Raw genomic sequence first — 115,343 nt, forward strand, 5'->3', positions numbered from 1 at the left:
CTGGTGGTCTACGTGCCTCGTGAAGTGCAAATCGCTCGATTAATGGAACGTAACGGACTTTCTTTAGAACAAGCAGAAGCACGCTTAAATGCACAGATGGATATTGAAGCAAAGCGTAACAAAGCGGACTATATCATTGACAACAGTGGCGAACTTGCGCACACTGAGCAACAGGTTGCTGTTCTTTGGGACAGGCTGGGCTTATCATGAAATGGTTACGTAAAAAAAGAGTCCTTCTTCTGTTATTCATTGGTTTTACTGCGATATTGTTTCTGAGTACGAACTGGATGTCCTGGTTTTATCCGATCCATTATAAAGATGAGATCCGTAAGCACAGCGTTACGTACGATATTGACCCATTCCTAGTGGCTTCAATTATCCGAGTGGAAACGAACTTCAAAACTGGACGAGAATCCAAAAAAGGTGCTATAGGTTTAATGCAGCTTATGCCGGATACCGCCAAATGGGCCCTTGAAAAGGCCAAGCTCCCTGATGTATCTATGGAGGAGCTAAAGCATGAACCATCAGCAAATATTGAACTAGGTACCTGGTATCTTTCAACATTATCCCGTCAGTTCGAAGGTAAACGTACAGCGGTTATCGCTGCATATAATGCTGGACCGGGTAAAGTTCAAAAATGGCTGGATGAGGGGATTTGGGATGGAACGGATGCTACCATTAAGGACATTCCGTTTGGTGAAACCCGCCATTATGTACAGCGCGTCAACTATTACTATGATCAGTACACGGATATTTACAACGAATTCTAAAACCGTGTTATGTATAAAAAGAAGTACTAAACGATCTTGCGATCGTTTAATACTTCTTCAGTAAGCTTATGTGGACAGGTTATTTGTATTGACCTGCCAATTGTTGTTCTGCCAGGGTTACAAGACGTTTAGTGATGTAACCACCGATCGAACCATTTTCATAAGAAGTTTTATTGCCTTGGTAACCATCTGGGGAAAGCGTGATTCCGAGTTCTTGGGCAACTTCATATTTAAGTTGTTCCAAAGCACCGCGGGAATTTGGAGCTACAAGGTTATTGGAGCTGTTGTTTTGGCTCATTGCTGTTCACCTCCTCTGTTGGTAACTGTATTATGTGCCGGACTTGCCATAATCATTACAACAAATAAACGGTGATTTCTGGAAAAAATGAAATAGCCCTTCAAAAGCCGGATGCTTAACATACCGGGACAAAAAAACATTATGTAATAGGAAGTGATGAAGCTTATGAAATGCCCTTACTGCGATCACACAAATACTAAAGTACTCGACTCGCGACCAGCAAATGAGAATAAGTCCATCCGCCGCAGGCGTGAATGCGAGCGTTGCAGCAAACGGTTTACAACCTTTGAAATGATCGAGGAAACACCGTTAATCGTGATCAAAAAAGACGGGAGCCGTGAGGAATTCAGCCGTGATAAAATACTTCGGGGCTTAATACGTGCCTGTGAGAAACGGCCTGTCTCTGTAGAACGTTTAGAGAAGATCGTCTCTGAGGTAGAGAAATCCCTGCGAGGCATCGCCGTAGCTGAAGTGGAGAGCCAACAGATCGGTGAATTGGTTATGGAACAGCTCTATCCAGTAGATGAAGTCGCATACGTTCGTTTTGCGTCTGTATACCGTCAGTTCAAGGATATTAACATGTTTATGAAGGAACTGAAGGGTCTGTTATCTAAGAGTACTGGGGATCTGGACAGATTGTAGGGTTGTGGCTAGTCTAATGACTAAAAAAAGTGTTGACAGCGAAGGCGATTTTTTATATTATATAGGAGTCGCCTACGGCGCTTGATTTTGTCAGAATGACTTAAATACACCGAACTTGATTCTAAAATGTGTGATTACATACATCTGAAAATTACGTTTGGGGCCATAGCTCAGCTGGGAGAGCGCATCGCTGGCAGCGATGAGGTCAGGGGTTCGATCCCCCTTGGCTCCACCAAACTTCATATGGACTCTTAGCTCAGTTGGTAGAGCAGTAGACTCTTAATCTATTTGTCCAGGGTTCGAGCCCCTGAGAGTCCATCACAGAAAGAACGGCAGAGATGCCGTTCTTTTTTTTGCTATAATTAAGGCATTTGTCTTGGCTTGCTGGGCTGTTTGCAAAAATGGCGGAAGTGGCTAGCGTTTCTCATATCCGTCAATCTTCCTTCCTGTTATGAGCTTTGCGCCCTGATAATTCAATCCTTAATGATTCTCCGTTTAGATGCTTAAGCATCTAAACGGAGAATTGGACATCGCTTTTAAACCAACATTTCATAAACTAGAATGGGGGCGAACCATTCGTTCCATCAACGTGACTACCTGCTTGCGCGGAAGAAGTCGGCTTCCCTGGGATGCCCAATAATTTAGTTTTCCCGCGATAATGTAACTCCGTTTCTTTTCGATTCCCCGAAAGCCGGTCTTCACAACATCGATTGGAGAGGCGAGTTTTCTTCCTGAGGCAGCATCTGATCCAGTAACCTTAAAAAACTCCGTTTCAGTCGCACCAGGGCAAAGCGCCAAAATCCTAACGCCTCGATCGCGATTTTCTGCCCAGAGCGCCTCGGAGAAAGAGAGTACGAATGCTTTCGTTGCTGAATAAACGGCCATATAGGGTGCGGGCTGAAAGGCTGCAACAGAAGCGACATTAATAATAATACCGTCTTTGCGGCGTTGCATCTCCGGAAGAAACTGATGATTCATTGCGACTAAAGAAGCTATATTTAGGCGGATCTCTTCTTGCTCACGTTCTGGCGATATTTCCTCAAAGCGTCCAAAGGTTCCAAAGCCAGCATTATTGATCAAAATGTTTACTTGGAGTCCCAAAGTGCGAATCTGATCAGCCAGTTCTTCTACGGAGCCGGGCTTAGATAAATCCTGCGCTATGGAATAAGTGTGAATAGGGTATTTGGAAGCAAGCTCCAAAGCGAGGGAATCGAGTTTTTCTTTGGATCGGGCGACTAAAATGACATGGCATCCTTTTGCAGCTAATTCAGTTGCGAATACTTTACCGATCCCAGCAGATGCTCCAGTGATAAGCGCGACTTTATCGGTATAATGAATCATTAGAAGATCCCCCATTCCAAATTTTTAAGTATGTTAATTAGAATAAATATTCTAATTTATTATAGTGCTCAAAGGGGAATTAGGTCAATTTTTTTTAATTCCCACGAAACATCTTGTTTTAAACAAGGTTTGTATTATGATGATGCGGATTTTGCGGAATAAATATTCCTAAGTTATAGTGTAGAGGATACATAATTACTCGTTAGTGGAATGAATTTTCTATAAGAAGGTGACAGGGTGGGTAAGCGGGAAGATATTTTAAAAGCGACATTATTTCTAATTAATAAAGACGGGCTTCAATCCGTTACATTTGCCAAAATATTTCAACAAGCCAATGTCGGCTCTAGCACGGTATATCATTATTTCAAGGATAAAGAGCAGCTTGTAAATGAATTGTTTAATATCGTTCGCATTCATCGGAGCGAAGAGGTATTGAAACAATACGACGCCGGTCAGACGATTTATGTAAGACTCAAAATGCTTTTATGGAATCAGGCGCATTATGCATTGAATTTCCCGGATGAATTAACGTTCTTGGAGAACTATAGCTATTCACCTTATATCGCCGAAGAAATTCGCAACGCACAGGATCCTTCGGTTATTGAGGCCTTTTCTGTAATCAGGGAAGGTCAACAGCAAGGGATGATTAAAGAAATGGACCCGATCATCCTGATCCAGCTCTTATATGGTATGATAACCTCTGTTATCAAAGGGTATCTAGCGGGGGAGTATAAACTGGAGCAACCTCAAATTCAACAAATTATTGAGCTTTGCTGGAAGACCATCAAGGTTTAGTATTAGAAACGGCAGAAATGCCGTTTTTTTTGCTGTTTGCAACGTGGGGAAGCTTTCAGGTATTACGGGCAGAAATAGACCGCATCTTTTGCGAGAGGGCGGTCTATTTTTTTTGTGTTGAGGCAAGATCCAGTTCTTTCTCCCAGACGGAGGTTATGATAATCTGCATCTCAAGAACAGGCAATGCTTCATCAACTCAACAATAGACTCTAGTCGGGACGTGCGACTTAGGTTATTATGGAAGCGCAAACATCTCTTCTGGGATGTAATGAAAGCTACAATTTAGCTACTGAGCATAAAGGCACTCTGAACGGAGGATTCGATGGAAAACTGGTTGGGTAAATCGTTAAAGCAGAAGCTGAGTTTGTTGTTTATTATTTCGGTATTGGTACCGGTGTTGTCTCTGGGACTGTTCTCCTATTATATTGCTGAAAGCTTAACGGAGGAGAAAGCGAAGAGCTCCGGCATGAATACGCTTCGGCAAATTGGGGCCTATTTAGAAAATATGGTAAGCGATGTTGAGAATCTATCCCTATTCCTTATCGGCCACCCTGATGTCCAAAGCTATTTGAAAACACCGGAACATGATTTGCTAAAGCAAACCTCGATCGTTAATTTACTTACAACATTATCGATTTCCAAACCATATATCGCCAATGTCATGATCGAATCGAATGAAGATAACAAGCCGTCGGTTTCCTTCAGATCCGTCCTCGAATCAGAATGGACCGATATTCAGAGCGAGTATCCCGGTTATTATGAGGAATATCCCAAGTGGTGGTCTCCGGTGCATCATTTCGTTACGTCGGACGGCAAAGAGGATGTCATTACGATGTCGCGGCCGATTCGCAGCACATCAAAATATTACAAAATCGGCATGCTTAAAATTAGCCTGACACAATCGGTTATCTCTAGCCATTTAAAGCAAGCTGGACTAGAGGGTGAAGGCGTCGCCCTGCTGTTGGACGGACAAAACCGGATATTGGCTGGACCGGAAGGGTACGCGACTAACAAGAGCTTGAACGATTATTTTCCCGGAATAGTTGATTTCAAGAGCAAGTCGGGGTCGTTCGATTACGGAGAAGCAGAGGAGCGGAGTACAGTACTGTACTACCAGATGCCGAATGTTAACTGGAGGCTTGTAGGCATCATTCCGGCAAAAGCTTACAGAGCGCAGAACCAGTATTTTTTAACGTTAACTGCAATTGCAGTCAGCATTTCTATGCTCTTTGTTATAGCGTTCGTCCTTGTACTTATTCAAAAGGTGACGAAACCGTTGTCTGCATTAACGAAGTTTCTAAGGAATTCCAGCCCAGACGAGCCGCTGCCGACACTGCCCGTCACATCGATCGATGAGGTTGGACAACTGATTATTAGCTATAATCGGATGAGCTCGCGAATTATTAATCTAACCGATGAGGTGAAGCTGAGCGAAGCGTTGAAGAAGGAAGCGGATATGTCGGCGCTTCAAGCGCAGATCAATCCGCATTTTCTATACAATACATTATCTTCAGTCCACTGGATGGCGCTAATGAAGGGAGAAGAAAAAATCGCAGATATGGTAGGTTCATTGAGTGATTTTCTTCGTTTCAGCTTAAATAAAGGACAGGAATATTGTGCAATCAGCCAAGAAATTTTGCATGTAGATCATTATGTGAAGATTCAGTCCATTCGATATCCAGATAAATTTGATTACGAGGCGGATATACCGACGGAGCTGCTGGATCTGAGAATGCTGAAGCTGCTGCTCCAGCCGCTAATTGAAAATGCGATGATTCATGGTATTTTGAAAAGAGAAGGTAAAGGGAGCATTGTCGTGAAAGCGATGTCAGCGGGAGAGCGTATAACGTTTATCGTTCAGGATGACGGTGTTGGCATGAGCAGGGAAAGATTGGAGTTGCTGAGAGAGAAGATAAATGCAAACTTGGGCATTGATCCGCTGAAGAATAATGACTCGGCAGGCAGCAGCTACGGATTGCGCAACGTGCATAATCGGCTACAGCTTCATTACGGGCATGAAGCCGGTTTACGGATCGAAAGCGTAGAAGGAAGCGGCACTAAAGTTAGTTTTACGATTATACCGCTCCAATCAGAAATCTAATAAGCTGCAATCTTTGTGGGAGAGAAGGAGAATCTGCACATGAAGCTTTTGATAGTAGATGACGAAGTCATTATTAGGACCGGTCTTAGCACGGTAATTAAATGGGAAGAGAATGGCATTGAGCTGCTCGCGCCGGCCGCTTCCGGGGAGGAAGCACTGATGCGCATTCCGTTAGAGTATCCTGACATCATTTTAACCGATATTCGGATGACGGGTATGACGGGATTGGAATTGTCTCGCGAGGTTAAGCGGGATTTTCCTTACATTGAAATTATTATATTGTCTGGATTCGATGATTTTGCATATGCACAGCAAGCGATGCGGGAAGGAATAAGTGATTATTTGCTTAAAAATACCCGTCCTGGCGATATTATGACTGCGGTTATGCGCGTGAAGCAGCGTATCGTCAGCAGACGTGAGGCTGATCATCAAGGCGCCATCCATCAAACGGCATTCCGCTGGAAGCAGCTAGATCGCTTTCTTCGCGGGGACAATCTCCTGACGGAGCGTGAAAGTGAGGAACTGTTGATCTATTATCCTGAGCTGAGGCTCGGATCGGATATGGAGAAGCTAGAGCTATGGCTAGTTACATCTGCGTCTCCGCTGACCATGAAGGAGGAGAAGGAAGGGGAAATGAATGAGGTGGCTACGATGATTAGAGATTCACTTGGCTGCGTCATTCTGGATTGGGATTGTGGATGGCTGCTTATTTTCCGCAGGGGGCAGCCGGGTGCGAAGCGATTGGTTAAGGCGTCGATGGAGCGGGCGGAACGCGTTTATAGCCAGCCTTTTTTTGGCGCATGCGGTGTATGGGCCAGCAACGTGGTAGAACTGAGGGAGTCACTTCGCACCGCCGAACAAACCGCCTCGTACCGCTGGTTAGCAGAGGAAGCAAGAATGCTGGCCTATGAGGATATTAAAGACCGGAAAGGAATGAGGACCGTTTGTACGGAAGAAGTGGAGAGTAAGTTGACCGCCGTTCTGAGAAGTGGGAGCCGAGAAGTCGTACAGCAGTGGATAAAAGATGAACTGGCGAGCATTAGGCAGGATACGGAAGCGACGCCTAGTTCCGTTCAAGCGTATTTGCATTCGTTGATCGTTGGTGGGTACCGCTGGTTAGAGCGTGCAGCGGCATCCGTGGGTCAATCAATGCCGAAGCTTCCGCAGCTTGAAATGCTGGATATGAAGCTGCTTACTGCGAATCCAGAAGAAACATTGCAGCAGATGCTGCTTGCCATCCATGCACAGTATGAACGATTAAACGGCAGCAGGAATGAAGCCATTGACCGAACTGTAGCCTATATACGCGAGCATCTTGCTGACAGCTTGTCTTTGGCGCAGGTAGCGGCAAGCGTACATATGAATCCAAACTATTTTAGCAAGCTGTTTAAACAGGAAACAGGTAAAAACTATATTGAGTATGTAACGGAAGCGAGAATGGAATGGGCTAGCCGTTTGTTGAAGGAAACGCCGGCGAAGGTAAGCGAGATCGCTAGGCGGGTAGGTTACGAGGATATGAAGCATTTTAACCAGCTTTTTAAGCGGTACAGTGGCGAAACCCCTTCGCAATATCGATCAAGATGAATTGACGAAGGTGAAAATATCCCCCGTAAGCGCTTAATTATCCCCCCTACGACTTATCGTCTGTCTTATCTATACTAGGGTTATTACTAAAGGGGGAATATTTGAATGAAGAAGAGACTTGCGTTTGTAACGACAATTATCTTGATGATTGCCCTTTTGGCAACCGCTTGCAACAATAGCGGAAACAAAGAGCAGAGCAAAGAAGGGAACAAAGGCTCTGAAGAAAAGACGAAAATTTCAATATGGCATAACTTCGCAGGTGACGACCTTCGTGCCAAAGCGGTTAGAGATCTGATCGACAAGTATAAAGAAGAACATCCAGACGTTGAAGTAGACGCGCAAGCGATCCCGGTTGATGGTTATCGTCAACGCCTAAGCACAGTGGCCGCAGCAAATGAAATGCCAGATGTATTTTTCGTCTATGCGGGTAGCCAATCCCAAGAGTTCTATGATGCCGGCAAGCTTCAACCGATTACAGAGTTGATGGATAAATACCCAGAATGGAAGAACAATTTCTTGGCAGGGGCATTCGACCGCTATGAGTTTGAAAAAGGACAAATCTTCACAGCGCCGCTCGGGATGTCAGCAACTTCGTTTATGTATTATAACAAAGATCTTTTCGAGAAGAATAATGTAAAAGTGCCGACGACTTGGGAAGAGTTGATGGCTGCAATTAAAACATTCAACGACAACGGCATTACGCCGATTGCCCTGGGCAATAAAGCGCCATGGGTTGCACAATCGACGATTATCGGTTCGTTGGCTGACCGCGTGACGGGCACGGAATGGTTCTTGAAAGCTGCAGCTCAAGATGGAGCATCTTTTACAGATCCTGTGTTCATTGATGCTTTGGGCAAGTATAAGGAGCTCGTTGACAATAAAGCGTTTCAAGATGGTGCAAACAGCATCGACAACACGCAAGCAGAGCAATACTTCATTCAAGGAAAGGCAGCTATGATGATTAACGGCGCATGGTCGCTTACAAATCTTGCAGCATCCGCAACACCTGAGCAATTAGCACCTATCGAAGTCACAACAATGCCTGGCATAGAAGGCGGAGCAGGCAAAGCGAATACGATTTCTGGTGGTGCCGGCGCTGGCTTCGCGCTTAACAAAAATACAAAAGGCGCACAGAAGCAGGCAGCGCTTGATCTGATCTACGCAGTAAGCGGGCCGGACGGCCAAAAGGCGATCGCAGAAAGCAACTCGATGGTTATGTACAAAGTAGAACTGGATAAATCGAAAGTAAGCCCGCTTTACTTCAAAGCTTACGAATTGGCAGTGAATTCTGAAATTACACCGGTATATGACGCCTATTTATCTGCTGAAGCAGGCGAGGTGATCAACAACGGTCTTCAAGAGCTTATGATGGGCGGTAAACCAGAGGATGTAGCTAAAAAACTGCAGGATGCGCAAGCACGTTCGACTAAAAAGTAATCAGACAAAAGCTTGTAAAGGAGGCTGTCGCCATGCCTGCATCATTGCGCAGCAGAAGCTTCGTCATCATGGCGCTGCTTCCTGCACTACTCATCTTTATCATCTTTGCGATCATCCCGATTTTTTGGTCAGCTTACTACGGTTTCTTTGAGTGGAAGGGACTCGGTGCTGCCAAGCTTATCGGGTTGGATAATTACCGAATGATATTAGAGGATCCTGTATTCTGGAGAGCACTGAAAAATAACCTGATCCTTATTGTCTCGGCAGTAATAGGTCAAGTATCGATCGCATTGCTGCTGTCATTGCTCCTGCTTAAGAATACGATGTTCAATCGGCTGATGCGTTCCGCCGTATTTCTCCCGATGGTGCTGTCTACAGTCGTCGTCGGTCTCATCTGGGGCTATATTTATCACCCGCAAATCGGTTTGTTGAATCAATTATTGGAGACGCTGGGACTGGAATCTTGGACTCGATCTTGGCTAGACGATCCTAAAATCAATATGTTTGCTGTATCGATTCCGATTAACTGGGCGAATATCGGCCCGTATCTCATCATTTTCATCGCTGCACTCCAAAATATTTCTTCAGAAATTGATGATGCTTCGAAGATCGACGGGGCGATTGGCTGGAGGAAGCTATTTTTTGTGACGCTGCCGATGATTTGGGGAACAGTTGTTGTAACTATCGTACTGTGCATATCTGGTAGTTTGAAGGCTTTCGACCATGTTATCGTTATGACGCGTGGCGGACCTGCACAATCTACAGAATTGCTCGCCACATATATGTACAATAACACCTTTACGGTATACCGATACGGCTACGGCTCTGCGGTATCCACAATGATTATTCTGATTAGCGCCGTGCTCATTGGCCTAAATCATATCATCACGAAGAGACGCGGGTAATGGGCGGTCGGCTAATGTTAGCCCGGCCGATGAAGGAGTGAATCACTATGCAAGCAATGATAAACGCTCGGTCGGAGAAGATGAGAGGCTCGCTTTGGCGTAAGCCGATTTCCGGAATTGCGAAAATCATCCTGTTATTTTATGCCATAATTACATTGTATCCGCTATACTGGTTAGGAATAAGTGCATTCAAGTCGAATCAGGAATTTTTCAATCGTCCCTATTCCTGGCCGCAGCATTGGCAGTTCGACAATATAACCCGGGCATGGGATCTCGGGAATATGGGCCGGGCGGTGCTCAACTCCACAATTGTTACTCTCTCAGCACTGCTGCTGACCATTGTACTCGGCATGCTTGCAGCTTATGTGCTTGCCCGGTTCCCATTCAAATTGAGCGGAGCTGTAAAAGGATTGTTCTTGCTCGGCATGCTCATTCCAATTCATAGCACACTCGTTCCATTGTTTATTTTCATGAACAAGCTCGGGATGCTGAATACTTACTGGTCACTCATCCTGCCTTATACGGCATTTGAATTACCAATTGCAATCTTCCTCGGAATGGCTTACATCGTATCTATTCCGAGAGAAGTAGAGGAAGCAGCGATGATCGACGGTAATGGTTGGTGGGGAATCTTCGGTCGTATCATTTTCCCATTGTCCCTACCGATCGTGGCTACGATTACAATTCTTGCATTTTTGAGGTTTTGGAATGATTTCTCCTTCGCGCTCGTCTTTATTAATTCTCAAGCGTTGAAGACGCTGCCCCTCAGCTTGTCGCTCTTCTCCGACGGATTCGGAACGGACTACAGCTTAACGATGGGCGCGATGTTTATTGCTGCAATACCAACCATCGTCATCTTTTTGATCTTCCAAGAGCAGATTATGAAAGGCATGGTTGCAGGCTCGGTCAAAGGTTAACACCCTTGATCGAGTTTTTAGTGTAATCTTATACATATTTCATTCTTGTGGAGGGATTGACAGTGAAGTTACATTTTATAGGAGAATTGAGCGAGCTTCAATCAGGGCTTCAGTTGCTGCTTGCCGAACTTAAGTCAGAATGGTCGGAGGACGGAATTCCTGTGTTGATAGAACCGTCTTCAGGAAAACTGGAAGTTGGCTATGATGGTAAAAGTGCTTATATTCGTTACAGCGCTAAACATCAATTTTTTCGCGGCTTGGGACTGTTGATTCAGAAGATTAGTGGCGGAGAGCAATTTCAAATTACAGAGCAACAACAATTCGATGCGATAGGTCCGATGTTTGATTTGTCGCGCAATGGAGTGCTAACCGTTGAAAGCTTCAAGTTTATGCTGCGCAAAATGGCGTTGATGGGCTTGAATAGCGTCATGCTCTATTTGGAAGACACTTACGAGATAGAAGGCGAGCCTTATTTCGGCTACATGCGTGGCCGTTACTCGGTGACGGAGTTGAAGGAAATCGACGATTACGCCGATCAATTCGGCATTGAAGCGTTCCCGAGCATTCAGACACTGGCTCATTTGGAGGAGTTTCTGAAATGGGAGCCGGTAAAGGAATATAAAGATACAAAAGGTGCGTTGCTGGTTGGAGCAGAGAAGACCGATCGTCTGGTCGAAAATATGATTGTCAGCATTAGCGCGCCGTTTCGCAGCCGGAAAATCCACATCGGTATGGATGAAGCGGAAGAGCTTGGACGCGGTAAATTTTTGGATCGCAATGGACATATGAGCCGTTTTGATATTATGACAGGCCATCTGGAGCGGGTGCTCGCGGTAACTCGACGCTTAGGGTTAAAACCGATGATGTGGAGCGATATGTTCCTGAAGCTGGCTTCAGCAAATGGTGAAGATTATTACGGCCATGAGACGCAAATCCCAGAGGACATGACGAGTCGTATTCCTAAGGACATAGATATGGTTTACTGGGACTATAACCACGTCGAAGAGAAGGACTACGAAACATTGATCGCCAAACACCGGCCGCTCGGCAATAATCTTATTTTTGCGGGTGCGGTATGGGTGTTCAATACGTTCGGTGTCAATTACGGGCTATCCTTGCCGGCGACGGATGCAGCGCTGACGGTATGCAAGAAGGAAGGCATCCGCGAAGTTTATGCGACGATGTGGGGGGACGACGGAATGGAGAGCAATCCATACATCGCTTTGCTCGGCTTGCAGTTTTATGCGGAACATGCCTATTCAACGTCCACGCCGACTGACGAGACGCTGGCCGAGCGCGTTAGGTTCTGCACCGGCATCGAAGCGGATGCTTACATGGGGCTGAAGTATTTAGACGAGACACCGGGAGCTGCACCGAATAATCAGAAGCAGAGCAATCCATCTAAGTTTCTGTTGTATCAGGATGTACTGCTGGGGCTGTTCGACAAACAGATTGATGGGTTAGATATGGCGGCTCATTATGAATGGGCGGAAGGCGAAATTGCTAGCCGTAGAAAAGCTGAGGCAGAGCTAGATTACTTGTTCGAGGTGCCGCAAAAGCTTTGTGCGGTACTGAAGCAGAAGAGCGAAATCGGACTTGAGCTGAAGAGGGCTTATGACAGTGGCGACAAGGCAATGCTTAGGCGGATTGCTGAGGACATTTTGCCTGAAATCTCACAGGCTGTGCAAAAGCTTAGGGTCGCACACCGGAAGCAATGGCTATCGATGTTCAAACCGTTCGGTTGGGAGGTGCTCGATATTCGTTACGGCGGCGTCATAAGCCGGTTGGATACAGCAAGCATGAGGCTGCTAGAATATGCGGACGGAAAGCTCGAGCGGATTGAGGAGCTGGAGCAGGAACGATTGCTGTATAGCACGACGAACCGCTTCACCGACAAAGGTGCAGGCTGGTGCAGTTATTATTACCGCATGGCGTCGCCTAACGTCTTTTTCCATGTGATCAATCCATTCTAAGAGACTGTAATTGTGAATGATCCTCTGAGGTAATAGGGAGGGATGAATTTAGGAAATCCGATCTCTAGGTAAAATTGTTTCGAAATGGCAGTGCTAGTGCGAGATGTCTTACAGGTGATGGAATCCGCAGATGGAATCGAAGCTTATGAGTTGAATGTGAATATAGACTGAATAGGGTGGAAATTCGATCCGGTCAAGCTTAAAAACGGCATAAATGCCGGTTTTTTGGCTGTTGTAGCTCTTGCGAAAAGCGCAGCCGATACCGCCATTGCAGTTTGTGCAATAGAAAATGCTTATTCTGCTCATAAAAGACCTTCTGCTGCACTTTGTACAATCACTTTTAAGGAGTTGCAGCCGATATAGGCATTTTACGCAGTATTGAATGCACAAAATACAATAGAACTCCCATTTGGCGAGATATTAGCAAATTCTGTTGCACAAATTACAACGTACAAGAAAAACAACAAAGAAAAATCCCCGACAGAGAGCTTCGGGTAACCCGAGATCATTCCAGTTTGTATACCAGCTGCTATGCTGCTTCTTGCCCAGAAGGCTATACTATTTTCATCCGCAAAAGACTTGAGCAGTCGCCCCTCTGCTTGAGACGAAGAAGGCTTCTTTATAGCATTTGGGTTTATTAATATGTATAACCTTAAATTTCTTGTTGAGAAATATAGATAATTTTGCTAAGATATCTTTTGAAATATTTAACCTTTAATACGGTCCAGAGAGGCTGAAAAGGGCGACTTGATATCTTAGTTATTAAATCTATTAATATCTTTGTTTATTCATGCTCTTTTGTCTAATCTGACGAAGGGGCATTTATTTTGCATTTTTACTATGTTGGCACAACGAACGTACCTCTTTTAAGGAAGTCCAGTGAGGCTTACAAGGAGAATGGAAAAGTAATACATAGGGATACCTCCATTCATTCGTCAATAAAAGAGATATATTTCATCTAGAACATACTGGAGGATATCAGAATGGATTATCGTAAAAAAACCGTGGTCGCATCGGTAGCTGGCTTAACATTAGAGGGCATGGACATCATGCTCATCTCATTTGCGATGACAATGATTATTGCAGAATTTAACATTGATTTTGCAACTGGAGGACTTATTTCTTCTATAACGAATATAGGGATGTTATTAGGAGGAATTATTTTTGGCGTTTTAGCAGACAAGTATGGAAGGGTGAAGGTCTTTACATATACTGTCCTCTTGTTTGCCATTGGTACAGCTTTAACAGGATTAGCTACTAGCATTGAACAAATATATCTATTTAGAATTATCGCAGGAATTGGTGCCGGAGGAGAATATGGTATTGGTATGGCGCTTGTTGCAGAAGCTTGGCCGAAAGATAAACAAGGGCGTGCGTCTTCCTATGTGAGTGTAGGTGCTCAGTATGGTATCATTTTAGCAGCATTACTAAGTGCGATTATTCTTCCTACTTTAGGATGGAGAGCATTGTTCTTAGTGGGTGTAGTACCTGTTATTTTTGCCTTTATCGTAAGGAAGAATCTAGATGAATCACCGGAGTGGCTTGCTGCTCAGAAAAATAAAAAGGCCAGCAAAAAAGATGAAAAGGGTAAGCTGATTCAATTGTTTGAAACGCCACGAACGGCGATGACCACCCTCTCTTTAATCATCATGGCAACGGTTCAAATTGCCGGTTATAACGGGTTAATGATTTGGCTACCATCGATGCTGCAAAAGTCACAAGGCTTATCGGTTTCAAGCTCAGCGATTTGGACAATTAGTACAGCTGTTGGTATGATCATTGGTATGTTGACCTTTGGACGCTTCTTAGATCGATTTGGCGCAAAAGTTTCTTATGGCGTCTTCCTTATTGCTTCAGCAGGTGCTGTGTTTTTATACTCTTATGCTACTGGTAGCATGGGTGTACTAATAGGTGGTGCAATTGTCGGTTTCTTCTCCAATGGAATGTTCGCCGGATATGGGGCGTTGATTGGTAGTCTATATCCCGTTCAAATTCGAAGTACGGCAACCAACACCATTTTTAACTTTGGCCGAGCGATAGGCGGTTTTTCACCCATACTTGTCGGCTATATTCTGCAAAGCTATGATATGAAGGTTGCGATGCTCTACTTAGCTGGTTTATATTGTATTTCCTTTTCTGTCATGCTGTTGCTTAAAAAAGATGATTCAGTGAATGTAAGCAAAACTATATAACAAAGTGAGTCGTTTCCTATAGAAGACCTTTTCTCTGTGAATGATGTTGTGATGACATGATTTTACAAGTAAAGGTCTTCTTTTATTTTTTGATCTGTGGATCGAAGGTGAGGAATGGCTGCAAGAGAATATTGCCGCTATTACATAATAAATAAAGGCGAAATCTCACTCACAATAGGGTGGATATCGCCTTTATCTGTTTAAGCTCATTTTACAGATTTTTAGATTATATGTTTTTCAGTGGCTCTTTGTTAGCTTGTAAGTCCCTCACGTTAGTTTACCAATCCTTTAGCGGATTGTTTTTCTTTCCAAACCATTGTAATAACAAGGCCAATAAACATTATGACAGCCGCAAAGAGATACGGATAGTTGATGTTTACATCAAATAATACTCCGCCTAATGCAGGTCCGATGATATTACCGAGGCTAGTATAGGTTGAGTTCATTCCAGCGACAAAACCTTGCTCTTTTTCAGCCGTTTTTGATAAATAGGTCGTTAATGCTGGACGGAGCAGGTCAAATGCGAGAAAGATGAAGCAGGTAACTAGCAGAACAGTTAAATAGTTATTGATCATGGTGGAGGCTACCGCTAAGGCTACGCCAGCAATTAAGCAGAGTTGAATGAGCTTTTTTTCACCGAGCTTATCTACCATTTTACCGAATAAAAAGACCTGCACAACCACCCCGAAGATTGAGCTTATTGTAATGATGGTTGCAATATCCCGTGGAGTGAAGCCAAATTTATGATCAGAAAACAGGCTAAACACAGTTTCATATGCCGATAAGCCAAAGGCGAGGACAAACACTATAATAAACGCAATAATATATGCTGGATGAAACGAGCGTTTCAGATCGCTGATAAAGTTGGTGTCTTTTTTAAGTTTACTGATTTCCAAAAGCTGCTCTTTGGATAGTGGCTCTTTCAGAATAAATATCGACGAAATACAAGTGATTAAGGCGAAGCCAGCAGCAAAATAGAATGGAGCACGTATACCTAGTTCAGTAATAAAGCCTCCGATTCCTGGGCCAATAATAAAACCAATACTAATGGCGGCAGAAACATAACCCATTGCCTTAGGTCTTTCCTCTACTGAGGTGATATCCGCAACATAGGCAGTGACGGCAGGCATAATGAATGCACCAGCAATCCCTCCAAGAATTCTGGCGATATAAAGAACGGATACATGTGTGCCTAAACCAAAGATTAATTCCGATGCACTGAAGAGCACTAAGCCGATAACGATCATTTTTTTTCTGCCGTAAGTATCAATCCATCGCCCTGCTAGAGGAGACATGAGCAGTTGAGCGAACGCAAAAGCTGCTACAAGATACCCCATCGTTTTGCCTGACAAATGCATAATATTCATAAAGGATGGCATAACAGGGACGATTAGCCCAACGCCTAGAAAAACAATGAATATATTACTTAGCAGAATGAGTAAGACTGTTTTTTGTTCTTTCAATGGTTTCTTCATGAAGTAATACCTCTCTTTGTAGAATCACAGCTGTGAAATACCTCTCCAAAATACAGTCCAAGAGGCATTTAGTTTTTCATTTAAACGGATTTCATTATTGCCATACACAAGCTCTAGCATGATCGAATCTACTACACCCAGGAAGGCAAGAGTAGGGATGGAGGCTGCATCTTCCACGATGACTTTGGCATCGATCCAAGCTTGGAATTTACTTTCTAATGCAGTTTGAATCCTTTTTTCCGTATCGATCACTTCTTCATCAATTGCTTTAGCAAGATGGGGAGGTGGGAAAAAAGTCATACGCAGCCAAAATTTTAACTGCTCGTTCTTTTGGAATAAGTCGATTACCAATTGCAGATATCCTAATAAATCTGTTTTAGGATTTTGGGTACCCACTTTACTCAAATACTGTAGTTTCGAGGAGATTTCTGTCTCTTTGGCATCTTGTAAAACTTGCAGGAAAAGATCATCCTTCCCTTTGAAATGAGCATAAAGAGATTGTTTTTTCATCCCGACCAACTCGGCAATTTGTGATAGAGAGGCTCCCTCATACCCATGAGTTGTGAAACATTTCAAAGCGATATCTTTAATTTCTTTTCTTTTCAAAAAATCACCTCGATATTAACGAACGTTCGTCAGTTATACTAACAAAATTAATTGTTTTATGCAAATGAATATTGTTTAAGGGGAGTCTTCCCTTTTAGCGTAATCTAAATTCTTGAGTTGTTGGAAAAGAGGATTAATCGAATTAAAGGAGCTGATCCTAACATATTAGCAGGTATAATCAAAAAAAGAGGAGTGTCACCACAGCCATTTCATGGCTAATGGGACACTTCTCTTTTGGTTTGAAAAAAGCTAGTCTAGCTATGCTCCGCTAATTGCACCTCGAAGCCGTCCGGGTCCAGTATATAAAAGAATCGTAAATGTGGATTGGGTGCGATCGGTCCGCGTGCGACGGGAATGCCGTGGCTTTTCAAATGCGCTATGGCGTTGTCGAGCGATTCCACTTCGAAACCAACGGAAACGCCGCATTCTGGCTTTAGAGCCGGGTCGCTGCCCTGAATAAGCTCGATTTTCGGCTGCTCTGCAGTACCTAACATAACAATCTGTTTTCCTCTACTCTCAAATCTGCGATCCATGGGAAGTCCTAGAATACGGTTATAAAAATCAAGGGAAGCCTCCAGATCGCGCACTCTGAGCGTTATCCAATTCATACTCAACTTCATGATTGTAATGTCCTCCTTTATCTATTTCTACGACAAAGCCGTTTCTTCAAATTATACGCTATCTTATTCGCTAAAAGTTCGTAATATTGAACCTAATTCGCGAAGGAATACATAATTGTTAAACGATTAGTTGAATTTTAAAATGTTGATATTGGAATTATATTACTTCTTTGAATCCAAAATCATTCTGGGAGGTGGTCATAATGAAGCGTAGACTTATTTACGTTCTTACGATCCTAGTAATCGTTCTAAGTTCCTGGTTGTTACTGAATAACCGAGAGAGTAAGGGCGCATTAGAAAAGGAGGGGAAAGAGGTGGCTAAAGTGAATGCTAATGACAGTAGCACAACAGCGGTTAAAGTTACTGTGAATAACGGACAAATTCCGGTTCAGTACCTGACTCCCGCTTATAAGGTTACAGTGCAAGGAGATATTTTGTATGCGAGTAAGAAGAATGAGACGGATGCTGTTGAACCGCTGAAACTCGATCTGTACGAGCCATCAGGTGATGATAACAAGAAGAGACCTGTATTTATTTTCATTCACGGTGGGGGTTATACAGGAGGCGATAAGTACGATGCAGCGGACTTTTCTACGGGATTGGCAGAGCGAGGATATGCTGTATTGTCCATTAATTATAGGCTGAAAAAAGACCCATTTACTAACTTCACCCACACGCTTAATGACGCTTATGAGGATATAAGCGATGTGATCAAATGGATCAACGATAACGCAGAGCTTTACGGAATGGATGCAAGCCGTATTGTGATCGGCGGTGATTCGGCGGGAGGGCATCTAGCCATAAACTTTGTCAATCAATATGTATCAAAGGATCCATCGATCATTAAATCTGTATTTTCGATTGTAGATATTTATGGGGGGGATCTGACGACAAGTGCGAACAGCAAGCTGCCGCCAGTCCTCATCATTCATGGAACAATAGACAAACTGGTGCCGTACCAGCAAAGTGTTGAATTGGCTGAACAATTGAAGGAGATAGGAGTGTATCATAATCTACTAACAATGGAAGGTGTCGGACATGATTACAAGAATGAAAAATACATCGATGAGATTATGGAGACGACAACACATTTTCTTTGGAATGTCATGAACAGTTCAGCACTTGCAAAGCTGCCAGAGATTTCTGGGATATCGATTGCAGCCGGAGATGCCTTTGATATTAAGCTGCCTGAGGCCTATCTCAGTCCCTCGAAGGAGCCGATGAACATCGATTTACCGGAGGGTTGGATACTTCGTGATGAGAAGGAAGAAGACAGACTTCGGATACAGGTGCCGGTAGGCTTGGTGAGAGGAAACGATTCGCTGTTCGTCTCGCGCGGCGAAGATCCTAAAACGGCAATGAGCTTCGCTGTAAATGTCAACGTAATCGATCCGCTTACGGTAAAATATGAGACATTTTATGATGAATCTGCCAAAGAGATAAGGACTCATATGGATGTTACGAATCAGTCCACGAATAATTTCAGTGGTTCAGTGGAAGCAGATTATGAGACAGGACGTTCTACTCAGGGGACCTATAGCGCTTCTGTCGAGAATCTAGAACCGGGAAAAAGCGTGCGGCTAGAGATTCCTGAGCTTGCATGGGGACAACGGACACTTAAATCTTTTAATGATATAGGTATTCTATTGCAGACGACGTTAGATTCCTTCAACGCGCTGTTGTTGCCAAAACTCAGTAAGCCCGTTGAATTCAATGGTAACCTATCTGATTGGAGTGATCAGGCTCGTTTTAATGTTAAGGATATCAAGATCAATGGTTGGCGAGGGGAGCAGGATATCAGCGCGACCGGTTCCTTAGCGTGGGATACGGATAACCTTTATCTAGGGGTAGAAGTTATAGATGACAAGCATGAACAGTCAGCATCGGGTGATGCTATTTGGAGTGGGGACAGCATCCAGATTGGCATTGGCATTGCAAACACAGATGGAACAGTGCCCTCAGAGTACCATGAACTGGGTGTGGCTAGGGGAAATGCAGGGAATTTACTCAAGTGGCGCTGGCTAACTCCAAGGGGTTTCAATTTAAATGATGCCATAGAGCTAAAGTATGCGATAGAACGTTCTGGTTCAATAACCAGCTACGAATTAGCCATCCCTTGGCATGAACTGAGCTACGACATTACACAGGTGAAGAAAGGAATGAAGCTTAAATTTTCGCTGCTGGTTAATGATAATGACGGCGAGGGGCGTAGAGGCTGGTTAGAATACAACAGTGGTATAGGGACTTCGAAGGATGTTAATGCCTTCGGGGATCTGTTTTTGACGGATTGATAGAATCTTTAATAAACGGCAGAGATGCCGTTTTTTTATTTTATTGTCGCTCAATGAACGAAAAGTTAAGGAATAAGATTTGCGTTGACACATCCAACTTTTGACATTATGATATGAATGAAAAAATAATTATTCATTCATGGAGATGCGGAAAGTGGAAGATAAAAAAACAAAGATTTATGATTGTGGGAAAGAGATATTTAGCAATAAAGGTTTTAAGGATACGAATGTCTCGGACATTACAAAAAAAGCTGGAATAGCTATAGGAACCTTTTACAACTATTATCCTTCTAAAGAAAAACTATTTATGGACATCTTTCTTGAAGAAAATGCGAAGCTCAAAAAAAACTGTATGCAAACCCTCGATACGACCCAAAGCCCGCTGATTGTAATTCGGCAGATGATGGCACTCAATGCGGAAGGTATAATCGCCAACCCTATTCTAAAGGAATGGTATAACAAAAGTGTTTTTGGGAAAATTGAACAGCTTTATCGAGAAGAAACCGGCATTCAGGTGAACGATTTCTTATATGACAGCTTCCATGAAATGGTGCAGCAATGGCAAACCGAAGGCAAGATGCGAAGCGATATGGACAGCAAAATGATTATGATGGTTTTCGCCGCGATGATCAATGTGGAGACCCACAAGGAAGAGATAGGACTGGAGTTCTTTCCACAACTGCTGGACCATATGATGGAACTAATCATGAAGGGTCTTACAGACTGCCCCAAATAGAACTGATGAGGCAGTCTTTTTATCTCTTAAAATGAATGAATATAAAAATATTCATTCAATAACTAACGAGAGGGGAATGCGAATGATCATTGGTGTAAGAAGTAAAAGGAAGATTCCAAAGTGGATGATTATACTGAGCTTCTTAGGTGTGATTGCAGTTCTAGTATGGGGAGGGATTCTATTCAGTGCTCCAGGGAGACGTGAAGTTCAGAAGCTTACTATAAATGTCATTGATTTCGATAAGCTACGAGATGGAATCTATGTGGGAGAATATATCGGCACCAAGGATCATTCCAGAGATACCAAGGTTCAGGCATCCATATCTATGGGTTCAATTTCAGGGATTAAAATACTCAAAGGCGCTATAGATAAAAACGGAAAGCCACTGAAACTGAAGGGCGGAATAAGCATTGGTGATTTGTTTAGACATGTGATTGAATCACAATCCCTTCAGGTAGACGTTATTAGTGGTGCAACGCTTACCTCTAAAGCACATCTTAAGGCACTAGAAAATGCACTGGAGCAGGCAAGGACGAAATAATTCGTTTCAGGAGGGCTAAGATGAACATTGCAGTCATATCGTATTCATTCTCAGGAAACAATGATGCATTAGCTGGCAGTGTTGCTAGAGAACTGTCGTCTGATTATTTTCAGATTTCTGAAGCCAAGCCGCGGACGTTGAGTTCCATTACAATGGATATGATTTTTAGCAGGATACCGTTGGTACAGCCATCACCTAACTTATTAATGAAGTATGATTTGATTCTCTTTTTTGGACCGATCTGGATGGGGCAAGTGGCGACACCACTCCGACCCTATTTAAGGCATTTAAAAACTAATCCGAACAAGTATGGTTTCATCTCAATCAGTGGCGGAGCGGACGGACCCAACACGAAGGTACTAGGCGAGCTCAGGAAAAGAGCTGGGGCTGATCCGGTTGTATTTATAGATCTGTATATCGCTGACTTAATATCGACAAATCCTAAACCGACACGGAAGGTTACCTCAGCTTACAAGTTAGATCCTGAGGATATCAAACAATTAACCTGTACAATTGTAAAGAGGTTAAAGGATGTTACTTAACTGAAAGTTCATCCATAAATAAACGGCAGAGATGCCGTTTATTTATTTTCTCCTCAACTGGTAGGAATTTGTCTATTTTTAAAGTGTCAGATCAATTCGCTAGATGGTATGATAGGATCGGGAGGGAATTTAAAATGACTAATGAGATAACCAATGAGAACGAGGAACCAACAAACGAGAACGAGGAAATAACCAGTGATCCAGAAATGTCTGAGGAGGATATGAATAAGCTAGTGATGGCTGTTCATCATAACGGCCTCGTAGCTTTGAGAGTACACTTTCAAGACGTTGAAGGACAAGTGTTAAATATGGAGGCCTACGGCCCGGTTTTTGTTTTTCACGTAAAGTCTGAGTTAGATCATGTCTATTCTTGCGGATTTTTTCTGCGTGAATTGATTGCAAGATTCCAATCGGGTAAGGATCCTGCAGCATGGATGGCTTCTTTCTTTGTTGATCTGATGAAGATTGAGGGAGGCAAAACGCTTCCAAAACCGCCTTCAAGTGAAGAAGAAGCTAAAGCGATCATAGACAATGTATTAGTTCCGCAATGTATTAAAGAAATAACCGAAGAATTTGCGCCGGAGGATGTACATGTCGGCCTAGCTTGGAATGAGAAACTCGGTCCGGTGTTCGAGGCTGGATTTCCAGCAATAACCGATGGGAATAACGTATGCGCGTTCCCACTGCATTTATTGTTAACCCACTTGCAATTGAATCGGGATCCTTCCGAACTGCTTGTTCAAGGTATGTATAACATTCGTAAAGAACATGGATTGGAGTAAAATAGGCTCTGAGCCCTGGCCATCCATAACCCAAAGAAACGGTAGAAATGCCGTTTCTTTGTTGTGTTTTATGAGATGAAGATGATTTTGAACAATAACTGAAATATTGGTTGCAGTGGATAGATGATCATTGAAGTAGGTTGCTACCGCCTCTATAATCAAATTATCCGAACTGAAAGCAGACACAGTTCCTTGAGCAGAAGAGTAGTATCAAGCTCTAAATCTAGATCTGCTTTTCACGATATGCTTTTGTAAAATGGCGTTACAGGCATCTATAGGAACTAAGGAGGTTCTCTAGTGAACATCATAGCATTGTGTGAAGGGATTAAGCTGGATCCAGCGGCTAGACAGCAGGTTTGTGAGTTTCAGATGAAAGAGGAAGAATATCTTGTTTATAAACAGCATTTTTATTTTGACAGATTTTCTTTTTTTGAATCTGTAAAATTTTCGGAGGGCTATCGAAAGCTGCTATTATATTTATTTGTGAGATTCGCAGTAGATGCTTATGAAGAGTATCGTATTCGTAACATTGAGGATGAGATCTATTATGATACATTCTCAGATATTCAGATTTGGTGCATGCAATGTCTGCGTGATTACGGTGAATATGGTATCGAAGAATATAACTGGCTGCAAGAGCATGTTCAGCTTCGGTTATTTCGATTGGGAAGAATGCAATTTCAACCTTTTGCGATGGACCGGGATTTAGTCGTTGATGGTTGTAGAATCTTTACCCATCAAATCGTGCTTAATGTCCACATTCCAGCGGGAGAACCTTTATCCGTTCAAAGTGTGGAGGAGTCCTTTCAGTTAGCCAGAGCTTTTTTTAGAGGGATATCTCCAGTGTTTATTTGTCATTCATGGCTGCTTGATCCGGAATTAAGTGAGATCTTGAACCCGGAATCGAATATTCTTCAGTTTCAAAATCAGTTTAACATTTATGAGGTCGATAAGAGTTCCAAGGAAGCAGAAGAAAGAATATTTAATAAGCTAAACAAGAGCCCTCATGATTATGAAGAAAATACCCGATTGCAACGGAATGCAAAAAACTTTCTAATTGCTGGAGGGAAGCTAGGAAGTGGTTATGGGATTAAAGTACATTAGTAAGTGGAATGATCTGGATCGAAAATATTATGCATGTGTTCAAATCAAGTTTCAGTAGGTTTTTCGTCAGCCCCCCCTAGAATTTCATTCTGAGGGGGGATTTTTGTTCATACGGGCTGTTTTTTAACGTTTAATTCGTCGTTGATATTGAATTCTTGTATTGATCACGGTCCCTTTTCTTCTTCTAATGGTTCGAATTAATTTCAATTGAAACAGCGAAAGGGGGGAGATTCTTGTGCGAATAATTTTTATTTTACGTTTATAAATGATTCGTCTATTACTTTTTCGTGTGAAGCGCCGCTTAACATAGCTGACTTTCCGTTTTCTTCGTTTTAATTTGGCTTTAAAAGCTTTCCAAGGGGTTAGATTTAGGAATTTGCGATACAGCGCCAACCCTGAGGAATCTTTATTCCAGCATTTTTCATCTCCGGCAAAATGGACAATTTTATTATTGTAGTCATGATCTACGATGGCCATGTTAAATGAATTAAAACGGATATCGAGTGGAAGATAATTCGCTCCAAAAACCGCATTCAGAACATCCTGATCCGGCATAGTAACGTCAGGGAAAGTACGCAAAAAGTTCAGCATCTCTTGGTACCAGTTCGTATTCTGGCGGATATTATTCAAACCAAATAAGATTACTCCAGAATTAAAATAAGTCTCAGGATTTAGCCCTTTGGCGCTCACTATAGGCGCTACCTCCATGATGCCCTGATCCCAGATCGCTCCTAAATATTTGTCGTTTAGCTCAACTTGCCATAGCTCATTAATGTCCATGGTTACCAATACATCACAATCCAGATAAATAATTTTTTCAGCGGGTGTGATCGAAGGAAGAAGCAAGCGGTACATGCATGCCTGTGTCCACACATCGATGGAGTTAATATTGGCAAGCACCTGAAGCATATCCTCAGGTAAAGTGATCGAATAATAACTTATCGTATGATTATGTTTGGCGATTAACTTGTTGAACTTTCGCTTGTTATTTTCGGTTAAAGAGGCATCATGTAAAATATGAACATGAATTTGGGAACTTGTATGATGAAAAATTGAAGCTAACACAACACCGGCATGCTCGGCATATTGTCCATCCTTATCTTGAAAGGCCAAGGCGATTTCAATCATTTGATTTATCCTCTCTCTTCATAGTGTACGAATGTACCATAGTATACGTTAGCCTTGACGAGAGGATAGAGGCATTACACCTACGATATTCACCCAATTTGATTTTCATATAAAAAAACCAAACTCTGTACATCAGAACTTGGTTTGTGAGAATACTGTCATTTTTTTATTTTCGCAGCTTAATGCGATCTATGTGATGGTCGTTATTTTTAAATAGAATAAGATCTGCGCGATTTCTGGTAGGCAAAATATTGTGTATCAAATTTTCTAAATTGATTTCTTTCCATATTCTTTTCGAGATCTCGATAGATTCTTCTAGTGATAACTGCGCATACTTTTTAAAATAAGATTGCTCATCTTGGAAGGCGGTATCTCTAAGCTTAATAAAACGATCAATATACCATTTCTCTATATTATTCACATCAGCATCCACATAAATTGAAAAATCAAAGAAATCAGATACAAAATAGTTTGGCACACTTTGATTCAGTCTCAAACTAGTCTGAAGAACATTTAATCCTTCAACAATTAGGATGTCCGGGTTCTCGATCGTGATATATTCATCTGGCACAATATCATAAGTTAGATGCGAGTAGACAGGGCTTTGAACACTCGAAACACCTGACTTCACTTTAGTTAAAAATGAAATTAAACTACGTGTGTCGTAGCTTTCAGGAAATCCTTTTTTCTTCATGATTCCACGCTTTTCTAGCTCCGCATTGGGAAGTAAGAACCCGTCAGTCGTAACTAAATCTACTTTTGGATGAGAAGGTAATTGAGAGAGGAGTTTCTGAAGAAGTCTAGCGGTTGTACTCTTGCCAACAGCTACACTTCCGGCGATGCCTATGATGAAGGGACCTTTTTTAAGATCGTTATTAAGAAAGTGATTTATAGATTCTTTATATTTATGAGAGGCTTGAAGCTGCAGATTTATCAATTGGGATAGAGGAAGATAGACCTCATTTACATCCTCAATCGAAATCTTATCGTTAATACTTTGGATATCGCTAAGCTCTTCTTCTGATAATTGGATAGCGGTGAAATCGCTTAGTTTTTTCCAATCCTCACGTAAATAAAGTGTATATGCTGAATTATTCACCATTAAAGTTTCCACATCCCTGAGTTTTTAGATTCACCTTTAGGTATTATAACCGTTCATTCACCTTGATTCCATTCATAGCAATCGACATTAGTATGGACATTCTGGAGATTTCATTTCAATAAATAGGAAAATAAATTAAAATATAGTGACGAGGAAGAATGGAGTGGAAGCATGGGAGTTTTTCGAAAAGTTGAAGTATTAACGGATTATGCGCGCAAGGGTACGTTCCAAGAAGAGTCTGAGCCCAGGAAAATCATGATAAGTATTTATTATCCTGATACGGATGGTTTGCTCGATAACAACGAATCTGAAATGAAATATATGGATCTTTTCCGGCCTTGTGAACAACAAGCAAGAGAAATTCTACAAGATATTGGAATGAATATGGATATCATAGATGGATTATCTACCGCAATCAGCGAGGGAACATTGCAACAAAAATCCACACGATCCTATCCTGTCATTATCTACTCTCCTGCACTAGGTTTAGATAGAGATATGTATATTTACAATATACAAGCGCTGGTAAAGCTAGAATTCATAGTGGTAACCGTCAGTGCTGCTTATGAAGCCATGTTTACAGTTAGTCCAAGTGGAGAATTTATGAATCAATCGGAGGTCATGAGGACAATACAGGCTACAGATTATAGCGAATTACATCACTTAATTTCTATTCGAAAAAAGGATATAAAGTATGTATTAGATCACCTATCCAATCTGAATTCAAGAATGGAAAATTTTGATATGGACAAGGTTGGCATTGTTGGACATTCAATCGGCGGTGCTACTGCATTAGATTTAGCTATGGAAGATGCAAGAATTAAAGCCGCAGTTTTATTAGATGCAAGTATGCATTTATGTATTGAGAATGAAGTGAAGAATAATACGGTACCCCTACTTGTATTAAGGCAAAAAGCTTCTGCTTTAGAATCCTTAAGCATTATTTTACAGGAAAAAATAGCAAATGATTTTATCAAAGGACAAGAGAAGCTTTTTCGGAATTGGAACGGATATAAATCTTTTTTGAAAATACGGAATGCTACACATATGTCCTTTAGTGATATGCCTCTTTTTGAGGAGGACGAGACTTTATATAAAAAAACATGCGGAATTCATAATCAGATAAATGAGCTTGTAGCTGATTTCTTTCAAGAGCATCTATTGAATCAGGGGAATGCTTATTCTACTTTAATTAGCCAAAATTATAGTGATTTCTGTGTGATCAATGGTAGTGGAGAAGAAATTATGTGATTTAACAATAAACTCTCTCGTTTTTTCTTATCCTTTAATCCCAAAAGCAATCCAGCGCCCATCAACATCCTCAATAACAAATTCCTTGTTGTTATAGTCGGTGTTGGCTAATGCTCGGACAATTTTAACACCAGCCGCTTCAAATTCTTTCTCCAATTGCTCTTGCTGTTTCGTAATAAAATAGGCATCGTAACCATAGCCATACAATTCTCGATTAGGAATAACCCTTTGTCCTTGGGATTGAGTAAGAATAATTTCTGTATCATCACGATAGAGGCAAACATGCGGTTCTTCCGTATCTAAATAGGGCACAACTTGAAAGCCTAAGTACTGATTGTAATAAGCAGCGGTGCGCTCAATATTCAGGGTAGGAAAGATACTATGTGATTGTAAAAGCTTTTTGTCCACTTGTGAGTTCATCCTTTCTAAGAAAATAGATACCCAAATATTACCGTGCGACAAAGATTTCAACAATACGTGGAGTTATTAAACCGCAGGAGACATTCATGGTTGACACCATAGATATTCTATAATAATATACATGCATGAGCATGCATTAATTAATTTTTGCTAAAACATGTTTTTAATGTTCATAATACATTTAGTTTTTTATAAAGAGGAGAGATATCATGAAGAACTTGTTTACCCCTTATGAAATGAAGGATTTGAAATTGAAGAACCGCGTGGTTATGCCTCCAATGTGTCAGTATTCAGTGACTAACAAGGACGGAATTGCTACCGATTGGCATTATAATCATTACGTAAGCCGCGCCATTGGAGGAACAGGATTAATTATTATTGAAATGACCGATGTAGAGCCTGATGGCCGAATTACTGATTTTGACCTTGGAATTTGGTCTGATGAGCAGATTCCTGCATTGGCTAGAATTGTTGATGCTTGTCATGCTTATGGGGCAAAAGTAGGTATTCAAATTGCTCATGCTGGGCGTAAGGCAGAAGATGCAGCAGTTCCTGTATCCTCTTCTGCCGTTCCATTTGATGCTGACTCCAAAACACCACGTGCCCTAACGACTGAAGAAGTGAAGGGTATGGTTGAAAAATTCCGGCTCAGTGTGAAGCGTGCGATTCAAGCGGGGTTTGATGTTATCGAGCTTCATGGTGCGCACGGTTACCTTATTCATCAGTTCCATTCACCACTAACGAATCAAAGAACAGATGAATATGGCCAAGATTTGACCTTGTTTGGTACTGAAATCATTCGTGCAGCAAAAAGTGAAATGCCTGAAGGAATGCCATTGATCATGCGTATCTCAGCTCAAGAATATGTTGAGGGCGGATACGGCATTAAAGAAAGCTTGGCATTTAGTAAAGCTTATAAAGAAGCTGGCGCAGATATTTTCCATATCAGTGCAGGTGGTGAAGGTCCTATCGCGGCTGCTGGCAAGCCAGGAACACATGCGGCGTATCAAGTTCCTTTGGCAAGAGAGATCAAATATGGTTTGAATGTACCGGTGATTGCTGTAGGCAGATTGGATGAACCTGCTCTTGCTAATGCAGTCATTGGGAATGAGGAAGCAGATCTTGTTGCAGTTGGTCGGGGGATGCTGAGAAATCCATATTGGACGCTGGAGGCTGGGGTTGAGCTTCAGCAAGACCCTAGTATTCCTCGGCAGTATGCCTTTGGATTTCCTAGAATTAAAGGCTAAGGAATAACGAAATTAAATGGAATTATTTGAAAAAGACCGACTTCTTGGAGAAACGGTCTTTTCTCTTTTTTGGATTAAGCTTGGCACAATGGATGTGGAGTGTAGTACTATTATATAGAAGAAATAATTCATGAATAGTCATACGCTCAGGAGATGAAGAGATAGATGGACAAAATTCTTAACAATGACCTTATCGCGAATTGGTTGACGTTAACGCATATACAAATGAATGTGACGAATGAATTAGAAGTTAATTTGCAAGCGAATCATGAGTTGTCTTTAAAAGAGTTCTACTTGTTATTATTCTTGTCGGAAGCCCCAGAGAAAAAACTGAAATTGCAGAAACTTGAATCCATGGTTGGTTTAAGCCAAAGTGCCGTTTCACGTCTAGTTAGCCGGTTTGAAGCCAAGGGCTGCGGAGCCTTAGAGAGAAAAGCATGCGACAGTGATCGCAGAAGTATTTATACCTCCCTAACCTCCATTGGTGAGGCCAAGCTCATCCGTGCACAAGAAACCTTTAAAGACACGCTAATGAAGGCATTCCCGGAAAAAGATGTGGAACAGCTTCTAGCGCAAATGCTTCGTATGAAGCAGCAATCATGAATCAGCTCAAAAAAACCTCTGTTTAGTAAATGGATCGTATCTCCATTTCCCTGCAGAGGTTTTTTGCTTGTGTTGTAATCTATCAAAAGTGTGCTTGCATTCATTATGCCTTCTATTACCATTACCGCTTAGAAAGCTGGTAATAATTATAAATTTCATTTTCAATTGTAATTTCATTCATTAAGTCGAAGTCACATTTTTGTATGACTCTATTAGAGGGTGTATTGTGTACCAGAGCAATAGCGTTTAATACATCGGTAGATGTGTGCTCAAACAAATACTTAATTAACCCCTTGGCAGCTTGTGTGGTATATCCTTTGCCGCGATGATCCTTGGATATGGCATACATGATTTCTCTGTTCGGAGCGGGTAATTCATCCTTCATTCCTGTACAGCACCAACCGATAAACTCATTCGTCTCTTTTAAAATAATGCCTAAACGAAGACGAAGCTCCCCGATGTATCCATCCGCTGAGACTGCTTGTAGAAACTGTTGGTTTTCTTTTATTTCATAGTTTATTAACCAATCTCGCCGTTGTTCTTTAGGAACATTCCAATCGGGCAGAAATTCTATGATTTCAGGCTGCATGGTAAGTGCGTGAAACTCGTCTAAATCCTCCACTCTAAACTCTCGTAACAGGATATCTTTGCATTCAATTGTAAAGATATCGCCTTTTGTTGGCTCTAAACCTGCATAGTTATTCATATTCATCTCTCCTTCGTACAACCAAATTCATTTTATCATGAATCATAAGGCCGATTTGGTAATCTTTGAGTATAAAAAATAGTTTTCTTTTATTTCACATAAATATTAATTGGTTAATATATTAATTGATTATAAAGTGTGTTATTATGTTTCGTATAAAGGGTAAATGACCCGCGAACGGGTCGGTTTTGTTGTAGTAATTAGTAGAATAGTTAGACTTTTATGATTTCTAATACAAAAGATGACAGGTGATCTTCTATGAACAATGGAAACAGTAACAAATTTATTAATGGTAATTTGATAGCGCATTATAAGTTTGATAACCCCGATCATGTGGGTCAGGATTGCTCAGGGAATGGGAATGATGGAACCGCTTTAGGGACTAAACTGCCAATCATTCAGACTGTAGCAGGTAGAAGAGCTGTTTCGTTAGCGGGTGGAGAACATGGCACATCCTATATTTCGTTGCCGGATGATCTTCTTAAAGAAGTCAGCGACCAAACGGGTATTACTGTCTCGACTTGGATGCATGTAAGTACTGGTGGGAGCTTATGGGAAAGACTGTTCGATTTCGGCAAAGGCGAGACAGGACCCTATATTTTTTTAACGAGAAATTTCCGGGGGACTTGCTTTGCAGGAGAAGATTTAGTCGCAGATCCTGGGAGATCCTTTGCTGCTGGTGAATGGGTGCATGTCGGCTTTACAGTGACAGGAACAAAAGGTGGAACACTTAGCAGTGCGGGACCTGTAATTTATGTAAATGGTGAGGTCGTTGCAGATGGAATGATCAGTCAGACTTCTAGCGGTACATATGCTAAGTTACGTGCTTGGTTTGCTACATTTGAGGACCAAATAAATTATAGTAACAATACGATCGGCAAGTCCCAGTACGCTGCAGATGTAGATTTTGGCGGCTCTCTCTCGGACTTCCGTGTATATAAAGCGGGATTAACGCAGGACGAAATCATTGAGATTATGTGTGAATCTTTGACAGATGAAGAGATCGTTAAGCTTGCAAAAGATAAATACTTAACCTTTACAAGCTCGATCATCACCAAAGATATCGAATTGCCAGCTTCGCTCATGGGTGGAAAAGTTGACGTATCCTGGGTATCTAGTGATTCTGCTATCATTTCTGATAAGGGTGCCCTGAATAAAGCCGTCCAATCTGCTCAAGGCGTAACGCTTACTGCGGTTTTGAAAAAAGGTAACAGTACAGTAGAAAAGAGCTTCACTGTGTCTGTACTTCCAGAAGGTGTACCACCTTACACCTTAACAATCGATGGAAACCATGAGATTTTGGATGTTAGCGAAGTTCTATATGGCCTTTTCTATGAGGATATTAATAATGCGGCAGATGGTGGGATTTATGCAGAGCTAGTGCAGAATCGTTCCTTCGAGTCTTTTGCTTTTGACAGTTATTCGCATGTATGTGGTGTGCATGGGACTTCAACGGGTAGAAATTATACGCCTCTGCATGCTTGGTCTGGTGACACAGACAAAATGAAGGTTCACAATACAGGTGGATTAAACGATTTCTTCGGAATCGAAGATAAAGATATGAACGCCCATTATGTGACAGTGGCGGATGGCGCCACTATTAATAATAGAGGGTTTGCGGATTCCAATCAGCACTGCTCGATGTTTATTAAGAAGGATGCTAAGTATAACTTCACGATTTGGGCGAAGGCTGAAGCAGCAGGTACTATCACCCTACAATTGCTCGACAAAGACGGAAAAGCTATTAGTGATACTGCGGTAGTTGAGGTGAACGGTGACGGTAACTGGAAGAAATATGGTGTCGATTCTAAGCTTATATTAATAGGATCTGAAACTGTACTCGGTCAGCTGGCTTTAACTTTTAACGGTGAAATTTCTATTGATATGGTCTCCCTAATGCCGGAAGATGTTTGGGGCGCTGGGGAAGAGGAGCGTTCTGCTACAGCTCATGCTAACTATAAAGGGAATTCGAACTATAGATTGAGAAAAGATTTAGTGAATGCACTCGTTGATCTTCATCCTACATTCTTGCGTTTCCCGGGGGGATGTATTTCTGAAGGTTCTCACATTTGGGAGAATGTGTACGATTGGAAAGAGTCTGTCAACGATATTGAGCTTCGCAAAGAGAACTATAATGTATGGGGCTACATGATGACCATGGGTCTTGGGTATATGGAGTACTTCCAATTAGCAGAGGATTTGAATGCAACTCCACTGCCAGTTATGGCCTGTGGTGTACTGTGTCAAGCTCGTTCGGATTATGCGAATCCAGCTGGCGGTGCGTTAAGAGATTATTATGTGAAGAACTTTACGGATCTGATTGATTTCGCGATTAGCATGGATTTTGACAATAACGAGTGGGCCGCTTTGCGTAAAAAGATGGGCCATGAAGCAGCTTTTGACCTGCGTTATTTGGGCGTGGGGAATGAAAACTGGGGTACAGAGTTTTTTGCCAACTTTGAGTATTTCAAAACAACGATTGATGAATATATGGTAAAGAACTACCCTGATCATGAACTGACCATTCTTTCTACGGTTGGAGCACAAGCAGATGATGATGCTTACCAGCAAGGCTGGAAATTCCTAAGCGGAAATCTGCAAGGCTCGGAACAGATCAGCTTCACGGACGGAACATCGAGCATCGAAGAGACGGTTACCTGGTATGAGAAGCAAAAGAACTACATGGATACGATTGCGGATGAGCATTACTACCGTTCCAACGAGTATTTGTTAGAGAATGCGGATCGATACAATTACTATTACAGAGCATATAAAGAAGACGGCAGCTTGGACGAAGCTGAAACTTCTAAGGTTTTTGTAGGTGAATATGCTTCCACAGATAAAAACACATTGGCAGGAGCAATTGCTGAGGCGGCGATCATGTCCAGCTTCGAGAATAACTCTGATGTGATTAGACTGGCTGCAACGGCACCTTTGTTCAATAAGGTACTGACAGATGGCACTTATAGATGGACACCGGACTGTATTTGGTTTGATGATGAAACTGTATGGTACACGCCGAACTACTATGTTCAACAGCTGTACGCTAAATATCTCGGCACCAAAGTGGTTGGCACATCGTTCTCGACATATCGCAACGGGGAAAAGGTAGACCTCATTCCTCACGGAGGAATTGAAGTGGCTGCCGGAAAATCATCTGTAGTTGTGAAGCGGGTGAAGGTTACTTCGAATACGGATGACAGCGTTATGTTAGAGCAAGATTTTACACAGCCGCTGCATGAAGCTTGGAAAGTCATTCCTGGTTCTGCTGGATATACGATTGATCCTTCCAAAGGTCTAGTCTTGAAGGCACAGAACAGCGGGCTGAATGGATTGTATATTCTCAATGACGCGTGGACTAATTATAAAGTAGAGGTCGTTCTTGAAAAAGCTTCCGGCGAAGATGGCTTCTATGTAGGTGCAGGTCTGACAGACATTTCACCGGAAAATAAAGATGTTATCGAATATGCGATTGGCTATAATGGCGATGCCACAGGAGTCAAGGTGTACAAGCAAGGGATTGAGGCTTATACACTCGGCGATTATTCCTCTAGTACAGCAGCGGGTAACCTTAGAGCTAGTTGTTATGAAGAACTAGCGGATCATACGGAATATACCATCACTGTTAATTATGGTGGAGCAGATGGCAAGCATTTGATTTGCTCTTACACAGATGGCAAGACAACAAGCAAAGTGCTTGATTATAAGCTCGAAGCGTATAACAGAGAAGTATACAATTCCGTTACTAAAGATGATAAGCATCTCTATGTGAAGCTTGTGAATGCGGATCGTGTAGAGAAAGCAACGAAGCTTGATCTGAAAGGCTTAAACGTAGCTACTACCGGTAAATGGATTACTTTAACGGGCGATGCTTCGCTAGTTCACACACCTAATGTGAACAGAAAAAATGATGAGAAGGTTACTCCAGTTGAAACGGAAATCAGGTTTGATAAAGACACCGCAATTGTAAATCTAGCTGCTCATTCTGTGAACGTGATTGTTCTGGATCTTATTTAATAGAAAAGATAGCATTCAGCGCGCGCCGATATTACCTCGGCGCGTGTTGTTGTTTAGTAAGGCTTGTAATCGGTTGATGTTTATATAGGGAGAACTGTCCACTTCTTGATGAATCTCTGAATCTAACTTACACTGGTGAAGGTATTATCACTCGAATGACACTCCATTCTACGATCCTCCCAGAATTTTTTCTCTACTCAGCTGCTTTCATTTCACGAGAATATAGTTCTTATCTTGCCCTTAACAGGAGGACGATACAATGATGAAATCATTCAAAACGGACTGGAAAGTAAATCTAAAAAATCCACAAACGATTATGGCTTTGTTTACTTATCGTTTTGGAAATTGGGTGTATTATCGGGTGAAAAGTGGCCTGATCCGCAAACCTTTGTGGCTCCTATATCGAATAATGGATGTGCTGTTTGTTCGTATTATTGCCAATGGAGAGCTTCATGCGGAGGCTCAAATTGGTGATGCGCTTCATTTACCGCATGGATTAAATGGGATTATTATTAGTCCTAAAGCGGTGATTGGCAATAGCGCTACTATTTTTCATCAAGTGACCATTGGAGGGAGAAATAACTTAGGCGAGCCAGTAATTGGAGACAGAGCGTTTATTGGAGTAGGCTCTAAAATTCTAGGTCCGGTTACGCTGGGGAACGATGTTAATATCGGAGCTATGTCTGTCGTGGTTAAGGATGTGCCGGATAATGCTTCGGCAGTAGGAATTCCTGCTAGAAATATTTTGCGAGATGAACCCAAACCTGAGAATACAAGATAACAGCAGGGTGTCCTAGTACATAGGGAATCGCTTTATTTTAATAAGTTACAGGGTATAATTAAAGCATCCAAGAAATCTTGTAATAACCTTCTAGAGATCGGAGTAATGAAATGAAATATAGCAATTTAGAAGAGTGTGTTAATGATTTAGAGAAGCATGGACATTTGATTCGTATTCGTGAAGAAGTTGACCCCTATCTGGAGATGGCCGCGATTCACCTGAAGGTCTATGAAGCCGGTGGCCCTGCATTATTATTTGAAAATGTAAAAGGCTCGAAATTTCGTGCCGTATCTAATCTTTTTGGAACGCTAGAGCGCAGTAAGTTTATTTTTCGGCGTACTTGGAACTCCACACATAACGTAATTGCACTTCGTAACGATCCTATGAAAGCACTTAAGAATCCTTTTAAATATGTAGGGACAGGATTATCCGCGAGAAAAGCATTGCCTATCAAAAAGCCAGGGGGTCTGCCAAGTGGTTTTGAGGAAATTAACATTTCTGATCTTCCGCTGATCACACATTGGCCGGAGGATGGCGGCGCTTTTGTTACCTTGCCGCAAGTTTATTCCGAAGATCCGGACAAGCCGGGCATTATGAACTCCAATCTGGGGATGTACCGTGTTCAATTGAATGGTAATGATTATGAACTCAATAAAGAGGTTGGCATTCATTATCAAATTCACCGCGGTATCGGTGTGCATCAAGAAAGAGCCAATCGAAAAGGTGAACCGCTTAAAGTGAGCTGCTTTATCGGCGGACCTCCAGCGCATACGTTATCTGCTGTAATGCCTTTGCCCGAGGGAATGAGTGAGATGATCGTGGCAGGCTTACTTTCGGGACGTCATTTTAGCTATAGCTATGTGGATGGATATTGCATTAGTAATGATGCGGATTTTGTAATTACAGGGGAAATCCATCCTGGCGAGACGAAGCCGGAGGGACCTTTTGGCGATCATTTAGGCTATTACAGCTTGGTTCACCCTTTCCCAGTCATGAGAGTACATAAAGTGTACGCTAAAAAGAATGCCATTTTCCCCTTTACGGTTGTCGGTAGACCGCCACAAGAGGATACTGCATTTGGTGAGTTAATCCATGAACTAACGGGTGGAGCTATCCGCCAAGAAATCCCGGGCGTTAAAGAAGTTCACGCAGTCGATGCTGCGGGCGTTCATCCCCTTTTATTTGCGATTGGCAGTGAACGTTATACACCTTATCAACAAGTGAAGCAGCCAGCGGAGATTCTTACGATCGCGAATCGGATTTTGGGTACGGGCCAGCTTAGTTTAGCTAAATTCTTGTTTATTACAGCCGAAGAGAAACAACCTATCAGCACACATGATGTTGAGGATTTCTTGACGTATATCCTAGAGCGCATTAATCTTCGTAGAGATATTCATTTCTATACGAATACAACGATTGATACCCTTGATTATTCCGGTACAGGACTAAACAGCGGAAGTAAGGTGATTTTCGCTGCGGTTGGGGAGAAGAAAAGAGAGCTATGTACAGAGGTTCCTGACATACTTGAACAACTACAGGGATTTGGACATGCAAAGATGGTGATGCCGGGTCTCGTGGCGCTTCAAGGCTCTAAATTCACTACTTACGCAGAAGCAGCGCAGGAAATGAACAAGCTTAGCGAAGCGATTCAAGAACAGGGAGCACTCCCATCTTGTCCGATGATTATTGTATGTGATGATAGCGAGTTCTTAAGTGATAGAATTGAGAATTTTCTATGGGCGACGTTCACACGTAGCAATCCTTCTCATGATATATATGGTGTGAACAGTTCAACGGAGTATAAGCATTGGTCATGTGATAACGTGATTATTGATGCGCGTGTAAAACCTCATCAAGCGCCACCATTAATTCCGGATCCAGCGGTTCAAAAGCATATCGAACGATTATTTGCTCCAGGTGGCAGTTTAAGCGGCAGGGTCTAATCAAAAACGCATCATCCTTCTTGGGAAACCAAGGAGGTTTTTTGCTGTTTAGGAAATGATTTTGCTCATAAAAAAATAAAGAATACATAGGTATTATGGGGTGTGTGGCATATATTTACTATTATTATTGAGGAAGTGTTGTTGTAGTGGAAATTATGGAAACTGAACGTTTATGGATTAGAAGGTTTTCGGCGGAGGATTGGAAAGACCTTTATGATTATTTATCCCAAGAAAATGTGGTGAAATATGAACCTTATTCTGTATTTAATGCAGATGAAGCTCGCACGGAGGCCCTTAGGCGTTCTTCGGACGCTGCCTTTTGGGCAGTTTGTCTCAAATCCAATACAAAATTGATAGGAAATATATATTTCCGGGAGAGTGAGCCAAAAGCTTTTGGGACATGGGAACTTGGTTATGTTTTCAACCCTGAATTTCAGGGAAGCGGATATGCTACAGAGGCTTGCAAGCAATTATTGAGCTACGGCTTTGAGCATCTCAATATGAGGCGAGTGATTGCGAAATGTGATCCGGAAAATATGCGATCATGGAAACTTCTCGAACGATTAAAGCTGCGGCGGGAAGGTCATTTTATACAGACGGGTTATTTTAAATATGATAGTAATGGAGATCCAATCTGGCATGACACGTTCTCGTATGGCTTGCTTAGAAGTGAATGGTTAAATAGTGTGGAATAATATTTCGTAGATCAGTTGAAATCTTAGGAAAGATCAATGTTAAGTGTATATATGTCATGGACTTCTGCCAAGATGCTTCTTTATACTTTAAAGGGACAAACTGTGCATGGCCGATGTTTTTAAGGACTACAAGCTCCTCTGTAGAGGGAGAATGTCCAGTCACCCAGCAGATGAATTGAAAGCGGTTAAACTCATTCTAGTCGATTCAGAAGGATCATCATAGAAGGCAAGGTAGTCATGCATGATCTTTCGTTCTCCATGCAAGTGTTATGCTTGCTCAGACAGATAAAACCAATAAATGATAAGGGTGGGAGTAGGATGCTAAAAAAACAGGGCTTTAATCCATACCTTCCGTCTTGGGAATATGTCCCTGACGGTGAGCCATATGTTTTCGAAGGAAGAGTTTATGTGTATGGATCGCATGACCGTTTTAACGGGCATGCTTTTTGCCTAAATGATTATGTCTGCTGGTCTACGTCAGAGGATAATCTGGGGGATTGGCAGTATGAGGGTTTAATCTATCAGTCAACGGATGACCCACTTAACCCAGATGGAAGTATGTGTCTATACGCTCCCGATGTCAGCATTGGACCCGACGGGAGATACTATCTTTATTATGTACTTGACAAGGTTCCCGTAGTATCGGTGGCAGTTTGCGATAAGCCAAGCGGCAAGTATGAATTCTACGGTTACGTTAAATATGCCGATGGAACACGCCTTGGGGAAAGAGAAGGAGATGAACCGCAGTTTGACCCAGCCGTGCTGACCGAAGGAGAGAACACTTACCTGTATACCGGATTCTGTGCTTTCGGGGATGAATCCAGACACGGCGCAATGGCAACGGTGCTTGGCCCGGATATGCTCACGATTATCGAAGAGCCTGTATTTGTTGCACCGAGTCAGCCTTACAGCAAAGGAAGCGGATTCGAAGGCTATGAGTTCTTTGAGGCCCCTTCAATTCGCAAAAGAGGAGATACCTACTATCTTATCTATTCCTCTATTTCTATGCATGAGCTATGCTATGCGACCAGTAAGCATCCAACCCAAGGCTTTAAGTACCAGGGGGTCATCGTAAGTAATTGCGATCTTCATATTGATACATACAAGCCGGCGGACCAGCCCATGTATTATGGTGGCAATAACCATGGCAGCATCGTGGAGATCAATGGAGAATGGTACATTTTTTATCACCGGCACACCAATGGAACGGCATTCTGCCGGCAGGGCTGTACCGAGAGAATTGATTTCCTCGAGGATGGTACGATTCCCCAGGTGGAGATTACATCCTGCGGTTCGAACGGAGGACCACTCGTGGGACGGGGGGAATATCCGGCATACCTGGCCTGTCATTTGTTCTGCAAAGATCAGGAAATGTATACGGGAGGCTTCGGTCGTATTGGAGCATGGATGGACAGCCGGTTTCCAAAGATTACCCAGGACGGCAGAGATGGTGACGAAGAAATCGGTTATATTGCCAATTTGACGGATTCGGCTACCGCCGGGTTTAAATATTTTTCGTGCGAGGGAGTCACCAAAGTCAAAATCAAAGTGCGCGGATATTGCCAGGGCGCGTTTGAAGTCAAAACGTCGTGGGACGGACCGGCACTCGGACGTATACCGGTAGGCTTTACGAATGTATGGAAGGAATACTCAACTGATGTGGCTATACCTAATGGTGTACAAGCACTGTATTTTACGTATATCGGTAATGGTGCTGCCAATATGGCCTCATTTACTTTGGAATAACATACGGCCTATTTGGAATGTTGGTTTCATAGTAGAAGATTAAAGGAGTATACCAATTATGATTGATACTAGATACAGTCAGCGATTGTGGTACAGCCAACCTGCAGGAGAGTGGAACGAGGCTTTACCGATAGGTAACGGGCGGCTCGGTGCCATGTTTTTTGGAGGTACGGCCAAAGAAAAATTGCAGCTAAATGAGGATTCCGTATGGTATGGCGGCCCGCGTAACCGCAATAACGAGGACGCTCTGCCTCATTTGCCCGAGATTCGCAAACTGATTATGGCGGGAAGGTTGGGGGAGGCTGAGGAATTGGCAGCGATGTCGATGGCAGGGCTGCCAGAAGCCCAGCGGCACTATTTGCCGCTGGGTGAATTGCTTCTATCCTTTGGCAACCACGGGCAGACTGCGGAAGACTACACGAGAGAGCTGGATTTGGAACAAGGTGTTGCCCGAATCAAGTACCGAATCGGAGAAGTGAACTATACTCGGGAAATGTTCGCTAGCTTTCCGGATCAGGCCATTGTCATACGTATTGCCACTGACAATAAGGATGGAATGTCCTTAAAGGCGAGATTCACTCGCCATAACTGGAGATATCTGGAGAAAACTAAAAAATGGAAAAATAGCGGTCTTATTATGAGTGGTGATTGCGGCGGAAAAGGGGGCAGCTCTTTTGCCGCTGTCCTGAAGGCAGTCACAGAAGACGGTCTCTGCCGTACCGTTGGGGAGTATTTGCTTGTGGATGGGGCGAGCTCGGTTACAATGCTACTTGCTGCAGGAACTACGTTTCGCCATTCCGATCCGGACCTTTACGCTAAAAGACGGCTGCAAGAACTGAGCCAGGTTCCTTATGAAGAGCTGCTAGCCCGCCATACCGCAGATTACCGCAGCTTGTATGGACGAGTTAAGTTGAAGCTGCCAGAGAATCTGCCTCAGGCTGGATTACCGACCGACAAGCGGCTGAAGCGATTTCAGAAGGGGGAGGAGGACAATGGTCTAATAGTGACCTATTTCCAGTACGGCCGCTATCTCCTAATTTCCTCCAGTCGTCAAGGCTCATTACCCGCAAATCTGCAGGGGATCTGGAATGACAGCTTTACTCCGGCATGGGACAGCAAGTTCACGATCAATATCAATACGCAAATGAATTATTGGCCTGCAGAAATCTGCAACCTGGCTGAATGTCATGAGCCTTTGTTCGATCTGGTAGAGCGGATGAGGGAACCGGGGAGGGTTACGGCCAGGGTCATGTATGGTTGCCGGGGATTCACGGCGCATCACAATACGGATATCTGGGCAGACACGGCGCCGCAGGATACCTATTTGCCGGCGTCTTTTTGGCCGCTGGGTGCCGCCTGGCTGTGCCTGCATTTATGGGAGCATTATCGCTTCAATCAGGACCGCTATTTCCTGGCGCAGGCGTACGAGACAATGAAGGAGGCTGCACAGTTTCTGCTTGATTATTTAATAGAAGATGCCGAAGGCCGACTGATTACGTGCCCTTCCGTCTCTCCTGAGAATACCTACAAGTTGCCTAACGGTGAGTCTGGAGTGCTCTGCGTTGGGGCTTCAATGGATTTTCAAATTATAGAAGCACTGTTTGGCGCATGCATCCGCAGTGCGGAAATTATCGGCGTGGACGAGGCGTTCCGCGAAGAATTAACTGAAGCTCTTAAGAGGCTTCCCGAACCACAAATCGGAAAGTATGGCCAGATTCAGGAGTGGATGGAGGATTATGAAGAGGTGGAGCTGGGACATCGCCACATCTCTCATCTTTTTGCGCTTTATCCCGGCGACGCCTTCAACTCGGAGAATACGCCGGAATTGGCTGAAGCTGCTCGAACAACACTGGAACGCAGGTTAGCGAACGGTGGTGGCCACACTGGCTGGAGCCGAGCTTGGATTATTAACTTTTGGGCCAGATTAAAGGATCGGGACAAGGCCTATGCCAACGTCCGGGCTCTTTTGCAACATTCTACGCTTCCTAACCTGCTTGACAATCATCCTCCGTTTCAGATTGACGGCAATTTTGGGGGAACGGCAGGCATTGCCGAGATGCTGCTGCAAAGTCATACCGAAGAAATCAAGCTGTTACCTGCATTACCACAAAGCTGGAGTGAGGGAAGCATTAAGGGTCTGCGGGCAAGGGGAGGATATATCCTCGATTTTGCCTGGAAGGAGGGGCTAGTTACTGAAGCGGTTGTGACTTGTACAGTTTCTGGACCTTGCCGTATAGATGCTCCCGGGCTTGCTCCCGTTTCGTTCACAGGACAAGCCGGGTGTTCCTATACATTCATGTCAAAGGGATAAATAGGATGTAAACACTAAGACTGTTCAAATGTCATTACAATTGAATCAAGCAATCGGAAAAGTGCCACCAAATGGTAATTCTCTGGTTGCAAGTAGATATGGGGCCGATCCGTATGCCTTGGTATTTGGAGACCAGGTGTATCTGAACATGACTAATGACGCGCTGGAGTAGGTGCGGTGGCATTCAGTGCTTCTGTCATAAGCTTAGAGGGCGGCGGGACCATTGAACTGTATCTGGATGACCCGGCAGGTCTATTCATTGGTTCGCTGCCAGTTCCGGCTGCTAATGGTCCGGAGCAACAGCTGGAATTAAGGACAGAGATTAGCGGAGCAGTTGGGATTCATGATCTGTATCTGGTGTTTAAGGGTAACACGGGGTCTGAATTATTTAAGCTGGACTCATGGAGATTTATAGAGAAATAGAGGGATTCATCCTAAGGGGGAACTACTGTGAATACCGCTACAATAACTAATCCTATAATGTGGGCAGATGTTCCGGATGTTGACGTCATCCGAGTTGGTCCTATATTCTACATGGTCAGCACGAGTATGCATTCCATGCCGGGCTGCCCGATTATGAAATCGGTTAATTTGAAAGATTGGGAACTTGTGAATTATGTATATGATACCTTTGAGGATAACGATGCCCACCGGTTGCTGGACGGTAAAGGTATTTACGGAAAGGGTTCTTGGGCGGCATCGCTCCGTTACAAGGATGGGGTATTTTACGTTTGTTTTTCCTCGAATGACATGGACCGGTTATATATTTACCGCACAGAGGATATTGAACATGGAGTATGGGAGCGTTCGGTGATACCGGGGCTTCATCATGACCCTGGCTTGCTATTGGATGACGATAACCGCAATTATGTGATTTACGGTAATGGTGATATCCGTATTAAGGAGCTGACTGAAGATCTTACGGCACTTAAGCAGGGGGGAACGGATCAGCTGCTGCTCGAAGGTGAACGTAAAGACATAGGTTTGCGCATCGAGGGCTGCCATGCCTACAAGCTGAACGGTTATTATTATTTGTTCTTTATTGAATGGCCGAGGACGGGAAATAAGCGCAGACGTCAAGTCTGCTATCGTTCACGCGAGCTTCTAGGCCCCTATGAACGGAAAATTATTCTGGACGATGATCTGGGCTATCATAATAACGGTGTAGCGCAAGGTGGGCTTGTTGATACCCCATCTCAGGACTGGTATGCTGTACTGTTTCAGGATCATGATGCTGTCGGGCGGATTCCTTGCGTGCTTCCTGTGAGATGGGAGAACGATTGGCCTGTATTCGGAGACGACGATGCCTCACTTCGTGCTTTTGAGACCAGGCTTCCAGTTGCGGAGCCGAAGCCGCTTGTAATCAGTGATGAGTTCAACTATGAGACGAATCATTTGGCTCTGAACTGGCAGTGGAATCATAATCCGGATAACAGTCTATGGTCTGTCAAAGAGCGGCCTGGATATCTGCGAATCCGCACGGGTCAATTAGCAGATAGTATCTTATGGGCGCGTAATACACTGACGCAACGTACGGAAGGGCCGTCTTGCAGCGCGGAGACGTTGCTGGAGCTCTCGGGAATGCAGCCCGGCGATCGTGCAGGAATGGTGGCGCTGCAGAATGAGTATGGTACTGTAGGAATCGCAGCCGGGGAGTTAGGACATTTTAGCATTAATATGTGTGTGAACGGCGGTGACGGATATGAGGAAACAGTAGAGAGTGTTGTGTTCACTGGTCAGCACATATATCTTAAAATAGACTTCAATTTTGAGGATAGTCTGGACCAAGCAAAGTTCTTCTATTCGGAAGACGGAATAGCCTGGAAGAAGATTGGACGTGCGCTCCAAATGAGGTACACGCTGGATCATTTTATGGGGTACAGAATTGGATTGTTCAATTATGCGACCCACAATGCGGGCGGTTATGCCGATTTCGATTACTTTCATTATATTCGACAGCATTAAGCACGGCTTACGGATATGTGCAGGACTAAGGCATTTGAATTGTTACAAACGTTAAAGGGCGGCCATTCTGTGGCCGTCCTTTGCGTACTAATAGTAGAGGCTAGTCCCTATTAATGTCAGTATTGAAAGTGAAGGGTACTCTTCCGTTTCTTTGGATAGATCAATTAAAGGTCAGTAAATATCATTGTTTGAGGTTTAGGATTTCTCTATAATTTATATTGTATGTAAGGGAATTTAGACAGTATTCCAAAGGTAATTAATGAAATAAGAGTCTATGCTTATTAGAAATAATCAATTCAGAAGTGAGAGTGTTTATTCCTAGTACCACATTTACGCTAGAATGAATTCCATTAATTTTTAAGTGGATAAAAAAGTAAGCGCTTTTACTGTGAAGGAGGAATAAAGGATGTTAAGAGTAGTGCGTGTTGAAAATGGTATCGTGCAAGGACTGCCGGCGGCTGATCCCCGTATTACCAGCTTCAAGGGAATTCCATTTGCAGCCCCGCCCGTGGGGGAGAACCGCTGGCGTGCACCCCAACCTGCTCAAGACTGGGATGGAATTTTGAAAGCACATGATTTCGCCCCTACTTCCATGCAGGCCCCGACCGTCATAGATGTGAATAATATTTATACCCGTGAATGGGCAGTTGATCCCGATCTTCCAATGGACGAGGACTGTCTATACCTGAATGTCTGGACACCTGCCGTTAGTGCCGATGAGAAGCTTCCTGTTTTTGTATGGTATTTTGGCGGAGGACTTCAGGTCGGCCATACGGCCGAAATGGAGTTTGACGGCGAACGCATTGCCCGCCGGGGGATTGTCGTAGTAACCGTGAATTACCGCCTAAATACGTTTGGCTTCCTGTGCCATCCCGAGATTACTGCGGAATCGCCTGAAACTCCCGCGAATTTCGGACATTTGGATCAGCAGGCAGGCACGCAGTGGGTGAAGCGCAATATCGCTGCTTTTGGCGGAGATCCAGAGCAAATCACAATAGGCGGACAGTCTGCGGGTGGTGGAAGCGTGCTGAGCCAGCTGACCTCCCCTCAGAATGCCGGATTATTTCAGCGGGCCGTTATTATGAGCGGAATCATAACACCTCTGTATCCAAATAATCCGGTACCCCCACGTAGCCTTACTTTTAAAGATGCTGAAGAGGATGGCGCAGCTTTTTTTGAATACTTAGGAGTGTCGAGCTTGAAAGAGGCACGTGAGCTGGATGCAGTCTATCTCCGTGATAAAATACTTGAATACGGAAAGTTCTGGGGAACGGTTGTGGATGAGAAGTATTGTATCGGTAATCCATTTGAGCTCTTTGTGCAGGGACAGCAGCATAAGGTGCCGATTATGCTCGGAAATACAGTCTCCGAGTTCTTCAGTGTTCCTGATGTACGCGGTGTAGAGGAATTCAGAGCCATGGCTGTGGAATTGTTTGGAGGCGAAGCAGAGGAGTACCTTAAGCTATGCGGCGTTGAGTCAGGGAATTTGGAAGAAATAATTAAGAAAGCTTCCGTGAGCCATATTGAATATGCAGCCCGTGTTGCCATCAGGTCAAGCAGCGTCCCAATGTATTATTACAGCTTTGATGCAGAGATTCCGGGCTGGGATGATCCTGGTACCTTTCATTCGGTGGATCTGTGGTTTCATTTCGAGACACTGGCCAAATGCTGGCGGCCCTTTGTCGGCAAACATTATGATCTTGCCCGCCAGATGTGTAATTATCTTGCCTATTTCATTACTTCAGGTAATCCGAATGGCAAGGATTCTACCGGTGATGACATGCCTCTCTGGAATCCCTGTACGCAGGAAGCGCCATATGGCATGGTTTATGCAGACAAGGCAGAATTTGTAGAATCTCCTCCGGGTGAAGTAATGCAATTTCTGGTCGAGCATTATTTCAAGCAGTAGTCTATTTATGTATAAGAGAGGAATGAGCAGAATTGAGCGAGAGTCAGCAGAAGTATAAGATGCAAAATACGCCTGAGGGATACGACAAGGAAAGGGAAGGCATTGCCCGGGGTGTGATGCAGACGATAGAGTATCCCTCAACAACGCTAGGTAATACACGGAAGGCAATGGTCTATACACCGCCCGGTTATTTCACTGAGAAGGAATACAGCGTTTTGTATTTACTGCACGGGATTGGTGGAGATGAGAATGAGTGGTACACTCACGGCAAGCCTCAGGTTATTCTAGATAATCTGTATGCTGATCAAATGTTGAAACCCATGATCGTCGTTCTTCCCAACGGGCGAGCGATGCTGAACGACCGGGCAGAAGGAGATCTATTTACTTCGGATAAGGTGCAGGCGTTCGAAACATTTGAATCGGATTTGCTGCACGATCTTATCCCTTACATTGAAGAAAATTATTCAGTCCTGACTGACCGGATGCACCGTGCTATTGCCGGATTATCCATGGGTGGAGGACAATCCTTGAATATCGGTCTGAACAATCTGGACCGCTTCGCCTGGGTCGGGGCTTTCTCCCCGGCACCCAATACGAAGATGCCCGAGCTGTTGGTCCCGGAACCGCATAAGACCGCAGAACTGCTCAGTCTGCTCTGGCTATCGTGCGGTGATCTGGATAGCCTGAAGAACGTCAGCGACCGGACACATACTTATTTGTCACAGCATTCCATGCCGCATATCTGGGTAGAGGAAAATGGCGACCATGATTGGCCGGTCTGGAAGAACGGCTTATATCAGTTCTCCAAGCTCATATTTTAACTCAATGTCTACAGGATACCCGCTGCTTGCAGCCGTATAAGACAAATAGGGACGTTCAAGCAGACCTGATCTGGCTGTTTGGAACGTCCCTTATCTTTGTTGTAGCAACGATTTATTGGCTAGCAACTGCTTCCGTACGCAGTTTAACGATTTTTTGTGCTCTTTCTGTATCCATAGCAATGACATCATTCCAACCGAGACCGACCACATCACTCTTCAGCTTATTCCAGAGCTGATCGAATTCTGCTTGATCTTTGGCAAATATCATTTTCCAAGAGGTGTTTTTAACATAGTCAGAGATCTGGCTTCGTTTATTCTTAATATCCGACGAATCTGACCCGAGACTTGTATTGATATTTGGCACAATATCGATCATATTGTTTTTCTGATAGTACTCCGTCGGGGTGCTCGCATTATAAGTATTCTGCCATTCCTTAGTTAGAGTAGTCTTATTGGCCTCGATGGTTGAGCTCCAATAATTGTTGTTGTAAAATTCACCTGTTTCCGGATCTACTACAAAATCGCTCATAATCATAGTATTGATCTTGCTCTGCCCGTCTTGATATCCTCCGCCTCCGTACTGTTCAGGAACGGGGGTATTTTCTTGGAATGCGATTTGTCCTACTTCAGTCAGCTTAAACTTGCCATCAGACATTTTTTCATAATTGAAGCCTTCAAATCCATTGGTATAGTAGCGAAGACCTTCAGGTGATACTAGCCAATCCATGAATTCAATGATTCTTTCAGGATTTTTTGCTTTTGAACCAATAGCAAATACTCTTCCGTTTCCGAAGTAGGCATCGCTATTCTGGATAATGTGGGTATCGGCGATCGGAACGGCAACATTACCGTCACCTTTAGTGCCTCTTTCAATGGTGTTGTAGAAGCCTCTTTGCCAGGAATACCATAATAGTAGAACCTGTTTATCGGTCAGCTTTTCAGCGACTTTATTCCAATCCTGGGTTGCCGAGTCAGGGTCAACCAGCCCCATCTGATTGGCGTCATAATAGAATTGGAGAATTTTCTTGTACATACTGTTGTCGTCAACGAGCGGAACGATATCGCCTTTTGCATTCAACTGAATGGTCGAGGTTCCGTCCGGCTGCTCATAGCCATACCAGTTGCTTAACCAACGAACGTTTTCCATACTTCCATTGTCCCAGTCCTTCCACAGGGTTATCGGAACAATCGCTTTTCCTTCCGGTGTCTTTGGGTATTTCTCCTGCATCTGCTTTAGTGCATTCAGCAGATCTGTCAGATTGTTCAGCTTGGGAGATCCGATTCCCTTGTAATAATCCCAAGGCATAATCGGACTGGAGTAAGGGATTTCTTCTGAGTATGTTGTTGGGGAAGTGTCTGATACAAAAGTGGGTAAAGCATATATTTTACCTTCAGGATTTATACTTTCAAACGCAGCATTAAAGGGCTTGAAGTGATTGTCCACATATTTGGACAGGTACTCCGTATTTTTGATCCTATCCGTCATATCCATAATCATACCCGCCGGAATTAACTCCTCCAGCTGACTGTTATCAATGATAAGGAGGTCTCCCAAATCTCCCGATGCTGACCTTGTCTTGTATAGCTGATCACCGGCAACCTGTGGAGACAGAATATTTAAGGTAATATTGAACTTATCCTTAATTAGTTTTCCGTACCATCCGGTCTGCTCTCCCTGATAATTTGCTGCGTTGTTAAACACGGTAATCGTCAGCGGCTTGCTATGATCAATTCCTCCACCCGGATCGGAAGTCTCGGTTGCTGTACCTGCATTGTTGGCATTGCTGCTGCATCCGCTGAGTACCGCCGTTCCAAAAAGAAGAGCGGTGCCAAAGATCAGCATAGACTTTCTTGCCAGCTTACTATGTTTATTCATTTACAGCCCCCCAAAAATGATTAATTAATCATAATCGTGCAAATTAACCCTTGACTGCGCCAATGATAATTCCTTTTACAAAAAATCTTTGGAAGATCGGATAAACAAGCAAAATAGGTGCGACAACGATGATAGTAACTGTCATACGAATGGATGTGGTGGTTTGCTTGGTGGATAGACTGGCCATGGCGGTTGATCCGGCATTTTGCAAATTGACCATGGTAGATAGGGAGCTGGCTTGATTGATGTAGTTATACAGAATAAACTGCAAACTATACAATTTGCTGTCCGTAACCAGCAGTAGTGTGTCCTGAAAGGCATTCCACTGGTCCACTGCCGAAAATATAGCGACTGTAGCCAATATCGGTTTGCTGATAGGTAAGATAACCTTGTAAAAGATCGTTATAATCCCGGCACCGTCAATGCTGGCTGCCTGCTGCAATTCCTTCGGCGTTGATTCCACAAACGTTTTTACAAGAATGATAAAAAAAGGAGCTACAATAGCCGGCAGAATGTAGGCAAGGAAATTGTTAGTCAGATGCAGGGATCTCATGGTCAAATACCAGGGGATAATGCCGGCATTAAAAAACATCGTAAGAATGGTAAACCGATACCAGAATTTTTTCCCCCACATATCCTCCTGGGCAAACATGAATCCCAAAAAGGCAGAGGCCCCGACTGTCAAAAGTGAGCCTATTACCGTTCTCCCCAAAGAAATGACAAATGCATTCCATAGTCCAGGGATCTTAAATACGTCAATATAATTCTGGAAGTGGATCCCCTTGGGCCAAAACACAATTTCACCCTTGGCGCTGAGATCGTTGGCGCTGATGGTATTAATGATGATCGAGTAAAACGGATATACACAAACAAATGCAAAGAGAGTAAACAGGATATAAATGGTAGCCGAAATCATTTTATCGGTTGTTCTGACCTGCATTTTAGTTCTTCTAGAGAAGTTCCGCTTATTTTCTTTGGCCTTCGGGGCAAGTCCAGTCTGGTTGTCACTCATACAATGCCCTCTCCTCTAAACAATTTGGACAGACCGTTTACGGAAAAAAGAAGCACAATGCTAATCAGACTTTTCAACATACTGATAGCGACGGAAACGGAATAGCTGCCGCCTCCCATGGCTAGATTGTATACATATAAATCCAATACCTGTATGGACTCTTTGTTGAATGCATTCTGGAAAACAAAGTATTGCTCCAGTCCATTGTTCAGGAAGCTGGCAATCTGGAGCATCAAGAGTACAAAATAAGTCGGCAGCATACTTGGCAAAGTCACATGCCTGATAACCTGCATTTTTGTTGCACCGTCAACATAAGCCGCTTCATACAGAGACTCATCAATGCTCATAATTGCTGCTATATACAAGATGGCCGACCAACCTAGTGATTTCCATGTAATCCATACCCACATAGTAATCCAGACATGGTCCGAGTTCTGAAGTAAGAGTACAGGAGAATCAATAAGTCCCATCTGGCTCAAAAAGCCGTTGACGACGCCTTCACTTGAGAACATAGAAAATGCCAGGGAATATACGAGGACCCAGCTGATAAAGTTTGGAAGAGTGGTTACTGTCTGAATAAATTTGCGAAAACGCACGGCTTTGATCTCTGTCAGGAAAATTGCAAAAAACATGGGAAGCCATGAGAAAAGGATACTCAGCCCGCTTATGCCGAACGTGTTTTTGATGACCTGTAACAGTTGATCAACCTTCACCTGATTTTCTACCAAGGAGCGAAACCACTTGAGACCGACAAAAGGCGCTTGTGATAGCGGGATCGGCGGCATATAGTCAAAGAATGCATAAACCCATCCATAGAGTGGGTAGTATGCAAAAACAGCAAGTAAAACCATAAAGGGCGAGATATAAAGAAATTTTCTAAAAGAATTGCTCCTCATGCTGTGACTGCGCATCTTGTCACTCCTTTTTGTGAAATCAATGCGTTTAAACGACCAACTTTGAGGTCCTCCCCCTTTCATAAACTAGACATACTTCAACTTGAAGATGGCTCCTGATGAATGGTGAATTCTTCAATCCCTTTTATTGATAACGCTTACATAACATAAAACCATAATAAATTAACAGTTCTCTTCAAACAATGACCTATCCTCACCAGTTATTGATCTATTGTTAGATGGAACTTAAAAAAATTAAAATTTATATATTTTGAGACCTAATTTAAATTTTTTCGAACTTCTGAGCAAAAATTCCAAAGGACGCTCTGTCCCGTGAAGAAGAAAAAAAGCTGCCCATTCGCTGACAACAAGTTGTGTATAGCTCTAGCAACATCAATCATTGATATGTTCGAATAACAACTCGGATTGAAGCCACCCGTGGGATGGAACTCATGGAATAGTTTTGAACATGAATTTTAGGATGCTGATTTACTGGCAGAATGATATGGATATGTTCGTGGTCGGGATGTACGGGGAGCAACAGCAATTTTATCGGGAGCCAAATTGACGGTTGCAACGATGTGGAGTACAAAACACATTTTTCTTTATGGAGCATGATGGGATTATCCCAGAATTGCAGCGACATTTCCCTTTGATCAATGGTCAGCTTAAAGAAGTCTATATCAACGTCTCCGTCAGTATAGACTATCTTGAGGACTAGTTTTCAAAGAAAAGTAGTGTGATATTTCTTCATATTTCTCTTTCCGCTTTAACCCCTTGCATACTTCTGGTAGTTTCTCGGCGTATGTCCGGTCAATTGTTTGAATTGCCTGCAGAAATGCTCCACATTTTGATATCCGCACCGGGAAGCGACTTCAGCAATGCTTTGAGCATTGTGAATTAAGTATTCTTTTGCCATACGGATTCGGCTGTTGATAACGTCATCCATGCAGGAGATTCCAAACGTTTTTTTGTAGATGTTCTGAAGATAACCAGGACTGATTCGAAGAAAATCCGCCATCTTCGAAACTGTCCAGTAATCGCCCGGGTTAGTTTGAATAGCTGTACGCAGTTTCAGTAGTTTGTAGTATTGAGGTGTAATATCATCTTGGAAGTAGGATTCCCATAGTTTGTTGAACAACGTCCGGAGTAAATAATCGACGGAAGATTCTTTACAATCCCGGTTAAAATTATGCTCGACGACAAGCAATTCAAACAACTTGTGGCAGTAGTCCGGATCACTCAGGGCAAAGGGAACCCCAAGCGGAAGGGGAGATTCCGTAATATAAGGTTCATTGGATTCGAAGCGGATCCAATCATTGATAAAATGATCAGCGCAGGCCCGATAATAGACTTTTTGTAATGGACGATAGAGGATTACGCTGTGAGCAGGGTATTCCTTGAACCCGCCATTTACCCAGAATTGCGCTGGGGTCTTGGTGATTACAAGAAGCCAGTGATAGCCCACAGGAACATCTATAACAAAATTGCTCGCGTGTGTAGTATTGTACTCAACATAATGAATAAGGGCCATCTTTTCCCCTCCTAGCAAGGATTCCATTATTATAACATAATGAAAAAATAGGATTGAAGAAGAGAAATGCCCATGACTTATCGTCTTGGCTATAGTCTAGAACTGGGCTGCTGAATGATCAAGGAGTATACTCACTATCGTCATTATTATACTAATGGTAGTAAAGCCGGTATAAGGTCGAAACGTCTATGCTCAAGGATCTCTTCATAATCGTGAATGAGTCCATCGAAAATGCTCTCCCACGAGCGGTCAAGTGCCAGCTGTCGACCCTCATACCCCATAGCAGCCAGCTTGTGAGGATGCTCTATACTTGCACAAATTTCACGAATAAAAGCATCCGGGGAACGAGGTTCGACAATCATTCCGTTGCGACCGGGTGTGATCAGATCCTTTACCCCGCCTTCATTTACGGCGAGGACAGGCAGCCCCGAAGCCATAGCCTCAAGGACAACATTGCCGAAGGTTTCTGTACTGGAAGGGAAGACGAATAGATCAGCTGAGGCATACAATTGAGCCAGCTCTTCACCGTGCTTATAGCCTGTAAATGTGACATTATGCGGCGCCTGTGTTCTCATCTCTGGGAGAAGGGGACCATCTCCAACGACTAGCCAATGCACCTGAGACTGCATAGACTCAGGCAATTGCTGCATGGCGAGAGCTAGGGTGTTGATATCCTTTTCAGGTGCAATCCTTCCCACATATAGAAGCAGTAACGGTGCGGTAATTCCGTAACGATCGCGGACCTGATGGCTGCGTTTTTTCGGAGTATAGAGATTGCAGTCGATGCCCCTAGACCAAAGCTTTAAACGTTGAAAGCCTTGGACTTGGAGGGAATCGAGTGTTTCGTTGGAGGGCGCGAAGGTAGCATCGCAGGACCGATGGAACCATTTCATGTACTTCCAATAGAGTGGGACGATTCTTTTCATCCGGTAATATTCAAGATAGCGGTCAAAATGGGTATGGTAGGAGGCGACATGAGGCAGACCATACTTTCGCGCATAACGCAGGCCGCATAAGCCGATATTGAACGGAGTTGCCAAATGCAGCAGATCAGGACGAAAAGCTTTTAGCTCTGACTGGATGGAGGACATATTCGGCAGTGCGAGTCTACATTCTGGATATAAGAAAAAGGGGATACTGGTAATGGGACGTATGGGATCGGCATAGCTGTCTTCAGGAGCAGATTTCGGCGAAAATAGCAGATGCTCGATACCTCGCCGGTTCAAATGAGTGGTTAAGCGCTGAAGCGTGAGTGAAACACCATTCGTTTGCGGAAGAAATGTGTCTGTAAATAAAGCAAGACGCATAGAACCCCTCCCAGGTACTCTTGATGTCTTGATCATAACAGTCCTTTATTTCATGGAGGTCAAACGGATGTTAAACAGAATATAAAAATCCACGCTTCACGCTACACTTCTTCATATATCCCCTGTAAAAAGGCAATGCTCTCTCCCAAATGTGATTCCGGTGTGCTTTCTAGTATGCCTTGAATATGCGGGCGCTCGTATTTCATATAACGAAGAATCGGCTCGAATTCTAGCCATCCCTGACCCACAGGAACGATCTTGATGGCTCCATCCTGCACGATAAAATCTTTTAAATGAATAATGGCAATTCGATCTCCTAAGAGCTTCAAAGCCTCCGTAATAATAGCTTCTTGATGTAAGTAATTTGTTGGCGACATTAGATTAGCGCAATCCAATATGATCTGAATATTGTTAGAAGGAATCTCATCCAGCAGTCGGCGAGTTAAGGATGCGGTGTACAGCGGATGATGGAGTCCAGCTTCAATTCCTACCGTCACACCAAAATGCTCGGCCTCTGCCACCATAGCTTTTACCGATGTAATTACCTCTTGAAAAGCCTCTTCTGTAAAATTATCTGTGGTAAACCCAACTCCCACACTTCCGGTTTCCGTACCAACCAGATTAGCACCGAAATCTCTGGCCAAGCGCAGATGGGTACTGAACGCGGCTAACGCTTGTGCCCGTTTTTGTGGATCGGTGTCTACAATATTTACATAACAGCCAAGCACCGCAATCTGAATACCTGCTTGCCTAAAGGCATTGCCATAATAACTGGCCGTTCCAGGGCTGATAGCCGTAAGATTAGGGGCACTATCAGGAAAAGACTTCTTAAGTGCAAACTGGATATGAGCGAAATGATAGGACTTAATTTTCTCAATTAACTCATGCAATGGAACTTGTGTGAAATCATGTGCTCGAACACCTAGATGAAGGGGAATGCTCATATGATTAATCGCTCCTATTAGTATTGTTGTTTGTGATGTGCTAATTTGTCCCAATCAAAGGTAACCCCAGTGCCCGTTACTTCAGGAGCAATAGCCATCCCATTGTCTTTATTAATCACTAGAGGACGTGTAGTGTATTGATCGATAGGGAAGCTATGCATTTCGAGATAACCTGCATTTGGCATAGCCGCTAACAAACTAACATGTAATTCCTGCATCCCATGTGTAGAGACGGAGAGGTTATAAGCTTGAGTTAAGTGAGCTACCTTTAACCAGCCTGTAATTCCGCCTATATTGGAAGCATCGGGTTGAGGGAAATCCACATGACCATATTGCAGCATGTGATGGAATTCGGTTAAAGTGCGCAAGTTCTCTCCGCCTGCAACGGCCATTCCTGTTTCTTCGGCAATACGTGCATAGCCGGCATAATCCTCTGGAATTGTTGGTTCTTCTAAGAAGAGAATGTCGTATTTCAAAAATTCGCGTGCGGCTTTTATCGCTTTTTCCACACTCCAGCTCATATTCGCATCGACCATAAACGCCACATCTGGACCGATCAATTGGCGTACCGCAGCTACTCGTTCCACATCTTCGGCTAGTGTTTTTTGGCCTAGTTTAATTTTGACAGCCTTCAAACCCATATCTAAATATTTTTGATTGTTTAGGAGGAGCTTTTCTAATGGGAAATTTAAATCAATCGCGCCGCCATAGCATTTGACCTCATTACTAGCACCACCCAGAAGTTTGTAGAGAGGTTCATCTGCTTTCTTCGCACGTAAATCCCATAATGCAATGTCACAAGCTGCAATGGCGAAACTAGCCAGACCGCCGCGTGCAACATAATGTATTCCCCAGTTCATCTGCTCCCAGATACTTTCTACACAGCTGGCATCTTTGCCAATTAAGATATGTGTTAATTCATACGCAATTAGTGAGCAGATCGCTTTGCCGCCAAATCCGCCAGTATAGGTATAACCTACCCCTTCACGACCGTCATCCGTTCTAATTTTGACAATGGGAACTTCAAAGTGAGTATGCAGGCCATGTTTTGCGTCCTCCATGATTTCTGGCAAAGGGATACGATAGTACTCTGTAATAACTTCTTTAATTAGAGACATCTGTAATCACTCCTTATAAAAGTTGTTGTAAGTTTGATATAGGGGAGGCTGTGTTTTGTTTAAGGGCTTGAACCACAAGTTTAGCAATTTGCTGAGCACCTTCATCTGAAAAATGCGTATCATCCGTAACTCCGTTTGGGTAATTGGGATGTATATTTTCTGGCAAATGCATGAATAATTTCTTGGATTCTTCTTCACCTAATAAACAATAGAGCGCTTGCGAAGCTGCGAAAATATCAAGCAGCGGTGTTTGCGTTTCTTCAGCTACCTGTCTCATGGCTTCGGGATAAGCGCCTACAGCAAGCGGGTCAAGCTGTCCATCTGAAGTAAATCGGCGGCGACTCACAGAGGTTAGCAGAACGGGAATACCTCCTAACTGCCGAGCAGCTTCTATATATTGAGTAAGGTTGCGGCGATATTCAGTGTCGGGATCGGTGTAACGCAAGGGATCTTCTTTTTTCTCATCGTTATGCCCGAATTGAATAAAAAGGTAGTCGCCAGCTTTGAAGTCTTTAAGGATGGCATCCAGGCGGCCGTCTGATATAAAAGATTTAGTACTGCGGCCATTAATGGCGCGATTCTCAACTCGAACAGAAGTCCCAAAATAACTTTGCAGGTATTCACCCCAGCCGGTCATTGGTTTTTCTCCAGCACCCTTAATAGCCGCAGTGGAATCGCCCGCAATAAATAACGTGGGTGTTATAAGTTCTTCTGTTTTAGTGTAGTGATGTTCCCTTAACCAATTCGCAGCAAGGGAAAGCCATTGCCGGCAATGAGGATGTTCTTTAGCAAGCCCTAAACCATGCCGTCCTTCTTCAAAGATATGTAGTTCAAATGGGATCCCTTGCTCCGATAGTGCATTTGAGAACAACAGACTGTTCTCTACAGGAACGCTGGCATCATTTGCTGTAGTCCAGATAAAAGTTGGAGGTGTCCGTGAAGTTACCTGTGATTCTGATGAAAAGGAGCGCAGCTCCGCTGGGGCTGGATTGTCTCCTAGAAAATGAAGTCGGCTTCCCATGTGGGCATAAGGCGCTTGGAAAGTGATCACTGGGTATCCTAGCAGAAGAAGATCTGGTTTCTCTGCTCTTGTGGTAGAGAAGATAGACGCTAGGTGTCCGCCTGCCGAAAATCCGATCATCCCAACTTTGTTTGAGATTACATTCCAATGTTGTGAGGCGCCCCTAATCCACCTCAGAGCTTCCTCAACATCATCTAACAGTGAAGTGACGCTAAAATCTCCGACCTGATAATCTAATACACCGGCATGAATACCTAGACTGTTCAGCCAATGAGCGACTGGTGCTCCTTCATGTTTAGCTAAATGCTGGTAACCCCCTCCAGGCAATACCAATATAAAAGGGCGTGGCTGGTCCGTCTTAAGCGGATAGAGGGTAAGTAACGAGGTTTCCGGAGAAAGCTCAGCTTGCTCTGTAGGGTTAGGGTGTAGACGAAAGCTCAACATTTCGTTCCATTTCCTCCTTAAAAGGGTATATGCACACGTTAACATATTTTCAAAAAAAAAGAGAGACTCTTTTTTTTTGATTCCACCTGAGCAGTATTTATGGTCTTTTTTACATCGATTCGTCAAAGGTGGATTTAAGTTTTGTGCCAGCATTGTGCTCCCGGTATTGTCCAGGTGTCATGCCTTCCTGTTTACGGAAAGAGCGAATGAAGTTCTGAGAATTGTTGTATCTTAATTTGGCTGCAATATCTTTAATGGGCATGTCGGTTTCCTTTAGCCATTTTTTCGCCATTTTAAATCGGTACATTGTTAAATATTCGCTAAAATAGTACTGGGTCTCCTTGCGGAAGACACTGCTGATATAGTTGGCATTATAATGCAGACGTGAAGCACACTCTTCTAAAGTAAGATCGGTATCATAATCATGCTGTATCAAATCGATGATCTTCTCGGAAATGTTGTGGTATTGCGCATTCTGTCTGCTGTTAAAAATCTTGATCATCGGATAAATGACCATGCTCCAGAACCAATCCTCAATCTCCGTCACAGTATGAAGATCATGCAGCTCCTCAAATATGGAACCATTGGCATGATAAATTTGATTCAAGCTAATACCGGATTCCTGCATCATAATGAGTAAATTATTGAGCAGGCGCGTCAACGGGATCTGGTACTCCTGCGGTGACAGCTCTTGGGCAAAGATCGATTTAAAGAGAAAATGAATAAGCTCCTTGGCTTTTTCCGTTTCAGCCAGCTTGATAGCATCCAGTAAATCATTTTCTTTATGGGTAGGGTAGTTCAAGTTCAGATAATGTTTGCCAGAGTTAATATTTTCGTACTGGATAATGACACCCTTGCCAAGCTTAATCCGATGCTTTAGTGCTTCAAGGCCTTCTCTGTAAGCAATGGATAACTTCGGTAAGTCGTGGAAGGGAAGGCTCAGCCCAATACTCACCTGTACTTTGAGGTAATTATTGATTTCTTGTTGAAGCTTCTCCGTAAGTGAATATAGAGTTTTGTGAAAAGACTGAGTATCACAGTTCGGACTCCCCAATAATACGACCACCGCATGGTCCATAATTACAGGAGCCAGTCGTTGTTCAGGGCAGACTAACTCTTCAATCATATTATGGGCAGCGAATAATAAAAGATTAAGATCTTTTTTCTCATAACTGGAATCTTCGGCAAAATCGATCGACAACGTAATCACAGCCATCGTCTTCCATTCTTCGAGTTGCTTGTGATAGCCGAATTGCTCCAGCTCTTCGAGCAGATCACGCTTCTTAACGTTGCCATGGAAAGCATTGATTAAGAAGAAGGTACGAACCTGCTGGATATGCTGACGGACTTCTTTTTCCAGCTGAGATTTAGATTGAAATAAAGAATGAACCTGTTCTCCGATAATCTGAAATTCATTTGTATGTCTGGATTTGATATCCGTTTTGCGTTGGCCCATCTGATTGAGAAGTCTTTCAATAGGTGTATACATCCGTCTTGATCCGATCCATGCCAAGAGAATGGAGAGAAGAAGCATAAAAGTACATACGAATATCGTAAACAGACCGATTTTTTGAGACTCTTTCGTTAAACTTTCCATGGATGTGACCGAAAGATAAACCCAGCCATTCATCTGAGAGCGCATGTAAGTGACAGCGTAATTTTTCTTGTGGATCACGGTTTTGAACTGCCCTGAAAGTTTGGAGGGATTAGCAATGAAAGAATCTTCTGTAAATCCGCCTTCCCTCATAGGCTTCCCGATCAAGTTGCGGTCCGGATGGAGCAAGAACCGACCTTCCTTATCCAGAACGATAATATCGTCGAGTGGCTGTACATCAGAATTAATGAAATCTTGAAGACTGCAGACAGGAATATTAGCTAAGGCGAGCCCATACTTTTGCAGCTTATTGGTCGGGAGTTTCTTGATAAGACTAATGCTGTAGTTACAGCCAGTAACGTTGATGCTTTCCTCGCTATAAAATAGGGAGGATGGGTTCAAAATCCACGAGGTATCTTCGGCGATATTCATCAGATTTGAGAGCTGTGCATAGTTCTTGTATTCATCCAAACGATAGACTCCCGAATTTTTGATCATCCAATTTTGCTGCTGATTTAATAAGATGACATCTTCCAGCTTCGTATCGAAGGATTGCATATTGCGAATTTCGTTTCTTAAATCATTGTACAAAATGAAATCGGTTTCATTTAAAGGGTTATTTAGTGCTTTTTTTAATACACTGGAGTTGATCACTTGGTTTAATGTTTGATTGACAGTTGTTAACTTATGTTCTACATTTGAGGTGATTTGTAAGATAAGTTCCATTTTACTGTTGTTAACGTTTTTCTGAATTTCTTTTGATGATGTGAGATATGAAAAAGAACCGATGAACAATACAGGCAGCGTGCTAATTACAAAGGCAAACATCGTTAGCTTACTTAGAAAGCTTAATGGTCTCACGAGACTCAGCACCTTTACTTATGTAGAAGTAGACACTTGTTCTAAGTGTATGTAACTTGGTAGTAAATAACAATAATCATCTCGCTTCGCGATAATCATTAGCTCTAATTATGCTTATAAAATGTAAAATCTTCAAGCTTTCAGGTGATAATCCTTACAATATCTAGGAGGCCACAAAATGTCTAGAGTATCAATGGATAGAAGGGCAACGATGTATTTCTGTTTATTTGCTTTGCTCGTTTTCTCTTTCTTAAGCGCTTGCAACAATAAGGAATCTGCCGATTCCGGCCCAAAAGTGTCTCCCCCGAGTATCTCAATTTTGGCGCCCCTTCATTTTCCGCAACAGCCCTCGAAAGAGATTATGGCAGAGATCGAAAGGCTGACAGGTGTGAAGCTAGATATAAGGTGGGTTCCAGAGGGTGTCTACACGGATAAGATGAACACGGCGCTTACAACCAATTCCCTCGGAAAGGTCACATTTGTAAAATTCTCAGATTATAATCTGGTGAAAAATGCTATTCGTTCGGATGCCTTTTGGGAGATCGGCCCATACCTTCAGGAGTTCTCCAATCTTAAACAACTGAACCCCGCCATTCTTAAGCAGACTTCTGTAGATAGTAAGATCTATGGCTTATATACGGAACGCCCCTCTTCCAGACAGGGGGTTATTATACGCAAGGATTGGCTCGACAATCTTCATTTAAATAATCCGCAAACACTGGATGAACTATATGAGGTCATGAGACAATTTACATACAACGATCCAGATCAGAATGGCAAACAGGATACCTACGGATTAGTCGATCGAAATGATCTTGTGTATGGGGTATTTAAGACGTTAAGTTCGTATTTTGGCACACCAAATAATTGGAAACTAGAGAATCATCAATTTGTACCTGAATTTGTGACCGCTGAGTATATGAACACTATGAATTTCATGAAGAAATTATATGATGAGAAAATTATTAATCAGGATTTCGCCTTAACGAGCAAAGAAGTACAACGCGATAAGTTCATTAATGGTATTGCTGGTGTATTTATCGGCAGTATGACAGATGTAAAGCGGCTGTCTATTGAAGCTCAGAATTTGAATCCAAAGGCAGAACTTACATTAATCAATCGGATCGAAGGGCCTGAAGGATATAAGGTGTGGTCGATACCCAATTATAATGGACTCTATCTCTTCTCCAAAAAAGCCATTGCTACTGAGGATGAACTCCGCCAGGTACTCGAATTCTTTGATCGAACCATGGATAAAGATGTAGCGAATATAATGATGTATGGGTTTGAAGGGCGCCATTATAAGCTTGAGGAAGGAAAAATCATTCTTCCCGAGGAGACTTCGGAGCTGCGGGTGCAAGAAGTAAATCCGTTATATTCTTTGATGATTGCAGACATTAGTAATAAGAACATTATGGAGGTGGCTCAGAAGGAGCAATTGACCTCACTTGCGGATCAGCTAAGTAAAGATAATGAATCTTTTCTGGTCGACGATCCGACCGTGTCTTTAAGCTCTTCTACCTATGATGAAAAGAATGTGGAATTGTCTACAATCATTGTGGACGCTACGTACAATTACATACTAGGCAATATAACCGTTGAGGGATTCCAGAAGGAAGTTGAGAAATGGAGAGCCAACGGAGGAAATCAGATTATTAAGGAATATGGTGAGGCTGAGCTTGGGATAGAGAAGTAAATAGGTTAGTTTGATCCACTGCGGATGACGCAGTGGATTTTTTTGTGTTATCACCATAATCATTTGCTCAGATCCCTTTAAGAACGGCCCTTTATGGGGAAATGATTGTTTTCGTAACTTTGCCAACGATGTAATGTGGGACTCGTAACCAATACAAATTATGGAGGTCAAAATGGTATGAAGAAGAAATCCTTCACCATGTTGTTGACATCACTGTTAGCACTCAGCACATTGCTGGCTGGATGTGGTGGTAACAACAATCAAGCAAGTTCTGAAACTGCAAGTAGTGAGAGCACTGCTAAGCCGGTAGAGACAGAGGCAGCAAAAGAAGATGTAAAAGAAGAGCCGACACAAATCAAGATTATGCTTCCATTAAATACGACTGATACACCACCTGACACGATTAAGAATGAAGTTGAGAAATTGACCAACACGAAGTTGACGTACCAATTTTTCCCTGCTGATACTTACGAAGAAAAACTGAATTCATCTTTTGCGACTGGCTCACTGCCGCAAGTGACGTATTTAAAGAATCAAACAACCTTCATTCAGATGAAAGAAGCGATTAAAGACGGTCAGTTCTGGGAAATTGGTCCTCTCTTAAGTGAATTCCCGAATCTGAGTAAATTGAAACCTGAAATTCTGAATAACACCAAAGTGGATGGCAAGTTGTACACCTTGTATATCGGCCGCCCTCTGGCACGTCAAGGGATCATCTATCGGAAAGACTGGGCAGATAAATTAGGACTTGCTGCACCAGCTAATGTAGATGAATTGTTCGAAATGGCTAGGGCCTTCACGGAACAAGATCCAGACGGTAATGGAATAAAAGATACTATAGGTATTGTTGACCGTAATGAGTTGACCTATGGTGCGTTTAAAACAGTCTCATCTTGGTTTGGAACTCCGAACTCATGGGGAGAGAAGGATGGCAAATTAGCACCTGAATTTACCTTCGATGAGTATTTCGATACGATGGACTTCTTCAAAAAAGTTCGTGAAGGCGGATACATGAACCAGGATTTTGCTGCTACTAGTAAAACGGATGCTGTAAACATGTTTACATCTGGTAAAGCAGGGCTCTATATCGGAGGCTCTATACAAGATATAGATACCCTCAACAAAGATACCATTAAGCTTTTCCCTGATGCTGTTCTAGATACGCATAGTATGGTTGCGAGTCCAGAAGGTAAATATGCGCAATGGATGATTCCCGGGTATAACAATGTCGTCATGTTCCCGAAATCTGCTGTGAAGGATGAGGCAGAACTCAAGAAGATCCTTGCTTTCTTTGACCAAATGATGACACCAGAAGTAGCTAACTTGATGTATTGGGGAATTGAAGGGACTCACTATACCGTTGTAGACGGTAAAGCGAAACCTGCGGATGACAAAGATTTGATCGAACGTGAAGTTAAGGGCTTCAAGGATAGTGTTATCGGAGAATACGAAACTAATGGCATGTACCAAAGTTATAACGTTCTGCCAGGCCGTATTCATGCAGAAGAATTAGTACTTGAGAACGTTAAAGTGGGTGTAGCAGATCCAACAGTGGCTATGGACTCAGCTACCTACACTGAAAAAGGTGTTGAGATTCAACAAATTATTACAGATGCAACCTACAAGTATATGTATGGACAGCTCGACAGAGCTGGATTTGAAAAAGAGGTTGAGAATTGGAAGAGCCGTGGTGGAGATAAAATTATTGAAGAGTACAACGCTTTATACAAAAAATAGTAACCCGTGCTCGAATAGTTAAACGATATAGCTGAAAAGGTTGTTGATCTTGTTTCAACAACCTTTTCTATTCCTCACAGGGTTCAGTAATATCGTGTTTGAATAAAGAAGGAGAAAGGAAGAGTATCATGCAGGATGTCACCGCACAGCCTAGTTCAGCCCCGAAAATGCAGCCTGAGCCAGAGATTTATAAAAGCAGCAGCGTACTAAAAAAGCGGCTGTGGAGAAATAAATTGCTCTACGTCATGCTAATACCGGGAGTGCTATATTTTATTATTTTTAAATATCTCCCTATGTATGGATTAATTATCTCATTCCAAGACTATAAGCCTTATAAAGGAATAATGGGCAGTGATTGGGTGGGTATGAAGCATTTCAGCAGGTTGTTCACAGAGCCGGATTTCTTAAATATATTGGTGAACACACTTGTGCTTTTCGGGATGAATATTCTTATCTATTTCCCGATTCCGATCATCCTTGCCCTGATGTTAAATGAACTTCAAGGCTCCTTTTTCAAAAGAACTTTTCAGAGTCTTTTCTATATACCCCATTTTTTGTCGTGGGTTATCGTCGTCTCCATTTCATTTGTTATGGTCACGATGGATGGAGGGATCATCAACGAGTTACTTTCCTATTTTGGATTTAAACAAATCAATTTCCTGCTTGACCCAGGATGGTTCAGGCCCATGTATATTATTCAGGTGATTTGGAGAGAAGCAGGCTGGGGAACGATTATTTATCTCGCTTCCATTGCTGCCATCGATCCAGGGCTTTACGAAGCATCACGTATGGATGGAGCTGGACGAATCAGACAAGTCTGGCATATTACTCTTCCAGCGATTAGAGGGGTAATTATCACATTATTTATTCTGAAAATTGGTTCCGTTCTTGATCTTGGATTTGAACATGTATATCTGCTACTTAACTCCATGAATCGAGAAGTCGCGGAAATTATCGATACGTATGTTTATACTGCTGGTCTAAGACAAGGACAGTTTAGTTACAGCACAGCCATTGGATTCTTTAAATCGATTGTTGGCTTGATTATGGTAATGTCGGTCAATAAATTATCTAAGAAAATGGGCGAAGAAGGCGTTTATTGATATGTTCTGGGAGGAATTGAAATGGTACATGATAAAACAATCAGTAGTAGAATTTTTTCGGCTATAAACTTTACGCTGCTAGCGCTCATAGCTTTAATTACCATACTTCCGATTATGCACGTTGTAGCAGGCTCATTTACAACGACTGCAGAGCTAGCGGCTAATAAATTTGTACTGATACCAAAAGTGTGGAGTCTGGAAGCTTACAAGTATATCTTCTCAACGAATACAATATTTAAAGCCATGGGTGTTTCCATTGGTGTCACGGTGATTGGTACATTCTTCAGTTTGTTAATCACTTCTCTGATGGCTTACGCTCTTGCTAGAAGAGATCTGGACGGACGTAAAGTGGTTAACTTTATGGTTGTGTTCACCATGCTCTTTCATGGTGGAATGATCCCAACTTTCCTCGTAGTGAAGGAATTAGGACTAATAGATACGTACGCATCACTTATTCTACCTTCAGCGATTAGTGCATTTAACATGATCATCCTTAAAACATTTTTCCAGAATATACCAGATGGTCTGGAGGAGTCAGCCAAAATTGATGGTTGTAATGACTTCGGAATTTTATTTCGAATTGTATTGCCACTATCCTTACCTGCGTTAGCGACTATCGGATTGTTCTATGCGGTTACGTATTGGAATACCTACATGAATGCGATTCTGTATTTGGATGATAGTACGAAGTGGCCAATACAGGTTCTACTGAGACAAATTGTTGTGCTTGCCAGCGGTATGGATCACAGCGCTACACTGGACGCTGCTGCTCCACCGCCAGATCAAACGATTAAAATGGCTGTTATCGTTGTAGCTACTCTACCAATACTATGTGTATATCCATTCCTGCAAAAGCATTTTGCTAAAGGAGCAATGTTAGGTTCTATGAAGGGCTAATAAGCATTGAAAGAGAGAATATTCTGATGGAGGGAGTTTGGAGATGACTGTCAGTGCACCAACAACACCCATAGAGTGGGCAAAAAAAGCTTGCGATTCATTAATGGATACTTACAAGGCGGGAGAACTTCCTCCAGCTCATCGTTGGCACTACCATCAAGGTGTATTTTTATGCGGTATGGAGCTATTGTGGAATGTATATCAAGAAGACCGCTATATTCAGTATATTCAGGCATACGTGGATGATTTGGTAGATGAATACGGTAACTTTTATTTTGCCCGTGATGAGTTAGATGCCGTTCAAGCCGGACAACTGCTGTTTAACCTTCATAAGCGGACAGGTAAACTCAAGTATCGCATTGCTGCAGAGAAGCTGAGGAATTTATTGCTTACGTTAAACAAAACCTCTGAGGGTGGGTACTGGCATAAGGATAAATATGCTAACCAAATGTGGTTAGACGGGCTTTATATGGCAGGTGTATTCTCGTTAAAATATGCTAATGTCTATGGCGATTCTAGCTTGCGTGATACGGTTCTCCATCAGGAAAAGTTAATGCGCAAGCATATGAAAGATGAGACAACCGGGTTATTATATCATGCTTGGGACGAGAGTCGCCGGATGCCGTGGTCGAACCCGGAGACAGGCTGTTCACCAGAATTCTGGAGCAGATCGTTAGGGTGGTATGGTCTCGCATTGTCGCAATTTCTTGATCTGTTGGCCGTCCATGATCCCGCTCGAACTGGATTATCTTCTACTTTAAGTGAATTCGTTGATGCCCTTATTCGTTATCAAGATCAAGAGAGTGGGCTTTGGTATCAGGTCGTGGACAAGGGGCACGAGCCGGATAATTGGCTTGAGACCTCAGGGTCATGTTTATTTGTCTACACGATTGCCAAAGCCGTGAAGCATGGCATTGTAAGTGATACAGAAATGGCTATAGCTGCAGCTAGAAAAGGCTATGAAGGGTTAACCAGGTTGATTCAGTGGGATGACCAGAATAGATTAATTTTGCCGGACATCTGTATCGGTACTTCGGCTGGGGATTACGAGAGTTATGTCACTCGACCTAAAGTTAAGAATGATTTACATGGCGTGGGCGCGTTGGTGATGGCTTGTGTGGAGATGCAGAGTTTAATTCAAGATTGATTCGTTCGTACATTACTATACAATGACTTGATTCTCTCGGACTGAGAATCAAGTCCTATTATTTTGTGGGAGAAGGTAGTACTTAAATTTAATAACATTCAGGGGGTTGGGATGAAGAGATCACATTGGGCAATTCACACGGCAGACTCTATCATGGCGAGGACACCAAAGCTCTATGAGGATAAAGGCTACAACGGAAGCTGGACCTATGACTATGGTGTGGTGTTGAATGGATTTGAATGGCTGTGGAAGCAAACTGGCGATGCGAAGTATCTGCAATTCATTCAAGATCATATGGATTACTTTATTCAGGAAGATGGCAGCGTTAAGGGCTATCATTTGGACGAGTACAATATCGATCACATTAATAACGGGAAATTATTATTCACACTATATAAAGAAACCAAGCAGGAAAAATATAAACAAGCGGCTACCTTATTTAGAAAACAGCTAAAGGCACATCCGCGAACCTCGGAAGGCGCTTTTTGGCATAAAAATATCTATCCCTATCAAATCTGGTTGGATGGTCTTTATATGGGTGCACCTTTCTATTTGGCCTACTTGCTAGCCTTTGAGGAAGGGCAGGGGCTTGAAGATGTGACGAAACAATTTATTTTATGTGAGAAGCACACTAAAGATACGGAAACGGGTCTGCTATATCACGCATGGGATGAACAACATATTCAGCCTTGGTGTGACCCCGAGACAGGGCTATCTCCTAACTTTTGGGCGCGTTCACTTGGCTGGTATCTTATGGCTTTAGTTGATGTTCTAGAGTTATTGCCGAGTGAGCATGCTGATTATCCAGAACTGGTCCGAATTCTAAACGATACTTTAACTGCTGTGAAGAAATATCAGGATCCTGAATCAGGAGTCTGGTATCAAGTAGTGAATCTGGGGGAACGCAAAGGGAATTATTTAGAAGCTTCTGCTTCCAGTATGATTGTGTACGCTATGGCAAAAGGTATTCGATTAGGCGTGTTAGAGGCTAGTTGGTACGAACCGTTAGACCGCGCGTTCCAAGGACTTATCAGCGAATTTGTACTAGAAACCAAAGAAGGTTGGGTCAATCTAAATAAAAATTGCCAAGTGGCGGGGTTAGGTGGAGTGGACCAAAGAGATGGTACCTTTGCTTATTACATTAGTGAGCCTATTGTCACGAATGACCAAAAAGGTGTGGGTGCTTTCCTACAAGCCTGTGTGGAATACGAACAATTAAGAGGCTGGATCTGATATAGAACAGGAGTGCTATAGTATGTCCGTATATAATATTGACGATTTTGGTGCGCTTAAGAATAGCGGAATGTTAGCGACAGAAGCGATTGCGCGTGCGATTGAAGCGGCAAGTGAGGCTGGTGGAGGAACTGTTTATGTGCCAGCTGGCACTTACTATACGGGTGCGATTGTTATGAAAAGCAATATTGAATTAAATTTAAATCCAGGAGCGATCCTTTCATTCAGTACGAACCCTGTGAATTACCCTGCGGTGGAATGTAGATGGGAAGGGGTGAAGCAGCAGGTTCATACACCTTGTATTCATGGTAAAGGTTTAGTCAATATATCGATTACCGGAAGCGGAACTATTAATGGTAATGGTAAGGCATGGTGGGATGTATTTCGGAACCGTCGGGAAGAGCTAAAGTACCCCCGTCCGACTTTGATTGGCTTTGATAGCTGTCAGCGGGTAACGATTAAGGATGTCTCGCTGGTGAATTCTCCTAGCTGGACCGTTAATCCTGTGGCCTGCTACAATGTGACGATTGATAACCTGTCCATTTTGAACCCGGCTGATTCTCCGAATACAGATGGTATTAATCCAGAGTCCTGTACGAATGTTCGGATAAGTAACTGCAATATTGATGTAGGTGATGACTGCATTGCTATCAAAGCAGGAACTGAAGATACGAAAGAACGTATTCCATGCGAGAATATCACGATCACAAACTGTACCATGGTTCATGGGCATGGTGGAGTTGTTCTTGGAAGTGAAATGAGTGGAGATATTCGGAATGTAACCATTAGCAACTGTGTTTTTAAGCAAACCGATCGCGGCATTCGTATGAAATCAAGACGGGGTCGTGGTGGAACTATTGAAGACATTAGGATCAGTAATATTGTAATGGAAGACGTCATTTGTCCATTTACTCTGAATCTATACTATTTCTGTGGGCCGCGCGGGAAAGAAAAGTATGTGTGGGATAAAAATCCTTATCCGATCACTGATGAAACGCCATGCTTTAGACGCATCCATTTCGCCAATATTACCGCACGTAATGTTCATGCTGCTGCGGGATTCTTATATGGACTGGCGGAGCAGTATGTATCGGAGATTACTTTTTCAAATATTGATATCTCTATGGCAAGTAATGCGGTTCCCGGGCATCCGGATATGATGACAGGAATCGAGAACATGAACAATCGCGGATTTTTCCTAGGCAATGCAAGGGATGTACAATTCCAACAGGTGACTATCGAGAATCATGAAGGACCTGCTTTTTACATTGAAAATGGCGAAGCAATAGAGATCGTGAATTGTCAGTCCAAGAACACGAAAAAGCCGGAGAAACTAGTAGAACAAGTTACCGTTTCGCCCACAGAACAGAATGTGTGTCCGTAAAGGGGGGAAGCCATGGCGCCGGATAAACTGAAGGAACTGTTAGGCGATCTTCCAACGGATAAGCCGATTTCGGTAACTGTGATAAACCAAGAGGAACGGGACGGATATCGCCTCGAATCCCTTTTGCTTGATCTGAATGGATTGGAACGGGTTCCTGCTTATGTTGCTATTCCTTTGGATGGAGAAGGACCGTTTCCGCTGGTTGTCTTTAATCATTCTCATGGGGGGAATTACGCGAATGGACGTAATGAGTTTGTTCGCAGCAGCGCCTATTTGCAACAGCCTTCTTTTGCTAAAGCCCTAACGGAGATGGGGTACGCTGCTTGCTGTATCGATATGTGGGGGTTTAATGAGCGTGGCGGTAAAACTGAGAGTGAGCTAGTGAAGGAAATGCTATGGAAGGGGCAGGTCATGTGGGGCATGATGCTGTATGACAATATTCGAATGCTGGATTACATGTGCCAACGTGAGGATATTGACGCTTCCCGAATCGCAACAATCGGTATGTCCATGGGTGGTTTGATGGCATGGTGGCTGGCTGCATTAGACGAACGGGTCGGAGTGATTGTCGACATCTGTGGTCAAGTAGATGCACATAGCTTAATTGCTGTAAGAGGATTAGATCATCATGGCTACTATTCATATGTGCCCGGGTTATTGAAGCATTACACAACGCTCGACATTCAAAAGCGGATCGCTCCCCGCCCGCGAATGAGTCTAGTAGGCAGAAACGATCGGTTATGTCCGATTGAAGGTGTTGAGCATCTGGCTCAAGGATTGTCTGAAGCTTACCAAACAGCAGGGAGCCCAGAACATTGGCAACCGCTAGTGGGAAGTGGAGGGCATATGGAGACTCTGGAAATGCGGACGTTATGGCAGCAATTTTTGGCGAAGCATCTCTAAAATCCATGGAAGGGAACAGACAACAATGCTAGTAGTGGGCAAAGAATCCTTTTGCGATTATCGCACCATTCAAGATGCGATCGATTCGCTAGAGGGTGAGCCAACCAGCCAAGCGGTTACGCTCTATATTTTATCCGGCATCTATCAAGAGGCAGTTCGGATTTACCGTTCTAATCTTAAGGTTATAGGACTTGGCTACGTGGAAATAACCATGAACCGTTATGCCAAAGAGCGTGATGAAGCGGGGGAAGAAATCAATACGTTTGCTACTCCAACGTTATTTCTGGGCGGCAGTCATTTGGTGTTAGAGAATCTGGTGATAACCAATAGTGCTGGGCAGGGAGAGCGTATTGGGCAGGCATTAGCCGTCTATGCGCATTGCGACCAAACCGTATTCAGAAATTGCATCTTTAAGGGGTATCAGGACACCTTGTTCACCGGACCTTTACCACCTGCTCCACGAGAGCGAAGGGCATTCGGAGGTATTCCGCTGAGAGAACATCACGCCCAGTATCGTCAGTTATATCAGCATTGCTATATAGAAGGAACCATCGATTTTATTTTTGGCGGTGCCACGGCTTATTTCGATCAATGTGAGATTCGCAGTTTACGTCATAATGAGAATCTTTCCGGTTATATAACAGCGGCTTCGACACCCGAGGGACAGTCACATGGCTACATTTTTAAGAATTGCTTCTTAACAGCCGATCCTGATATTGCTCCAGTGTTTCTAGGACGTCCTTGGCGTGAGTACGCGAAGACCGTGTTTGTGGGTTGTCAGATGGGCTTGCATATTCATCCTATGGGCTGGGACAACTGGAATAACGCAGCCAATGAGCAAACCGTTAGTTATCAGGAATATGGCGTGAAGGATGCTGCGTCCCTGAGGAAGAAGCGTGTTCCATGGGCAGATTGCTTTGAGGGTGGGGGAGAAGCGCTGGATAAAGAGTTTGTTTTTGCTGGGACGGACTTTTGGAAGCAAGTACTGTAATTGATTAATCTTTTAAAAAATGAGGCAGTCCTGGACGAGCGTAAAGAGTCCTTGACTGCCGTTTTTATTTCTTTTGTTTTCTTTCAATATAAATCCAAGTGTGATATATCAACCAGAATATCATAGGAACTAATAAAACATAGGGCCTCTGGTGTGCTGGAAGAAAGGAGTATAAAAATAGCCCAATTATTATCGTTGGTAACACTAAAATAAAATACTTTTTCCAATGCATGTTCTTCCCTCCCAATGGTTTAATACTTACATCCTTTAAGTGTTAATGCCCTCGTATGTCTAGATCACTTAATGGATAATTACTACTGCCCCAAGTGTAAACAATATAATAGTTAACTAGTTTTTCATCTGCTTTCAATGCTTTGAATTTCAAATCACGATGTTCAATAAAGGCAATGTTATTACTCACTTGCTTTTCAACGATGTAACTCCAATCATTCTCGCGATACTTTGCATAAAAATTATTTAATTGTTCCAAAGTTTGTTCTGATTTGATTAAAATAGCGCCAAAAAATTGCATTCCATTTCCATTCCCCATTAATTTCCCAGCGGATGATAAAGCATCTACCCTTTCAGTTTTATCTGGCAAAGATAATTCCATTAGATTTTTCTTTGTGGAATATGCAATGTAATTGTTAATAAATGGAGTGGATACGATTGGTAAAATAAGAGCAACCACTGCAATGATTAAAATGATTATGAATGTTTTTTTCAAGTTTACCCCTCCCTTTTATCAGAGATCTTCCGATTCTTCCAATACATTCCTGTAACTGTTTATTCTATTAAAGGTAATGATCCTCCTGCCTGCTATAGTAACTTGTAACAACCATTAAATTATCCGAACGAACTACTTTGTAATTATTCCAATCTTATGAGATAATAGAGTTTTTCCGTTGATTCTATTTTTCATGGCATACGTGATATGCCTGATCAAATATTGGAGGTAGGCTTGTTGGCGACACAGTATCCTTTTGAATATGATCGGACCAGACCTTTTATGGAGCAAGTAGGAGAATGGGTCGGAGATGTATTTTATGAAATTCTTCCTGAGGCAGGATTTGAAGTCCGTGATGAACAGATTTACATGGCGTTTCAGGTGGAACGAGCTTTTGCTGAGAAAAAGACGATTTTTGCTGAGGCAGGGGTCGGTACGGGTAAGACTTTAGTGTATTTGTTATATAGCATTTGTTATGCGCGGTATATGGGCAAACCTGCGATTATCGCTTGTGCGGATGAGTCATTGATCGAGCAGCTTGTGAAACCAGAAGGCGATATTGCCAAGCTTGCGAAGCATCTGAATATGAATATTGATGCCAGACTAGCGAAATCTCCGGACAAGTATATGTGTCTGAAAAAGCTGGATCACGCACGCAACAATGATGATGGGAGCTTGCCGCTGGAGAGTTTATACAGCACTCTACCTGATTTTGTACATTCTCATGCACCGATGCAGCAGTTCCATGCCTATGGCGACCGCAGGGACTATCCAGATTTGAACGATGAGCAATGGAATAAGATCAATTGGGATACGTTTCAGGATTGTTTTACTTGCGATATGCGTCACCGCTGTGGGCAGACGTTGTCCCGTGATCATTACCGGAAATCAAGTGACTTGATCATTTGTTCTCACGATTATTACATGGAACATATTTGGACTTATGAAGCGCGTAAGCGAGAGGGTCAAATTCCTTTACTTCCAGAGCATTGTGCCGTTGTTTTTGACGAAGGGCATTTGTTAGAATCTGCCGCCATGAAGGCGTTAGGCTATAAAATGAAGCATGTTGTCTTTGAAGAGCTGATCTCTCGTCTGCTGCAGAATGAGATTCGTGAGACGCTCGCGGTACTTATTGATGAAGCGATTATGCAAAGTGAGCAGATGTTTAAATACATTCGTCGTCAATGCCGTAACATTCCTGGATCGGATCGAAAAAGCGTTGAGCTAAATGCATCGCTAATCCGTGAGGTGCACCGCATGCGTAGTGTAATTGCCGCTATTGAAGAAGAATTAGTATTCGAAAGTGGACTTTACACGATTGATGAATATCAGTTGCGGATTGTGGAAGAACGTTTGGAGACCATAGAGATCGCGTTGAGATTGTTTGAGGATTCAGGTGCATTAATCTGCTGGGCGACAGAAGATAGTGATGGCTTAACGCTGTCGGTCATGCCGCGTAATGTTAAGGAAGTACTCCAAGACAGCTTGTTCACGCAAAAAATCCCAATCGTATTCTCTTCGGCTACCTTATCCGTGGATAAATCCTTCCAATACTTGAAGGACAGTCTTGGGATTCAAGATTTCCTGTCTTTCTCTGTAGACTCACCCTATGATTATGAGCATCAGATGAATGTCTATGTGCCAGAGCTTCGGAGCGGTGATTTTGCTGAAAAAATGGAGATCTCTCTAAAGCTTATCCAGCAGACTGAAGGAAGAGCCCTGCTGCTGTTCCGTACTCGGGAAGAACTTCTGCAGTTCAAGCAGCTCAGCTCGCAGACAGCAGAATCCAGTAAGTATTCTTTCCTCTTTGAAGGAGATCAAGAGATCAGCTATCTAATCTCAGCTTTTCAAAGGGATGAGCATAGTGTGCTTTGTGCGGTAACGCTATGGGAAGGACTAGACATACCAGGACCTTCACTATCTAATGTGATCATTTGGTCACTGCCTTATCCGCCGCTAGACCCTGTATTTATGGCGAAACGTGCGGAGACCTCCAATCCTTTTGAAGAGGTGGATTTGCCATACATGCTGCTGAGACTTAAACAAGGGATGGGACGTCTGATCAGAACGGGCACGGACCAAGGAATTGTGACGGTGCTTGCGGAAGCCGAAGGACAACATCCGGTTCACGAGTATATAACTTCTGTACTACCGAAGGGTACTAAGCTTCAGACGCTGGAAGTGTGAATGTAATATAGGAACACAATCGACGCTCTTTTAGTGAGGCGGCTGCTCTGGCATGCTGCTTCTCGAAGGAGCCTTTTTTGCGCAAATTCAAGCATAAGGATTACTAATCTTACAGATAGTATATTGGTATTTAACTTTCGAGCCATGGCGTATTATTGTTGATTCATGGGGGATATACATACCTCCGACATCTAGAGATTCATACAAGGGGTGTATACGACATGGGGGATTCACAGGGATTATACCAATCGAACCATAAGAAACAGGTTGGTTTTGCGCTTGGCATTGGATTGACCTTAATCATTGCATTAGTCGCAAAGTATTTAGCAGGCTTTCCATTTCTCTCTATTATGGGCCAACTGGTCATTGCCATTTTAATCGGAATTATTTGGCGGGCAACCGTCGGAGTGCCGGGTACGATCACTCAAGGGACTGATTTTTCCAGCAAAAAGCTACTGCGTTTAGGAATTATCCTGCTTGGTATGCGGTTGAATTTAATGGATATCGTAGCTGCGGGGCCAAGAGTATTTCTACTGGCTGTTATCGTGATCGTATTTACGATCTCTGTTGTTTACGGGCTTGCTCGACTGTTCAAGGTTGATAAACGACTCAGTATCTTAACTGCCTGTGGAACAGCGATCTGCGGTGCGGCAGCGGTGGTGGCGATTGCTCCACAAATCAAAGCGAAAGACGACGAAACTGCGATCGGCGCAGCGATAGTCGCTATTTTAGGTACAATATTCACGTTGCTCTACACTTTTTTGTACCCTTTGCTAGGCTTATCCGATCTAGGCTACGGGGTATTCTCTGGAGCTACCTTACATGAAATTGCTCACGTCATCGCAGCAGCTGATGCAGGTGGGAATGCAGCAGTAGATATGGCGGTCATCGTTAAATTGACTCGGGTAGCCTTACTTGTTCCTGTGGCTATATTAATTGGGATTTGGACGAATCGCACAGAAAGAAAAGTTCAGGGAGGTCAGTCTAAAGCCTCGTGGAAAAGTATTCCTATTCCTTGGTTTATTCTCGGTTTCTTACTCGTAAGTGGTGTGAATTCATTAGGGATTGTATCTGCATCAGTGGCAAATGGAATTGTAACGATAGCTTATATGCTAATCGCTATGGCGATGGCTGGACTTGGCTTGAATGTTGATTTGGCGGCATTTAGACGACTGGGGATGAAGTCTTTTGCAGCTGGGCTTATAGGTTCGGTCTTGTTGTCCTTAGTTGGATTTACACTAGTTCACTGGTTTGGACTGGCATGATCTTTTGCATACATTAGAATAGTAAGAAATGAACTACTTCATATCTAAAAATGGTCCTTACGTATATCATTTAATGTGGCTGGGTAGGCATGAAATGGATGGAGGGACATCAGGTGAAATATTGCATAGGGGAATTTGCTTCCATTCTCGGTGTAACTGCAGATACGCTGAGGTTATACGAGAAACATGATATTGTTAGGCCCACTAAAGATAACAGCAATAAATACAGATATTTTAATGACTTAGATGCAAGAGATTTGCTAATGAGTAGATGGTACAGAAGTATGGGAATTCCATTGCCGGAAGTGGCAACGCTGATGAAGGAGTCTTCATTAGAGCAAGTTATGGGTAGGATGCAAGAAACAGAGTCAAATTTAGAAGAAGAGATCAAGCGGAAGACGATGCTGCTAAAAAAGATGAATGAAATTCATAATGAACTCAGAGAATTAGACTCCTCTTTATATACGTGTAAACTTAAACAGCTGCCAGGTATGTATAGACTAAAGCAAACGGATAAGAATGCATTATTAAAAAATGATATTGTAAAAAGCTTAGTCAACACTTGGATGGATCTGCTGCCGTATGCGTTTTATTCTTTTAGAATTGAGGATACAGGCATCTTTTTCAGCGAAAACAATAATTTTAATTATAGCTGGGGCCTTACCTTGCTAGAAGATGAAGCGCAACAATTCGAAATGGATAGCGAAGAGTACGCAGAGTATATTAGCCCAAGTCTTTGTATCTCAGCAACAATATTATGTACGGATGAAAAATATATCACGAAGAACTCCTTGCAGTTCATGTTTGACTATATCGAAGCTAATCATTATTCCATTTCGGGAGATGTGGTTGGAAAATTACTGCTCACCGAAAAAATTGAAGGCCATAATAGATCTTATTTGGAAGTGAATATCCCAATCAAATAGTGACTCTAATTAAACATCTGCTCTTTGGGCAGATGTTTTTCTTCTAGTTGGACAAAAAGTAGACATTGACCTTGGTGTTGTACCAATGTTTATACTTCGGGATATAGCCTGTCAGATGTCGTTGTTGATTAATCATTATCTTTGTGAAAATTATCACGTTATTTGTATCAGGTTATAAGATATTAGACACTGGGGGAGAACAGAAATGCGTAACAGAAATTTCGTCAAGAAAATGCTCATGTTATCTTTTTGTATGGTGCTGATCGTTTCCATGCTGAGTGGATGTACGGGAAATGGGGAATCGGCTAAGTCGTCATCGTCCTTTAAAGCCGGTTCGTTCACAGGAGAAGCGGAAGGAAAAGAGGGAGTCATTAAAGTAGAAGTAACTATGGATGAGCCAGATAAAATTAAAGATATTAAGATCGTAAGCCAATCGGAAACAGGAGGACTGGGTGATAGTGCACTTGAAAAAATTAAAGCACAAATTCTAGAAGGACAAACCTTGGCAGTTGATGCTGTTAGTGGTGCAAGTCTTTCCAGTGAAGCCATGCTTGCCGCTGTGGAAGATGCCGTAACCAAAGGTGGAGGTAATCTTGAAGTTCTCAAAGCCGGAGGTGCAAAAAAAGCTGGTGAAGGGAAAACTGAAAAACTTGAAACCGATGTTGTTGTAGTGGGCGCTGGGGCATCCGGTGTATCTGCGGCTGTTACAGCGGCTGATAAAGGTGCTAAGGTTATTATTATAGAGAAAACGGGTGTCATCGGGGGAGCGAGTAACTTGTCCTGGGCAGGTAAGTTCTATAATTCATCCGCTGCTACGAATAATAATCTAAAAGTAAATGTGGAAAAAGAAATTGCGGATTGGATTGTCAACAATCACTGGAGAGTGGATGCAGCAGCGATTAGACAATATGTTACTAAATCCGGTGAAACTTACGACTGGTTAGCCGAAAAAGGATATCAAACTAGCTTCTTGAATTTCTTCGGTGAGCAATTACATGTGCTTCCAGCTTATGAAACACGTGAAGAAACGCTTCGTAAAATGTTATCCGAATCAGTTGAACAAAATGGCGGACAAGTGATCACAGAAACGACTGCCAAAAAGCTGATTACGAATGAAGCTGGAGAAGTTACAGGAGTAATCGCTGAGAAAGCAGATGGTACAACACTTGAAATCACAGCGAAGAGTGTCGTTATGGCTACAGGTGGTTATGCTGCAAATAAAGAAATGGTAAAAGAGGCGTTTGGTTTCGAAGGGGTTAACGGTGGATTAGGACAAAACGTAGGAGAAGGCCTTAAGATGGCATGGGAAGCTGGAGCCAAGGTACCTGACAACTTCGGTGGACAAATGCTTCATCAAACATTAGCTAGAGCAACACAAGGTCTCAAAGCACAATATGAATCTTTTGAAGCAAGTTATCCACTAATGTTGACGTATCTTCCGAATTTCATGAATGTAGGTACTTCTGGTGCTCGATTCAGAGATGAAGCGGCGACGTTAACTTCGGTTGCAGCAGCGAATACAAGTGCATTTAATGGTCCGTATCACATGGTTATCGTCTCGAAATCACAACTGGAGGCACTTCAGACCAAGGGGATGAATGGTGTTCATGCACCAAGTCTTCCAGGAATGCCACCGGAATTCTATGCTGAATTTGCCGATAAATTCACACTAGAGAACCCTTGGACAAATGTCGAGAAAGTATTTGATTCGATGGTGGAGAACGGAGATGGCTTCAAAGGAAACACGATTGAGGAATTAGCTACGAATGCAGGGATGGATGTTGATGTGTTTGTAGAAAATTATAATAGTTATACAGAAGCAACAAAAAATGGTGTAGATGCTGAATTTGGAAAAGCTGCTGAGTATTTAGAACCTATGGGTGAAGAAGGTCCATATTACGCCATCATTGCTGAAATCAATAATCTGGGTTCAGTTGGTGGCTTGCTAGTAAATACAAAATTCCAAGTTCTGAATGATAAACGGACACCAGTGAAAGGATTGTTTGCTGTAGGTCTAGAATCTGAAGGTGTGTTGTTTAATGATACTTATGTTGGAAACGGCGTTGGTATTGGGTACTCCTTTACCTCAGGTCGTCTTGGCGGGGAGAGCGCAGCTAACATTGCATTAGAGAAATCTAAGTAACAAACCATTTCCCGGAAAATAATTGAATATTTTTTATAGACGCAGGGTGGAGAACTCTGCGTCTTTTTTAGCTGGAGATTAGAGCCATTCTTCTTTTAGCAAAGCTTTGAGAAGCTCTACGTTAGCTGCTCCAAGCTTGTTGGCAATTTTTTGCTCTAATTCAATTTTGGTGACCATCATTCTTTGATTGCATGCGATTCCCTTCTGGCTAAGAATGATGTTTTTGTCACGTTGATTTCCTTCGACTTCAACGGCCTCTACGTAGTTACGTGATAATAGTCCTTTAATGCTTTTATGTGTACCCTGCCTGGAAATATTAATAATTCTACTGATTTCTGAGATCGAGAGCATTTGATGTGCCTCAAGAACCGCCAGGATATGGGATTCAGTCTTGTTGATTTGATCCGGGTCTTGGTCGGTCACTATTTTACGTAAGACTAAATGCTTCTCACTAAGTAAATCAATTAGGTTCATTTCTTGTAGATGGTTATCCATATGAACACTCCTAAATCATCGTTCGTTTTATCCAAGTATAAGTCATTTGAGTTTATTGTCAACTCGGTTGACTAATTTCAAATTGCTGTGGTATTGTAATCCAAGTTGACAATATAGAGATAAAAGGAGCTTGAAGATGGGAAGAAACAAAAAAGAAGCATTATTATTTACGTCTATCATGTGTGCATTGATGGTGCTGGGGATGAGCATTTACAATGTAGTGCTGATGGAGGGCTGGTCGGATACGGTAGTTAAAGATGTAGTCATCGGCTACGTACCAGCGTTTCTTGTTGCCTTAATTCTGGATGTATTTGTTGTAGGTAAGGTTGCGAAGGGGATTGCGCATAAGCTGGTTAAAGAGAATGATCCGATGATCAAAAAAATTATGTTTATATCCTTTTTTATGGTGACCGGAATGGTGTTGTTTATGTCCTTCTACGGTGCAGTTCTTCATGTAGGGTTCTCCTCAGAACTACCGATGGCTTATCTGTCTGCGATCGGTAAGAATTTCATTGTTGCACTTCCACTGCAAATCTTATTGATCGGGCCGCTTACACGATTTATCTTTGTAAAGATTACTCCGGCTATTGCATAGAGAATATTAACATCACCTTTACGCAAAGCTGGGTCAATCTTATGTGACACTCTAGTTTCTTGAAAACAAACAAAATGCTCTCCAACTGCCATGATGGGCAGGGGAGAGCATTTTATTCTATAACCTTCTAAGAGAAGGTCTTAATAGATAGACAGTTCTATGATCTCTTTTTTACAGGTTCCAGCAGATTTAATACATACTGACTTCCGCTGCCTTTTGGACTATCGTTACGGATATGCTCCTCAAGGCATAATCTTGAATCGTGGTCAGCCTGATAATCCAAGTTATTATCCAAATAACTCATTAATGCTTGCCATGAGCCGTAGATATCATCGCTGCTTTCTGTCATTGCATAGAGACCGCCATCGAACCGCATCTCTTTAAGCTGGCTTGGTATTTCTACATTTTCAGGAATGGAGGCACAAAATCCATAGCCATAAGGATTATTCTCACCACTTGGATGCGGATGTGTATTCCCACCAAATAGACGTGCCGTCCCCAAGAGATGGTTAGCCTCTAACCATTCCGTAACAGGAGCCATTGCTTCATCCTCTGGAGACGTGCTGACTGCAATATTATAGGCAAATCTCATAGGCGGAAGTGTAATGAATCTTACATGGATAGGTGGAGAGTGTTTAATCGTTGTCATAGATAGAACCTCCTCATTCTCATTCGTAACATCTAATGAATTGGATGACTCTTCGTTCAACGCTAATAACAAATGGTTAGTTATGGGTTCCTCCATACGTGCGGATATTAGTTGTAGGAAGAAGCGGATTTCACGATCTTTTTGTGTGAGATCAGATTTCTCCTTATGAATTGAAGCAGATTGCTGAAGGAGTATTTCATATAAGGACTGAACGGACATGCTCTGTAGGACGGTACCGATATCCTTAATACTAATATCAAGTTTTCTTAAAAATGCGGTGATTCGAATAGCGAGTATTGCGTGCTCATCATAAATTCTCCAACCCGAGCTAGCCTCTCGGTGGCTTTCAAACAATCCTTGCGCTTCCCAGTGACGCAACGTCCGACTCGTCAGTCCGATTTGCGTAGAAAGCTTATCAATAGTCACAAATCCACTCATAGACAACTCCCGTTCTATAGATTGATAAGGCGCCCTATGGAAATATTTTAGCACTTAACGTTACGTCAATTGCAATAGGGTAGTTATAGCCCGTGTATTCGACATAATTTACAATTCTCATACAAAACTGTGCCCGGTATTTAATGTACAGCTTCTACAATTTAGATATTAGTAAAAAGTACCTATTGCTATATGAGGCTTTATACGGAGGATGATAATGTTGAAGGCTAGGTCTATGCATCTATCAATGAAGTGGAAGTTGATCTTGAGTTTTTCTGCCGTGGTACTATTCTTTCTAGGGGTAGCGCTATACCAAAACTATAAAATCAATCAAGTAGAAATCTCTATGGAAACGCAAAAAATGGAGATGGAAAAAAGAATTACAGTATCCACTATTACTCAACTGCTTCAAGAAATGAACGGTGTGGAGACCTCTCTAGCGGGTTCTAGCGATTTGGAGTTTACTCAACCATTTAAGGATAAACAGACAAAGCTAATGGAAGAATTGGGCAAAGTGAAGTTTGAGGCAGATTCTCCAGCATCTAAGGAGTTAGAACAATTATACAATCAAGTTGGAGGATATACAGGTTATTTTGACGGATTAGTAAATACTATAAAGGACGAGCTGCTTGATCCTATGGCTGTTTTGGAACGAATAGATGAATTACATACGAAGGCATTGGCTATGAATAAGGCTATGCTGGAGACTAATGAGAAACTATATACCGCAGCAGCAGAGAACGCAGAGAAGGCTCAAGATTATTCTTTTGATTTATTAAATCTGACCAGTTCTATGGGAACCTATGCAGCAATACTAGTGTTCATTTTCACAATTATTATTGCTGTTATGCTTATACGTTCCTTCTTGAACCCTATAAATAAGCTGCAAGCGGCTCTACGAAAAATTGCTGAGGGAGATTTACGGCAGCAGATTAATTCGCCATATAACGATGAGTTAGGAAGTCTGAGTCATCATTTTGACCATATGGTTTTGCGGGTAAGAGAGATGCTTCAACATACCCAATCTGTTGCTTCTTCGCTCGCGACTTATTCGCACTCTTTTCAACAATCTTCTTCGATTACCGCTCATACGAATCAAGAAATCGTAAGCACAATACAGGAAATCTCTGTAGGCGCTGAGCAGCAAGCCGGACAATCTGAGCAGAGTGCAGGCTTGATTCAAGAATTGGAACGGGAAGTTCATGAAATTACCGAGTATACCGAGGTTATGCTATCGACCAGTCAAACGGCTAATCACAATACTCGAAAAGGTTCCGAGTCCGTCATCGCTTTGCGCGAGGTATCGGAGCATTCACGTGAGTCTGTGAATAAGGTGTATCTTGCACTGACCAAATTGAGCGACCAATCGAAGGATATCTCTAGAATAACTAAATCGATTACAAACATTTCTAACCAGACCAATATTCTCTCTTTAAATGCTGCGATTGAAGCGGCAAGGGCGGGAGCTTATGGGAAGGGCTTTGCAGTCATAGCTGATGAAGTGAGACAATTATCAGATCAGACCAAAGAGTCCTCCGTACATATCAGTCAGATTATTAACGAACTGCAAGCTGGGATGGATGAATTCCAGCAATATATGCTGGAGACCAAAGGAAACCTTGAAGAACAGGATCAAAAAGTGGCCGAAACGTTGTCATCTTTTGAAGCGATAGATCAGTCAATTATTGAGATTAGTAAGCAGATTGGGCAAATCCATGACAAGGTAGATATGACACAGACCATGAATCGTAGACTTGCGGAGTCTGTTCATAACGTGGCGGCTATTGCTGAGGAAACTGCGGCAGGGGTTCAGGAAGTGAATGCCTCTAGCGTGCAACAGGATAATGCAATTCACGATATTGCCCGCCAAGCGGTTGAGATTAATGAGATTTCACAAAAATTATTCAAGGAAATTAACGTCTTCAAGATTAATTCGGATATAGTAGACGAAATTATCGCTGGAGAGGACAGTGACTCAACTGGCGATGAAACGCCTGCGCCTGCGGAGCAGTCCTATTTGACAATCTCCGCTTAGGGGAGGGGTTGATTGACTGCTCGCCTATCGGAACGACTTGATTCACACTAATTCTGTAACGTAAAAAGGTAGTTTAGAGGAGAGATTCTTCTAACTACCTTCTTTGCACGTTAAGTGTATTTAATGCAGCTATTAAAGGATGAGTTTTCCTTATAAAGTGTTTAGATGTATTTCGTGCAGTTATTTTCTCCGGGAAAGACCGTTAGTGGTGTTTAGCTAGTTTTTAATTGCACTGAATACAACTAAAGTCGAACATAAGCTTTGTTAGTGTGGTTTAGTTGTATAGAGTGCAGTTATCTGAAATGCTCACCGAGGTTTTAGTGAAAAAGCTACCAACTTCGTAGAAAATATCTACTTAGGGGTAGCTCTTATCTCATAGATGAATCGCATAGATGAATGATGCGTGCTTGTATAGGATGTGCGTTATTCCTCGTAAGTTTTGTTCAGGGAGCTAACTAGCTCTGGAAGCCAGTCATTTAGAAGGAGAAACTTGTAGCCCGCGGACTGGGCTTTTGTCGTATCCATAAACCAGGAGTGTTCAATTCCGAATGGCGACATATGCTCGTCATCGGTTTGGTTAAGGATAATGGCTTGCTTGTCTGTTTCTTTTTCAATCATTTTGAGAACATCCTTAATTCTAACCGTTCCGTCTGAGCAAGCATTGATCGGTCCTGTCACAGTAGAACAGCAGCCTAACCAATATAGGAAATCAGCAGCTTCATCCGAACGAATAAAGGAGATATGCGCTTCAGGATTCGGTATGCCGATAGGTAGCCCGTTACGGACATGCTCGATATGAAAATGAAGTCTTCGCGTATAATCATCTATTCCCAGTACAATTGGAAAGCGAACCGCAGCGACTGGGAAGCTAGCCTGCTGCATGAAGACGGCTTCTGCCAGTCTTTTTCCCTCTTGATAGGTGAAATCATTCCGTCCTCCGTAGTGTATAGGGTATGTTTCAGGATCAAAAATCTCTTCGGTCAGGGCCTCTTCGCTGAAATCATACACGGATAGACTTGAGGTGAGAATGTACCGTTTTGTTTTACCATCAAAAATCCGGCGTGCCTGATCCGCTTCATCCGGTGAATAACAAATATTATCGAACACGACATCCCACAATGAATCTCCTACCGCCTGAGTGAGCTCGTTTGGTTGGAAACGGTCCGCATGGATCCGGTGAACGCGATCTCCAAAGGAATCGCTAGTTTCTCCACGTGTCAGTATCGTTACGTCGTTCGCGGAATCCTGTAGCAACCGTTCAACTAATCTTTTTCCAAAAAAGCGCGTGCCGCCTAAAATAAGAATCTTCCTCATAATTTCACTCCTCACCAACTAATGCTTATTTGTAAGTTTAAATGAAGATTGTCGTTTGAATGCTGGGGATTGTGCTTGAAATCGTTACGCATAAAGATATGTAAGGGAGTTTTATTGTTTTGATTGTACTTTGTGCAATAGAATCTCAAATATATAGAATAGAATCAGATTCTATTGCACTTTGTACAATCAAGAGATGAGAAATTGCCTTAAAAGCTACTTTTATAAAGAATCTATTGCAGATCCTGCAGTAGATTCGTTTTTTAGCGTTGATTTCTTGGATTCTGTTGCACATTTTACAACATCACTAGCTCAAAGCTAAAGGATAGCTAAACTCATCTAACTCACCCAACTCATCCAACTAACCCAACTAACCCAACTAACCCAACTAACCCAACTAACCCAACTAACCTATTTCTACACACCAAACGCACACTTTCCAAAATTAATATTTGTTCGGTTATAACATAACGTATCATATTAAGCTAAGCTACTGTGGCATCACGAGATAGCATTACAAAAGACTAAGCCACCATTCGCATTCCAGGCTCGGCATAATTCCAACCTGTGGAGCTGAATCCGCCAGACTGGAAAGGTTGAACGCTTTGGAAGCTCTGTAAGCTTTGGCTAGACACTGCCAATACAGCTTCCTGGTTTTCATCCGCGAGGACTAATGCGATAAGCTCGGTAATTTTCCCTTGTTCATAGGCAGAAGCAAGGTGATTCAGAGCAATTTGTAATTCCGTGTCCTGCGGTAAAGAGGGACCGTCGGCTTGAAGAAGCTCTTGCCTTACGGCAGAAAGGGCTTGCCTGGCTCGATGTAGAGCAGCTTTGACAGCTCCTTCCGTGGTGTCGAGCATCTCGGCGGCTTCAATACCGGAGTACTCGAATACATCGCGGAGCAGGAACACCGCTTGCTGTAGGGGAGACAAATGCTTCTGCAAGGCTTGAAAAGCAGCCTCAATCTCAAATGAGCCATAACCTGCTGCTTCTTCAGTCTTAGGTTGATCCATATCCAGTAACCGCGACAACGTGGCTTTACGCCGTGTGATATCTATCCAGGTATTTCTGGCAATCCGCAGAAGCAATGCCTCGGGATTCGGGTGATTCGTCAGCGAGCTGAAATTCGTACGAATTGTATGATCTGTATTGTTGTTCATTTGACTTGTATCGCTCATTTGATGGGTTGGGTTATTTTCATTTGTATCGTTCATTTCGCTCTTCAGCTTCGTATGTTCGGAAGTCTTCAAATAGCCCAGTGCTTTGACCCAAGTATCCTGAGCCAAATCTTCGGCTTCCCATGGGGATTGTGTCAGTGCAAGGCAATACCGCTTCAGCGCCATTTGCAAAGACATGGTATGATTCTCATCCGGTTCATGGCCGGTGCTAAGCTCCTCAAGGCTGATCACACTGCATAACCCCTTTTCCGGTAAAGTGATTTCGGTTACTTCTAATAATAAACGAATGAGCGCTAAATTAAGATACGCAATAATAAAAATAATATTTTGTTCTCTGAACGTATCCTATCCAAAGACTAATCCGTTTACAGGGTAGATTTCAAATAAAAATTAACGGATGGAGGTCGCATACACATGGCGTACATTCCTTATGTCATTGAACAAACGAATCAAGGAGAGAGATCTTACGATATTTATTCACGGCTGCTAAAAGACCGGATTGTGTTTGTAGGGGCAGAGATTGAGGATCAATTGGCGAATAGTGTAGTTGCCCAGCTATTGTTCTTATCGGCAGAGGATCCAGATAAAGATATACACATGTATATCAATAGTCCAGGAGGCTCCATAACAGCAGGATTTAGTATTTATGACACGATGCAGCTTATTAAACCGCAGGTAAATACGATTTGCACAGGGATGGCGGCTTCCTTTGGTTCACTTCTATTGTTAGCTGGGGCTAAAGGTAAACGTTATGCGCTGCCAAACAGTGAGATTATGATACATCAGCCGCATGGCGGAGCACAGGGTCAGGCTAGTGATATTGCGATCAGAGCTAAACGTATCTTGAAGCTAAGGGAAGTGCTTGTGCAAATTACAGCAGACCGAACCGGGCAGACGGTGGAAAAGGTACTACAAGATATGGACCGGGATTATTTCATGACAGCTGATGAAGCGGTAGAGTACGGGATTATCGACAAAGTCATCACAAATCTGTAAGTTGAAGGAGTGAAGCGGGTTATGCTGGAAGCTTTGCAGGGCAAAGAGGTAACCATTTATTTTGTAGATGGCTCTAACGCTAGAAAAGGTATTTTGGAAACGGTGAGTGAGAAGTTTATCAAATATCGGACAGAATTCGAAGAACTGTATATTCCCATTACTTCCATCTGTTCTATTACACTGGATACTAAAGGACGAGAACGTGCACGAGTAGGATTTACACAATAACCATTATCAGATTTAAAAATAGGGTTAGGGGAAGTTTTCCCTAACCCGTACTTTCCCGAATCGCCAAATAATGAGCCACATTGGCATGATGCTGAATACCAGTCTCCCCTTTAATCAGCTTGATTAAGGTTCGAGTAGCGGTCATTCCAATCTCCGTTCCGGAGTATTCCACTGAGGACAGCTTGGGCCGAACGACAGAAGCGATAAAGCTATTATCGAATCCAAAAACCGCAACATCCTCTGGCACCCGTATACCGTTATCGATCAGGAAATTCATCGCTCCAACAGCCATCCAATCTGTGGAGCAAAAAACCGCAGTAGGCAGTTCTCCGCTATCCTTGATCCGGCGCATTGCGTCGCTTCCATCTTCTACGGCCATTCCACTTTCTACTACCCATTCTTCTCTTAAGGAAATACCTGCATCCATAAGCGCTTGTTGATAGCCGCGATATCGATCGCCACCTACTGCGTTATCTCCAGATACCCGGATCATGCCAATACTTCTATGTCCTTTCTGAATCAGATAAGTAACGGCTTCATAGGAAGCGGTAACATTATCCAGATGGACAGAAGGGATCGAATCAATCTGAGATTGTTCTCCAACTAACACGCAAGGTGACCCGGATTTTTGGATAATCTCCAAGTGCTCCTTACTCGGAACCGAGCCTACATATATATAACCCTCAGTCCCCATATGGTGGAATAAGTTCAAATAATGAAGTTCACTATTCACACTTCCGTCTGTTAACCCGACCAAAACATCATAACCATATAGCTCGGCGAGATCACGTATGCCAATATTGAAATCGTCAAGCACGGTATTACTGTTCTGCGGAATAATGACACCTATCAGAGGTGTATCCGATCTACCTGCATCTGAACCGATGACATTAGGACGGTAATTCATTTGTTTCATGGCTTCCAATACACGCTTACGAACTTCCTCGTTTACCGGTTTGCTGTTGTTGACAACCCTTGATACGGTAGCTATTGAAACGTCAGCCATTTTGGCTATATCTTTAATTTTTACCTTCAAGAATATCACCATAACTTTCCAAGCTTGTATTCGTTCTAGAATATATCGCAAGCATATCATGGATAGCTCCAAGAATCCAAAAGATTGTTATTGACCAGGAAAATAAAAGATCCTATAATGATCGCATAGGAAAATAATTTCCTTGAATAAACCCTGAATAGATAGTTTTTTAGTCGATAATCTTAAGTTTTATTATGAAAATCACTAATTCGTGAATTAAATAGGAAAATATTTTCCTGAGAGGGTATATGAATACGAAGGAGCTGCATACATTGAACAGAACATGGTGGAAAGAAGCCACAGCGTATCAAATTTACCCACGGAGCTTTATGGACAGCAATGGCGATGGTGTTGGAGATCTGCAGGGAGTCATCTCAAAACTTGATTATTTACAGGACCTTGGCATCAATGTCATTTGGATCTGTCCTATTTATAAATCCCCGAACGATGATAATGGATATGATATTTCAGATTACCAGGATATTATGGCGGAGTTCGGCAGTATGGCTGATTTCGATCAGCTATTAAGCGAGGTTCATGCACGGGGCATGAAGCTGATTTTGGATCTAGTCATTAACCATACTTCAGACGAACACCCTTGGTTTGTTGAAGCACGTTCAAGCATGGATAATGCTAAACGTGATTATTATATTTGGAGAGATCCTAAGGACGGAAAGGAACCAAATAACTGGGAGAGTATTTTTAGCGGTTCGATCTGGGAGTTTGACCCTGCTACAGAGCAATATTTCATGCATGTATTCTCCAAAAGACAGCCTGACCTCAACTGGGAGAATCCTGAAGTACGTCAGGAATTGTACGGTATGGTCAATTGGTGGCTAGATAAAGGGATCGACGGCTTCCGAGTGGATGCTATTTCACATATTAAGAAAATCCCAGGACTTCCTGATCTGCCAAATCCAGATCATCTTCCGTTCGTTTCGTCCGGTGCAGGTCATATGAATCGGGAAGGAATTCACGATTTTCTTCAGGAGCTGAAACAGGAAACATTTGATCGTTATGACATTATGACCGTTGGTGAAGCGAGTGGTGTTAGTGTCGATCAAGCGGAAATGTGGGTAGGCGAGGAGCAGGGCAAATTTAATATGATTTTTCAATTCGAGCATTTAGCCCTTTGGAATAAGAGTGTTACCGGCGGCTTGGATGTTCTGCAGCTGAAATCAGCACTTTCCCGCTGGCAAAAAGGTCTTGAAGGTAAAGGCTGGAATGCACTCTTTATCGAAAATCACGATCAGCCGCGTTCGGTTTCAACTTGGGGTAATGATGGCCAGTACTGGAAAGAGTCAGCTAAATCACTGGCTACGATGTATTTCTTAATGCAAGGAACACCGTTTATTTATCAGGGTCAAGAAATTGGGATGACCAATGTAAGATTTGATTCGATGGATGATTATGATGATGTGGCGATGAAGAACCTGTATCGTTTTGAGACAGAAGCCGGAAAATCACATGAAGAAGTCATGGAGGTTATCTGGAAGAACGGTCGCGACAATTCTAGAACGCCAATGCAATGGGATGACTCTGAGAATGCTGGTTTCAGTAGCGGCAAGCCTTGGATGAAGGTCAATCCTAATTTCACGGAGATCAATGTGGAGCGTGCGAAGCAGGACCCTGATTCCATCTATCATCATTATAAAAAGCTAATCGCACTTCGGGCCGCTAATCCTATTACCATTTATGGAACCTATGATTTGATCCTGCCTGAAGATGAACGAATCTATGCTTATACTCGTACACTGGGCAATGAGAAATTGCTGGTCATGTCAAACCTGTCTTCAGAGGAAGCGCTGTTCGACCTTCCGTTTGACTTGGAATTTGACTCCAGTGAGTTGCTGTTGAATAACTATGAAGTTGACCCTGCTGAGAAAATCGAGACAGTGGCATTACGCCCTTACGAATCTCGTGTGTATATGCTGGTTAGCGCACCTGTAGAGCAAGAGGAAATTCGTGAGAGTGTGCCTGCAACAACGGTTTAATTACTTTAATAAACACAAGAATGCCCCTCGGCCAATGGCTGAAGGGCATTCTTTTTTTTGAATATCAATTATTTACTCTGTTCGCCATTATCCGTAGTAGATAAATCCGGCCGTTGCAAAATATAACTATTAGACATATTCAGGAGCCGCTGAACGGCATCAAATTGCGCTTGTGTCGAACCGCCTTCAGTTTCAGAGCCATCGATTAGATTATAGTTATTTCCATCATTGTAATCGACACCAGTCAAGTACAAGCTTGTGTCATTAATAAAAGAACCAGTAGGAAGAAAATGTCTGACAGGTAGCAGATTGGTTTGTTGATTCATCAGATCTTCTCCGAAGTGGAGCTGGTCCTTCATAGAAATCCCTAACAGATTAGCTACAGTTGGTAAGATGTCAATCTGACCTCCTGTCTGTGTGTACACAGTAGGCTGGTCAATGCCTGGAGCATGAACAATGAAAGGAACGTTGAACATATCGGTATATCCATACTCGTGTCCGACCATTTCCTCCATTAATGATTTCTCATTGCCGTCAAGGGAATACAGGGACACACCTTGATGATCTCCGTAGAAGACAATCACGCTATCGTCCCATAACCCGCTGGACTTCAGTTCGTCTAGAAATTGTCCCATGGCGTAATCCGCATAATTTTGGGCTAAAATATAGTCGCCGACCAAGGTTCCTTCGTACCTTTTAGGCAGCGTCATTTTAAATTTAGATTCTGGCATTTTATAAGGATGATGAGCACTCATAGAGATAACCATCGCGTAAAAAGGATCGTCTTCAGCATCCATTTTAACTAATTCAGGAACCGTCTTGGCATACAGCACCTCATCGGAAGAACCAAATGCGATATGATCATCATCTCCATAGAAGGACTGATCGTAGTATTTATCAAAGCCCAGCACCTTGTATAAGGTTTTGCGATTCCAGAATTCTACGCTGTTGGTGTGAAAGGTGGCTGTATTATATCCATTAGCTTTCATCAGCTTGGGCAAGCTAGGAAGTTCCTTAGTCATATAGTTGGAGGAAGTGGCTACTTCGTGATGAGGAACATATAGAGAGGTGTTCACTACAAACTCTGCATCCGATGTTGTTCCTTGCCCCGCATTCGTATAGAAGTTATTGAAATAATGTTCGCTTGCTATAAGCTTATTTAGATTTGGAGTTACTTCCTGTCCATCAATGCTTAAACCAAGCAGGAAATTCTGAAAAGATTCCATTTGCACTACAATGAGATTCTTACCTTGAGCCGCTGCCCAATACTTTGGAGAGACTGGCTCCGTAATTCCCTTTGCAGCGTCCACAGACTGCTGCGTAATTTCTTTACTGTCGATCATTTCTTGCTTTTCCGTGGTGTCGGCAAAAATGGTATATACCTCGTAATTGAGAATCCCCATACTCTCTGCCTTTTTATTCTCGTTCATACTTGCGTGATTCGGCCAAACATTAAAGACACAGATTGCAAGAGATACGCTAATGATCCCAAGTAAGGCGGTTCGGTTCATGCGCCGGTTCATGCCTCTTTCTTTCCAGATCGCAATATATTTCGGACGGAACATAAAGAACATGAAGACTACAATATCCACAAAAATGAACAAATAGTAAGGATCCAGCAAGGAGTACGTGCTTTCTCCGACCTTGGTTACCTTATCTGCTTGTTCCAAAGCATGGTAAGTAGCAATTACACCGTAATACTTGTAATACATCAGGACGGCAAAATAAATCACTGAAATGAATAAGTTCGCAATCATGTAATACAGAAACTTCCGTTTGGAAGCCATCCACTCAATGAGTCCAAAGACGATAAAGAAGAACGGGATCTCTGTGAGCAGCATGCTCCAATTAGGGCCGTCACTAAAAACCACGAACCAGGCCACTGCGCATTTTAAGAGCAGGATGAAGCTAAAGATTAGAAAGGGCTTATTTTTTATTTGAAAATCTTTTTTCATTCGTTATCATCCTCTCTGGTGCAAAACACACTAAAATTCTGCATAACCCTGTATGTTGTGGGAATCCGTTGCAATATGCCGATGCTTATTATGCTCTTGAAGTTTTCGTGTGTCAAAAGACGGACGAGAGATCTAGAGCGCAGCAACAAGCGATTTATGCCATATAAACAGTTAAAATCAGCTTCAATCCTAAACTACAGGTTAAATGTGTATAAATTGATTTAAAAAATTACAGTTTCTCGCAACTTTACATAATATTCCACAGTCTAAATAAGAGGGAGTGAATGTAGAGGAGGATTATCCATGGCTCGGCGTCAGTTTATTATGATTGTACTGACCTGCTTACTTCTGTTTTTAAATATGGGATGTAATGGAGGGAAGAAGGCTTCGCCGACGATTCAGTCTTCCATTTGGAAGCCCGAGGTTTTTTTACAAACATTGGATTATAAAGTTCAGAGCCAACCCGATAAATTCTTGGTGGATGTACCTCAGGATTGGGAGGTGAAGCTAGGGGAGTATCCAGAGGGACTTTACTGGCGATTAGCTAACGTGTTCTCTAAAGATGCCGGTTTTGATTTGACTACACTGAAGGGCAGTGATGTTGAAGCATGGCGGTATTCTTTAGTCGACGGGCTACCTGGTTCGGAGGGGCTGTTTGCTGATGCAGGAGAGAACGGAGACTTGGCCTCATTAGGACATTTCGAACTGCTGGATGCTTTTTTTCAAGCGATTCAGGAGGGTAATCATACCCGTGCTCGTGCATGTTTGAATCCTAATGCCTTACTCACGGCATTGACGGTTAACCGTCAAGCATATCATCTCTATAATTCGGGTTTTGGTGGTGAAAATGCACTCAGTGAAAGTATCGTAGAGGCTAAACCTAACGCTTATAAAGTGATGGATTATGATTCTGGTTCAGAAATTAAAGACATCGGTGATCGTACTACGATAAATGTTGTGGTCGATCTGTACATGAAATCGCTAAATCCTGTGTTCGATACCCCAGATGGTCAGGAGACACGCTTCGCAGTGTTGACCAAGCATGATAACGGCTGGAAGATTGGAGAACTTGGAACGGGGCCGTGAGTTGTTAGATTATCTATTCTTATTAAAAAGGAGTGATCGCAAGTGTCCAAAAAAGGTTTGATCTCTAAAGTGCGAGTAAGAATGATATGTAAAACTGTTATTGGGACTGTTATAAGCTTGATTATGCTCTCTCCATTAGTGGTAGCAGCGGATAGTACAGTGAATTTCCCAGATGAAAAGAAGTTATTGTCAGGTATCACAGGGCTGGATGCGGGGGATAGAAGTGCTTATGCCATCACAGCAGATGGAACGGCCTGGGCTTGGGGTGGTGGCTACGGATCTATTGGTAATGGGGCAACGACGCCGGCGTATACTCCAGTCAAAATGCATATCGATCATGTAAAGCAAGTTTCAGGTGGCTACCGTCATAATTTGATATTGAAAGATGATGGAACCGTGTGGGCTGTGGGAGGGAATGAACATGGACAACTTGGCACTGGAACGCAGTCGTTGACGGTTACTGTTGATCCCGTTCAAGTGCAAGGGCTAACCGATGTGACCTCTGTTTCAGCGGGCGATTCATTTAGCTTAGCGCTTCGAAAAGACGGAACGGTCTGGGCATGGGGAGGCAATGAGCAAGGAGAACTTGGCGACAATTCGGGGAAAAACGGGCTGTCACCGATGCAAGTGAAAGGACTACCCTCCATTTTAGCTATAGCTGCAGGATCGAATAATTCAGTGGCACTTGGGAACGGCGGAGAGGTGTGGGTATGGGGCTCATCTAAAACTAGAGGCATTAAAAAGGATGCGGTTCTAAAGCCTACCCTACTTAAAGGCGGCGGGGAGTATAGAGCTGTTGATACGGATGGGTGGAGTGGAGTAGCTTTAAGATGGGATGGCACCGTTTGGTTATGGAATAATTACACAGATATGAATCCGGGTGGAACTTTACAGCCCATTCAGATTCCAGGACTCACTGATGTCGTATCTATGACAACGGACTCTGCAGTAAAAGCCGATGGAACCGTATGGCAGTGGACAGTTGGCGATAAAAATAAGATGAATGTTAAACAGATTAGTGGTATTCAAAATGCAGTTTCGATTACCAGCGGGAACAGAAATCATTATGTGCTCTTAAAAGACGGTCATGTTCTCGCATGGGGAACGAATGAATTTGGACAGACTGGGTTGGGGGTTAGAGATTTTATGATTGACACGCCTCAGCCCGTGAAGAAATCGATTCAGGTGCAGTTGAACAATAATGAAATGGAGTTGACCATGCCTCCATTACTGCTAAACAATTCTACGTACGTTCCGCTAAGAGGAATATTTCAGCAAATGGGCGTGAATGTACGTTGGGACGTTCCGGCGAGATCAGTGATTGCCGTGAAGGAATCTACATCTACTACGATAATCTTAAATTCGGTAAGTGGACAAACGACTGTAAATGGAAAAGTAATAGCCACAGATCAAAAGCCGGTCTTTATTAATGATAGTGTGTATGTCCCATTAAGACTAATCAGTGAAATGTTAGGCGCTAAAGTGGATTGGGATGCAGAGGCTTATGCTGTTCAAATCCATACGAATTAGATAGGGGATTTTGACATTAAGTATTATTTGTATTAGTCTAACTAATACAAATAATACTTTTTTTGAATGGAAGGATAAAATGATCATTACGCTTGATTTTAAAAGTGATACGCCAATCTATGTACAGCTCCGAAATGAAATCGTGATTGGGATAGGCTCAGGTGAACTGGCGGATGGGGAGAAATTACCGACAGTGCGGCAAATGGCTGAAGATTTAGGTATTAATGCAATGACCGTGAACAAAGCGTACGCAATTTTGAAGAATGAAGGCTTCATATCTATAGATCGCAGGCATGGTGCAACAGTTGCTCCTATAGGGAATGGACATCCAGAGTTTAAGGAGAAGCTGGAAAATGAACTTCGCTTAGTCATTTCGGAGGCTAGTGTAAAAGGGATTGGACGGGAGGAGTTTATGCAAATGTGTGCCGGAATCTTTTCATCGGTATCGTTTAAGTCTACATCCATCACGGAATAGGGGGACGCTCAGATGGCTATTTTCTTCTTTTTTATAGCTGTGTTTATTTTTGTGATTATGCTTCTGACGTTTATGAGCACTTTGAAGCCAAAGGACAATCTGTGGTTTGGGGTTAGTCTTCCGGGTTTTGCTCTTGAGGATGAACGTCTTCGCGAACTGCAAATCTCAACTGGGAAGATGTACAAAAAGTATGGATTCTTATTAATTTTATTCTTGATTCCTATCTTATGTTTAAGCTCCTATATATCTCTTTCACTGATCTTTTTTTATGTTTGGACGTGTGCAATGGTGCTTCTGCTTCGAATTCCCTTCATAAAAGCACATCGTGCGGCTACACAGTTGAAGCGGGAGAATGAGTGGTTCGTAGGAGAGAAGCGAATGGTTCGAATAGATACTAAGCTATCCCTGCTAAAAAAGAAAATGAGCCTTTCTTTATACTGGTACATAATTCCTGCCCTGATTGCTGCGTTATCTTTTACGATTCCGGTCCGGAGGGAAGTATTGAAATTCTTCGAATGGCTGGTGGCACAGCATTAGGGTTGACTGTGTTTTTCTTTGTTATTGCAGTATCCTTTAATCGAATGAAGCCTAAAGTGTACACGGACAACAGCGAGACTAATATCCTGCTTAATCAAGCTAATCGTAGATATTGGTCGCTGCTCTGGTTTGGCATGGCTATAATCAATAGCTGCATCGCCGTAATTACGGTATATGCCCTCTCCTTAAATGGGACAGCTTCAACTATAGTATGGAGTCTGGGTATCTTCTTTTTCTCTGTTGTTCCGGTCCTAGGGATCTTTTACGTCCATTATAAATTGAAGCAATTTGAAACAACGCTCCTTAAAGGAGAACATGAAATTCTTTATACGGATGATGATGAATATTGGATCAATGGGACAACGTATAATAACCCCAATGATCGTTCTGTTATGGTTCCGAAGCGTCTTGGGATTGGTACTACGATTAATATTGGGACAAAAACGGGTAAGAGTATATATTACGGCCTCTTTGTATTCGTTGCATTGCTGTTGATCGGGACGGGGTGGATGGGCGTCCAGGCTGATTTCTCAACACCTACATTAACTGCAGATGGAAAGGGTACCGTTTCGATTAAATATCCGATGTACAACTACAGCTTCGCTATGAAAGATGTGCAAGAGCTTAAGCTTGTGGACAGTTACCCTTCAGGAGGCCGAAGAACAAATGGCGTAGCGACGGATACGGTAGCTATTGGAAACTTTAAGTTTGAGGAGTACGGAAAGAGTAAAGCATATCTTGTTAAAAATTCTCCGCCGTATATTGTGATCAAATTACCAGAGGTGTATGTGCTCTACAACGCCAAAGATGCCACTGAGACTGAACGTACTTATGCGGAGCTGCAGAAAGGGAGTGGAATTTTTCATTGAAATTAAAATAAATCGTATGAAGTAGAACCCTCTTGTGATAGAATAATCTAGTTGTCCTAGTTTCCGGAAATTCACTCCATTCCAACGATTTTCATGGGATGTATAGGTGGATAATCGAGGAAATATGAGCATTCAAGAGTATTAACAAGAATCCTTGGAGATTTTACACAATAAACATCATTTTTTGTCGGTTTTTATTGATTTATTCAAAAATATTATGTATAATCAGCCTTGTTGATTTTGCAAATGGAATTTTAGGAGGTTTTTATTTTGGGAAAAGCGTTAATTATTGGCGCTGGCGGTGTTTCCAGTGTTGTTGTTCACAAATGCTGCCAGAACCCGGATGTATTTGAAGAGATCTGCATAGCTAGCAGAACTGTCGCGAAATGTGACGCTCTGAAAGATAAATTAGCCGGAGGCCGCACGAAGATTTCTACTGCTCAGGTCGATGCAGATAATACGGACGAAGTCATTGAACTGATCAAGAGCTTTGAGCCGGATGTCGTTATTAATGTCGCTCTCCCATATCAGGACCTGACAATCATGGATGCGTGCCTGGCAACAGGAGTACACTATGTGGATACTGCCAACTATGAACCACAAGATACAGCGAAATTTGAATACTCTTGGCAGTGGGCTTATAAAGAAAGATTTGAAAAAGCAGGCCTTACCGCGTTGCTTGGTAGTGGATTTGATCCAGGTGTAACGGGCGTGTTCACAGCTTACGCTCAAAAGCACTATTTTGATGAGATTCATACCATTGATATTGTAGACGCCAATGCTGGTGATCACGGATATCCATTTGCAACAAACTTTAATCCTGAAATCAATATTCGTGAAATTACAGCCAATGGCCGCTATTTCGAGAATGGCGAGTGGATTGAAACTGCACCGCTTTCCGAGAAAAAGGTATACGATCTTCCGGAAATTGGACCAAAGGATATTTATCTTTTGTATCATGAAGAATTGGAATCCTTAGCCGTTAACATCAAGGGTGTGAAGAAGATCCGTTTCTGGATGACCTTCTCGCAGAACTACCTGACGCATTTGAAAGTGCTTGAGAATGTTGGCATGACTTCTATCGAGCCTATCATGTATGAAGGTAAAGAGATCGTTCCTCTACAATTCTTGAAGGCGATTTTGCCGGACCCGGCGTCCTTGGGACCAAGAACAAAAGGTAAAACGAACATTGGATGTATCATCCAAGGAACCAAAGACGGAAAGCCGAAAACTTATTATGTATACAATGTTTGCGATCATGAAGAGTGCTATGCAGAGGTTGGCTCCCAAGCCATTTCCTATACTACAGGCGTTCCTGCAATGATCGGAGCGATGTTAATTATAAAAGGTATCTGGAAGAAACCAGGCGTATTCAACGTTGAAGAGTTCGATCCAGATCCATTCATGGAAGCTTTAAATAAACATGGTCTGCCTTGGCAAGAAGATTTCTCGCCAACGCTGCTGGACTAAGGCGCGAGAAATGGATATTGATATCAGCGCAGTCCCGTCACCATGTTACCTTGTAGATGAAAGATTGCTTACACGTAATCTTGAGATTATGAATTCTGTACAGGAACGCACTGGAGCAAAGATTTTGCTTGCGCAAAAAGGCTTCTCCATGCACTCCTTGTATCCGTTGGTTGGGAAGTACTTGCATGGCGTAACCTCAAGCTCCTTGTTCGAAGCCAGACTTGGTTATGAAAAAATGGGCAAAGAGGTTCATGTATACGCACCAGCTTATATAGATAGTGAGTTTGATGAGCTCCTTGGATACTCCGATCACATTGTGTTCAATTCTTTCGACCAGTGGAATCGATTCAAGGATCGCGTAAAGAGCGCACCGAAGCATATCAGCTGCGGCATTCGAGTGAATCCGGAATATTCCGAGATCGAAGTTCCGCTGTATGATCCGTGTTACAATTATTCCAGAATGGGAGTAACTCTCCCTAACTTCAGACCGGAAGAGCTTGAGGGCATTGATGGACTACACTTCCATACCATGTGCGAACAGAATTCGGATACACTTGAGCGTACGCTCAAGGTAGTCGAAGAGAAGTTCGGACCTTATCTCAAAGGAATGAAATGGCTTAATTTCGGTGGCGGTCATCATATTACACGTCCTGACTATGACCTGGAGACCCTGGTCAAATGCATTCTGCACATGAAAGAGACTTACGGTGTGGAAATCTATCTGGAGCCGGGTGAGGCAGTAGCTCTTAATACCGGATATCTGGTAGCTACCGTTCTCGATGTGATGCATAACGGAATGGACATTGCGATTCTCGATACCTCGGCAGAGTGCCATATGCCGGATGTGCTGGCTATGCCGTACCGTCCGAACATTATTGATGCTGGACAACCGGGAGAATATCCTTATACGTACAGATTAGGTGGAATGACTTGCCTAGCGGGAGACGTTATCGGAGATTATTCTTTCAAGGAGCCTTTGAAATACGGTGATAGACTCGTATTCCTTGATATGGCCCATTATTCCATGGTGAAGAACCATATGTTTAATGGCGTGAACCTGCCTTCCATTGTTAGTTACAATGAAGAAGAGGGAATCAAAGTAATCAAACAGTTCGCTTTCGAAGATTTCAGCGGACGTTTATCTTAAGAATAAAAAGGTGTCCCGTGATGATATGCTCCCCATATAGTAGACAGGCGAAATAATAAAAACCTGCTGCTGTATGGGGAGTATTTTTATGGAACAAAAGAAGTATACGGCACTCGAAAAATTAACGGTTCTCCAAGAAATTGAACGGGGCGACATTGGTTTGAAAGCTGCGGCCCGAAAGTATGGATTATCCAAAAACTCTATAGTGAAGTGGCGGCAACGTTATCAATTGTATGGGTACGAAGGGCTGGAAGTTCGAAGCCACAACCGTACGTATTCCGCAGAACTTAAACTCCATGCCGTTAAGGATTATCTCGAGGGAGGATTGTCACAAAACCAAATCATCTGCAAGTATAAGATTGCAAGTTCAACCCAACTCGCTAACTGGATTAGGAAGTATAATGGTCATAGCAACAGCTTAACAGCTCATTCAGGAGGATCTAAAGCTATGACCAAAGGACGCGTAACCACTTGGCAGGAACGGATAGATATCGTGCTGTACTGCCTTTCGAACGGAGAAGACTACACGAAGGCGGCAAGCCATTTCCACGTGTCTTACCAACAAATATATAGCTGGGTAAAGAAGTACGAAGCAGGCGGTGAAGAGGCGTTACGTGACGGCAGAGGACGTACTAAAGCGCCCGAAGAACTTACGGAAGCAGCTCGCCACAAACTCGCGATGCAAAAGCTGGAGTACGAGAATGCACGCCTGCGTGCGGAGAATGCTTTTCTAAAAAAGTTAGAGGAACTCGAAAGGAGGAGACGTTAAGAACCATTCGCCAGGAGAACATCTACCTGGCCATTCAAGCCGTTCAACAGGAACAGTCTTGCTCCATTCGACTTATGTGTGACATCGTAGGGATTTCACGGTCAAGTTACTATAAATGGTTGAATCGCAAACCTAGTTCCCGAGAGACCGAAAACGAGAAACTGACAGAGGCTATGCTTCTCTTGTATGAGAAGGTGGAACGAACCTTTGGGTATCGTCAATTGACCCTGCATTTGCGCAGACAAATGAACAAATCTATTAACGCAAAACGAGTATACCGACTCATGAGACGCCAAGGTATCCAGTCTGTCATCCGCAGAAAGAGAAAGAAGTATGTAGGCTCCACGCCTCAGCAGGTCGCGGAGAATGTGCTAAACCGTAATTTTGAGGCGGAAGCTCCAAACCAAAAATGGGTAACGGATGTAACTGAATTCAAATACGGCAAGGGTAAGAAGGCGTATTTAAGTGCAATAAAAGATCTGTATGACAATTCCATTGTTGCTTACGTTCTGGGCCATTCCAATAATAATTCGCTAGTTTTTAACACGCTGGAATTAGCATTACAGGCAGCGCCGGAGAGCCGAACCTTACTCCATAGCGACCGCGGTTTCCAGTATACCTCTCTGCATTTTAAGAAGATGCTGGACGATTCACAACTGAAGCAAAGCATGTCCCGAGTAGGCTGTTGCATTGACAATGGGCCGATGGAATCCTTCTGGGGAACATTGAAATGTGAGAAGTACCACTTACATACCTACCAGACCTTTGAAGAACTCCAAACAGATATTGATACCTACATTCACTTTTACAATAACGAACGGTTGCAGGCAAAATTAAACGGCCTCAGTCCCATTGAATTTAGGACTAAGGCCGCTTAAACTACTTTTATTTTTTGTACTGTCTACTTGACGGGGTGCAGTTCATGATGGGACACCTTTTTTTGATTACTCCTTATTGCATCGTGATGGCGATGCGCTCCTCCTGTGGGAGCCACTCCACATTTGCTCCGAGTTGCTCACTTATAAAGCGAAGTGGCAGATACATCGAACCGTTTACGATGAAGGGTAGTGTAGGAAGATTTACGGTTGTATTGTTCACCATTGTCGCTCCAGTTACACCGTTAATACTGATGGCGAGAGCCGGTTTATCTGTAGCGGCTCGTGTGATCATAATTTGTTTATCTATTGTTTTCGCAGCTGTAAAGTTCTCTTTATAGGTAATTGTGGCTCCTAATTTTTCGAACAGCGATCGAAGCGGGACGAAATTTTGTCCGTTTCGAGTAATAACTCCATTTGAGAGTGGGATAGATTCTCCGTTTAAGGAGATTGAAATAGGCTTTTGCACTTGAACGGGCCCGGCATGGCTGAATTCATAGTCGCCATAGCCCAGCTGTGCATCCTTATTGACACCCCAGCCCCAGAGTGAGCCGTCTTTCTTTTGCATGATGATATGTCGTCCGCCTTTCTTTAGGCTACTTACTTCTTTTTCGAGAAGTGTGAATTTTGAATCTGCGGGCATCATTTCGTTCTCAATAGAAGTTTGGTAGACGTTTCCTTCCCCGGTTAACGCAACAATAGAGCGCTCTACGATGTAAGCATCAACTACATTCTTGATCCCTTTTAGAAGAATCGGTGGTTGTTCATGATAGGTTGTTCCGTCTGAGGAACCTGTAATGGTAGCGCCCCAGAACCATAATTGAGAGGCTCCATCAATGGCTAATAGGCTGTTCTGATTTCCTTTTAAACTTTTAATATTACTGATTCCCTTGAGAGGGGTCGCAGATAGATCTATTGGAGCTCCTTGGTTATTGTAATAATCTTGGACTGGCCAACTCCATATGGAGCCGTCCTTGTTAAGTGCCAGATTGTTTTTAATTTGAATAATATCCGTTAAATTCAGGATGGTTTCGAAGCTTTCGAAGTCATCGCGTGTAGTAGAAACAGTTCCATCTTTCTTTAAGAACACGTAACGTGTCCAGCTCTTATGAAGATCAGACTCATAGTAACCGCCCACAGCGGCCACGTTATCGACGCCGGAAACCGGTGTGAACGCGGAGGTAGTGAGTCCATCGGATGAAAGGGGGGCACTTAGAATCGTCCCGTCTCCTTTAAGGGCTATCGTTCTATTTCCCGTCATGAATATATCGACCAGATTGTCTAGCTCTTGAACGGGGGTCACTTTAACAGTTTCAGAGTATGCCGATGTTCTCCATTGCCAGACCGAAAGGTCTTTCTTCATTACATATTGTGAACCAAAGTATGCTTGTACCTCATTCAGGTCATGGATTTGCGTAGGGACGGAGCGATTACCTCCCCATACCCAAAAGGAACCATCTGTTTTGGTCAGATAATCCGCGCCATACGAAGTGAGGTTGGTAGTCGTGGTTGGGTTCTCTGCAGCTGCAGCTGCGCTTACGTTAGAGGCGAGGCTTAATACTAGAACAGCACTAACCATGCTGAGCCATTTTTTCATAGGAATACCTCTCTTTTCTTTATTAGATAATTTTGATATGTTCACGCTATAATCCATTATCTTACATTTAGACGCTAGAACTACTGGAAAAGTTTCTTCATATTTACCCACTCACAAGAAAGGTCTCATGTGATACAATAATTTAGTCTGTTTTTATAAACATAAAAGAAAGTATAAGTTTCACACTATACTTTGTTCTTATATTTCCCGCTTAAACTTACCGTTCTTGTAAGGACGCCGAAGGCGTTTATGCTTGAATGCTATTGAAAGGTTCGTATCTGAGGAGGAAGTCAGCGTCAATGAAACATGCACCGTTTATTGCAGTAGAAGGCCCAATCGGGGCTGGCAAAACAACATTAGCTTCTATGCTAGCAGAGGAATTAAATTTACCGATCATTAAAGAGATTGTCGATGAGAATCCGTTTCTGGCTAAATTTTATGAGAACATGGACGATTGGAGCTTTCAACTGGAGATGTTTTTTCTTTGTAATCGGTATAAGCAGCTTGAAGATACCGTTACACAGTACATAGATAAAGGGATCCCGGTCATTTCGGATTACCATATTTATAAGAACCTCATCTTTGGAGAACGAACACTGAACGGAACGAAACGTGAGAAGTATCGGCAAATTTATCATGTGCTTACGGATGACCTGCCAAAGCCGAATATCATTCTCTATATTAAAGCCAATTTAGATACGTTATTAACCAGAATTGAAAAACGTGGGCGTCCCTTTGAAGAGGGGATGGATACTGCGTATTTGGAGCAATTAATTAAAGATTATGATGACGCGATGGCCTCTCTAGCAATTCAGGAGCCTTCGACCGTAATTATTACCATTGATGGAAATGCAGTCGATTTCGTGGAGAATCCAGAACACTTCACTGAAATTGTCTCTTATATAAAGGAGTTAATGAAATGAATTCATATCATATCCCGGAAAACGCCATAATTACCGTGGCTGGAACTGTCGGGGTGGGGAAATCCACTTTAACAGGCGCCTTGGCCAAAAGACTTAATTTTCAAACCTCGCTAGAGCAGGTTGATCACAATCCTTATCTCGAAAAGTTCTATCATGATTTTGAGAGATGGAGCTTTCACTTGCAAATCTATTTTCTTGCTGAACGTTTTAAAGAGCAGAAGAAGATGTTCGAACTCGGCGGTGGTTTTGTTCAGGACCGTTCCATCTATGAAGATACCGGTATTTTTGCGAAAATGCATGCAGATCAAGGTACAATGTCCAAAACAGACTATGAAACCTACACCAGCCTGTATGAAGCTATGGTTATGACGCCATACTTCCCGCACCCTGATGTGCTGATTTATATTGAAGGCAGCTTGCCTTCCATCCTGACCCGAATTAATGAACGTGGCCGTGAGATGGAAATTCAAACGGATGTTTCCTACTGGGAGCATATGCATGGCAGATATTCGAAATGGATTAACGAGTTTACGGCTTGCCCAGTGCTTCGTTTGAACATTGATGATTATGATGTAAATGATGAGGCTTCGATGTCTGATATTCTTGTGAAGGTGGGCAATGCGATTCGTAAGCCTGTCGACAAAAAATAATAATTGATTATTAGAAGCTCCCAGGGTTTGGGGGCTGTTTTTTTATGAGATCAGAAAGCGAATTAAGTGATATAAACTGAGTTTGAGGTAGAATTAATAAAAATAAAAAAAGACCCAAATCATAGATATGGGTCTAATAGGGAAGTGTCAGTTGTCCTAGTAATAAAATACGAAAAGCAATCCAAATTGGTGTGGACATTGTAGTATGCTCAAGGGCGACATCCTATATTTGTAGCCCTTTTTTCTGGATATGGATTCTAGTCTAGTAAAAACTAGTTATTGGTCCATGTCTAAAATTAATAAGATGCGTACACTGAACTATCTTTATAGGGAGGTGTACGTATTGAGTTGTCCAGACGATAAAAAATGTCATAAGAAAAAAATCGCCACTGTATATCCTTCGAAAAGAAAAAGAAAAGAACATCGTCGAAAAGTTATTAAGAAAATTGTGCAAGTCACATGTCCTCCGCCTGAAGTGAACGTTACCACTCCAACAGTCGTTGGTGCTACAGGACCTCAAGGAGCACAAGGGATCCAAGGAGTACAAGGGGCCCAAGGCGTACCGGGACCCCAAGGACCACGAGGACTCGAAGGAGCAGAAGGGCCTCAAGGTCCCGCCGGTGGCCCCCCAGGACCCCAAGGACCTCACGGTCAACCTGGGCCAGCGGGAGCAATGGGTCCACAGGGTATAGCGGGCCCCGTTGGTCCTCAAGGGGAGCAAGGAGTACCGGGCACACAAGGACTCCTAGGTCCTCAGGGTCCACAAGGTATACCTGGTCCTGCTGGAGCTATAGGACCTCAAGGTTTTGTAGGTGCAACCGGATCTACTGGAGCAACCGGAGCACCGGGAGCACCGGGAGCACCGGGAGCACCGGGATTAGCGGGAGCAACCGGAGCACCGGGAGCAGTCGGAGCGCCGGGAGTAGCGGGAGCAACCGGGGTAACCGGAGCACCGGGAGCAGTCGGAGCGCCAGGAGTAGCGGGAGCAACTGGGGCAACCGGAGCACCGGGAGCAGTCGGAACGCCAGGAGTAGCGGGAGCAACTGGGGCAACCGGAGCACCGGGAGTAGCGGGAGCGCCAGGAGTAGCGGGAGCAACCGGGGTAACCGGAGCACCGGGAGCAGTCGGAGCGCCGGGAGTAGCGGGAGCAACTGGGGCAACCGGAGCACCGGGAGTGGCGGGAGCAGCAGGAGCAACCGGAGCAACCGGGGCACCGGGAGCAGTCGGAGCGCCAGGAGTAGCGGGAGCAGCAGGAGCAACCGGAGCAACCGGGGCACCGGGAGCAGTCGGAGCGCCAGGAGTAGCGGGAGCAACTGGGGCAACCGGAGCACCGGGAGTAGCGGGAGCAGCAGGAGCAACCGGAGCAACCGGGGCACCGGGAGCAGTCGGAGCGCCAGGAGTAGCGGGAGCAACTGGGGCAACCGGAGCACCGGGAGCAGCAGGAGCAGCAGGAGCAACCGGTGCGCCAGGAGTCGCAGGAGCAACCGGAGCAGCAGGAGGAGTACTAGGCTTTGCTGATTTTTTTGCCCTGATGCCCCCTGATAATGCAGCAACTGTAGCACCGGGAACAGACGTGAGTTTTCCTCAAGATGGCCCTACCAGCGGGACGACAATTGCAAGAACGGGTCCTAGTTCTTTTAACTTAGCAGCAATAGGGACTTATCAGGTATTATTTCAGGTTAGTGTAACGGAAGCAGGCCAACTCATCTTGACTCTTAATGGCGCAGATCTCGCCTATACGGTAGTTGGACGTGCGACAGGTACATCAGAAATTGTAGAAATGGCTATAGTTCAAACAACGGTCATTAATACCATACTGACAGTTAGGAATCCAGCTGGTAATTCCACTGCACTTACTATTACTCCTCTCGCTGGAGGAACAAGATCTGTTTCAGCACATCTCGTTATTACACAATTAGCATAGCGAAATCTCTTACGTATAGATAATTTGGAAGTTTGCCACCTCTAATCAGGTGGCTTTTCTAATTATTGAATTAAAGGAAGGGTGCACACGAAGTTCCAGCCCTTCACCCATGACATCTCTCGGCTGAAGCAGAGGGGAATTTACTTAACTTAAAATTTTTGGGAAAATGGGTATTTTTATTTGACTTCAAATCAGAGCTGACGCAAAATAAGAGGGAGATGATGTAAATTTGGATTTTTCGGGGAGAATTGTACATGAATAATAAATCAGGTCGTCATTCCTTCCGAGAGCGACTCGATCATATGGTGGGTAAGCTTCGTACGGATATCCTAAGTGGAGTGCTGCAGCCAGGTGCTTATCTGCCAGCAGAGAGTACACTAGCTAAGCAATTTGAGTTAAGTAATAAATCGGTCAGAAGAGGGCTGGATGTGCTTGTCCAGGAAGGTCTTATTGTCAAAATCGACCGTGTCGGCAGTAAGGTTATGGAGTCTGTGCAGGAGAGGATCCGTATTCATTTTGGCTGCAGCTCCTCGCTGTCCAAGGACTTTCTGCTGGATGATCTAATTGGTGAATTTCATCGACTGCATCCCGGTATTCATATTCTTCCGCTGGCTCTGAATGATTTTGACCATGTGAATTCTGCGGTGGAGTTGATCAATAATGGGATGCTCGATGCTGTATCGCTGAATAGCACGCAATTTCAGGAATTGGCTGAAAATGGTTCAGCGGACTTACTGGAATCGCTTGAGCCTGATCCTGAATTATATCCAATTGCGACGGAAGCTTTTTATCATGAAGAGCAGTTGTATGCCTATCCGATTTCATTCTCCCCCGTGGTGCTATGCTACAACAAGGCCCATTTTCGGGAAGCGGATCTGCCGGAGCCGGACAGCTATTGGACTTGGGATGACTTGATTGAGGCGGCTCGTCAGTTGGCGGAGAAACGTGGACGACATGCCATTTATTTTGTGCCTGCTTCTGAGAATCGTTATTCTGTATTCCTGCTGCAGAGCGGTATTCAAACCGTGGCAGACGGGATCGAGCACCGTACGCTTAGTCCGGAGACGGCTAATAGCCTTAGTGTGTATAGTCGGCTTGTGAATAACCATCAGATTTTCCCGAAATATCTTGCTGGCAATCATGAAGATGAGACGATCTCATTGTTTGTCCAAGAGCAGGTTTCGATGATTCTGACGACTTTTTTTAATTTAAATGAATTTAAGGAATTAACGCTCGATTATGATCTTGCACCGTTACCTAGGCTGAAATCAAAAGATCCACAGAAGACGCTATTGGTGACGATCGGAGCAGCTGTGGTCGGGAATTCAAGACAAAAGGAAGCGGCTCGTCAATTCGTCAACTTCCTTGCTTCCGTAGAAGCACAGAAAATTATTCGGGAGCGCACAGTAAGTATTCCAGCTCGAAAGCGGATCGCTGAGATGAGCACGGCGGATCATTTGAATCGTCCTTCGAGATATCTGATGTACAGAGAGCTATTTCCAACCTTCTCCTACCTTAAAGATTTAGGGCTTCCTATTGCTGTTCTAAAGAGCTTTCGTAAGTTGTTGAACGCTTATTGGTCAAAGATGATTGATGAGGAAACACTTCATGAAGAGTTGAGTGTCTTGATTTCGGAACAGGATGCTGCCGATCAGAAGGTTTAGACCTTTTTTCTTGAGATTGATGTTCTCTGTAAAATTAATGAAACGCGTGATGATGGTGCTTTGAGGCCATTATTACGCATTTTTTTCAGAAAAAAAAGTATATATTGCGCGCTATATCTTATCTGTATAAGATCAGAGTCGGCTTATTTGAAGCGTTTATATATAGGTAATTTTGTAAGCGTTTTCTATTAAATTTGAGGGTTTTCTACATTTTGCGACAGGTACATGTTATATAAGGTTACACTTATTAGAGATATTTCTTATTATTATATTGACATCATGTAGGCTGGAAAATATAATAAAATACATCAGATATATATCAGATTGGTGAAATAAAAGATCTGATACTCTGAAATGTAAATCAAAAAGAAGTCAGAACAGATGTTTTCGTCTAATTTAAGGAGAAAAAAGGGTAGTGAAAGGAGGATATCCCCTACAAAAGGTTGTTTGCAGAATAATCACTCATTTAAAAATTTATTAATGTATTGTTGATTCCTTCTGATTGATGTTAGTGAATATATCATAATGATTATCTTATTTTTTAGTTATTAATAGGGGGTTGAATTATGAATGTTGCTAAAAGGAAATTAGCTCTGCTGCTGCCTGTCCTATTGTCACTAGTGACGCTCGTATCTGCTTGCGGCGGTTCGAATACTAAAACGGGCAATACCGCAGATCCTACTGCGGAGGTTCAGAAGGCTACGCAAGCTCCCGTTAAGGAAGGGAAAACAGTAGGCGGTCTTCAGCTCCCGATTGTTTCAGATAAGCTAGAACTGTCACTTTGGTCACCAAGCGGCGGCAATTTTAGAGGAACTAATTTTAATGAGAAATTATCCTTTCAGCAAATGGAAGAGAACACTAACATTCATATCGACTTTCAACATAGTACGGAAGCCAGTGCGGAAGCTTTTAGCCTATTAATGTCATCTGGGAAGCTGCCGGACATCATCTACAATGATCTATGGGGCACGGATTCCGGAAAATATGGTACACAAGGCGCGCTGCTTCCTCTGGAAGATTTAATTGAGAAAAATGCGCCAAACTTCAAGAAAATCCTCGACGACAACCCGGATATCCGGGGACAAATCACTTCGCCTGAAGGCCACATTTTTTACCTACCTAATCTCGTTCTTGATTCACAGGATCTCACTCAAATGTTCCCGCAAGTGCGTAAAGACTGGATCGATAAGCTGGGTCTATCTATGCCGGAAACTACGGAAGATTGGTATAACATGCTCAAAGCATTTAGGGAGCAGGATGCCAACGGAAATGGCAAGAAGGATGAAATTCCACTAGTCACAGTTAACTTGGAAAATATCATGATGTTATTCGCTCCTGCCTTTGGTGTTGACTACGGATTCTTCGTGGATAACGGCCAAGTGAAATACGGTCCGAACGATCCGAAATTCAAGGATGTCGTAACCTATCTGCACCGTCTTTACGATGAACAATTGCTCGACCCGAACTATCTGGTAGATACCACATTCCAGACCTTGACTGAGAAAGTGACTACTGATGTGGCAGGGGCATGGTTTGGTTGGTCTGGTTCCTACATGGGGAACTTTACTACTTTAATGGAGGGTAAACATCCGACCTTCAAAATTGCACCGGCCATTCCACCAAAAGGACCAAACGGTGATCAACGTCATGTCTCCTTCCGCTGGCAGGCAGCAGCACACGGATTGGCGGTCTCCTCGCGGACCGAGCATCCTGAGGAAGTGATGAAATGGCTGGATTATCAATACTCAGAGGAAGGCATTCTTTTGAACAACTTTGGGGTTGAAGGCAAGTCCTATGATCTGGTAAACGGAGAGCCTATTTATAAGAAAGAAGTGACTCATCCAACCAATGGTCTCACGAATACACAGGAACTGCTGAACCATACGATCGGGGGCGGAAGCTGGGCTACAGTAGCGGATACCAGATATGCTGAGCAGATCCGAGAAGCTAACGGACAGACGGAAAATCCACTCGAGTTATACAGTGACTATATTGATTTTGATAGCAAGCTGCCTCCAGTCCAATTCACAACAGAGGAAAACGATGTAGTTGTTCCTTTGATGGCTGATATTCAGACCTATGTAGCAGAGACAATTAATGCCATGATCATGGGGCGCCAAAAGATTGAAGACTATGACAAAGTGATGAAGCAGCTTGAGAAGATGGGGATTAACGATGTGCTAAAAGAGTATCAGGTTGCATACGAGCGATTTAAAGGGAAATGATTCAGCTTGTAAGAGGTTGTCGTGGGCCGAGCGGTTCAGAGATTTCTAAGTGACCGCTCGCCGCATGACAGCTATGACTAACGCCAGTGTCCGGGAGAGGAGAACTATATGGCTGTACCTGTAAAAGTCGCTAAAGTTGAAAGCAGGAAGCTTCCGGTCAAGAGGAGTCCGATTCCCTGGAAGCGGATAGCCTCCAATCGCTATCTGTATCTCATGTTACTCCCTACGGTTTTGTATTTTCTGATTTTTGAATACAAGCCGATGTATGGGGCGATCATTGCCTTTAAGAATTTCAATCCCTACTTGGGGATCACGGATAGTCCTTGGGTGGGCTTCAAGAATTTCGAGAAGTTTTTCGAAAGCTATTATTTTCTCAGACTGCTTAAAAATACCTTCTTAATGAGCTTCTACTCGCTCATCTTCATTTTTCCTGCTTCACTTGCTTTTGCCCTGCTACTCAATGAGCTGCGGCTCAAGAAGCTGAAGTCCTTTTTGCAGACCGTGTCTTATTTGCCGCATTTTATTTCGCTCATCGTCATTTGCGGGATGATTATTGATTTCACCAAGCCCGGAGGAATTATTAACAGCCTGTTGCTTGGCATCGGCCTGATCTCTGAGCCTATCCAGTTCCTGATTCTGCCGGAATGGTTTCGAACGATCTATGTGGGTTCTGGCATGTGGCAGAGCCTAGGCTGGAATTCAATTATTTATTTAGCAGCGTTATCTGGTATCAATCCGAGCCTGTATGAAGCTGCAGTTGTAGATGGAGCAGGGCGATGGAAACAGCTAACGAATATAACGCTGCCTGGGATTCTCCCTACGGTCCTAATTCTCTTGATTCTGAATGTCGGTACCCTGCTGAATGTGGGCTGGGACAAAATTATATTGCTCTACAATCCAGGAACGTACGTCACTGCGGATGTTATTTCAACATTTGTCTATAGACGAGGTGTGATGGAAGCGAATTATAGTTTTTCTGCGGCGGTTGGATTATTCAATTCTGTAATTAACTTCACATTGCTCGTGCTAGCTAATCGGATCAGCCGAAAAACAACTGAAAGCAGCCTATGGTAAGCATAACTTCCGATGCGAGTTTTGTACGAAGTAACTTCAATGAAGAATAGCTCACAAAACTTTTAGGAGGGTAGACAATGGTTGTGAAACGCAGTATGGGTGAAATCATATTCGACAGCTGCAATGTGCTGTTTCTAATCTTGTGTTCTTTCCTGTTCCTGTACCCGATGTGGTACGTGCTGGTCTCCTCATTCAGCGATGCACATGCTATTGCTGCGGGGAAGGTAAGCTTCTTTCCAATCGGCTTTAATCTGGATGCTTACAAGCTGGTATTTGAGGATACGCGGGTCTGGACAGCTTACGGAAATACTTTCTTTTATGTCATTGTCGGTACGTTGATTAATCTGGTGCTTACTACACTTGGTGCCTATCCTCTGTCCAGAAAGAATCTGGAGGGGAGGAATGTCATAATGGCTTTTATTGTGTTCACGATGTTTTTTAGTGGTGGCTTAATTCCGGCGTATCTGAATGTCCGTGAGCTTGGCTTGTATGATACACGGTGGGCGCTGCTGTTACCTGGTGCGGTTAGTGCTTTTAATTTGATAGTGATGCGGACTTTCTTTCAGTCTATCCCTGATAGTTTAATAGAGTCTGCCAAAATAGACGGCGCCCATGATTTCAGAATTCTGCTGCGGATCGTGCTTCCGCTCTCTATGCCGGTTCTGGCGGTTATGACCCTCTTTTATGCCGTAGGCCACTGGAACAGTTGGTTCTCGGCCATGATTTATTTACAGGATCGGAATTTGTTCCCGCTCCAATTGATATTGAGAGAAATCCTGATTCAATCCTCTGCGCAAAATATGCTGGCAGGTGTTACCCAAGATGAGGTATTTCGGATCAGTGAATCTATTAAATTCGCTACGATAATCATTGCTACCGTTCCCATTCTGATGATCTATCCATTTTTACAGAAATATTTTGTAAAAGGCGTAATGATCGGTGCGTTGAAGGAGTAACACCCATAGAGAAGATGCTGCATGTGACGGAATCGTTTCTGAAGCAGTCGGGAGGAGAAGACATATGAAGGCGGTAATATCTCAGGAAGGACAGATTCGCATGTCGGATGTTCTGACACCAGTCATTGAAGATGGATTTGTACTAGTCCAGACTGAATATTCGGCGATTAGCCCCGGAACGGAAATGATGATGAATGGCCTGCACCGTACGCAACAAATTGTACTTGGATACAGTGCAGCAGGTGTAATCCGAACACGTGGGAAAGGAATGGAGCACTGGCCTGAGGGTCTTCGGGTAGCTTGTTACGGCGGTCCTTATGCGAAGCATGCAGAATGGCTGCTAATGCCTCAGCATCTGATGGTGCCCATTCCTGATCATGTAAGTTCGGAGGAAGCATCGACAGTAGGGCTTGGAGCTATTGCAGTACATGCGGTAAGGCAGGTTGCACCGCAGTTTGGAGAGACACTTGTGTTGATCGGTGCCGGAATTCTTGGGCAGTTGATTGCGCAGATCGCTAAGGCGGCAGGATGCCGAGTGATTGTCTATGATTTACTTGCAGAGCGCTGTGAGATGGCCGAGAGATTGGGGATTAGACATATCGCTACTAGCCCAGAGAAGGTAAAGGAACATCTTGCTAACCTGACGGAGGACATGGGAGCAGATGCAGTCATCGTCTGTGCAGGCGGCAAAACCGGCGACCTTATTGATCAAGCACTAGAGTGGGTACGGGATCGCGGAAAGGTACTATTGGTTGGAGATATTAAACCGGATTTCTCTCGTGATCTGATGTTCGGTAAGGAAGCTCAAGTGCTGATTTCTAGAGCCGGCGGTCCCGGACGATATGATCCTATCTATGAGCGGCAGGGGATTGACTACCCTTATGGCTACGTACGATGGACAGAAGGACGTAATATGGCTGAATATATTCGGTTAATCTCCGAAGGCGATATTCAGGTTAGACCATTAATTAGCGCGATATTCCCGGTCGAGCGTTGTGAAGAAGCCTTTAGGCGTTATGCAGAGGATCCAGTGGATTTGTTGGGAGCAGTATTAGCTTATCCTGGGGCAGTTTCTGGGGCGGAAGTGAAGGTAAAGGAACAACTGGCAAAAGAAGGCGGGAGCAGATGAAGACGCTGCGGATCGGTGAGCCACTGGACGGTGTGGCGGTTTGGGCCACGGCTTATGGAACATGGCAAGGAGCAGACCGGATATATGCTGTTTCTTCTGGTAGTCCATGCATCTTGTTTGTTCTGGATCCTAGCGGCGAACAAGCGCCAGAACGTTATGCGCTCGAAGGCTCGGATCATTGCTGGGGTGTAGTCTTAACAACTAGCGGAGTGTATATCGGGGGAAGCGGTATTTTGTACAGGTTCACTCATGAAAATGGTGTGGAGAACCTGGGTGAGATGATTCCCGGTGAATTCTATACGTGGCGGTTGGCAGCGGATGAACAAGGAAGGGTCTATGGAGGATGTTATCCTGGTGGGAAAGTGTTCCAGTATGATCCAGTGACAGCAGTGTTTAGAGATTACGGGGTAATGGTGACTGGAGAACAGTATGCTCGTTCTATGGAAGCGTGGAACGGAAAGCTCTATGTGGGAGTTGGAACACAAACCCCACATATTGTTGTACTGGATACGGCTTCGGGTGAACGCTCGGAAATTGGGATGCCAGATGAATGTCAGGGTGAACAGCTGGTCTATGACTTAAATATCGTTCAGGGCAAGCTATTTGCCCGGATCACACCGTCTGCAAAATTGTACATTTATGATCTGGAACTACAGGCGTGGGGCGAAACTCTGGAGCATGTGAGTGGACTTAGTGTTTCGCCTCCGGATGCGTTGGGAAATGTGTACTTCATTAAAGATGACTATTTGCAGCGATATGATATCCGAACTGGAAGCCTGTTCGTTACTTCCCTAGCTATGCCGGAGCCGGCGGGAGACTATGGATGGCTGAATAACCATGTTCTAAATCCGAATGCACGCTGCTTAACTGGTGTATACAGGGACGGGAGTTGCTGGATTTACGATCCGGTGACGGATCGACATATGGTGATGGACTTCGGTCTGCAAGGTCAATCGGTCCATTTACAGTCCATGACCTACGGACCTGACGATGCTCTTTATATCGGAGGGTATTTCGCAGGTGGGCTGGCCAGATTCGATAAGGCAGCCGACGAGATCATTTCTTATCGGGGAATTGGCCAGACCGAAGGGATGATAGCTGGAAGTGGTTGTTTATATTTAGGCGTTTATCCGCGAGCGAATATTTTTAAGTATGACCCGAACGGGGAATGGAAGCCGGGGGAGAATCCAGAACTGCTATTTTCCTTACAGGAAGAGGAGCAGGACCGCCCTTTTGCTTGGGCTTGGGCAGGAGAAGAGCTCGCAATTGGAACGGTTCCTTCCTATGGTCGGCATGGAGGGGCGTTGACACTGTACAATCCTGCTAGCGGTGCACGTGAGGTGTTCAGAAATCTTTTGCCGCAGCAGAGTGTAGTGTCCTTGGTCAGTAGAGATCAGCTGTTGTTTGCTGGAGGGTCTGTTTGGGGCGGACTTGGGATTGCTCCCCAGCGTGCGGATGCCTCTCTAATGATTTGGGATATGGAGAAGCGCTGCAAAGTATGGGAAGGTATACCGGTGCAAGGGGAAAGGGCTATTTCTGCTTTGGTTCTAGATGATGCAGGGCAGCTTTGGGGTTTGACGGCAGGTAAGTTATTTCGGTTCGATCCACAGCTTAAGTGTACTGTAAAAACTTACTCATTGTTCCCCATGGACTGGAATGTTGTGACTCATTTTTGGCGTAGCGGTAATGAACTGCTCTATAAGGAAGGCATGCTTTACGGCGTATCGATGAATCGCTTGTTCAAGTTTGATGTACTGAGTGAGGAGCTTGAGGTGCTTAATGACGATGCGCGGCTGCTGACGATGGACCGTGAGGGCGATCTATATTTTGCTAGAACTACAGAATTATATTGGATGGGCTAGATAGGTCTGCACTATCCTTGGTGAAGGGTGGAAGGATGATGAGAATATTATATTTTTATAAATTCTGTATTCTGGGCGGGGTAACCACTCAACTTGCGAATAGATTTAAATTTTTGCGTCAGCATTCGGAAGTGCATTTTGCCTTTCTAGAGGATTACGGCGGGGCGAGCGCTTTTGAGGGATACGAGCATGTCCGAATTCTGGGGACGGTTGAAGAGATTAAGCGCTACATGGAAGTCTATGATTTCGATGTCATTATTACTATTGATACTTACGAGCTGTATGAAGCGCTTGGGCCTGTACAAGAGGGAAAGGTTATTATTCATGAGGTACATACCACCTATTCCGAACCCTTGCGGAAGTTGGCAGCAACGAAAGATAGTCTGCCTTTTCACTATGTGATCACTCCATCCGCTTACATGAAGGATTATTTGGACAGCATCGGGATAACGGGTGCTTATCATATTAATAATTGTCTGGATGCCGATTTGTTCCGATATGAAGCGGGGATTGAGCAGGAGCCTGTCACTATTTTGTGGGTGGGTAAACTGGATGATCACAAGAACTGGTCGTCCTATTTGAACATTGCTGGAAAGCTGAATGCCAAGATACCAGAGCTGCAATTTATGCTTGTTGGGGGATATACTGCTCCCGATGAGATCAAGAAACAGCTGATGGTAAAGGTAGAACAACAGGGGATTAAGCATTTCAAGTGGATTCCCAAGGTGGACTACGATGAGATGCATCGCTATTATTCATCGGTCGCGCAGAGTGGCGGGTTATATGTTAGTACCACAATTAATGAATCTTTTGGAATGACTGTACTGGAGGCGATGGCCTGCAGCTGTCCCGTAGTGGTTCCGAGTGTAGGGGCGTTGCCGGAATTATTGGATGGTCCGTTGAGTGTTTCCTTGTACGAATCAGGCAATGAAGCGGAATGTGTGAATAGATTGAGCGCGCTGCTGGAGCAGAATAGCCTGAGAGAAGGCTTGAAGTCCTTAGGAGAACAGAAAGCCAGAACTACTTACAGCATCGAACAAGTTGGAAAAGAATACATGGAATTACTTGAGAGGTTCAGAGAAGAACGTCTAATTTCTAAATAAGCAGGTCACTCTATGGGGTTGTTACCAACCGAATAAGAGGTGTTGTTGAAATGGAAGAGCTGCTGATTGGTATGGTTGGTATGGACACTTCGCATAGCAGGATATTCGCGGCAATGCTAAATGATGTATCCCATCCGTTGTATATTCCGGGTGGCAGGCTACACTGCGGTTATCCGGGAGGTTCTCCTGATTTCGAGCTAAGCTATTCAAGAGTAAGCCTAATTAGCAGTGAATTGCAGGAACAATATGGTGTTGAACTGCTCAATTCTATAGAAGAAGTTGCGGAGAGATCCCATGCGATTCTACTGACTTCTGTAGATGGGAGAGTGCACAAGGAACAGTTCGAGGTGCTGGCTCCTTACGGAAAACCGATATTTATTGACAAGCCGTTAGCGGTTACTTCTGAAGATGCGAAGGCGATTGTGGAAATGGCGGAGAGGTATGGAACGCCATTTTTCTCCAGCTCTATGCTCCGTTTCGGTGGACCGCTGGTAGCTCTCTTAGGGGATGAAAGTGCAGGTGCAATCCTTGGAGCGGATTGCTCTGGACCGCTTGATTTCCAGCCGACACAACCGGGGTTGTTCTGGTACGGAATTCATTCTGCTGAGATGTTATATGCCGCACTTGGAGAAGGCTGTTATTCGGTACGTGTCATCTGTAACGATATGCAAGAATGGGTAGTCGGTCAGTGGAAGGACGGGCGAATCGGGACGATTCGCGGGAACCGTACAGGCGGCTCAGATTTCTATATCGTACTGCACCGTGAACGGGGCAGTAACGGAGTTAACGCGCTCGGAGCAAATTACAACGCAGGACATCAGCAATTACTGAAGAACTTTATAGCTATGGCGCGAGGGGATGCTCCACCGGTACGACCTTCTTTAACGCTAGAGCTGATTCGCTTCATCGAAGCGGCCAACGAAAGTCGGGTAAGCGGAGCTAATATTCTTCTGTAAAGGAAAACACAATCTGCAAGGAGTGAAGTGAATTGATTAGGACAGCAGTCATTGGATGTGGCGGTATGGGAACTGTTCATGCGGACCGTTACAAGTCCATGCCCGAAGTAGAACTTGTAGCTGTATGTGACATCGTTGAAAAAGCCGCTGAGGTGTTAGGGAATTTAGTGGGCGTTAGCTATTTTACTTCCGTACAAGAGATGCTTGAGCAGGTGAAGCCAGAGGTGGTCAGTATTGCAGTGCCGACCTATTTACACGTATCCCTGGTACGGATAGCTGCTGATCATGGCGTGCATGTAATCTGTGAGAAGCCGCTCGCACTCACTTCGCAGGAAGCAGAAGAAGCTATTCGCTACTGCAGCGAGCGCG

Annotated in this window: 95 protein-coding genes and 2 tRNA genes (2 of these 97 only partly in view); 70 read left to right on the top strand and 27 right to left on the bottom strand. The window is 43.3% G+C overall.

Annotated elements, in window-relative coordinates:
* On the top strand, positions 1-210 hold the 3' end of the coding sequence (coaE, locus tag NSU15_RS09755; protein ID WP_339290102.1) for a dephospho-CoA kinase. 387 nt of this gene lie to the left of the window's left edge; 210 of the gene's 597 nt are visible here — the last part of the coding sequence; its start codon lies off the left edge, out of view; the stop codon is at positions 208-210.
* Positions 207-770, top strand: a complete 564-nt coding sequence (locus tag NSU15_RS09760; protein ID WP_339290104.1) for a lytic transglycosylase domain-containing protein — start codon at positions 207-209, stop codon at positions 768-770. The genes coaE and NSU15_RS09760 overlap by 4 nt, the downstream gene beginning before the upstream one ends.
* A gap of 79 nt (positions 771-849) precedes the next feature.
* Here NSU15_RS09760 and NSU15_RS09765 read toward each other — a convergent pair whose 3' ends face one another.
* The gene (locus tag NSU15_RS09765; protein WP_042126012.1) at positions 850-1,068 is read right to left on the bottom strand and encodes an alpha/beta-type small acid-soluble spore protein; all 219 of its coding nucleotides are present in this window, start codon (positions 1,066-1,068) and stop codon (positions 850-852) included.
* Positions 1,069-1,233: 165 nt separating this feature from the next.
* Between NSU15_RS09765 and nrdR the strand changes: the two genes are divergently transcribed.
* From nrdR to NSU15_RS09780, 3 genes are all read left to right on the top strand, one after another.
* On the top strand, positions 1,234-1,710 hold the full coding sequence (gene nrdR, locus NSU15_RS09770; RefSeq protein WP_042126015.1) for a transcriptional regulator NrdR: 477 nt from the start codon (positions 1,234-1,236) through the stop codon (positions 1,708-1,710).
* A gap of 159 nt (positions 1,711-1,869) precedes the next feature.
* Positions 1,870-1,945: transfer RNA gene (locus tag NSU15_RS09775), tRNA-Ala, on the top strand.
* A 10-nt stretch (positions 1,946-1,955) separates the two neighbouring features.
* Positions 1,956-2,028: transfer RNA gene (locus NSU15_RS09780), tRNA-Lys, on the top strand.
* A 231-nt stretch (positions 2,029-2,259) separates the two neighbouring features.
* Here the strand turns inward: NSU15_RS09780 and NSU15_RS09785 are convergent.
* Positions 2,260-3,051, bottom strand: a complete 792-nt coding sequence (locus NSU15_RS09785) for an SDR family oxidoreductase (RefSeq protein WP_042126017.1) — start codon at positions 3,049-3,051, stop codon at positions 2,260-2,262.
* Positions 3,052-3,288: 237 nt separating this feature from the next.
* Between NSU15_RS09785 and NSU15_RS09790 the strand changes: the two genes are divergently transcribed.
* The 7 genes from NSU15_RS09790 (at position 3,289) to NSU15_RS09820 (ending at position 12,763) form a co-directional block, all read left to right on the top strand.
* Positions 3,289-3,846, top strand: a complete 558-nt coding sequence (locus NSU15_RS09790; protein WP_042126019.1) for a TetR/AcrR family transcriptional regulator — start codon at positions 3,289-3,291, stop codon at positions 3,844-3,846.
* Between the two features lie 322 nt (positions 3,847-4,168).
* Positions 4,169-5,947, top strand: a complete 1,779-nt coding sequence (locus NSU15_RS09795; RefSeq protein WP_042126021.1) for a sensor histidine kinase — start codon at positions 4,169-4,171, stop codon at positions 5,945-5,947.
* A gap of 39 nt (positions 5,948-5,986) precedes the next feature.
* Complete coding sequence (locus NSU15_RS09800; RefSeq protein WP_339290106.1) at positions 5,987-7,531, top strand: helix-turn-helix domain-containing protein; 1,545 nt, start codon at positions 5,987-5,989, stop codon at positions 7,529-7,531.
* Positions 7,532-7,636: 105 nt separating this feature from the next.
* Positions 7,637-8,968, top strand: a complete 1,332-nt coding sequence (locus NSU15_RS09805) for an extracellular solute-binding protein (protein WP_339290108.1) — start codon at positions 7,637-7,639, stop codon at positions 8,966-8,968.
* A gap of 32 nt (positions 8,969-9,000) precedes the next feature.
* Positions 9,001-9,873: a sugar ABC transporter permease gene (locus NSU15_RS09810; protein WP_339290110.1), complete on the top strand. Its 873-nt coding sequence runs from the start codon at positions 9,001-9,003 to the stop codon at positions 9,871-9,873.
* A 47-nt stretch (positions 9,874-9,920) separates the two neighbouring features.
* Positions 9,921-10,790, top strand: a complete 870-nt coding sequence (locus tag NSU15_RS09815) for a carbohydrate ABC transporter permease (RefSeq protein WP_042126028.1) — start codon at positions 9,921-9,923, stop codon at positions 10,788-10,790.
* Positions 10,791-10,852: 62 nt separating this feature from the next.
* The gene (locus NSU15_RS09820) at positions 10,853-12,763 is read left to right on the top strand and encodes a beta-N-acetylhexosaminidase (protein WP_042126030.1); all 1,911 of its coding nucleotides are present in this window, start codon (positions 10,853-10,855) and stop codon (positions 12,761-12,763) included.
* Between the two features lie 108 nt (positions 12,764-12,871).
* On the opposite strand, the gene NSU15_RS09825 is transcribed toward NSU15_RS09820, so the two are convergent.
* On the bottom strand, positions 12,872-13,069 hold the full coding sequence (locus NSU15_RS09825; RefSeq protein ID WP_339290112.1) for a hypothetical protein: 198 nt from the start codon (positions 13,067-13,069) through the stop codon (positions 12,872-12,874).
* Positions 13,070-13,746: 677 nt separating this feature from the next.
* On the opposite strand from NSU15_RS09825, the gene NSU15_RS09830 reads away from it, so the two are divergent.
* Entirely contained in the window at positions 13,747-14,955 is a 1,209-nt protein-coding gene (locus tag NSU15_RS09830; RefSeq protein WP_339290114.1) for an MFS transporter, read from the top strand.
* 272 nt (positions 14,956-15,227) lie between these two features.
* Here the strand turns inward: NSU15_RS09830 and NSU15_RS09835 are convergent, their stop codons facing one another.
* The 3 genes from NSU15_RS09835 to NSU15_RS09845 all read right to left on the bottom strand — a co-directional run bounded on the left by NSU15_RS09835 (position 15,228) and on the right by NSU15_RS09845 (position 17,656).
* Positions 15,228-16,430 carry an MFS transporter gene (locus NSU15_RS09835; RefSeq protein ID WP_042126032.1) on the bottom strand — a complete coding sequence of 401 codons (1,203 nt, stop codon included), beginning with the start codon at positions 16,428-16,430 and terminating at the stop codon, positions 15,228-15,230.
* 24 nt (positions 16,431-16,454) lie between these two features.
* Positions 16,455-17,036 (bottom strand): TetR/AcrR family transcriptional regulator, encoded by a 582-nt coding sequence (locus NSU15_RS09840; protein ID WP_042126034.1) that lies wholly within the window; start codon positions 17,034-17,036, stop codon positions 16,455-16,457.
* Positions 17,037-17,290: 254 nt separating this feature from the next.
* Positions 17,291-17,656: a VOC family protein gene (locus NSU15_RS09845; protein ID WP_052414542.1), complete on the bottom strand. Its 366-nt coding sequence runs from the start codon at positions 17,654-17,656 to the stop codon at positions 17,291-17,293.
* 203 nt (positions 17,657-17,859) lie between these two features.
* Here NSU15_RS09845 and NSU15_RS09850 point away from each other — a divergent pair, with 203 nt between their 5' ends.
* The 6 genes from NSU15_RS09850 (at position 17,860) to NSU15_RS09875 (ending at position 23,652) form a co-directional block, all read left to right on the top strand.
* Positions 17,860-19,947 (top strand): alpha/beta hydrolase fold domain-containing protein, encoded by a 2,088-nt coding sequence (locus NSU15_RS09850; protein ID WP_076120004.1) that lies wholly within the window; start codon positions 17,860-17,862, stop codon positions 19,945-19,947.
* 154 nt (positions 19,948-20,101) lie between these two features.
* Positions 20,102-20,683, top strand: a complete 582-nt coding sequence (locus NSU15_RS09855; protein ID WP_076120005.1) for a TetR/AcrR family transcriptional regulator — start codon at positions 20,102-20,104, stop codon at positions 20,681-20,683.
* A gap of 82 nt (positions 20,684-20,765) precedes the next feature.
* A complete protein-coding gene (locus NSU15_RS09860) occupies positions 20,766-21,224 on the top strand; it encodes an FMN-binding protein (RefSeq protein ID WP_212567881.1) in 459 nt (152 codons plus the stop codon).
* Between the two features lie 20 nt (positions 21,225-21,244).
* Positions 21,245-21,766, top strand: a complete 522-nt coding sequence (locus tag NSU15_RS09865) for a hypothetical protein (protein WP_076120007.1) — start codon at positions 21,245-21,247, stop codon at positions 21,764-21,766.
* A 134-nt stretch (positions 21,767-21,900) separates the two neighbouring features.
* Positions 21,901-22,548: a hypothetical protein gene (locus NSU15_RS09870; RefSeq protein WP_042126066.1), complete on the top strand. Its 648-nt coding sequence runs from the start codon at positions 21,901-21,903 to the stop codon at positions 22,546-22,548.
* Between the two features lie 297 nt (positions 22,549-22,845).
* Positions 22,846-23,652, top strand: coding sequence for an acyltransferase domain-containing protein (locus NSU15_RS09875; RefSeq protein ID WP_076120008.1), 807 nt, complete (start codon positions 22,846-22,848; stop codon positions 23,650-23,652).
* 123 nt (positions 23,653-23,775) lie between these two features.
* Here NSU15_RS09875 and NSU15_RS09880 read toward each other — a convergent pair whose 3' ends face one another.
* Both NSU15_RS09880 and coaA read right to left on the bottom strand, forming a co-directional pair.
* Positions 23,776-24,780, bottom strand: a complete 1,005-nt coding sequence (locus NSU15_RS09880) for a glycosyltransferase family 8 protein (protein ID WP_076120009.1) — start codon at positions 24,778-24,780, stop codon at positions 23,776-23,778.
* Between the two features lie 166 nt (positions 24,781-24,946).
* Entirely contained in the window at positions 24,947-25,882 is a 936-nt protein-coding gene (gene coaA / locus NSU15_RS09885) for a type I pantothenate kinase (protein WP_076120010.1), read from the bottom strand.
* A gap of 171 nt (positions 25,883-26,053) precedes the next feature.
* Between coaA and NSU15_RS09890 the strand changes: the two genes are divergently transcribed.
* On the top strand, positions 26,054-27,133 hold the full coding sequence (locus NSU15_RS09890; RefSeq protein ID WP_339290120.1) for an alpha/beta fold hydrolase: 1,080 nt from the start codon (positions 26,054-26,056) through the stop codon (positions 27,131-27,133).
* 27 nt (positions 27,134-27,160) lie between these two features.
* Here NSU15_RS09890 and NSU15_RS09895 read toward each other — a convergent pair whose 3' ends face one another.
* Positions 27,161-27,541 carry a VOC family protein gene (locus NSU15_RS09895; RefSeq protein WP_076120012.1) on the bottom strand — a complete coding sequence of 127 codons (381 nt, stop codon included), beginning with the start codon at positions 27,539-27,541 and terminating at the stop codon, positions 27,161-27,163.
* A gap of 221 nt (positions 27,542-27,762) precedes the next feature.
* Between NSU15_RS09895 and NSU15_RS09900 the strand changes: the two genes are divergently transcribed.
* Complete coding sequence (locus NSU15_RS09900) at positions 27,763-28,800, top strand: NADH:flavin oxidoreductase/NADH oxidase (protein WP_076120013.1); 1,038 nt, start codon at positions 27,763-27,765, stop codon at positions 28,798-28,800.
* Between the two features lie 165 nt (positions 28,801-28,965).
* Positions 28,966-29,403 (top strand): MarR family transcriptional regulator, encoded by a 438-nt coding sequence (locus NSU15_RS09905; protein ID WP_081389904.1) that lies wholly within the window; start codon positions 28,966-28,968, stop codon positions 29,401-29,403.
* A gap of 121 nt (positions 29,404-29,524) precedes the next feature.
* Here the strand turns inward: NSU15_RS09905 and NSU15_RS09910 are convergent, their stop codons facing one another.
* A complete protein-coding gene (locus NSU15_RS09910; protein WP_339290123.1) occupies positions 29,525-30,109 on the bottom strand; it encodes a GNAT family N-acetyltransferase in 585 nt (194 codons plus the stop codon).
* A gap of 258 nt (positions 30,110-30,367) precedes the next feature.
* Between NSU15_RS09910 and NSU15_RS09915 the strand changes: the two genes are divergently transcribed.
* From NSU15_RS09915 to NSU15_RS09960, 10 genes are all read left to right on the top strand, one after another.
* Entirely contained in the window at positions 30,368-34,126 is a 3,759-nt protein-coding gene (locus NSU15_RS09915) for an alpha-L-arabinofuranosidase C-terminal domain-containing protein (protein WP_339290125.1), read from the top strand.
* Between the two features lie 259 nt (positions 34,127-34,385).
* Complete coding sequence (locus NSU15_RS09920; RefSeq protein WP_076120016.1) at positions 34,386-34,907, top strand: hypothetical protein; 522 nt, start codon at positions 34,386-34,388, stop codon at positions 34,905-34,907.
* A 110-nt stretch (positions 34,908-35,017) separates the two neighbouring features.
* Positions 35,018-36,850, top strand: coding sequence for a UbiD family decarboxylase (locus tag NSU15_RS09925; protein WP_339290127.1), 1,833 nt, complete (start codon positions 35,018-35,020; stop codon positions 36,848-36,850).
* A gap of 155 nt (positions 36,851-37,005) precedes the next feature.
* Complete coding sequence (locus tag NSU15_RS09930; RefSeq protein WP_076120072.1) at positions 37,006-37,545, top strand: GNAT family protein; 540 nt, start codon at positions 37,006-37,008, stop codon at positions 37,543-37,545.
* 318 nt (positions 37,546-37,863) lie between these two features.
* Positions 37,864-39,291 carry a family 43 glycosylhydrolase gene (locus NSU15_RS09935; RefSeq protein ID WP_076120018.1) on the top strand — a complete coding sequence of 476 codons (1,428 nt, stop codon included), beginning with the start codon at positions 37,864-37,866 and terminating at the stop codon, positions 39,289-39,291.
* A gap of 58 nt (positions 39,292-39,349) precedes the next feature.
* Positions 39,350-41,602 carry a glycoside hydrolase family 95 protein gene (locus NSU15_RS09940; RefSeq protein ID WP_339290129.1) on the top strand — a complete coding sequence of 751 codons (2,253 nt, stop codon included), beginning with the start codon at positions 39,350-39,352 and terminating at the stop codon, positions 41,600-41,602.
* Between the two features lie 177 nt (positions 41,603-41,779).
* The gene (locus NSU15_RS09945; protein WP_042126104.1) at positions 41,780-42,025 is read left to right on the top strand and encodes a carbohydrate-binding protein; all 246 of its coding nucleotides are present in this window, start codon (positions 41,780-41,782) and stop codon (positions 42,023-42,025) included.
* A 27-nt stretch (positions 42,026-42,052) separates the two neighbouring features.
* The gene (locus tag NSU15_RS09950) at positions 42,053-43,567 is read left to right on the top strand and encodes a glycoside hydrolase 43 family protein (protein ID WP_339290132.1); all 1,515 of its coding nucleotides are present in this window, start codon (positions 42,053-42,055) and stop codon (positions 43,565-43,567) included.
* Positions 43,568-43,973: 406 nt separating this feature from the next.
* On the top strand, positions 43,974-45,476 hold the full coding sequence (locus NSU15_RS09955) for a carboxylesterase family protein (protein WP_339290134.1): 1,503 nt from the start codon (positions 43,974-43,976) through the stop codon (positions 45,474-45,476).
* A gap of 32 nt (positions 45,477-45,508) precedes the next feature.
* Complete coding sequence (locus tag NSU15_RS09960; RefSeq protein ID WP_339290136.1) at positions 45,509-46,297, top strand: alpha/beta hydrolase-fold protein; 789 nt, start codon at positions 45,509-45,511, stop codon at positions 46,295-46,297.
* 112 nt (positions 46,298-46,409) lie between these two features.
* Here the strand turns inward: NSU15_RS09960 and NSU15_RS09965 are convergent, their stop codons facing one another.
* The 9 genes from NSU15_RS09965 to NSU15_RS10005 all read right to left on the bottom strand — a co-directional run bounded on the left by NSU15_RS09965 (position 46,410) and on the right by NSU15_RS10005 (position 58,901).
* A complete protein-coding gene (locus NSU15_RS09965) occupies positions 46,410-48,173 on the bottom strand; it encodes an extracellular solute-binding protein (RefSeq protein ID WP_339290138.1) in 1,764 nt (587 codons plus the stop codon).
* Positions 48,174-48,216: 43 nt separating this feature from the next.
* On the bottom strand, positions 48,217-49,185 hold the full coding sequence (locus NSU15_RS09970; RefSeq protein ID WP_339290140.1) for a carbohydrate ABC transporter permease: 969 nt from the start codon (positions 49,183-49,185) through the stop codon (positions 48,217-48,219).
* Complete coding sequence (locus NSU15_RS09975) at positions 49,182-50,036, bottom strand: ABC transporter permease subunit (RefSeq protein ID WP_231574111.1); 855 nt, start codon at positions 50,034-50,036, stop codon at positions 49,182-49,184. Before NSU15_RS09975 ends, NSU15_RS09970 begins: the two co-directional genes overlap by 4 nt.
* A gap of 811 nt (positions 50,037-50,847) precedes the next feature.
* The gene (locus tag NSU15_RS09980) at positions 50,848-51,612 is read right to left on the bottom strand and encodes an AraC family transcriptional regulator (protein WP_339290142.1); all 765 of its coding nucleotides are present in this window, start codon (positions 51,610-51,612) and stop codon (positions 50,848-50,850) included.
* Positions 51,613-51,758: 146 nt separating this feature from the next.
* Entirely contained in the window at positions 51,759-52,919 is a 1,161-nt protein-coding gene (locus NSU15_RS09985) for a glycosyltransferase family 1 protein (RefSeq protein ID WP_339290144.1), read from the bottom strand.
* Positions 52,920-53,020: 101 nt separating this feature from the next.
* Positions 53,021-53,863, bottom strand: coding sequence for a sugar phosphate isomerase/epimerase (locus NSU15_RS09990; protein ID WP_339290146.1), 843 nt, complete (start codon positions 53,861-53,863; stop codon positions 53,021-53,023).
* A 17-nt stretch (positions 53,864-53,880) separates the two neighbouring features.
* Positions 53,881-54,981 carry a mandelate racemase/muconate lactonizing enzyme family protein gene (locus NSU15_RS09995; protein WP_339290148.1) on the bottom strand — a complete coding sequence of 367 codons (1,101 nt, stop codon included), beginning with the start codon at positions 54,979-54,981 and terminating at the stop codon, positions 53,881-53,883.
* A 13-nt stretch (positions 54,982-54,994) separates the two neighbouring features.
* Entirely contained in the window at positions 54,995-56,446 is a 1,452-nt protein-coding gene (locus tag NSU15_RS10000) for a GDSL-type esterase/lipase family protein (protein ID WP_339290150.1), read from the bottom strand.
* Between the two features lie 109 nt (positions 56,447-56,555).
* Positions 56,556-58,901 carry an AraC family transcriptional regulator gene (locus NSU15_RS10005; RefSeq protein WP_339290152.1) on the bottom strand — a complete coding sequence of 782 codons (2,346 nt, stop codon included), beginning with the start codon at positions 58,899-58,901 and terminating at the stop codon, positions 56,556-56,558.
* Between the two features lie 178 nt (positions 58,902-59,079).
* Here NSU15_RS10005 and NSU15_RS10010 point away from each other — a divergent pair, with 178 nt between their 5' ends.
* The 9 genes from NSU15_RS10010 (at position 59,080) to NSU15_RS10050 (ending at position 69,992) form a co-directional block, all read left to right on the top strand.
* Complete coding sequence (locus NSU15_RS10010) at positions 59,080-60,597, top strand: extracellular solute-binding protein (RefSeq protein WP_042126119.1); 1,518 nt, start codon at positions 59,080-59,082, stop codon at positions 60,595-60,597.
* 177 nt (positions 60,598-60,774) lie between these two features.
* The gene (locus NSU15_RS10015; protein WP_339290154.1) at positions 60,775-62,334 is read left to right on the top strand and encodes an extracellular solute-binding protein; all 1,560 of its coding nucleotides are present in this window, start codon (positions 60,775-60,777) and stop codon (positions 62,332-62,334) included.
* 128 nt (positions 62,335-62,462) lie between these two features.
* Entirely contained in the window at positions 62,463-63,437 is a 975-nt protein-coding gene (locus tag NSU15_RS10020) for a sugar ABC transporter permease (protein WP_339290156.1), read from the top strand.
* 21 nt (positions 63,438-63,458) lie between these two features.
* Complete coding sequence (locus tag NSU15_RS10025) at positions 63,459-64,334, top strand: carbohydrate ABC transporter permease (RefSeq protein WP_076120028.1); 876 nt, start codon at positions 63,459-63,461, stop codon at positions 64,332-64,334.
* Positions 64,335-64,377: 43 nt separating this feature from the next.
* Positions 64,378-65,481 (top strand): glycoside hydrolase family 88 protein, encoded by a 1,104-nt coding sequence (locus tag NSU15_RS10030; protein WP_076120029.1) that lies wholly within the window; start codon positions 64,378-64,380, stop codon positions 65,479-65,481.
* 111 nt (positions 65,482-65,592) lie between these two features.
* Positions 65,593-66,714: a glycoside hydrolase family 88 protein gene (locus NSU15_RS10035; protein WP_339290158.1), complete on the top strand. Its 1,122-nt coding sequence runs from the start codon at positions 65,593-65,595 to the stop codon at positions 66,712-66,714.
* A 22-nt stretch (positions 66,715-66,736) separates the two neighbouring features.
* Positions 66,737-68,098 carry a glycoside hydrolase family 28 protein gene (locus NSU15_RS10040; RefSeq protein WP_076120031.1) on the top strand — a complete coding sequence of 454 codons (1,362 nt, stop codon included), beginning with the start codon at positions 66,737-66,739 and terminating at the stop codon, positions 68,096-68,098.
* A 12-nt stretch (positions 68,099-68,110) separates the two neighbouring features.
* Positions 68,111-69,001, top strand: coding sequence for a prolyl oligopeptidase family serine peptidase (locus tag NSU15_RS10045; protein ID WP_042126132.1), 891 nt, complete (start codon positions 68,111-68,113; stop codon positions 68,999-69,001).
* A gap of 25 nt (positions 69,002-69,026) precedes the next feature.
* Positions 69,027-69,992, top strand: a complete 966-nt coding sequence (locus NSU15_RS10050; RefSeq protein ID WP_076120032.1) for a pectinesterase family protein — start codon at positions 69,027-69,029, stop codon at positions 69,990-69,992.
* A gap of 274 nt (positions 69,993-70,266) precedes the next feature.
* On the opposite strand, the gene NSU15_RS10055 is transcribed toward NSU15_RS10050, so the two are convergent.
* Positions 70,267-70,719, bottom strand: coding sequence for a hypothetical protein (locus tag NSU15_RS10055; RefSeq protein ID WP_339290161.1), 453 nt, complete (start codon positions 70,717-70,719; stop codon positions 70,267-70,269).
* Positions 70,720-71,001: 282 nt separating this feature from the next.
* Between NSU15_RS10055 and NSU15_RS10060 the strand changes: the two genes are divergently transcribed.
* The 4 genes from NSU15_RS10060 to NSU15_RS10075 all read left to right on the top strand — a co-directional run bounded on the left by NSU15_RS10060 (position 71,002) and on the right by NSU15_RS10075 (position 77,240).
* On the top strand, positions 71,002-72,906 hold the full coding sequence (locus NSU15_RS10060; RefSeq protein WP_339291301.1) for an ATP-dependent DNA helicase: 1,905 nt from the start codon (positions 71,002-71,004) through the stop codon (positions 72,904-72,906).
* A 221-nt stretch (positions 72,907-73,127) separates the two neighbouring features.
* Positions 73,128-74,171 carry a YeiH family protein gene (locus tag NSU15_RS10065; RefSeq protein WP_339290163.1) on the top strand — a complete coding sequence of 348 codons (1,044 nt, stop codon included), beginning with the start codon at positions 73,128-73,130 and terminating at the stop codon, positions 74,169-74,171.
* An 89-nt stretch (positions 74,172-74,260) separates the two neighbouring features.
* Positions 74,261-75,097: a MerR family transcriptional regulator gene (locus tag NSU15_RS10070; RefSeq protein ID WP_339290165.1), complete on the top strand. Its 837-nt coding sequence runs from the start codon at positions 74,261-74,263 to the stop codon at positions 75,095-75,097.
* Positions 75,098-75,302: 205 nt separating this feature from the next.
* Complete coding sequence (locus NSU15_RS10075; protein WP_339290166.1) at positions 75,303-77,240, top strand: FAD-dependent oxidoreductase; 1,938 nt, start codon at positions 75,303-75,305, stop codon at positions 77,238-77,240.
* Positions 77,241-77,318: 78 nt separating this feature from the next.
* Here NSU15_RS10075 and NSU15_RS10080 read toward each other — a convergent pair whose 3' ends face one another.
* Entirely contained in the window at positions 77,319-77,735 is a 417-nt protein-coding gene (locus NSU15_RS10080; protein ID WP_076120037.1) for a helix-turn-helix domain-containing protein, read from the bottom strand.
* Positions 77,736-77,871: 136 nt separating this feature from the next.
* Between NSU15_RS10080 and NSU15_RS10085 the strand changes: the two genes are divergently transcribed.
* Complete coding sequence (locus NSU15_RS10085; protein WP_339290169.1) at positions 77,872-78,330, top strand: DUF2798 domain-containing protein; 459 nt, start codon at positions 77,872-77,874, stop codon at positions 78,328-78,330.
* Between the two features lie 157 nt (positions 78,331-78,487).
* Here the strand turns inward: NSU15_RS10085 and NSU15_RS10090 are convergent, their stop codons facing one another.
* Entirely contained in the window at positions 78,488-79,417 is a 930-nt protein-coding gene (locus NSU15_RS10090) for a MerR family transcriptional regulator (RefSeq protein ID WP_339290171.1), read from the bottom strand.
* Between the two features lie 247 nt (positions 79,418-79,664).
* On the opposite strand from NSU15_RS10090, the gene NSU15_RS10095 reads away from it, so the two are divergent.
* A complete protein-coding gene (locus NSU15_RS10095; protein WP_339290172.1) occupies positions 79,665-81,452 on the top strand; it encodes a methyl-accepting chemotaxis protein in 1,788 nt (595 codons plus the stop codon).
* 423 nt (positions 81,453-81,875) lie between these two features.
* On the opposite strand, the gene NSU15_RS10100 is transcribed toward NSU15_RS10095, so the two are convergent.
* A complete protein-coding gene (locus NSU15_RS10100) occupies positions 81,876-82,766 on the bottom strand; it encodes an NAD-dependent epimerase/dehydratase family protein (protein ID WP_339290174.1) in 891 nt (296 codons plus the stop codon).
* Between the two features lie 524 nt (positions 82,767-83,290).
* Positions 83,291-84,121 (bottom strand): RNA polymerase sigma factor, encoded by an 831-nt coding sequence (locus tag NSU15_RS10105; protein WP_339291303.1) that lies wholly within the window; start codon positions 84,119-84,121, stop codon positions 83,291-83,293.
* A 237-nt stretch (positions 84,122-84,358) separates the two neighbouring features.
* On the opposite strand from NSU15_RS10105, the gene clpP reads away from it, so the two are divergent.
* The gene (clpP, locus tag NSU15_RS10110; protein WP_042126154.1) at positions 84,359-84,940 is read left to right on the top strand and encodes an ATP-dependent Clp endopeptidase proteolytic subunit ClpP; all 582 of its coding nucleotides are present in this window, start codon (positions 84,359-84,361) and stop codon (positions 84,938-84,940) included.
* A 21-nt stretch (positions 84,941-84,961) separates the two neighbouring features.
* Positions 84,962-85,168 (top strand): hypothetical protein, encoded by a 207-nt coding sequence (locus NSU15_RS10115; protein ID WP_042126156.1) that lies wholly within the window; start codon positions 84,962-84,964, stop codon positions 85,166-85,168.
* 40 nt (positions 85,169-85,208) lie between these two features.
* On the opposite strand, the gene NSU15_RS10120 is transcribed toward NSU15_RS10115, so the two are convergent.
* Positions 85,209-86,204, bottom strand: coding sequence for a LacI family DNA-binding transcriptional regulator (locus NSU15_RS10120; protein WP_339290176.1), 996 nt, complete (start codon positions 86,202-86,204; stop codon positions 85,209-85,211).
* 272 nt (positions 86,205-86,476) lie between these two features.
* Between NSU15_RS10120 and NSU15_RS10125 the strand changes: the two genes are divergently transcribed.
* A complete protein-coding gene (locus NSU15_RS10125; protein ID WP_339290177.1) occupies positions 86,477-88,198 on the top strand; it encodes an alpha-glucosidase in 1,722 nt (573 codons plus the stop codon).
* A 68-nt stretch (positions 88,199-88,266) separates the two neighbouring features.
* Here the strand turns inward: NSU15_RS10125 and NSU15_RS10130 are convergent, their stop codons facing one another.
* The gene (locus NSU15_RS10130) at positions 88,267-90,153 is read right to left on the bottom strand and encodes an LTA synthase family protein (RefSeq protein WP_339290179.1); all 1,887 of its coding nucleotides are present in this window, start codon (positions 90,151-90,153) and stop codon (positions 88,267-88,269) included.
* Between the two features lie 303 nt (positions 90,154-90,456).
* Between NSU15_RS10130 and NSU15_RS10135 the strand changes: the two genes are divergently transcribed.
* From NSU15_RS10135 to NSU15_RS10170, 8 genes are all read left to right on the top strand, one after another.
* Positions 90,457-91,239: a DUF4830 domain-containing protein gene (locus tag NSU15_RS10135; RefSeq protein ID WP_339290181.1), complete on the top strand. Its 783-nt coding sequence runs from the start codon at positions 90,457-90,459 to the stop codon at positions 91,237-91,239.
* A gap of 42 nt (positions 91,240-91,281) precedes the next feature.
* A complete protein-coding gene (locus NSU15_RS10140) occupies positions 91,282-92,769 on the top strand; it encodes a stalk domain-containing protein (protein WP_339290183.1) in 1,488 nt (495 codons plus the stop codon).
* 79 nt (positions 92,770-92,848) lie between these two features.
* Complete coding sequence (locus NSU15_RS10145; RefSeq protein WP_042126163.1) at positions 92,849-93,244, top strand: GntR family transcriptional regulator; 396 nt, start codon at positions 92,849-92,851, stop codon at positions 93,242-93,244.
* 12 nt (positions 93,245-93,256) lie between these two features.
* Positions 93,257-93,781, top strand: a complete 525-nt coding sequence (locus NSU15_RS10150) for a hypothetical protein (RefSeq protein WP_339290186.1) — start codon at positions 93,257-93,259, stop codon at positions 93,779-93,781.
* Positions 93,760-94,650 carry a DUF5808 domain-containing protein gene (locus tag NSU15_RS10155; protein ID WP_339290188.1) on the top strand — a complete coding sequence of 297 codons (891 nt, stop codon included), beginning with the start codon at positions 93,760-93,762 and terminating at the stop codon, positions 94,648-94,650. The genes NSU15_RS10150 and NSU15_RS10155 overlap by 22 nt, the downstream gene beginning before the upstream one ends.
* A 270-nt stretch (positions 94,651-94,920) precedes the next feature.
* The gene (locus tag NSU15_RS10160) at positions 94,921-96,120 is read left to right on the top strand and encodes a saccharopine dehydrogenase family protein (RefSeq protein WP_042126167.1); all 1,200 of its coding nucleotides are present in this window, start codon (positions 94,921-94,923) and stop codon (positions 96,118-96,120) included.
* A gap of 10 nt (positions 96,121-96,130) precedes the next feature.
* Positions 96,131-97,267: a carboxynorspermidine decarboxylase gene (gene nspC / locus NSU15_RS10165; protein WP_042126170.1), complete on the top strand. Its 1,137-nt coding sequence runs from the start codon at positions 96,131-96,133 to the stop codon at positions 97,265-97,267.
* An 88-nt stretch (positions 97,268-97,355) separates the two neighbouring features.
* A protein-coding gene (locus NSU15_RS10170) for an IS3 family transposase (RefSeq protein ID WP_339287498.1) occupies positions 97,356-98,914 on the top strand; the annotation gives its coding sequence in 2 pieces (ribosomal slippage) (positions 97,356-97,989 and positions 97,989-98,914; 1,560 coding nt in all).
* A 73-nt stretch (positions 98,915-98,987) separates the two neighbouring features.
* Here NSU15_RS10170 and NSU15_RS10175 read toward each other — a convergent pair.
* Entirely contained in the window at positions 98,988-100,508 is a 1,521-nt protein-coding gene (locus NSU15_RS10175) for a stalk domain-containing protein (RefSeq protein WP_339290190.1), read from the bottom strand.
* A 299-nt stretch (positions 100,509-100,807) separates the two neighbouring features.
* Between NSU15_RS10175 and NSU15_RS10180 the strand changes: the two genes are divergently transcribed.
* From NSU15_RS10180 to NSU15_RS10235, 12 genes are all read left to right on the top strand, one after another.
* A complete protein-coding gene (locus NSU15_RS10180) occupies positions 100,808-101,431 on the top strand; it encodes a deoxynucleoside kinase (protein ID WP_042126173.1) in 624 nt (207 codons plus the stop codon).
* Positions 101,428-102,081, top strand: a complete 654-nt coding sequence (locus NSU15_RS10185) for a deoxynucleoside kinase (protein WP_339290192.1) — start codon at positions 101,428-101,430, stop codon at positions 102,079-102,081. Before NSU15_RS10180 ends, NSU15_RS10185 begins: the two co-directional genes overlap by 4 nt.
* A gap of 343 nt (positions 102,082-102,424) precedes the next feature.
* Positions 102,425-104,005: a collagen-like protein gene (locus tag NSU15_RS10190; RefSeq protein ID WP_339290194.1), complete on the top strand. Its 1,581-nt coding sequence runs from the start codon at positions 102,425-102,427 to the stop codon at positions 104,003-104,005.
* Between the two features lie 254 nt (positions 104,006-104,259).
* Positions 104,260-105,669: an extracellular solute-binding protein gene (locus NSU15_RS10195; protein WP_042126177.1), complete on the top strand. Its 1,410-nt coding sequence runs from the start codon at positions 104,260-104,262 to the stop codon at positions 105,667-105,669.
* A 566-nt stretch (positions 105,670-106,235) separates the two neighbouring features.
* Complete coding sequence (locus NSU15_RS10200) at positions 106,236-107,894, top strand: extracellular solute-binding protein (protein ID WP_339290196.1); 1,659 nt, start codon at positions 106,236-106,238, stop codon at positions 107,892-107,894.
* Between the two features lie 213 nt (positions 107,895-108,107).
* Positions 108,108-108,968, top strand: a complete 861-nt coding sequence (locus NSU15_RS10205) for an ABC transporter permease subunit (protein WP_231574259.1) — start codon at positions 108,108-108,110, stop codon at positions 108,966-108,968.
* A gap of 77 nt (positions 108,969-109,045) precedes the next feature.
* Positions 109,046-109,924 carry a carbohydrate ABC transporter permease gene (locus NSU15_RS10210; RefSeq protein ID WP_042126182.1) on the top strand — a complete coding sequence of 293 codons (879 nt, stop codon included), beginning with the start codon at positions 109,046-109,048 and terminating at the stop codon, positions 109,922-109,924.
* Between the two features lie 64 nt (positions 109,925-109,988).
* A complete protein-coding gene (locus NSU15_RS10215; RefSeq protein WP_339290198.1) occupies positions 109,989-111,053 on the top strand; it encodes a zinc-binding alcohol dehydrogenase in 1,065 nt (354 codons plus the stop codon).
* Complete coding sequence (locus NSU15_RS10220) at positions 111,050-112,915, top strand: WD40 repeat domain-containing protein (RefSeq protein WP_339290200.1); 1,866 nt, start codon at positions 111,050-111,052, stop codon at positions 112,913-112,915. The genes NSU15_RS10215 and NSU15_RS10220 overlap by 4 nt, the downstream gene beginning before the upstream one ends.
* 35 nt (positions 112,916-112,950) lie before the next feature.
* Positions 112,951-114,018, top strand: coding sequence for a glycosyltransferase family 4 protein (locus NSU15_RS10225; protein WP_081954052.1), 1,068 nt, complete (start codon positions 112,951-112,953; stop codon positions 114,016-114,018).
* Between the two features lie 50 nt (positions 114,019-114,068).
* Positions 114,069-114,974 carry a Gfo/Idh/MocA family oxidoreductase gene (locus NSU15_RS10230; protein ID WP_042126191.1) on the top strand — a complete coding sequence of 302 codons (906 nt, stop codon included), beginning with the start codon at positions 114,069-114,071 and terminating at the stop codon, positions 114,972-114,974.
* A 32-nt stretch (positions 114,975-115,006) separates the two neighbouring features.
* Positions 115,007-115,343, top strand: the start of a protein-coding gene (locus NSU15_RS10235; RefSeq protein WP_339290203.1) for a Gfo/Idh/MocA family oxidoreductase. Its footprint extends 665 nt past the window's final position; the window shows 337 of its 1,002 coding nt (coding positions 1-337); its start codon is at positions 115,007-115,009; its stop codon lies off the right edge, out of view.

Origin of the sequence: Paenibacillus sp. FSL E2-0201, from assembly GCF_037963325.1 — a bacterium.
Taxonomy (GTDB): domain Bacteria; phylum Bacillota; class Bacilli; order Paenibacillales; family Paenibacillaceae; genus Paenibacillus_AQ.

What these genes read in the sequence shown, in the direction of transcription:
- NSU15_RS09760 (WP_339290104.1), top strand. Translation starts at nt 207, where the DNA reads ATGAAATGGTTACGTAAAAAAAGAGTCCTTCTTCTGTTATTCATTGGT.
- NSU15_RS09765 (WP_042126012.1), bottom strand. Translation starts at nt 1,068, where the DNA reads ATGAGCCAAAACAACAGCTCCAATAACCTTGTAGCTCCAAATTCCCGC.
- nrdR (WP_042126015.1), top strand. Translation starts at nt 1,234, where the DNA reads ATGAAATGCCCTTACTGCGATCACACAAATACTAAAGTACTCGACTCG.
- NSU15_RS09785 (WP_042126017.1), bottom strand. Translation starts at nt 3,051, where the DNA reads ATGATTCATTATACCGATAAAGTCGCGCTTATCACTGGAGCATCTGCT.
- NSU15_RS09795 (WP_042126021.1), top strand. Translation starts at nt 4,169, where the DNA reads ATGGAAAACTGGTTGGGTAAATCGTTAAAGCAGAAGCTGAGTTTGTTG.
- NSU15_RS09800 (WP_339290106.1), top strand. Translation starts at nt 5,987, where the DNA reads ATGAAGCTTTTGATAGTAGATGACGAAGTCATTATTAGGACCGGTCTT.
- NSU15_RS09805 (WP_339290108.1), top strand. Translation starts at nt 7,637, where the DNA reads ATGAAGAAGAGACTTGCGTTTGTAACGACAATTATCTTGATGATTGCC.
- NSU15_RS09810 (WP_339290110.1), top strand. Translation starts at nt 9,001, where the DNA reads ATGCCTGCATCATTGCGCAGCAGAAGCTTCGTCATCATGGCGCTGCTT.
- NSU15_RS09815 (WP_042126028.1), top strand. Translation starts at nt 9,921, where the DNA reads ATGCAAGCAATGATAAACGCTCGGTCGGAGAAGATGAGAGGCTCGCTT.
- NSU15_RS09825 (WP_339290112.1), bottom strand. Translation starts at nt 13,069, where the DNA reads ATGAGCAGAATAAGCATTTTCTATTGCACAAACTGCAATGGCGGTATC.
- NSU15_RS09830 (WP_339290114.1), top strand. Translation starts at nt 13,747, where the DNA reads ATGGATTATCGTAAAAAAACCGTGGTCGCATCGGTAGCTGGCTTAACA.
- NSU15_RS09835 (WP_042126032.1), bottom strand. Translation starts at nt 16,430, where the DNA reads ATGAAGAAACCATTGAAAGAACAAAAAACAGTCTTACTCATTCTGCTA.
- NSU15_RS09845 (WP_052414542.1), bottom strand. Translation starts at nt 17,656, where the DNA reads ATGAAGTTGAGTATGAATTGGATAACGCTCAGAGTGCGCGATCTGGAG.
- NSU15_RS09850 (WP_076120004.1), top strand. Translation starts at nt 17,860, where the DNA reads ATGAAGCGTAGACTTATTTACGTTCTTACGATCCTAGTAATCGTTCTA.
- NSU15_RS09860 (WP_212567881.1), top strand. Translation starts at nt 20,766, where the DNA reads ATGATCATTGGTGTAAGAAGTAAAAGGAAGATTCCAAAGTGGATGATT.
- NSU15_RS09865 (WP_076120007.1), top strand. Translation starts at nt 21,245, where the DNA reads ATGAACATTGCAGTCATATCGTATTCATTCTCAGGAAACAATGATGCA.
- NSU15_RS09870 (WP_042126066.1), top strand. Translation starts at nt 21,901, where the DNA reads ATGACTAATGAGATAACCAATGAGAACGAGGAACCAACAAACGAGAAC.
- NSU15_RS09880 (WP_076120009.1), bottom strand. Translation starts at nt 24,780, where the DNA reads ATGATTGAAATCGCCTTGGCCTTTCAAGATAAGGATGGACAATATGCC.
- coaA (WP_076120010.1), bottom strand. Translation starts at nt 25,882, where the DNA reads ATGGTGAATAATTCAGCATATACACTTTATTTACGTGAGGATTGGAAA.
- NSU15_RS09890 (WP_339290120.1), top strand. Translation starts at nt 26,054, where the DNA reads ATGGGAGTTTTTCGAAAAGTTGAAGTATTAACGGATTATGCGCGCAAG.
- NSU15_RS09900 (WP_076120013.1), top strand. Translation starts at nt 27,763, where the DNA reads ATGAAGAACTTGTTTACCCCTTATGAAATGAAGGATTTGAAATTGAAG.
- NSU15_RS09905 (WP_081389904.1), top strand. Translation starts at nt 28,966, where the DNA reads ATGGACAAAATTCTTAACAATGACCTTATCGCGAATTGGTTGACGTTA.
- NSU15_RS09910 (WP_339290123.1), bottom strand. Translation starts at nt 30,109, where the DNA reads ATGAATAACTATGCAGGTTTAGAGCCAACAAAAGGCGATATCTTTACA.
- NSU15_RS09915 (WP_339290125.1), top strand. Translation starts at nt 30,368, where the DNA reads ATGAACAATGGAAACAGTAACAAATTTATTAATGGTAATTTGATAGCG.
- NSU15_RS09920 (WP_076120016.1), top strand. Translation starts at nt 34,386, where the DNA reads ATGATGAAATCATTCAAAACGGACTGGAAAGTAAATCTAAAAAATCCA.
- NSU15_RS09925 (WP_339290127.1), top strand. Translation starts at nt 35,018, where the DNA reads ATGAAATATAGCAATTTAGAAGAGTGTGTTAATGATTTAGAGAAGCAT.
- NSU15_RS09930 (WP_076120072.1), top strand. Translation starts at nt 37,006, where the DNA reads ATGGAAACTGAACGTTTATGGATTAGAAGGTTTTCGGCGGAGGATTGG.
- NSU15_RS09935 (WP_076120018.1), top strand. Translation starts at nt 37,864, where the DNA reads ATGCTAAAAAAACAGGGCTTTAATCCATACCTTCCGTCTTGGGAATAT.
- NSU15_RS09940 (WP_339290129.1), top strand. Translation starts at nt 39,350, where the DNA reads ATGATTGATACTAGATACAGTCAGCGATTGTGGTACAGCCAACCTGCA.
- NSU15_RS09955 (WP_339290134.1), top strand. Translation starts at nt 43,974, where the DNA reads ATGTTAAGAGTAGTGCGTGTTGAAAATGGTATCGTGCAAGGACTGCCG.
- NSU15_RS09965 (WP_339290138.1), bottom strand. Translation starts at nt 48,173, where the DNA reads ATGAATAAACATAGTAAGCTGGCAAGAAAGTCTATGCTGATCTTTGGC.
- NSU15_RS09970 (WP_339290140.1), bottom strand. Translation starts at nt 49,185, where the DNA reads ATGAGTGACAACCAGACTGGACTTGCCCCGAAGGCCAAAGAAAATAAG.
- NSU15_RS09975 (WP_231574111.1), bottom strand. Translation starts at nt 50,036, where the DNA reads ATGGTTTTACTTGCTGTTTTTGCATACTACCCACTCTATGGATGGGTT.
- NSU15_RS09980 (WP_339290142.1), bottom strand. Translation starts at nt 51,612, where the DNA reads ATGGCCCTTATTCATTATGTTGAGTACAATACTACACACGCGAGCAAT.
- NSU15_RS09985 (WP_339290144.1), bottom strand. Translation starts at nt 52,919, where the DNA reads ATGCGTCTTGCTTTATTTACAGACACATTTCTTCCGCAAACGAATGGT.
- NSU15_RS09990 (WP_339290146.1), bottom strand. Translation starts at nt 53,863, where the DNA reads ATGAGCATTCCCCTTCATCTAGGTGTTCGAGCACATGATTTCACACAA.
- NSU15_RS09995 (WP_339290148.1), bottom strand. Translation starts at nt 54,981, where the DNA reads ATGTCTCTAATTAAAGAAGTTATTACAGAGTACTATCGTATCCCTTTG.
- NSU15_RS10000 (WP_339290150.1), bottom strand. Translation starts at nt 56,446, where the DNA reads ATGTTGAGCTTTCGTCTACACCCTAACCCTACAGAGCAAGCTGAGCTT.
- NSU15_RS10010 (WP_042126119.1), top strand. Translation starts at nt 59,080, where the DNA reads ATGTCTAGAGTATCAATGGATAGAAGGGCAACGATGTATTTCTGTTTA.
- NSU15_RS10015 (WP_339290154.1), top strand. Translation starts at nt 60,775, where the DNA reads ATGAAGAAGAAATCCTTCACCATGTTGTTGACATCACTGTTAGCACTC.
- NSU15_RS10020 (WP_339290156.1), top strand. Translation starts at nt 62,463, where the DNA reads ATGCAGGATGTCACCGCACAGCCTAGTTCAGCCCCGAAAATGCAGCCT.
- NSU15_RS10025 (WP_076120028.1), top strand. Translation starts at nt 63,459, where the DNA reads ATGGTACATGATAAAACAATCAGTAGTAGAATTTTTTCGGCTATAAAC.
- NSU15_RS10030 (WP_076120029.1), top strand. Translation starts at nt 64,378, where the DNA reads ATGACTGTCAGTGCACCAACAACACCCATAGAGTGGGCAAAAAAAGCT.
- NSU15_RS10035 (WP_339290158.1), top strand. Translation starts at nt 65,593, where the DNA reads ATGAAGAGATCACATTGGGCAATTCACACGGCAGACTCTATCATGGCG.
- NSU15_RS10040 (WP_076120031.1), top strand. Translation starts at nt 66,737, where the DNA reads ATGTCCGTATATAATATTGACGATTTTGGTGCGCTTAAGAATAGCGGA.
- NSU15_RS10045 (WP_042126132.1), top strand. Translation starts at nt 68,111, where the DNA reads ATGGCGCCGGATAAACTGAAGGAACTGTTAGGCGATCTTCCAACGGAT.
- NSU15_RS10050 (WP_076120032.1), top strand. Translation starts at nt 69,027, where the DNA reads ATGCTAGTAGTGGGCAAAGAATCCTTTTGCGATTATCGCACCATTCAA.
- NSU15_RS10060 (WP_339291301.1), top strand. Translation starts at nt 71,002, where the DNA reads ATGGAGCAAGTAGGAGAATGGGTCGGAGATGTATTTTATGAAATTCTT.
- NSU15_RS10065 (WP_339290163.1), top strand. Translation starts at nt 73,128, where the DNA reads ATGGGGGATTCACAGGGATTATACCAATCGAACCATAAGAAACAGGTT.
- NSU15_RS10070 (WP_339290165.1), top strand. Translation starts at nt 74,261, where the DNA reads ATGAAATGGATGGAGGGACATCAGGTGAAATATTGCATAGGGGAATTT.
- NSU15_RS10075 (WP_339290166.1), top strand. Translation starts at nt 75,303, where the DNA reads ATGCGTAACAGAAATTTCGTCAAGAAAATGCTCATGTTATCTTTTTGT.
- NSU15_RS10080 (WP_076120037.1), bottom strand. Translation starts at nt 77,735, where the DNA reads ATGGATAACCATCTACAAGAAATGAACCTAATTGATTTACTTAGTGAG.
- NSU15_RS10085 (WP_339290169.1), top strand. Translation starts at nt 77,872, where the DNA reads ATGGGAAGAAACAAAAAAGAAGCATTATTATTTACGTCTATCATGTGT.
- NSU15_RS10090 (WP_339290171.1), bottom strand. Translation starts at nt 79,417, where the DNA reads ATGAGTGGATTTGTGACTATTGATAAGCTTTCTACGCAAATCGGACTG.
- NSU15_RS10095 (WP_339290172.1), top strand. Translation starts at nt 79,665, where the DNA reads ATGAAGTGGAAGTTGATCTTGAGTTTTTCTGCCGTGGTACTATTCTTT.
- NSU15_RS10100 (WP_339290174.1), bottom strand. Translation starts at nt 82,766, where the DNA reads ATGAGGAAGATTCTTATTTTAGGCGGCACGCGCTTTTTTGGAAAAAGA.
- NSU15_RS10105 (WP_339291303.1), bottom strand. Translation starts at nt 84,121, where the DNA reads ATGTCTTTGCAAATGGCGCTGAAGCGGTATTGCCTTGCACTGACACAA.
- clpP (WP_042126154.1), top strand. Translation starts at nt 84,359, where the DNA reads ATGGCGTACATTCCTTATGTCATTGAACAAACGAATCAAGGAGAGAGA.
- NSU15_RS10115 (WP_042126156.1), top strand. Translation starts at nt 84,962, where the DNA reads ATGCTGGAAGCTTTGCAGGGCAAAGAGGTAACCATTTATTTTGTAGAT.
- NSU15_RS10130 (WP_339290179.1), bottom strand. Translation starts at nt 90,153, where the DNA reads ATGAAAAAAGATTTTCAAATAAAAAATAAGCCCTTTCTAATCTTTAGC.
- NSU15_RS10135 (WP_339290181.1), top strand. Translation starts at nt 90,457, where the DNA reads ATGGCTCGGCGTCAGTTTATTATGATTGTACTGACCTGCTTACTTCTG.
- NSU15_RS10145 (WP_042126163.1), top strand. Translation starts at nt 92,849, where the DNA reads ATGATCATTACGCTTGATTTTAAAAGTGATACGCCAATCTATGTACAG.
- NSU15_RS10150 (WP_339290186.1), top strand. Translation starts at nt 93,257, where the DNA reads ATGGCTATTTTCTTCTTTTTTATAGCTGTGTTTATTTTTGTGATTATG.
- NSU15_RS10155 (WP_339290188.1), top strand. Translation starts at nt 93,760, where the DNA reads ATGGCTGGTGGCACAGCATTAGGGTTGACTGTGTTTTTCTTTGTTATT.
- nspC (WP_042126170.1), top strand. Translation starts at nt 96,131, where the DNA reads ATGGATATTGATATCAGCGCAGTCCCGTCACCATGTTACCTTGTAGAT.
- NSU15_RS10175 (WP_339290190.1), bottom strand. Translation starts at nt 100,508, where the DNA reads ATGAAAAAATGGCTCAGCATGGTTAGTGCTGTTCTAGTATTAAGCCTC.
- NSU15_RS10180 (WP_042126173.1), top strand. Translation starts at nt 100,808, where the DNA reads ATGAAACATGCACCGTTTATTGCAGTAGAAGGCCCAATCGGGGCTGGC.
- NSU15_RS10185 (WP_339290192.1), top strand. Translation starts at nt 101,428, where the DNA reads ATGAATTCATATCATATCCCGGAAAACGCCATAATTACCGTGGCTGGA.
- NSU15_RS10195 (WP_042126177.1), top strand. Translation starts at nt 104,260, where the DNA reads ATGAATAATAAATCAGGTCGTCATTCCTTCCGAGAGCGACTCGATCAT.
- NSU15_RS10200 (WP_339290196.1), top strand. Translation starts at nt 106,236, where the DNA reads ATGAATGTTGCTAAAAGGAAATTAGCTCTGCTGCTGCCTGTCCTATTG.
- NSU15_RS10205 (WP_231574259.1), top strand. Translation starts at nt 108,108, where the DNA reads ATGTTACTCCCTACGGTTTTGTATTTTCTGATTTTTGAATACAAGCCG.
- NSU15_RS10210 (WP_042126182.1), top strand. Translation starts at nt 109,046, where the DNA reads ATGGTTGTGAAACGCAGTATGGGTGAAATCATATTCGACAGCTGCAAT.
- NSU15_RS10215 (WP_339290198.1), top strand. Translation starts at nt 109,989, where the DNA reads ATGAAGGCGGTAATATCTCAGGAAGGACAGATTCGCATGTCGGATGTT.
- NSU15_RS10220 (WP_339290200.1), top strand. Translation starts at nt 111,050, where the DNA reads ATGAAGACGCTGCGGATCGGTGAGCCACTGGACGGTGTGGCGGTTTGG.
- NSU15_RS10225 (WP_081954052.1), top strand. Translation starts at nt 112,951, where the DNA reads ATGATGAGAATATTATATTTTTATAAATTCTGTATTCTGGGCGGGGTA.
- NSU15_RS10230 (WP_042126191.1), top strand. Translation starts at nt 114,069, where the DNA reads ATGGAAGAGCTGCTGATTGGTATGGTTGGTATGGACACTTCGCATAGC.